A 115,343-nucleotide genomic window follows, 5' to 3' on the forward strand; every position below is an offset into this window, starting at 1 on the left:
TCCCTATTTAAACATGTTAGTCTTATAAAACGCGCCTGTTATGATTCTAAAAAAACAAACAGGAGGTTTTATAATGAAAAAAATATCTATCATTGCCATATTAATTATACTATCTATTAGTTCATATACTATTTATTCTAAATCGCAAAAAACTGCTAAAGCTGATGTTAAAACGGTGCATCTATCAGAGGGAAAAGAGCGCAGCAAGAAAAAAGCAGCTGACAAAAAAGAGAAATCGGCAAAAGCTGCGGCTGAAAAGAAAGATGATTCTGCAGCTCTTTCGAAGAAAGATAAAAAATTGCTTGCCCATCTTGTTCATGCAGAGGCAAAGGGAGAACCTTTTGCCGGAAAAGTAGCAGTTGCCAAAGTTGTATTGAACCGTGTGGAACATAAAGAATTTCCTGATACTGTAAAGGGAGTTATTTACGAAAAAAATGCATTTTCTCCTGTTCAAAATGGATCTATCAATGAAGCTTATGATAAAGAAGCATATAAAGCAGTTCAAGTAGCTTTGTCTGATCAAAAAAAGGATGATGAACTGCTGTACTTTTATAATCCAGAAACTTCAACAAGTGATTGGATTGAGACACGAGAAGTGATCAAAACGATCGGCAATCATGCATTTGCTATTTAAAAGAGGCATACAGCTTGGGGCTGTGTGCTTTTTTAGTGGGTTAGGAATATTTGTAAGACCTTTAATATATTCTTCAAATATTTATTCCATTTGTTTCTTTTTGCGTAGTTCAATGTAGAGATTAATTCATATGCATATTTAAATAAGGCTAGTTCTCTAGCTATAATTTAAATATGATGACATAAATTTAAATCCCGCTACGTTCTGATAAAAGCTTCTAATTTATTGCGTGAAAAATTTTATATGTATCAAGGGCTTAAGGAGATTATTGCTTTAATAGTATTTCTCCATTTTGCAGCGAACCTCTAGTTGTATATTTTTTCGTCTTGTGAAAAAATTAAGCAAACCCTTGTTGTTTCTATATTTGAAGCTGTTATTAATTAAGAAAAATACATAAATATCAAAAGTTGTTATATTATCGATGTTCTATCTAAAGAAATTTGAGCATATGGAGCATTTCAAAAATGAATTAAGGCGAAATTAAAAGGCATGAGTCCGGTTTATCACCAGACTCATGCCTAAATAGCTGTCTAAATAATTTAGTGTTTAATTTTTTTGATTTGGGACAAAAGCTTTGTCTCTTTATTTATAGCATTTATTCTCTCTCCACTAAATTCACATGATCAACTGTATTGTCATTGCCGACGACAAACTGAATCTCATATTTACCAGTGTTATAAATATAATTCACTTCGCCAGTAGTGCTGATGAAACGAATATGATCAGCGCTGCCAAGCTGTTCGCTTAAAACAGCAGGTGTTACTCCGCCTATATCTTGCTGTCTTTCTACGTTTCTGCCAAAATACCTGATTTGTTTAATAGTTCCATTTTTATTATAGGAAAAGCCGAATCCGGGACTGCCCATTGTAGCCGTGTAGATATCAAATTCGCTGTTTTCATCGATTGGAACGGGCTGCCCTAATCTTTGATGGATCTCACTGCGGGTTGTTTGATTTACTTTGAAGTCACTGGCATAAGAAATAGATTTCCCAAGAAATGCACGGTCGTAAAGGTCATTTAATTTTTTTGCTGCACTTTTATTTGTGATGGAAGATTGAACAGCAGGTTGTTCTTCCGCTTGTGCAGATGGAATAGGAGAAGATGCTGCACTTAACCCCAAGGCACCTGTCAGCAAAGCGACTGTCGTGATTTTTGTTGTTTTGTTTAACATATTATCCCTCCTATTAGTTGAATTCCCTTTATGAGGGGAAGTAAACATGGGATGTAAGGAGGAAAAATTATATAACGAGGCGATAATTTGAAGTGCAAAAGATAGTGTAATCCATTATATCTCTTTAGCTAAGCTTTATCAGAAATTAATTTTTTAAATAAAATGTCAAGCATACCCACTGAAAATGCCTGACATTTTTTTGTTATTATCAATTAATTTATTACGCATTAACGGGATTTTGGATCCCACTTAAGAGAGGGTAAGAGGAAAGGCTAAATTTAGGCGGATAGAAGCTTCACTTTATAATTAAATATGATATTTTTTGTACCAGTCAACAAATTGCGCAAGACCTTTGTCAATTGTTGTTGATGGATTAAATCCTACATCTTTTTGCAAATTGGAAATGTCTGCATAGGTTTCTAAAACATCTCCTTGCTGCATTGGATAAAAGTCAATTTTTGCTTTTTTGCCGATTAAATGTTCCAGAATTTGAATAAATGTCAGCAATTCTACTGGTTTGTTGTTGCCGATATTATAAATTTTATAGGGAGCATAGCTGGAGCTTGGATCTGGATTTGCTTTGTCCCAATTGCTGTTGGATTTAGGCGGATGTTTAAGCAAGCGAATAATTGCTTCTGTTATATCATCAATATAGGTAAAATCTCGCCGCATGTTTCCATAATTAAATACCTTGATTGGCTTCTCATTTATAATTTTTTCTGTAAAAGTATAGTATGCCATATCGGGTCGCCCCCATGGTCCGTATACTGTAAAGAAACGAAGCCCTGTAGTTGGAAGATGGAATAAGTGACTATACGTATGAGCCATTAGTTCGTTTGCCTTTTTCGTGGCAGCATACAAGCTGATTGGGTGGTCGACAGAGTCCAAGGAAGAAAAGGGGAGATGTGCATTAGCTCCATAAACAGAACTAGATGATGCATATATTAAGTGCTCTATGCCATGATGTCGACAGGCTTCTAATATATTGATGAATCCAATCAGGTTTGTATGACCATATACATGGGGATTTTGGATACTGTAACGTACTCCAGCTTGGGCAGCCAAGTGTATAACAATATTGATTTTGTTCTCAGCGAAAATTCGATTGATGTCTTCTTTATTTGTAATATCCTGTTTATAGAATTCAAAATGATGATGGTGCTTTAATAGTTTTAGCCGGTCTTCTTTTATCCGAATATCGTAGTAATCATTTAGGTTATCGACCCCTATTACAGAATGGCCAAGTGTTAATAGTCGCAGGGAAAGATGGAAACCAATAAAGCCCGCTGCACCTGTCACTAATATATTCATCTTTTTAATACAAATCCATTTTCGTCTAAGGGAATTGGCATCCATTCATCATAGGTTTTAGGGTCCATCGCTTGTACATGTTCTAAGAAGGAGTCTAAAAAGTTTCTTTCCTGCAAGTTGTGGAATAATTCAAGCGGTTTTGGCTGAGACCGGGTAAACGAATACACATGATCTATCAATTTAAATCCATTGGCCGTTACAATAATATGTCTTAATGGGGCATCTATTTGTTTAAAGCCAGAAGATTTCATCGTTGTGAGAATATCAAGCAATTTCTTTGCGAGTTCTTCTGTAAGGTGGGATTGTTTTTTCAAAAATGTATTTAAATCAGGTCCAAATAGATATTCCATGACAATATAATTAGAACCGGTTTCAAATACTTTTGGTATAAAGGATAGATGTTGGCTGGATAAAAGAACTTGTTTTTCTTGTTTGGCATGCTCCGATTTTCCATAAATTTTTACACATTTATCTTCAGAAATTCTATAGACGGCACCTTGATGCCCCTTTCCAATCAATGTTTGACTAATGGCACTGTCCACTTTTACCCCTTTGCCTGATCCCCCTGATGATACAGGTATGTTTTTATAATCCATCTTGTTATGGTCAAAAAATTCCATCCATTCTTTATAGGTTTGAGGTTCAAGCTGCATCACTTGGGCTAAGAAGGAATCTTTGAGGAGAATGATGTTTAAATCTCTTAATAGCTTTAGTGGAACGGGGTGTATTCGTTTAAAGGAATTAACATGGTCAATGACTTTGAGCTCTTCATTTTCTAACACAAATATATGGCGGAGCGGGGCATCAATCATAGTGAATTTTGCCTTTTTCAATTCGCTCAAAACCTGAAGAAGCTTTTTTGTAATGGATTCAGGGATATAGGTGCAATTTCTTAAATATTCTTTTAATGTTGGGGCATTAAAGTATTCCATAATTACATAATTTGATCCTGATTCATAAAATCGAGGAAAAAAAGGCAAATGCTGTCCTGCTAGAAGGGCTTCCTTTTCCATTTTTGCTTGAAGAGAATTGGTATAGATTTTTACACATTTATTTTCTGAAAGCTTAAAAACGGCTCCTTGTGAACCCATTCCAATTAAAGGATACTCGGTAGGATTATGAATTTCTAAAAATTTTTCTCCTTTAGAGACGGTAATAGATTGAAAGTCACTCATGACAGGCCTCCTAATAGTTCATCATAAAATTTTGCCTGCTGCAAAAGCTGCTGTTTTTGATCAAATGCTGTTTCTACTTTTGCTCTTGCAGCCAAAGCATAGCTTTCCCAGCGATTTCTATTTGTCAGCATATATTCCAGTGCATCAGCAAGATCATCTACATTATTTTCTTGCACTAATATGCCTTCCTTGTCATGGGTAATCAATTCAGGAATTCCTGCATGATTGGTAGAGACAACAGGTATGCCAGTTGCCATGGCTTCTTTTAAAGTATTAGGAATTCCCTCCACATCACCGTTGGAAGCCTCTAGGCTGGCAGCGCAAAATAGATCTGATTGTGCCATCTGTTCCTGCACTTGTTCTTTTGTCATATGGCTTAACAGGCGGAATGAATCGGATAAATTTAATTCATCAGCTAATGAACGGATATATTCTTCCAATTCTCCGCTGCCAATAATCGTTAAAGTGGCATTTGGAAATTTAGCTTGCACTTTTTGAAAAGCTTGCATGAGGATATGGTGTCCTTTTTTTTCAACTAACCTGCCGATGGATAGAATATTTTGTGTGTTTCTTTGCGGAGGGGTGCGGTAAGGAAACTTTTCAAGATCAACGCCGCCATATAAAACTCTAATTTTCTCAGGCGGACATCCCATTGCTACTATTTTATCGGCTAAATAATTGCAAACAGGAAAAAAACGTTCTCCTTGTTCAAATAGTAACTTCATGCTTTTTAAATAGCCAACAGGCTGATTGGCCATTGTAGCATCTCTTCCCCTAATGCTTGTTGCTAAGGGGAGGCCTGTCTCATCTTTAAAAGGAAGCAGCAGCATGCCTAATTGAGCATGATGTGCATGTAAAATAGAAATGTTATTTTTTTGAACAAATTCCTTTTTTGAAAAAATTTCATTCAAATAACGGACCTTTTCGTTAAGAAGTGGAAGGTTTATCATATACTTTGGCTGGCGTATCAGGTGAATATAATCATAATTAGGCACATTTCGGATTTGAGCTATATATTGTGTAGGATCCACCCTTAAGTTTAAATGCATAATTGTCTGCAAAAAAATTTCTCCCTTCAAATAAATTCATTTATAAATCACTCTTTTTATTAAAATATGTAAAACGTTGTAGAGAGGTTTGTACAAATGTTTCAATTTTATATAAAATTTCTAACTGGATTATGAAAGGAGAGGAAAATTTTAAAATAGCGGTTTATTTTTTGAAATGGAGGCTTTACATGCAAAAAATTCAATGCATGTTCCCTCATCTAAATGGGACAAATTAAAATATACTTAAAACTATATACAATATAGAGGATGAGAATCCAAAAGCGATGCATCTATTCTCACATATTCTATTATAAGAACATATTGATTTACCAGGTTAAAGGAATTAGATAGTTGCCAATTAGCTATTTGGGAAGAGGCTGCTTTAGAGCTTGCTCTGAAATGGTGAAGCACAATAAGCGAAATTGTCAGGCGTTTCTTTTTGAACGTCATGTTTTCTATAAAAACAGCAAGGGAATACATTTCCCAATACTATAACTACAGGAGATATATTGCTTTTTATGGTCAGTATCATCGCGAGCAGATTAATCAGTTGTTAAGAGCGGATGAACTGGAACCAATTAATGTAGACTATATTACTTTAGAAGAGAATAAGAGTGTGGTTTATAGCATTTTTTAGAATTGTAGATAAAATCATTTATTTTCAATAAGCAAAAAGCATACAAAAACTTTCTTGAAAGCATACTACTGTTAAAGGAGGTTGTCATTTATTGAAAAAGTTTACACTATTTTGTGCTTTTTTATATTGGAGTACAACAGTTTTTTTGGTGCATCCTAATCTAGCTCAAGCAAAAGCTCAGCCGCATGAGGTGCCTCTTCGAAAAGTATTTGAATCAATGGGCTACAAAGTTGTACGTAAAGGAAAATATATTCATTTAACGAGAGAATTAGATGATAGAATCCGATTAGAATCCAATTCGAAGAAGGCTCTCAAAAATGGGAAAGCATATTCCCTAACTAAGCCTGTCCGCAATGATAAACAAAGTAAAACATATATGATTAATGTAGTGGATATATATAAATTAGCAAAAGAAGAGAAAAAGGAAAAACACTATCGTGTAAAAAAAGGTGAAGACTTATCTAGTATTGCCAAAAAGTTTAAGGTGACAGTAAACAATCTCAGATTCTGGAATAAATTAAGTTCAGATGTCATTTATCCAGGTCAGCATCTGCATACAACGGATCCGATTTATATAGTAAAACAAGGAGATTCGATTTGGGAGATTGCCCATAAAACGGAAAGTACAGTGAGAGATATTAAATTCCTTAATAATCTAGCAACAGAGATTGTCTATCCAGGTCAGCAATTGGCTATTCCAACACAGCCATCCATGAAAACACCCGCTAAATTCGCAGATGGTATATTTCCATTGGCACAAGAAACCTATGATCCCTTGGTTGGCACTTTTGGGGATGGGAGAAACTTTTCAACAAACGGTCAAGCAAGAAGCCATGAAGGCAATGATATCATGGCTCGAAAATGGGTGCCTATTTTTGCAGTAATAGAAGGAAAGATTGTGAGATATGGCTGGAATACATTAGGAGGTTATCGGATTACCATTCAAGCAAAAGATGGTACAACATTTTATTATGCACATATGATGGCATATCCGCCTGGATTAAAGATAGGACAGCATGTTTCCAAAGGACAGATGATTGGCTATGTAGGCGATACTGGCTATGGTAAAGAAGGGATGAGCGGAAAGTTTGCAACCCATTTGCATTTTGGAATGTATGATGCTAGTGGGAAAGCAATGGATCCTTACCTTTATTTAAAATGGTGGGAAATTAATCCGTAAAATTTTATCCGGCATTAACGGGAGTAAACCCCGATTGGTTCAACTAGCAATCAGAGGGGGACGTGGAAAACCCCCACTGATTGAAGTTTCACAAAAGCAAAGAAGTATGCAAAACCAAATATTTTGGCAACAGTGCAGCAAGTACATAATATGTATAAATCATAAGAGGCTATGAAAGGACTTTTTAGGTGGCAGCGAATCAAGCTATGCTTCTAATTTTTATAATAAACTGCTTTTAACTGAATCAAATGAAAGACTTGCCTTGAAAATGGAAGAAAATGAAAAAATAAATAAGGAATTGGCTGCTGTCAATAAACAGCTGAAGAGAATGACAATTATTGATGAGTTAACACAAATTCCAAACCGCAGAGGATTTCAGAAATATATTCGAGAAGCTTTAATTGATGTGGACGAAGAGCGCAAACTCACTCTCATGATGGTTGATATCGATGCTTTTAAATTATTTAATGATTATTATGGACATCTTGAAGGGGATAAAACCCTTAAGTCTGTTGCGCAAAAAATACAGGTTTCCATTCATTTGTTCGATAGTATTACGGCACGTTTTGGAGGGGAGGAATTTATTGTAGCTGCATTTGATTTGGATGCCAAATTGGTAGAGCAGTTAGCAGAATCTGTTCGCAAAGCAGTGTTTGAAATGGAAATACCCCATGAATATTCGCCATTTTCCAATCGGGTGACAATCAGCATAGGAGTTGCGATAGGAGATGTGGCAAAGGAAGAAGATATGGAACAGTTGATGAAGGATGCAGATAGTGCTCTTTACGAATCAAAGTCTAAGGGACGGAATCGTGTAGAGTATTTTAATGCAGTTAATTTGTTAGGCTGAAGCAACGCTATAATTAGTAGAGGATTTTTTATCTTCGGCTGCTAGCAAATCAGTTTAAAATAATACATGCATCTAAAATACACAGTCTAGAGGAAGATATCTCTAGGCTATTTCTATTTGCCGATTAACATAGCTCATTTTTAGCATGTGGAAGCAAGATGCATACAATTTTTTGCTGAATAAAAGTTTGTATCAGATTTAGTGGATAAAGCAATAGAAATAGTGAAAAATACAGCAACTGCTAGAAATGAAATGGGATAAATTGGAGGTTTAATATGGCTTTACAAGAAAAAGTTAGAATTCATTCAGAAAATGGACTTCATGCAAGACCTATTACAAAAGTTGTCACAGCCGCAACTCAACTAACCTCGACTATCCATATTATGTATAAAGAAGAAAAAGTAAGTGCTAAAAGTATGATAGGCATGATGAAATTAGGAGTTTGCAAGCATGAAGAAGTCATTGTTGAAGCAGAAGGCAAACATGAAAAGCAAGATTTAGAGACAATTATAGATATTCTAAAGCATGCAGAATAGGGATATTATAAAAAACACTAGTTGAAAAGCAACTGGTGTTTTTACTTTTTTGAAGGTTGATAGTACGTGGCGGCAGAAGGATGCTGGTAAAATCAAGTATTGCAAAGAGACATATAGCGGTTATTCAATCAGCGAAAATATGGTTTATTTAAATTAAGGATATATTATTTAACAATAATATTGTAAAGCGAACATTTGTTTGGTAAAATAACGAGTGCTAATATTTGTATATTTTTTTGTCTAAGATGATAAAATGAATTTTTTAGCAGCATTTTGGAAGAAATACATAGTATATGGGAGGACAAGAATGGAATCAAAGATAAACTCGAAAGCAATTTTAATAACGTTTATGATTGGAGCATTTTTTGCTATCTTAAATGAAACATTGCTTAATATTGCACTTACGGAATTAATGGATGTTTTTAACGTGGATGCACCTACTGTTCAATGGCTGGCAACTGGTTTTATGCTTGTTATGGGTATATTAATGCCTATCTCAGCCTTGCTGATTCAATCGTTTACAACAAGGCAAATGTTTATTGGTGTGATGACCATTTTTTTAATGGGAACTATTATAGCAGGATGTGCAGTGAATTTTCCGATGCTGCTTGCAGGAAGAATGATTCAAGCAGTGGGAACAGGGCTGTTGATACCTGTCATTATGAATGCCATGCTTTTACTGTATCCCCCTGAAGTCCGCGGGAAAATCATGGGGACATTTGGTTTGGTTATTATGTTTGCCCCTGCAATCGGTCCGACTTTATCAGGCGTTATTGTTGATACGTTAGGATGGCGCTGGCTATTTTTGGCGGTTATCCCCTTTACACTATTTTCTATTCTTTTTGCATTGAAGTTTTTGCAAAATGTTGGAGAGATTACAAAACCAAAAGTGGATACAATGTCTATTTTGCTTTCAACTATTGGAATAGGCGGTTTGGTATATGGTTTTAGCAGTGCAGGGGAAGCCGGCAATGGATTAGTATCGGCAGAAGTGCTCGTTTATATCATCATTGGTGCAATAAGCCTCATTTTCTTTGTCCTTCGCCAATTAAAGCTGGAAGATCCATTATTGGATATGCGGGTTTTCCAATATAAAAATTACACACTTGGTGTAATTTTGTTTGTTATTGTGGTGATGGCTATGTTTGCATCTGAAATAGTGATGCCGATGTATCTTCAGGGACCGCTTGGCTATTCTGCTAAAATGGCTGGATTAATTCTGCTGCCTGGGGCTTTGCTGAACGGACTTCTATCTCCAGCGATGGGAATGCTTTTTGACAAAATTGGTCCAAGAAAACTTATTATTCCAGGAACATTTGTGTTGGTTTGCATCATGGTATTCTACAGCAATATAAATGCATCCATTCCTATGTGGGCATTTATCCTTGTATATATTGTTCTAATGCTGACCATTTCTGCGATTATGATGCCTTCGCAGACAAATGCTTTAAATGAACTGCCAAAGCATTTATATCCACATGGAACAGCTATTTCCAATACGCTGCAGCCTATATCAGGAGCATTGGGGGTTTCCATCTTTGTCAGTATTTTGACAGGAAAAAGCAATCAATATTTAAAAGATCATAATGGCCAGATGACGCAGAGCACAGTAAATGATGCGATGACATATGGGGTGCATCATGCCTACTGGTTCGCATTAACTTTATGCATTATTGCTTTTGTGGTGGCGCTATTTATCAAAAAAGCAGTTTCTCCTGATTTTGATAAAACGGAGACAGAAGCCTCCAGTTAAAATAGTAAAAAAACGAAAAGCAATAGTGAAGAAGTGCCAAGCCTAATTAGAAGATATTTGTTTCTCTAAGCTTGGCACTTCTTACGTTAAGTTGGGAATAAAGTGTATGTTCTACGGTATTTATTCAAACTTAAAAGGAGCAGGTATATTACTTGGTAATATGCCTTTTTTGTATGGATTTGCAATAATACGGATAAAAAATTATTTTACATGAAACTTTTTTCTCTCTTCAAATGTCTAACGGTTAGAAAAAAGAGGTGAAAATATGACAATAGAAAAAAGAGTAAATAAAGCGAAAAAAGGAAATGAAAAAGCCTTTCAAGCGTTAATAGAAATAGAAAAACGCAAATTATACCGCATTGCGTATCTATATGTCAAAAAGGAAGAAGATGCCCTTGACGTAGTTCAAGAAACAATTTGTAAAGCATTTATTTCTATAAAGCAGCTAAAAGATGCTGCCTATTTTTCTACATGGATCACAAGAATATTAATTAATACAGCAATTGATTATTTAAAAAAGAAGAACTGTCTTATTCCTTCAGAAGAAACAGATCAATTAATGCTTCAACCACATCTTCATTTAGAAGAAAAATTAGATTTAGCCGATGCTATATCACGATTAGATGAAATGTATAAAACGGTCATTATTTATCGTTATTATAAAGATTTATCGATTAAACAAATTGCAGAAATATTAAATTGTCCAGAAGGTACGGTGAAGACGAGATTACATCGAGCCATTATGCAATTGAAAACAGAATTAGGGGAGGAGTGTATATAATGGATAATTTTAATTCTACAGAAGTAAAAAATAAAATCGATAAAATAAACATACCTGAGGAAAAATTAAATACTGTTATTCAAATCGCAGTGAAGAATGGAAAAAGCAAGACCAGGAATTGGCCAAAAAAATTCCTTATTTTTAGCAGCGCAGCAATGATTTTATTTGCTCTATTTATTGGATCTGCTTTTGTTTCACCAGCAATGGCAAAAGTAGTGAAAAAAATTCCTTATTTAGGAGAACTGGTTAAGCCGAAAGTTAATATTATGGAGGAGATAACGGAAGCGCTAAGGAATAAAAAATTGAATGCTGTCGCTAATGGTGTAAATTATTATCCTGAAAAAGAAATATATATATCCATAGAAGGATCTGAGGCTTATTATCATTCGGTAAAAAAAGAAGTAGAGAAAATAGTAGAGGATATCTTATTTGCTAGGGGATATGATGCCTATAAAGTAAAAATTAGTAAATTTAATGAAAAAAATTCAAAGATAGAAGAGTATAAGATAATAAAACAGGAAATGGAAAACTTAAATAAAGAAGGAGAAATCTATTCTAGCCTTGAAAAAGAATTTAGAGCTAGGAATTTTAAGGTGAATTTAATGAGTATAGGCCATAATCCTAATGTTTTTTCCTTAGAAATACCAAAAACAGAAACACGAGTAGAAGAATTAAAGAAAATTATTCAAACTATTTTTAAAGAGCAAGGAATAGCGGATGTGACGATAAAGATAAAGAAATTCGATTTGGTAAAAAAAGAGCAAGAAATGAGGTGGAGCGATATTTTGAGCAGCATAGAAGAAGATTTAATAGGGAAAAGCGAGTACAAAGTGGAACAGTTAGGATATTCCGTTCATCCAGAACCACAGCTTCTTATTTATACAACATTGCCTGATACAGGAAAGAGTTCGAAAGCTTTTGCTGAACAGCTTGAAAAAGTAATCAATGATTTTCTTCAATCAGACGATATGAAGAGAAAAGTGAAAAATGAGAAGTATGAGATAAAAATTTATAATAATAAATATAAACGCATTAATTAATGATATATAAAGTGAAACTTCAATCAGTGGGGGTTTTCTTCATCCCCCACTGATTGTTAGTTGAACCAATCAGGCTTTTACGGGCAGTTGTCCCCCACCTAGATTTCTCGTTTTCCCTCATCATCTTGAGGTGGGGGTCTTACTGCCCGTTAATGCGTGATATAGCATTCATTAAAATCTATGAATGCTTTTTTGTGTTCATAATTTTATCTCTTGATGCACTATCATGCTACAATAGGGACAAATTATTCATGTGGGAGAGATAATAAAGTGAGGCTTTCAAATTTTGAACAATTTTTTGAAGAAGAGATATTAGAGCGTGGGAAAAATTATTTTTTTAATGGACATGTGGAAAAGATAGAAGAGGTAGAGGAAAATCATTTTTTTATAGCTATTTTTGGTTCTGATTTTTATACTGTGGAAGTATTTCTAGAGGAGAATGAGCAGATTGCAGATACCTCTTGTGATTGTCCTTATGATTGGAGTGAGTTTTGCAAACATCAAGCTGCTGCATTGTATGCCTTAAGAAAAGAAGTTCACACGACACATCATATAAAAAAGAATGTTGCGGACGATAAAACTCCCGATTTAAAGAGGATTCTCGCTAAGCTTAAAAAAGAAGAACTAATAAATCTTATTATAGATTTCTCAAAAGATTATAAAGAAATAAAAGCATCTTTATTGCTTACATATGTACCGGCAGAAGATACGATTGCTACAAGCAAACAACTGATAAAAGTATTTATGCAAAAAGCAAAAAAACAGGGTTTTATTGAATGGGATCGAGTTGAGGATGCATTAGAAGGAGCATATACTGTACTTGAAAAAGCGCAAATGAAATTGCATGATGAAGAGTGTTATGATGCTGTATTATTGTCCATTGCTGTTTTGTCTGCTGTAGTGGATATGCTGCAATATTGTGATGACTCGAGTGGATTTGTAGGTGAAGTGATAGATGAGACTCTAGCAATTATAGACGAAGGAGCGAGTACAAGTGCATTAGCGTTTGCTAGTGATGATAAAGAGAAGATATTTACAGCAATTATAAAAGAAGCCTGCCAGAATCGGTATGATGGCTGGAGTGATTGGCGCATACGTCTACTAGAAAGTTGCATCTATTTGAGTGATGATAAACAAAGGAGAAAAAAGCTAGAAGACACATTGAATAAAATAATAACAGCAGATTTGGAAGATTCATGGGCATCTAAATACGAGATGGAACAAATCAAACTCTTGCAGCTAAAAATAATCGAGATGCATGAAAGTGATGCTGAGTTAGAAGCATTTCTTCAAGAAAATATGCAATACAGCTCTTTCCGGGAAAAAGTAATTATCATGCAGCTAGAAAAAGGAAAGTATAGAGAAGTCCTTACACTATGTAACCAAGGGGAAGAAGCGGATAAAAAATATGCAGGGCTTGTCACTCGATGGAAAAAATATCGTTTGCGCGCATATGAAAAACTGCAAGATATAGAGAACCAGCGTGAACTATTAAGGGAGCTCTTAATGGATAATCATTTTGAATACTACCATCAATTAAAAAGCCTTTATGATTCTGACGTATGGCAACCTATTTTGGAAAAAATTCTTGATGAAATGAAACAAAAACGATACCTGCCCTCCGCCTATCTGCAAATTTTAATAGAAGAAAAATTAACGAATAAAATGTTTGAATATTGCAAGCAACATCCAGCTTCCATTCAAGAATTATATCCCTACCTTTTAGAGGATTATCTGCTAGAAGTAAAAGAGATTTTTGCTGCCTATATTCATTTTGAAGCAGCAGCTGCTTCGAACCGCAATCAATATAGATATGTTTGCAAAAAGGTTCAAATATTAAAAAGAGCATGTGGAGAGATGGTTGGAAAGAAAATTATAAAGGAATTAATAGAAAAGTATCCAAAAAGAAAAGCTCTTATTGATGAACTTGGAAAAATTAAATAATAAACAAAAGCCGCATTCACAAATGAGCGGCTTTTGTTATGGTTTATATCGTTTCCGAATGTAATTCTGTTTTTGGCGCTGGTTTTAACACAGATGCAATAAAAACAACCAGACTCACACAGCCAATGCCAAGAAGAACAATTGTCGGTTCGTTCAAGCTTAAATGCCCTCCGAAATAAAATAACTCGCGCAATCCGTCAACTAAAAATCTAAATGGCAGCCAAGCATAAATCCAATCGTGGTAAAATGTGGACATAAATTCAGGAGCCATGGATAAAAGCGGCAATCCAAAGAAAAGGGCTAAGATAAATATCGGCATTCCTGCAAATCCAATCCACGCAAAAACCGCAGAAATCATCAAATAAAAGCTGAAGGATGCAACGGCTAAAAATAAAGCAGTCTCACTTATATCGGGAATATTTAACCCTAACCCGCTTGCAAAACTTGCGGTGCCAAATCCGGCAATTAACGCTAATAGAGCGCCAAATAAAACTTGCATAAATTTCCCGGTTAATTTTTCTTTTTTTGTTTGGAACTTCATTTTTTTATTTGCTAAAAACAATAAAACAGCCCCTAATAAACTAGACATCCAGATTGGCTGAAACATTAAAACAGGCGCATTGCCATTTGCGCTATTTGTTCCTGTTTTATTAACTAAGATTGTTTCTACGGAGACTGGTGCTGCTAAAAGGGAAGCTTGCTGCAAAGTAATGGAGCCCCCTTGTTTTTCTAAATTAGCGAATAATTGTTTACTTACTGTACTATTTATGTTTGCAGTAATTTGCGTTAACATTTGGCTAACCATATTAGAGGCAGTTGCATTCATCCCTTGATTTACATAGATTTTCATTTCTGGCACGGACGGGTTGGCTGTTTGAAGAGATGCTTGTTTCGTGCTGAAATCCTTAGGGATGATGATCGCTCCGTAATAGTCGCGGTCATTAAATCCCGCTATTGCCTTATCTTCACTATTCACTTCTATCCATTTAACTTTTGCAGCCTCTCCTTCATTTGCGCTAGAAGCTTTTTTTATACTTTTTAGCAGTTCTTTGCCGAGATTTAATTTTTGCTGATTTGGCAATTGTACTCCTTGATCTTCATTCACAATCGCAATCGGCAGATTTTTGGGTGCAGGATTAATGGATGGAACCATTGTGAGACAGAAGATTAACGCAACTGCTAGTACAATGACAGGTGATAATAACACCAATTTTTCTTTAAATAAATTCATAGCACATACCTCCATTTGAATAAGATATTGAACAATATGTTGATTAATAATATCAGTGTTTATTATAATCATTACTATAGTGAAATCAATGAGCAGTATTATCAGGAGTGTTTAGAAATGAACACAACTTTAAAGATTGTTCATTATTGATTGTAAGAATGGAGAATATGATGGCAAATGAACAGGAAGATCGGAGGATTATTCGATCGAAAAAGTTAATAAAATCAGCCTTTATTGAACTGATTAATGAAAAGGGCTTTGAATCACTAACTGTAAGGGATATAACAAAAAAAGCGGATATTAACCGAGGCACTTTCTATCTGCATTACGAGGATAAATACGATTTGCTGGAGCAATTAGAAAATGAAATGATTGATGAAATGAATCGATTGGTAAAAGAGATCAATCCAAAAGAAATTGCTGATTTTCGTATGCAGGACGAGCCCCTCCCTTTTATCGTAAAGATTCTTGAATATATTGGGAGTAATTCTTTAATGAAGTTTTTATTGGGTTCTAAAGGACATTCCTCTTTTCAAATGAAAGTAAAAGAACTTATGAAGACGAACGTGTTACTAAAAAGAAGGGAAGAAAAGATGGCAATACCAATCGACTATTTAATGGCATATATTTCTTCAGCCCATCTTGGAGTTATTCAACATTGGCTAGATGGGGGGCAAAAAGAAGCGCCGAAAGATATTGCGAAAATATTGCTGGAAATGTCTTTGTTTGGTCCGTTTTCTAGTGCAGGATTTAAGGAAAGGTAGAAGGTTTTTTCAGAAATAGGAAAGAGCAGCATCTAAATCCTTTAGATGCTGCTCTTTCCTAGGGTTGCTTTCTGCTATGATTCAAACTGCACTACAAACTTACAGTAGCTGTCTCCATCTGTCCGGCAGCAAGATCGCTGTACATGGTCTGTTTCAAGCACCTTTTGCAGCATAGCTGTTTCACATCTGCAGGCAGTTTTAAATTCTTTTGCTATTTCCAATAAAGGACAGTTGTACTCCAATAATTCATAGGTATGTTCATCTACCTGAGAAAGCTCTGCCATATAGCCTTTTTCATTTTGAATTTTTGCCATTTCATGGACTTTCTCTACAGAATCCTTGCCATGCATTCTAGTGCTGTATTCTTGAATCAGGCGTTCTTCTCTTTTATTAAATAATTGCTGAATAGATTCTTCTCCATATAATGCTTGTATATCATGCAGAAATTCAATGCTTAAGCCCTCATAGTTTTTTGGGAAAAAATTTTCTGCCTTATCGGATAAAAAGTAGACTTGAAGGGGTCTGCCCATAGCTTGTTTGGTTTCTTTTGATAGAATCATTCCATCTTTTTCTAAGCCGGCAAGATGTTTTCTGACTGCCATATGCGTAATATCTAATCGTTCTGTGAGACCATTCACGGTTAAAAATGCCTCTTTTTTGAGCAGAAGAATTATCTTATCCTTTGTAGTTTTTTGTTTTGCGTCCATTAAATCCTCCATTCTTATAACTGGAGTAAACATCATAATTAATTATACCATGAAGTATAAAATGTTAAAAGATGAGAGAATATTAAGGGCTGGTTCCGTTAAAAAAAATAATAAATTGGAAAAAAATACATTGATTTCTGAATATTTTTACTGTAAGCTTTAAATATACTTTTTATATAAATAAGTATAAAAACTTTTTTCATACAGGGGGATTTTTAACATGACAAAGTATTCACTTCCAGCTTTAAATTATGAATTTAATGCACTAGAGCCTTATATTGATGGGCAAACAATGGAGATTCACTACGGAAAGCATCATCAAACATATGTAAATAACCTAAATGCAGCACTTGAAGGGCAAGCTGTTTTACAAGAAAAGCCATTGGAAGAATTATTAAGCAATTTGGATGAAGTGCCAGATTCCATTCGAACAGCAGTAAGAAATAATGGAGGCGGACATTTAAATCATTCCTTATTTTGGGAAGTAATCGCACCAGGAACTAGCGAAAAAGCACCAAGCGGCAAATTGGCAGAGGCCATTAATGAAGCATTTGGAAGCTTTGATGACTTTAAACAAGCATTCACTGCTGCTGCAACAACTCGTTTTGGGTCAGGCTGGGCATGGCTGGTTGTTGATGAAAATGGAAAATTGCAAGTAACTAGCACGGCAAACCAAGACAATCCAATTATGGAAGGCAATAAAGCCGTTCTTGGTTTAGATGTTTGGGAGCATGCTTATTATTTAAATTATCAAAATAGAAGACCGGATTATATTGCAAGCTTCTTTAATATTATTAACTGGAATGTTGTTTCAGAAAAATTCACAAAAGCAGGAAAATAATTTTTTATTATTTAGAGCAGGATAGATATTTTAGATTTCATTTGTATAAAGTAATAAATAAGGCCTCTTTTAAAGGAGCCTTATTTTTTTATCAGGGAAAATGAGAGCAAGGAAATCTACAAGAATGTTCACTGCTTTTTGCAAATTAAAAGAGAGAGCTGCATATAAGCTCTCTCTTAAAGTACTAGACTATAAACACATTAAAAATTGTTTGCCGCTGTTACTGCTTGTTTGATGCCTTCTTCAATAATTTCCGCAGCTTTATCAGGGGATTGATTATGTCCTTCAATGATAATAGTTGTCGGATTTGTTATTCCCCAGAAATTTAAAATTGTTTTTACATAGTTGACAGACATTTCTGCATTTTGTGCAGGTCCCTCAGAATAAACTCCGCCTCTTGCATTTAATAGAGCAACTTTTTTATCTGGCAATAGTCCAACAGGGCCTTCAGCTGTATAACGGAATGTTTTGCCTGCTTGGCTTAGATAATCTAAGTATGTGTGCAGTACAGCCGGGACTGTAAAATTCCAAAGAGGGAATGCAAGCACAACTTTATCTGCAGCAAGGAATTGATTTAAGTATTTATTTACTAAATCTGTTGCTTTTTTCTCTTCTTCTGTCAACGCTAGATCTCTTCCTAATTTAAACATGCCGTTCATCATATCATTATTAAGATATGGCAAGTTCTCATTATATAAATCTAGTTCAGTTATTGTATCGTTTGGATGAGATTCTTTATAGCTGTCAAGAAAAGCTTGGTAGAGCTGAACACTTACAGCCTGTTCAATTGGTCGTGAATTAGCTTTAATGAATAATACATTTGTCATGGTAAAATTACCCTCACTTTATTTATATTGCAAATAAAAGTTGTTATAGCAACTTTTGTGCTCTAATGAATAGATCATAGGCTAATAATAGCATGAAAAATGTTGTTATAGCAACTATTTTTTTACGAAGAATGTACAGTAAAATCACTACTGTACATTTTCGCACATTTTAGAAAGAATTCTTTGAACTTCATTTAATTCTTTTTCTGTAATCCCCTTGCATACAAGCTTATTAAAGTCATTTGTAATGGGAATGATGCTGCTGCCAAGCTCTTTCCCTTTTTGCGTCAGAAATAATTGCAAGGAACGGCGGTCTTTTTCGCTGCTTACTCTTTTGATGAATCCCTTTTTTTCAAGATTAACAACCATACGTGCAATATTCGTTTTATCTTTAAGGAGAATCTCCGAAATTTCATTTTGATTTCTTCCATCTTTTTCCCAAAGAAGCATCATAATAAGGTTTTGTTCAGGAGCAAGATTAAAAGGAGCTAATTGGCTTTTTACATAACTTGTAAGGGATAAGTCTGTTTGATGAATAAAAATGCTAATATAATCATTTAAAGATAGCTTCATGTAACTCCCCCATCCTATTATTGTTCGCATTATATGTAAATTAATAAAGTTTGTCAATAGATGTTCAAATGACCATTTTAAAGGTTTGAGAGACTTTTTGTGCAAATAAAAATAAACAAAGGAATGCTTGTTATAACCAAGGTTTATTTTTTGAAAACTTCAGATAATTTCTATATACTTACATATAATATTCTCAAGAAAACGAGGTGCTTTTATTAGATGGACTATATAAAATTAGGCACTACAGGAATGGACGTTTCCAGACTATGTCTTGGCTGCATGAGTTTTGGCGAACCGGAACGGGGAAGCCACCAGTGGGTGCTGAATGAAGAAAAAAGCCGCCCGATCATTAAAAAAGCGTTAGAATATGGGATTAACTTTTTTGATACAGCAAATGTATATTCAGATGGAACAAGCGAGGAAATTGTTGGCCGTGCTTTAAAGACTTATGCAAATAGGGATGAAATTGTTCTTGCAACAAAAGTCCATGGCCGCATGCATAAAGGGCCTAATGGAGGCGGACTTTCTAGGAAAGCTATTATGAGTGAGATTGATAATAGTTTAAAAAGACTTGGCACAGACTATGTGGATCTTTATCAAATCCATCGCTGGGATTATGATACACCGATAGAAGAAACGATGGAAGCACTTCATGATGTTGTAAAAGCAGGAAAAGCAAGATATATTGGAGCATCTTCCATGTATGCGTGGCAATTTCTAAAAGCACTGCATGTCGCCGAAAAAAATGGCTGGACGCGCTTTATTTCTATGCAAAATCATTTGAATCTCTTATATCGTGAAGAGGAGCGGGAGATGATGCCGCTTTGCAGAGAAGAAAAAATTGGTGTTATCCCATGGAGTCCGCTGGCAAGAGGAAAGTTGACAAGAGATTGGGAAGTGAATACTAATCGGTCTGAAACAGATGAATTTGGAAAGACATTGTATGCAAGTACAAAGACAGCAGATAAAATGGTGGTAGAAAGAGTGGCTGAAATTGCGGAAAAACGTGGAGTTCCACGTGCACAAGTTGCCCTCGCTTGGGTATTGCAACAAAAGCCAGTAACAGCGCCAATTATTGGAGCAACTAAGATGTCTCATTTAGCAGATGCAGTTGCTGCATTATCCCTTACCTTAACACGAGAAGAAATTCAGCTGCTGGAAGAGCCATATGTGCCTCATCCTGTATTAGGATTTCGGTAGATAGTATCAAAAAACAAGCATTCTGTCGATGGTGGAAGAATGCTTGTTTTTATCCGTTTATAATAATCTGAAGGAAAAGTATTGCTAATCTAATTGTCCCCATATATATTGAAGTAGAATCATATTATAAATGAACATTGAAATTAGTATTTTGGAGGGATTTGACGATGAAGATGCTTTTTCCTGCCATTTCCTTATCTGCTGTTTTATTGCTAGCGGGGTGTTCTGAAGAAAGATTAGATATATCGGCAAGTTCAAAGGATAAAAAAACACTTGAATTTTTTGTCAATAAAGTGGAAACTGGACCAATATTTAATGAATTGATAGAAGATTTTGAAAAAAACAATCCCGATATTGAAATAAAACAAGTCATTGTTCCAGAAGGGATGACCGTTTTAAAATCAAGAATTGCGAGAGGAGACACTCCAGATATCTTTATTACATACCCCATTGAACAGGACTATATAATTAGAGCAAAAAAGGGATACTTGCTTGATCTATCCGATGAATCATTCCTTTATAATATCCAGCCAGCTATTCAAAAAAGATATATTGTAAAAGGCAGAACGTATGGTGTGGCGCTAACTCAAAATGCAGTAGGAGTTCTTTATAATAAAGATGATTTTCGAAAATTGAATATAAGCATCCCAACAACGTGGAATGAATTTGTAAGCGCTTTAAAAATGTTGGATTCGAATGGGAAAACAGCTTTGCTAATGCCTAATAAAGAGGCAAATCGATCTAGTATTTTTAATTTAAACTTAGTTGCAAATGAATTTGATAATGATTATTGGGGGCAGGAGAACTTGTCTATTCGTTCTGATAAAAAATGGGAAAAGATTTCAGAGAAGATACTTACTGTTCTTTCTTATGTTAAAGAAGATTCTTTTAAGGATGATTATTATGCGACTAATCGAAAATTTGCCCATGGAGAAGGTTCTATGTACATTATGGGCACATGGGCATTGCCTTCTATTGAAGAGTACAATCCTTATTTAAATTATGGCATCTTTCCGTTTCCAGCAACAAATAGCGTGGAAGAGAATAAAGTTTTAGGTGGAGTCGATATTGGGCTTGCTATTTCCTCGGAAACTGAATATCCAAGGGAAGCGAAGAAGTTTTTAGCTTTTTTAACAGAAAAAGAAAATGCTGGAAGACTTTCTGCTTATGAAGGCTCAATCAGCACCGTAAATGGAGTGAACAATAATCGGGAGGAACTTCAATTGCTGGAGCAGAAAATTAAATATGGGAAATCGGTCAATTGGCCAAACCATTATTGGGCAGGAGGAACAGCTTCTGAATCTGAGTTCAGAAAATATACTCTTCAGTTTTATGCAGATAAAAATATCACTACATATCTTGGCAATCTGGAAGATATGTATAACTATTACAATCATTATAAAGAGTAGGAAATAGGAGTTTGTTTATGCTGCGATTTCAACATAAAATGATTATTGCATTTGTGCTATTTGTATTGCTGCCAATTCTGTTGCTTGGATTTATCTCTTACAAAATTTCTTCTGGAACACTGCAAAGAAATGTAAGCAATCAAACAATTCAGACGTTAAGATCTGTTGATAAAAATCTGCTTGCGGTTATTTCTGAGATCAATTCTTTTTCTGATTATGTTATTTCATCAAGTGAAATTCAGTCCTATCTTAATACGAATAATACCTCATCCATCTATGATTTTTACAGCAAACAGCAGGAAATCACCGGTGCTGTGTATGGGAATTCGCAAATTAGTGATTTTATTTTATATAGCAATGATGGGAATGTGACCCATATTAACAGCAATGAGATTCCTACTTTAAAAGCGTTGCAATCAAGTGAATTATTTGATTATTTTTTCAAGAAAAAAGGAAGTCCACTCTGGCTTACACCATATGAAAATAAGCAATTTAATTTATCTGATCATAATAATTTAACACAGGCTCGAGTAGTGAAAGATGTGAATAATTTAAATGATTTAGGATATTTAATTTTAACTATTAAACTAGAATTTATTGATCCAATTTTTGCCGATATGGATGAAAGCCCTTCTTCTAGAATGATCGTTAATGAAGAAGGAAGAATCCTTTATTCTTTGGATCGCCATTTAATTGGGAAGAAAATAAACAGAAAACAAACAGAAGCTATGCAGAAAAAAGGAACAGGCTTCCTAATTGATAGGTGGAAAAGGGAAAAAAGCTTGATTACGTATATTCCTTCCAATTTTAAAACAGGCAGGAATGCAGCTTTATTTTTAGTATCTATTAAGCCATGGGAGGAAGTAGAAAGAGACATTGTTCCTATCCGCTTCACAACGATTTTTATCGTTGCTTTTACTATATTAATAGCAGGACTATTTAATAGTTTATATTTAAAACGCATATCCTTGTTTATCCAAGAGCTTTTAGCACATATGAAACAAGTCGAGAGTGGAATATTAGAGAAGAAGATGGGCAGTTTTAAGATTAAAGAATTAAGCAATATTTCCTCTGGCTTTAATAGCATGCTAAATAGAATACAGCGCTTGATCAGTGATGTAGAAATAGAGCAGGAGCGTAAAAGAGATGCTCAGTTTAAGGTATTGCAACAGCAAATAAATCCTCATTTTTTATATAACACTCTTGAATCAATAAACGCACTTGCCGCATTAAATGGACAAAAGGAAATTAGTCGAATGACTATTAATTTAGGAAAACTATTGCGCATAAGCATTAATGGCGGCTACGAGGTGAAGGTAAGGGACGAAATTCGTCATGTCATTAGTTATCTAGAGATACAAAAGATTAGATATGATAATAGATTTGCTTATATGGTTGATGTGGAGGAAGAATTGGAGCATTATTACGTACTAAAGCTTATTATTCAACCATTGGTAGAAAATATTTTAAATCATGGTTTTTCTCAGCAGAATAAACAGGGCATTATTAAAATTAGAGGGTCTATTAGAAATGGACAAGGAGAACTTTGGATTGAAGATAATGGAAGGGGAATGGAGGAATCTATTCTAGCAGATTTGAATAATTGGAAATTAAGAAAAAATGCTGCTGAAGTGAAGGGGCATGGCCATGGCATAAGGAATGTTGCGGAACGATTAGAACTTTATTATGGCCAAAGGTACGGACTAATAGTGTGTTCAACCGAAAAGCATGGAACATTAATAAAAATTTCATTTCCACTAAAAGGTGATTAAATGGTACTTAAAGTTTTACTTGCAGATGATGAGCCGATTATTCTTAAGAATTTAACTCAAATAATAAATTGGCGAGATTTAGGATGTGAAGTTTCTGGTGCAGCACAAAATGGTCAAGAAGCTTTATTCTTTATGGAGAAGGAATCTATCGATATTTTAGTCACGGATATTTCTATGCCTGGAATGACCGGCATTGAGTTAATCAAGAAGATAAATGCTAGCAAAAATAAACCGATTACAATATTAATAAGCGGCTATGATGATTTTGAATATGCTTTAGAAGGCATCCGCAATAATGCTTTAGATTATATTTTAAAACCAATTGATTATGATGAATTGCAGGCATGTGTGGAAAAGGCAATCAAAAAAATAGCAGAAGAACGAAGAAGTGAATATGAGCAAGATAAGTTCACCATCTATAAATTAGTGATGGAGGAAAAATTAGAATCAGAGATAAACAATAAATACAATGCCTATCTTGCTATAATTATAAAAACCCAGGAAGCGATTATTGAATCGAGGATGTTTGAAAGTCAAAGCAATTATTTTCATAAATGCACGAAATTATACCACTACAAGATGGCAGATGATTTAGTTTACTTGATAGTAGAATGTTGTCAGGATAAAAAAGAACAAGTGCTGGAACAAGCAGCTGCTTTTGCACAAAATTTAGCAGATGGGAGGACAGTAAAATCTACTTTTGCAATTGGCAGTGTGGTAGATTGTTTATTTGATATAATACACTCCGTCCAATCAGCAAAAGAATTAATTAAATTTGAACATTGTATGGATGATAATGTTCTTACGGAGGATTGTTTAAAAGAAAATTACAAGGCCAAACATAATTCTTTAGATTCAATGGAAGAAGCATTTTATTATATCAAAAATAATTTTCAAAAAGATTTAAGTATGGAAATGATAGCAGAAAAGGTTGATTTGAGCGTCAGCTATTTCAGTCTGCTTTTTAAACAGAAAACTGGAACGACATTTCTTGATTACTTAACAAATTTAAGAATGGATTACGCTTGTTTATTATTGGAAAAGTCAGATATGAAAACATATGAAATAGCACAAAAAGTCGGTTATACAGATCAACGATATTTTAGCCAAGTGTTTAAGAAAAAAGTAAAAAAAACGCCGAGTGAATATAGAAAAACCAAGTCTCGCTAAATGCTGAGGCTTTTTTTGTTATTAATTTGGAAGTGAAAGGAAATGAACAAAAATCAACAGGGTTTTGATAAGAGAAATTTAAACATTTATTAGAAGATTGCCGCATTTTTTAAGGGAAATAAATGATTTATTATATATTTATGAAAGCGCTTTTAAAAAAGAAGTTCTAGGGGGAGAAAAATGAAAAAACGATTTATTTTAAGTGCCGCATTTGTTTTATCATTTGGTGTATTAAGTGCTTGCAGCAATAATGAAACAACTTCCAAAAGTGATAATGGAGAAGTGAAATTGACCTTGTGGCATCCAGAGGGAAATACATCAGGTGCATATAAAGAGGTTATTAAAGAATTTAATAAAGAGCATGACGGAGAAATAGAAGCAGAAATTAAATTTATTCCAAGAGGCAATAAATACGCTTATGAAGATAAGATTTCTGCTGCTGCAACAAGCGATACGCTGCCTGATTTAGTAGCACTAGATGGTCCGAATGTGGCGAACTACGCAGATGCTGGCATTATTCAGCCAATTGATGGACTGGTTGAGAACCAAGAGGATTTTGTTCAATCTATTATCAAACAAGGAACGTATAAGGACAAATTATATACAGTTGGAGCAACAGAATCTACAGTTGCCTTGTTTTATAATGTGAAGATGTTAAAAGAAGCAGGAATTACTCCACCAACTAAATTAGAAGATGCTTGGACATGGAATCAATTTTATGATGCTGCCAAAAAATTAACGGATAAGAAAAAAGGGATTTATGGAGTGAACTGGACATTGGATTACGGGGAATGGATTATTTATTTCACAGGGCCAACTGTCTGGAGTAATGGAGGAAGTTTTATTGCAGAAGATGGAAAAAAAGCAGAAGGTTATGTAAATGGGCCGAAAACAGTAGAAGCAGTTGAATATCTTCAAAAATTTACGAAAGAAAAACTAGTGAATTTACAGCCGAAGCCGACAGAATTTGAAGATGGAAAAGCAGCAATGATGTTAATGGGTTCATGGGAATGGGCAAAGTTGAAGGATTATCCAGATACTGAATGGGGAATCACTTATTACCCGAAAAGCAATAATGGAGAGCAAGTATCACCATCAGGAGACTGGAACTGGGGAGTTTCTACCGATACAAAACATAAAGAAGAGTCAGCTATCCTTCTAAATTATATTTTAAACAGTGAAAATATTATCAAGATAGCAAATGCTGATAATAAACCAGCTGCACGTATGTCTTCTTTTGAAAAAATGACGGAATGGAACGAGGCACCTTTAAATGTTTTAAAAGAACAAGTGTTGAAAACAGCACACCCGAGACCATCGACTACTGCATACCCAGTATTATCTACAAAATATGGGCAGGCTGTTCAGAATATATTTTTAGGTGGGGATGCTAAAAAAGAACTAGATAAGGTGGCAAAAGAAGTAGAAATGGAAATTGAACGCAAAAAATAAAGAAAACTAAAAGCGTCAATAGATAATGAGAGTAAGGCTGCTTGCTATCAGGCTTATTAGAAAGGAAGCAATGAAAAAATCACTCTGAGGCAATCTTTTAAGGTTGTCTCAGAGTGCAAAAAAGTTAAACATGCAAATTTTCAGGTTGATTGAAAATGTCTGCTTTTTGAGGAGAGGAGCTACCGTAGTTTGGCAATAAGCAGCCGAACAAGGAGAGCAACAAAAAAAAGCGGGCGTTCGCCAACAGCCTGAGGCAATCTCTTAAGATGCCTTTATAAATAAAATCAAGGTGGTGGACCATTTGGAAACATCTAAAGCAGAGACAAAGAATGTCTTTTTAAGAAACGCTGACAATAGGATGACATATGCAAGGCAACAAAAAATGCTTGGTGTGATATTTTCTTTCCCTGCATTAGCACTTATGTTTACTTTTTTGGTTTTGCCTGTGGCTTTAGCATTTATCTATAGCCTAATGAATTATAATATGTTAAATCCAGAAGCAAAAACATTTACGGGGCTGGATAATTATATAAGATTATTTCAAGATCAAATATTTTATACTGCCCTAAAAAATACATTATATTTTACAGTCCTAGTTGTCCCGCTTCAATGCGGTGTAGCGCTTTGTTTAGCATTGCTTGTGAATAAAAAAGTGAAGGTTGCATCTTTAGGAAGAGTGTTTTTCTTTAGTCCAGTTGTAACGTCCATGGTAGTTGTTGCAATTCTTTGGACTTTTTTATACAACGTGGATAATGGATTAATCAATAGTGTATTGAATTTTTTCGGAATCAGCAGTCAGCCATTTTTGCTAAGCCCTAATCAAGCGATGAACTCAATCCTCTTCATGTCCATCTGGCAGGCCGCGGGATTTCAAATGATGATATTTTTGGCTGGTTTAAAAGATGTACCAGAAACATTGTATGAGGCTGCTGATATTGATGGAGCAAATGTTTGGCAGAAATTTCTGAATGTAACACTGCCTTCCATTAAACATGTCACAGGGTTTGTATTAATTATAACGACAATTCAAGCATTTCGATTATTTATCCAACCATATGTAATGACAAACGGGGGACCAAGCGACTCAACGAAAACACTTGTTTTTATGCTTTACGAAAATGGTTTTCAATTCCGTGATGTCGGCTACTCTTCTGCAATTGCAGTAGTATTTTTCCTTGTCGTTATTATTGTGTCATTAGTGCTTAAAAAATTATTAAAACAATAAAGGAGTTGATGAAGGAATGAAGCAGCGTACGAAAAAAAGATGGGGGAAAATAGCAGTATCCTTAGGCATTATCGTACTTGGTTTGTTGTTTATTTCTCCACTCTTATGGATGATAATAGCATCGATTAAACCAGAAACGCTCATTTTTAAAGATATGGGTTTTCAAGCATTTATACCGAAAGAACTAACATTTGACAATTACGCAAAAATTTTATTTTCAGAGGATATTAACTTTTTTCACTATATGAAAAACAGTCTATTTACAGTAGGGATGATTGTTTTGCTTGGAACAATTGTTAATTCCCTTTGTGCTTATGCACTTGTAAAATTAAAATTTCCAGGAAGCAGCCTTATTCTAATTATTATTATCGCATTATATGTTGTGCCATTTGAAAGTGTATTAATTCCACTTTATATTGTAGTAAATAAATTTGGCTGGATAAATGAATTTCCAGCATTGATTGTGCCTTTTATTGCATCAGCATTTAATATTTTCTTATTTAGGCAATTTTTTATGGAGTTTCCAAAAGAATTAGAGGAGGCAGCACAGCTTGATGGTGCCACTCCTTTTCAAACATTCATTCGAATTGTCGTGCCAAATTCAAAGCCAGTATTTGCAACAGCAGCTATTCTGACATTTGTTACCCATTGGAGTGATTTTATGTGGCCGTTGATTGTGGCAACAGATCAATCGATCCAAACGGTGCAAATCGGCATCCAGTACTTGTTTACAGACAATAATATTCAGTATGGACAAATAATGGCAGCACTGACTTTAACGACCATTCCTGTTATTTTAATCTTTTTATTTTTCCAACGCTATTATGTACAAGGAATTACGGCTAGTGGCGTCAAAGGTTAACTAGATGCAGAAAAAAAGGGGTGGCAGTATGTACGAGGAGAAATTTAGACCACAATATCATTTTAGTCCCAAAAAAAATTGGATGAACGATCCAAACGGACTTCTTTTTTATAAAGGGGAATACCATTTATTCTATCAATATCATCCATATAGCAAAGTGTGGGGGCCGATGCATTGGGGCCATGCCATTAGCAAGGATTTGATTCATTGGGAGGAGCTTCCTATTGCCATATATCCAGATGAATTAGGACAGATTTTTTCAGGAAGTGCTGTAGTTGATAGGGAAAATACTAGTGGATTGAAGAATTCAGATGAAGATGTGTTGATTGCGATTTTTACCCATCATGGAGAGGATAATGAAAAACAGAGCATTGCCTATTCTAACGATAAAGGGAGGACATGGGCGAAATATAAAGGAAATCCAGTGTTGAAAAACCCGGGAATAAAAGATTTTCGCGATCCTAAAGTATTTTGGCATAATCCATCACAAAAGTGGATCATGACTTTAGCAGCAGGTGACTGCGTTCATTTCTATGGATCGCCAAATTTGCTGGATTGGTCCTTTCTCTCTTCCTTTGGTAAAGAGTATGGGGCACATGGGGGCGTTTGGGAATGTCCAGATTTAATAGAATTAGAGATAGAGGGAGAAAAGGCGAAAAAATGGGTGCTGATTGTGAGCATTAATCCAGGAGGACCGAATGGCGGATCAGCTGTGCAATATTTTACTGGTGATTTTGATGGAATAGCTTTTGCAGCTGATACGGAAAAGGAGAGAATGCAATGGGCTGATCATGGTCGTGATTTTTATGCTGCTGTTACATGGAGCAATACACAAGAGCCTATTTGGATTGGATGGATGAGCAATTGGCAATACGCCAAGCAAGTGCCGACAGATCCCTTTAGAGGTGCCATGTCTATTCCTCGAAAATTAACATTGCGCAAAGAGGAAGGGGAACTAAAATTAATTCAGCTTCCAATTGATTTTGCTTCGATTGTTGCTAGTGAAGCAATAACAATGGAATCATTCACCCTGCAGCCAGATAAGCCGGAAAAAATAGAAATAAATAACCTACAGATGCTTTTTCAAGGAAAAGTAAAGGGAAATACAGCTTCAGCTTTTACATGGACGATAAGAGGAGAAAATGAATATTTGCAAATTATTTTTGATGGTGTAAATAAAGAGGTAAGAATAGATCGAACCCAAAGTGGTTTAACAACATTTTCTGAACAATTTCCAAGTGTTAGTAAAATGCCGCTAAAAGAATTAGAAGAGTTCAGCATTTTTATTGATCAATCGTCTGTAGAATTATTTGTAAATCAAGGAAGCGGTGTGATGACGGAATTATTTTTTCCAACAGCAAAGAAGATGGTATTAGAAATAGAGGCGATAGATGGCATTGTTGATTTAGGAGATATTTCATTAAAAAATCTTCAGTCCTCTTGGAAATAAGGAGAGAAGATAGGATGAATATTTGGGATGGGAAATCGGCAGCGTTTTTAGGCAAAACTGTAAATTGCATTATATTGAATATCATGTGGGTTGTTTTTTCATTGCCTATTATTACGGTAGGACCTGCAACTGCAGCGATGTATTCTGTTGTGAGAAAGTGGCATCTATATCAGGAGCAAAGTGTTATTCGCTGTTTTCTTCATGAATTTCGCCAGCTTTTTAAGCAAGGGCTATTAGGAACATTATGGATTTTTTTAGGCTGCCTTTTAGTTATCGATATTTCCTTTTTTTTTCATATTGCTAGCAGCTTTCGAGTGGTTCTTCTCTCAATAGCAGCACTTGCTTTTATATTGTACAGCATGACAAGCGCCTTTTTATTTCCTCTATTAGTCCATTATCAATTGAAAGGGTTGAGCCTTATAAAACAGGCATTTACTTTTTCTTTTTTAGATGGAAAAACAAATTTTGCAATTCTTTTAATGTGGGTAGGTGCAGCCTCTTTTCTTTTTTATGCGCCATTGACATTATTTATCCTTATCGTACCAGTGACAATGATCACCTTTCGCTTTTCCCTGTTTTCCTTTGAAAAAATCAAAAAGATTCAGAGGGTACAATCAAAATATTCTCTGCTGGAAAAAGTTAAGTAAAAACTTAATAAATATTGCTAAGGCAGCACTTTTTATTGTTCATTTTTAAAGGTGCTGCCTATTATTATCTATTAATAATTTTTGCTATTAAAACGAAAAGCAATCTATTTGCTTATAGGCAATTTCTCTTGCAAACAGTTAAAGGAAGCTTCTTGTTTTCTGCTATAATATTATTAGAATAACAGTGGAAAGGATCTAATATGAAGCCAAAAATTGATGATGTAGCAAAACTTGCAGGAGTATCTCCAACAACGGTTTCTCGTGTGCTGAATAACCGTGGATACATAAGTGATCGCACAAAAGAAAAAGTGCAGAAGGCAATGAGCGAGCTTAATTATTTTCCTAACGACGTGGCTCGTTCTTTATTTAATAAACGCTCCAATTTATTAGGTGTCATTTTGCCGACGACAGCCAATCCTTTTTTTGGCGAGCTTACTTTTCATTTAGAGAATATAAGTGCAGCAAAGGGATATAAGATGCTAGTATGCAATAGTTTAAATCGAATTGATAAAGAAGAAAAATATCTGGAGATGCTGCTGCGCAATCAGGTGGATGGAATCATTGTTGGAACACATAATCGCGGAATTTTAGATTACCATAAACAAAATTTAGCGGTTGTGGCAATAGACAGGTATCTTTCTGAGACGGTTCCTGTTGTAAGCTCTGATAATTATGAAGGAGGAAAGATAGCAACAGATTTACTAGTTTCACAAGGATGCAAAAATATTGTTCTTATCGATGGAATTGGCGATTTAGAAACTCCAGCAAGATTAAGACGAAAAGCATATGAAGAAATGATGGAGGAGCTTGGAAGAAGGCCAATTGTATATGAAATACCAGAAGTATTTGACAGGGAAAGCCAGCATGCAGTAATCGCGAAATTATTTAAGGAATGTCCTGATGTGGATGGAGTATTCGCTACAAATGATATTTTTGCCGCTTCTTTTATAATGATGGCCAAAAAGATGGGAAAGGATGTGCCAGGACAAATAAAAGTGATTGGGTATGATGGGACAGAGTCCGTACAATCATTTTTGCCTGAATTAACAACGGTTCAGCAGCCTATTAGCACAATTGCAGAAACATCCATTGAACTTCTATTAAAAGAAATAGAAGGAGAGTTCCAAGATATTCCACTTGAAACAAGATTGCCTGTAAAGTTATTAAAAGGAACAACGGCATAAATAATATGAAAATTTTAATCGGTATAAACTAAAATGAAAGCATTGCCAAGCTGCAATGTTTTTTTATTTTTTATGTGAAAGCGGTTGACATATGAAACCGGTTGACATAAAATAAAACTTGAAAGTGCTTTCAGATTTTATTCATGTCAATTATTTAGTAACCTTATTTGGAGGAGCAGTTTATATGACAAAATCAAAAAGTCTGTATTGGAAACTTAGTGCTTATTTTTTCTTTTTCTTTTTTACTTGGTCTGCTAGTTATTCTTTATTTTCAATTTGGTTGGGGCAAGAGATTAATTTAAGTGGAGGAGAAACTGGCATAATCTTTTCTGCAAACGCTATCTTCGCTTTATGTATGCAGCCGCTATATGGCTATATATCAGATAAAATTGGCTTAAAGAAAAATATTTTATTTTTTATCAGCATTTTACTTGTATTTGTTGGACCGTTTTATATCTATGTATATGGTCCATTATTGAAATACAATGTACTGTTAGGTGCCATTGTTGGTGGATTATATTTAGGAGTTGCTTTTTTAGCAGGGATTGGTGCAATCGAATCCTATATTGAAAAAATCAGCCGTAAATATGATTTTGAATATGGTAAATCCAGAATGTGGGGATCATTAGGCTGGGCTGCTGCTACATTTTTTGCGGGACAATTATTTAATATCAATCCGAACATTAACTTTTGGGTAGCATCCGTATCAGCTGTTGTATTGGTTGCGATTATTCTTTCTATAAAAATTGAAATGACCAATCAGGAAATGGAGAAGGCGGATTCTGTTACATTAAAAGATGTAGGACAGTTATTTTTATTAAAGGATTTTTGGTTCTTAATGGTGTATGTTATTGGGGTAACTTGCATTTATAGTGTGTATGACCAACAGTTCCCTGTTTACTACTCTTCTTTATTCCCAACAGAAGCAACGGGGAATCAAGTGTTTGGATACTTAAATTCTTTTCAAGTATTTTTAGAGGCAGGTATGATGTTTTTGGCTCCATTTGTTGTAAATAAAGTTGGAGCAAAAAATAGTTTAATTTTGGCAGGATTTTTAATGGCTTTCCGTATTATTGGTTCGGGTCTTGTTATAGGACCAATTGGAATTTCGACAATGAAATTAATTCACGCATTAGAATTGCCGATCATGCTTATTGCCATTTTTAAATATTTGGCAGCTAATTTTGATACACGTTTATCATCTGTATTATATTTAGTTGGTTTCCAATTCGCATCACAAGTTGGAGCATCTATTTTATCGCCGATTGCAGGCAGTCTATATGATAGTATTGGATTCCGCCAAACTTATCTTATTTTGGGATTAACTGTTCTTTGCTTTACTATTCTTTCTATCTTTACTTTATTAAGTCCTAAAAAAAATAAACAAGGTAAACCAAAAATAAAAAATCTAGCAAAAATTGTTTAGGAGGAAATATATATGATTACAAAAAATAGAATTCAACAGGCAGAAGAAGCATTGCAGCAAACAAAAGAGTCAATGAATGAACGTTTTCGACTAGGCTATCATATTATGGCGCCAGCAAACTGGATAAATGATCCAAACGGTTTAGTGCAGTATAAGGGTGAGTATCATGTGTTTTATCAGCATCATCCGTATGATGAAAACTGGGGACCGATGCATTGGGGACATGTAAAAAGTAAAGATCTTGTGCATTGGGAGCATTTGCCGATTGCTTTAGCTCCTGGGGATGTTTGTGATTCAGATGGGTGTTTTTCTGGAAGTGCAGTGGATAATGATGGAGAATTGACCTTGATTTATACAGGACATCATTATACAGATAAAGAAAAGGATATTTTTTATCAGAATCAAAATATTGCAGTCAGTACAGATGGTGTAACTTTTGAAAAGGTTGGAGAAAACCCAGTTATTGCTGCACCTCCAGAGGACAGCACTCATCATTTTCGTGACCCTAAAGTTTGGAAACATGAAGACAGTTGGTATATGATTCTAGGAAATCAATCCATAGAGGAGCAGAGTGGAAGAGTCATACTTTATAAGTCTAGCAATCTTCGCAAATGGGAATACATTGGTGTTCTTGCCCAAAGTGATGGTTCACATGGATTTATGTGGGAATGCCCCGATTTCTTTGAATTGGATGGGAAATATGTATTAATGCTGTCTCCACAAGGGATGGAAGCAGATGGGGACAATTATAATAATTTATATCAAACAGGCTATTTTATTGGAGACTACAACTATGAAACAAATCAATTTAAGCATGGTTCGTTCATTGAATTAGATCATGGACACGATTTTTATGCAGTGCAAACATTTTTAGATGATAAAGGCCGCCGCATTGCGATTGGCTGGATGGATATGTGGGAAGCAGATATGCCGACGAAAAAAGATGGATGGTGCGGCGCATTGACTCTTCCAAGAGAATTAAAGCTTACCAGCGATAATAAAATATTGATGAATCCAGTGGAAGAGTTAATATTGCTGCGAGAATTAGAGCATGATGTGTGTTCAAATAAATCAATTTCAGAAAGCTATTTAGTTGAAGAAAAAGGCGACCTTCTTGAAGTGCAAGTAGTATTTGATTTAGAGCAAACCACTGCATCTGCTGTAGGGCTGAAAATAAAAGGGGAAAAGGAAGAAGAAACAGTTTTATCTTTTCAACTAGCAGAACAAAAGCTGACATTAGACTGTTCTAAATCAGGAAAAAAAGAGGATGGCATAAGACGTACTCTACTTGAATCGAACAATAAAATTTCTTTCCGTGTATTCATTGATCGTTCTTCTATTGAAGTATTTGCAAACGAGGGTCAAACAACAATGACAAGCCGAATCTATCCAACGGAAGGAAGAGTTGGGATTGAATTATTTGCTGAAGGTGGAGAAGCATTTGTTGCTGATTGCACGTATTGGAATTTGAAAGATGTTTGGAAATAAAGGGAAACTAACAATCAGTGGGAGGTTTTTTATCTTCCGCTGATTGACGCCTAAGACCTATAGAATATAGGGTCACTAGGTCACACAGACGTTGCTCAAGCTTAGTCTGTGTTCTTTTATATCGGATTTTTACGGGCAGTTGTCCCCACCTAGATTTCTCCTTTTTCGTCATAATCTCCGAGGTGGAGATTAAAAGCACGTTAATGTGAGATAAAAAGGAAGCAAAGAACAAGTTGATAGTGCTTGTTCTTTGCTTGAAAGGAGCATGTTAGTGAAAAAGGTATTTTGTATAGGAGAAACACTTATTGACTTTATTCCTGCTGAAAAGAATTTATCATTAAAAGAAGTGACAAATTTTGAGCGTGTAGCAGGGGGAGCTCCGATGAATGTTGCGATTGCTGTAGCAAAATATGGAGGAGACTCTGCGATGATCACCAAGATTGCAAATGATCATTTTGGCGATTATATCTTTGAAGTATTGCAAGAAAATGGGGTAGATACTTCTTATTGTTTGCGAAGTGAAGAAGGGGAAACTGGACTCGCATTTGTATCAAATGATGCAAATGGAGAACGAAGCTTTAATTTCTACCGGAAAAATGCGGCTGATTTATTGCTTTCACCAGATGAAATAGAGGCAGAGTGGTTTCAAGAGGGGGATATCCTCCATTTTTGTTCTGTTGATTTGATTGAAAGTCCAATGAAGCATGCCCATCAAAAAGCGATTAAAGATTTTCGGAATATCGGAGGCATTGTAAGTTTTGACCCGAATGTGCGCCTGCCTTTATGGAAAGACGAGGAAAGTTGCCGTTCAACGATTAATGAATTTTTGCCAATAGCTGATATTGTGAAGATTTCTGATGAAGAACTAGCATTCATTACAGGAATAAACAATGAAAAAGAAGCCATTGAGGCATTATTTGCTGGAAATGTTAAAGTGGTTGTTTATACAAAGGGAAGCGCGGGTGCAGAAATTTATTTGAAGAGCGGGGAAATTTACCGAAACAAAGGATTTAAAGTAACTGTTGCTGATACAACAGGTGCAGGAGATGCATTTATTGGAGGCTTTTTATCTGAATTGATTGCGTTTGAGCCATCTGTTGATGATTTATGCGACAAGATCAGGGAAAACCATGAACGAATTTTAACTTTTGCCAATGCAAGCGGGGCACTTACTGCATCTGTAAAAGGAGCTATTCATGCAGCGCCTGCCAAAAGGCATGTGTTGAATTTTATTGCTGTGCAAAGAGGCATGTTATTGTAAAAGCTAGTTTTTGAATAAGAACAATTTAAAAAGACTCCAATAGTTGGGAATAACAGCTATTGGAGTCTCTTTAATAGAAAGATAAATTTATTGAAAATATGCAACGGAAAAGCATCCCACTGGAAGTTGACAGCATTAACTTAGAATATCAAGAGTTGTTCCATAAACAATTCGATCATAATGGCTATTTTTATTACATTAAGCATAAGGCAAATGGTCAATTTCTTCCCTATCTATGTTTCCAGCACAACAAATTATAGGGTATAATAAATGTATCTATTTTAGTAAAGCCCTTACATTTTTAGCTGCATAGAAAAATGGGAAGGGCTAAGCATTAGGGGGGAAAAGAAATGTCCGTTACTCGAATATTGGTGGGACTGTGGAGAAGTTATGAGGAAACGAGTGAGGAAGCAAAGTATCCGGAATTAAAAACACGCTACTATCGGAAAAATCGTGAAAAAATGATTGAATATATAAAACAAGTGGTGAATCAAAAGCTTCCAAACTGGAAAATTAAAAAAGTGGACGAGGAACGCGGGGAAATAGTTTTAGAAAAGCAAGGAATTGCATCAAGCGTTATGATCGTGACTGTATATAAAATCAATGCTATAAAGTCTGCGATTGATATCTACTGTTCAAAAGAAGGCAGCCTTGGTGATTTTGGATCCAGCTATAAAAATATTATGAAGTTTTTTTCGGCCCTGCATACAGAAATTCAGCCAGAAAACAGCTAACAATAGATTGGCAATGCATTATAGCGGAAATGAAAGATAGAATTTGAGTGATAATCAAAATATCAAATAGTGTAAATGGATTGTTTTTTAGAGGGCATAAAAATCTCTGATCGATGCTGCGCTGCGACCTTTAGGCAGATTTATAATAAGAAGAAGTAATTTTTTGTATTCTTATCCTTTTTACAATAAAAATGGTATAATAAATTGTTCCAAGTTTTATAATTACTTGGAACATTTTTTTATGCAGTAGAACAAAAAGTGAAAGTTTCACATAAAGGAGAAAAAATGAATAATTACAAAATAGTTGTACAGTATGATGGAGGCCGTTATAAAGGCTGGCAGCGTCAAGGGAACGGCGACAGCTCCATACAAGGAAAAATAGAAAATGTGCTTTCTGAAATGACAGGAAGCCAAGTAGAGATTATTGGCTGCAGCAGAACAGATGCAGGAGTTCATGCGATGAGTCAAATTGTAAACTTCAAAATAAGCGAGCAATACTCTGCAAAAGAAGTGAAAAATTATTTAAATAAATATCTTCCGCATGATATCAGTGTGATTGCTTGCTCCATTGAAGTGGATCGTTTTCATGCGAGATACAATGCAAAGGATAAAACCTATTTGTATAAAATCTGGAATAAAGAGTATACACATCCATTTATGCGCAAGTACAGCATGCATGTAGAACAAAAGCTAAACATCGCTGCCATGAAACAAGCGAGCAGCCATTTTGTCGGCAAACATGATTTTACTGCTTATTCTAATGCGAAATCAAAAAAGAAATCGATGGTGCGTGAAATTTATGCTATTCATTTGGAAGAAGAAGCTGGTTTTCTGCAAATCAGAGTAATTGGCGACGGGTTCCTTTATAATATGGTAAGGAAAATAGTTGGAACATTAATCGAAGTTGGTTCTGGCAGAATAAAACCAGACCATATTCCAGGAATTATCGAATCTAAAAAACGAGATCAAACGGGGCCGATGGCAGAAGCTTGCGGATTGTATTTGGAAAAAGTGAAATTCTGATAGATAGAAGCTGTATTGTTTGTATATGAACAATGCAGCTTTTTTATATTTATCTAAGAAAAAAAGGACATAAAAAAACAGAGAGTCATCTTAGAAAAAATATATATAAATAAAATGTATCCATTAGATAATCTAGAAAAGAGCATACTAGTTGCATAATTAAGCAACAAATTTCAAAACATTATCTTAGGGATACTGTTTCTGCCGTTTTAATAAAGGGGAACAAAAAGAAGATATGGGGGACATCAGACATCATATGAAAAAGGGCTCTGTCGTTTTTATTGTTTCATTAGCCGTATTGGTGATTTTATGTATTGCGGGGATTCTAGCACCTACAGCGCTAGAAAATGCAACAGGTGCAATCCAATTTTATATTACTAATACATTTGGCTGGTATTATTTAATTATTGTGACTTTTTTTGTTGTGATATGTTTGTACTTATTAATAAGTCCGCTTGGACAAATCAAACTAGGAAAGCAAGAAGATAAACCAGAGTTTTCCCGATTAACATGGCTTGCGATGCTTTTCAGTGCAGGAATGGGGATTGGTCTTGTATTTTATGGAACAGCTGAACCAATTAGCCATTATATAATTAGTTCGCCAACCGGCATGGAGGGGACCGATCAAGGAATGAAAGATGCGATGAGATTTACTTTCTTTCATTGGGGCATTCATGCATGGGCCATTTATGGAATTGTTGCATTATGTTTAGCCTATTTTACCTTTAGAAAAGGCGATGTAGGTTTAATCAGTGTCACTTTAAAACCTCTTTTAGGAAGATATGCAAGCGGATCAATTGGCAAAGTGATAGATATTATTGCAGTTATCGCGACTGTGATTGGTGTAGCTACAACGCTTGGATTTGGAGCAGTTCAAATAAATGGAGGATTATCCTACTTGTATAATATTCCTTCTAATATTAGCAGCCAATTTATTATTGTAGCAATTGTTACCGTTTTATTTATTATTTCAGCGGTATCTGGATTAGAAAAAGGGATTAAAATTTTAAGCAATGCCAACATGCTTCTTGCATTAGGCCTGTTTCTTTTAGTGTTTATTTTTGGTCCGACTTTATTTATTTTAAATTTATTTACAGATACAATAGGTTTGTACTTGCAAAATTTATTGAATATGAGTTTTCGCATAGCCCCGCTCAATATGGAAAAACGTAATTGGATCAATAATTGGACAATCTTTTATTGGGCTTGGTGGATTGCATGGTCGCCGTTTGTAGGAATTTTTATTGCACGGATTTCAAAGGGAAGAACAATTAGAGAGTTTGTCACATATGTATTATTTATTCCAGCCGTTATTGGCTTTTTATGGTTCTCTGCTTTTGGAGGTTCTGCTATGCTGCTGGAACATGAGGGGGTTTCTGCAATTTCTAAATATGCAACAGAAGAATCCCTTTTTGCTTTATTGGAAAACTATCCGTTAAGTCAATTATCATCTATTTTAGCTATTGTTTTAATTGCCGTCTTTTTTATCACCTCAGCAGATTCAGGAACTTTTGTGCTTGGAATGATGACAACAAATGGTTCACAGAATCCTAGCAGCAAACTGAAGATATTATGGGGGGTTCTCCTTGCAGCAATGGCGCTTGTCCTTTTATACTCTGGAGGGCTGCAGGCATTGCAGAATACAATGATCATTGCTGCGCTCCCATTTTCTGTAGTTATGGGTTTAATGACTGTTAGTTTTTTGAAAGCATTAAATAAAGAAGGGAAAGAATTAGGAATTGGCAGGCTGAAGAAGAAAAAGGCATAAAGTGTATGTAAGAGGAATAGGCGCATTCCTGACTGGAATGCGCCCATTTTTTTATGTTTCTTTATAATCTTTTTGAAACCATAATGGATCTGTATCATCTACATCGCCATTATAGTTGATAAAAATTTCTTCCCCTGCTTTTATATCTTTATAAGCATAATAATCAAATGTGTGCTTTTCAAAGCTAATATCATATGTGGCATTGGGTTCATAAGAATGGTTAAAAAGCATTCCGTATCCTAGAACAATGGCCGAATGATTAATCCCATACTCATAAGCATAGTCATCAAGTACAGTTTTTTCGATATACTGATGCTGCTCGTTAGGATATGGAATAACAGGTGCTTCATGAAAAAGTGTGCCTTTTTTTATATCTTGCGTAGCAAATACCCCTCTATTAAATTCCCCGTCGCTTATTGGAGATGTTTTTACTTCAATCATTTTGTCACCTACTTATTTTTTAAGTTTTACTAACTAACTTTAACATGGTTAGCTGAATTTAGGAAATATTTGTTTTCATCATAGAGATTATAATTAAAAATTCAATAGGATAAAATGCAGTTATTTTTGCTTAAGCTTCATTGAATAAAGCTAATCGAATATCTATTATTTTCAGAGAAAAAAGAAAGGCAGTTGCCTCTTTTAGAGACAATTGCCCATTAACCTATTTATTGCTCTGCCAAAACATCGGCAAAGGCTTTTGCGTATGGAGGAAGATCTGGTGGACGACGGCTTGAAATGATATGCCCATCCACAACTACAGGCTCATCATGCCAAATAGCTCCTGCATTTTCCATATCATCTCTAATGCCCGGTGTACTTGTTACATTTACACCATTTAAGATTTTTGCTGAAATCAGCACCCAGCCAGCGTGGCAAATTTGTCCGATTGGCTTTTTCTGTTCATGCATATAACGCACCATATCTAAAACTTTAGGGTAGCGGCGCAATTTATCTGGTGCCCATCCTCCAGGAACTAAAATGGCATCATATTCAGATGTTTGTATATCGGAAAAAGCATAATCAGAAACAGCTGGCACTCCGTATTTTCCAATATACGTTTCATTTGCCTTTTCTCCAACTAAATGAACTGCTGCTCCTTCTTCTTGCAGACGCAAAACTGGATACCAAAGTTCCAAGTCCTCAAAATCAGGGCTAATCAGTGCAATAACTTTTTTATCTTGTAAACGCATAAAAACACCTCCATAGATTAGTATAGCATGTTCAAAGAAAAATATGGATATAGAGGCATTTATAGGGGGAGGGCGATGTAATGTAGCATATGGCAAAAGGACAAATTGGCGCATTTATCTATTTTATTGTCTTTTGCATCATATAATGTAGAAATTTCTTTTATTTGTACTGATTTTTCAGCACAAAATTGTAAAAGCGTTTGTTACATGAATTGGATTCAATCATACAACAAATTGTAAGCGTTTTATAATATGCTGGACATAGGGGGAAAGAAGCGATGATCATGGAAAAGCGGCCTGCCTTTTTGCTGAGCTATTTGCTGAAAGTTCAATCTACTTCGCTGAATCAGATTAGGGACTGTATGCAGTTAACGAGAAGACAAATTACTTATGATTTAGAAAAAGTAAATCACTGGCTAAAAGAAAAAGGACTTCCTCCTATTATTTGCAAAGGGAATATCGTTCTAGTTCCCGATGATGTTTTATCTTTTTTAAAAAATAGCCAATATGTACAGGCGGAAAGGATGATGAATTTAACAGAAGAAGAGCGTTGTATGATGTTGTATTTATATTTATTTATTCGGGAGGAGGTAATTTCTTCTGCGCATCTAACACAGTTTTTGAAAGTAAGCAAAAATACAGTCATTGCAGATGTAAAAAAAGCCAATCAGAAAAACAGTTCATTTTTTGTTGAAATTCGCTACACAAGACAGCACGGCTATCACTTAAAGGGCACAGAATTTGATAAAAGAGCGCTTGTGATGAACCAGCTCCATCAGCTTTTGCAATTGCCCTACTATAAAAAGCTGATTTACTATTTATGGAATAAGAGGGATGAAGCGTATCAATTGGAGTATTTGTATAAAACTCTTCTATGCATATCCAAACAGCATAAGCTTCAATTTGTAGAAGAGCGTTTTAATCAGTTCGCTTATTTTCTCCCATTTTATTATTGTCGACAAAAACAAAAAAAATTAGTGCAGTTTCATAAAGATGAAATCGACGCATTAAAACAAGATCCGCTGTGGAAAGTGGGAAAGGAGCTGATGAAGGAGCTGTCATTGAGCGAATATGAGGAGGAAACCGCTTATTTTACCTTACAGTTATTGGGGTTGTCTTTAGGGAATGCTTCTATTCAAATAGTGGATAAAGGTTTTCTGATGACATTATGCGAGCAGCTTGCAGCTGGCTTTGAAGCAAAAGCATGTATGGCTTTGGAGAGGAAAGAGGAAGTTGTTCAATTGTTGTATCAGCATATGAAGCCAGCATATTTTCGCATGAAATATCGAATCCCTATCCATAATCCTTTGCTTCAAGAAATTAAAAAAGAATATAAAGAACTGTTTGCGATAGTAGAGGAAATGCTGGTGCCGATTGGCTCATTATTAGGAATCTCCATTCCAGAGGAGGAAATTGCTTTTATTACCATCCTTTTTGGAGCCCTTTTAAAGAAGCCGATAAATGCAGGGGTTCACAAAAAACGAGCAGTTGTTGTTTGTCCAAGCGGCACCAGTTCTTCACTCATGGTCAAATATCAGCTGGAATCCATTTTTTCAGAAATTATAATAGAAAATACACTATCCGTTGAGGAGTTTTATGAAGGGGCAGGAGGACAATTTGACCTTGTTTTTTCGACAGTGCCCATAAACACCAAGTTTCCATGTTTTTATGTTAGACCAATCATGACATCTGTTGAAAAAAGGCAAATAGCAAGTGAAGTATATCATCATTTATTTGGAATGAGCTATGAGGGCATTCCTAATGCGGAGCTTATCTCAATTATCAAGAAATTTGCCAATATCTATGATGAAAAAGGGTTAACACAGGCGTTGAGTCCATTCACTATTTATAAAAAAGAAGAAGTATACAGGGAGGGACAGCCAGTGCTGCAAGATTTATTGATGGAAGAAACCATTCAACTAGTGGAAGAGGCAAAGAGTTGGGAAGAAGCAATAAATATGGCTGCAAACCCTTTGCTGAATAAGGGGGTGATTGAAGAAAGATATGTTGATGCAATTATTGAGAATGTGAAGACACTAGGTCCGTATATTGTAATAGGTCCAGGGGTTGCTATTCCTCATGCACGCCCAGAAATGGGGGTAAAGGCATTAGGCATGAGTTTTCTTAAATTAATGAAACCTGTCTATTTTTTAGAGAATGAGAATTACCCTGTTCAATTGCTGTTTTTTTTAGCGGCGGTTGATAATAAAACACATCTTAAAGCACTATCTCAATTAACAAAGCTTCTTAGCAAAAAAGAGAATATAACATTTTTAAAAGAAACAGACTCGAAAAAGGAAATAGCTGCACTGTTTCAAGCTTACTCAGATAAAGATTTGTAAAACAAGGGGAGGAAAAAGTATGAAAATTTTAGCAGTATGTGGATCAGGATTGGGGTCGAGCTTTATGCTGGAAATGAATATCCAGGAAATCTTGAGTGAGTTTGGCGTAACAGGCATAGAAGTGGAACATGCAGATCTTAGTTCCGCAACACCAGATGCGGCAGACCTTTTTATTGCCGCAAAGGATATTGCAGATGGAATGAGTCACTTAGGAGAGGTTGTTGTGATTGACAGCATTATTGATATGGATGGGCTTCGGGCGAAATTAAAAGAAGTGCTGGAACAGAAAGGGCTTTTGTAAGGGGAATGCTTAAAGCTAACTGTTTGATACAAATAGGGAGGTACTGACAATGGGAGAGAGATTGCTTAAATTGATTATGGATATTTTAAGTCAACCAGCAGTATTAATTTCTATTATTGCACTGATCGGTTTATTGATCCAAAAAAAATCTGCGAGCGATATCATTAAAGGTACAACTAAAACATTTTTAGGCTTCATTGTCATCGCTGCGGGTGCAAATGTTATTGTCAGCTCTTTAGACCCATTTGGAAAAATGTTTCAAGAAGCATTTCAAGTAACAGGAGTAGTTCCGAACAATGAAGCAATTGTTGCGATGGCATTAACGAAGTATGGTTCGATTACTGCATTTATTATGTTTTTTGGAATGCTTGCCAATATCTTAATTGCTCGGTTTACTCGCTTAAAATATATTTTTTTAACAGGACACCATACTCTTTATATGGCATGTATGCTTGCTGTTATATTAGTGGTTTCAGGATTAAAAGGTGTTCCGTTAGTAGTGGTGGGTTCTCTTGCTTTAGGATTAATCATGGCCTTTTTCCCAGCCATTTGTCAGCCATTTATGAGAAAAATCACTGGTGCGGATCATGTTGGATTTGGCCATTTCTCTTCTCTTGGCTACGTTCTTAGCGGTCTTGTAGGAAAAGTCGTAGGGAAAGGATCACGTTCTACAGAAAAAATCAACTTTCCAAAAGGTTTAGGATTTTTGCGGGACAGCTCTGTTACGATTGCATTAACGATGACGATCTTATATGTTATTATCGCATTATTTGCAGGCCCTTCTTATATTGAACAAAACTTAAGCGGAGGCACTCATTATCTCGTATTCTCCCTTATTCAAGCAATTACATTTGCTGCAGGAGTATTTGTGATTTTATCTGGTGTACGTCTTGTATTAGCAGAAATTGTGCCTGCATTTAAAGGAATCTCTACAAAACTTGTTCCAAACTCTAAACCAGCTCTTGATTGTCCAGTTGTTTTTCCATATGCTCCAAATGCTGTATTAATAGGATTCTTCTGCAGTTTCCTTGGTGGAATTGTCGGCATGATTTTTTTAGGATTTGCTGGTTCTGTTATTATCTTGCCTGGTGTTGTTCCCCATTTCTTTACAGGGGCAACAGCAGGAGTATTCGGCAATGCGACTGGCGGTATTCGCGGTGCAACGATTGGCGCATTTGTGAATGGCCTGTTTATCACATTCCTTCCAGTGTTTTTAATGCCAGTGCTCGGAGATTTAGGCTTTGCAAGCACCACCTTCTCTGATACTGATTTTGCTGCATCAGGCATTATCCTTGGAAATTTGGCAAAATCATTTGGATCAAGCGGAGTTACTATCACAGTAATTGGTTTGGTGCTCCTTGCTGTTCTTTATAATATTTTCAAAAAAAATAAATCGGCGAAAGCATAGAATTAACTTTAAATAGGTGCTGAGTAATGAAGCAAGCATGCTTGGTGCCTTTTTTAATCATGCATTAACGGGCTATTGACCCCCGCCTTGGGATCATAATGATAAGCGAAAACGAAAAATCTAGTCCTAGTGAGGAATAACTGCCCATAAAATCCTGATACAAAAGAACAAAGACATTGCCACGCCCTGTGGCAATAATGTCTGTCAGGTCTATATCCTACAGGCCCTCAACTAACAATTAGTGGAGAATGGGGAAAACTTCCACTGATTGAAGTTTCACTTTATAAGGAGGCAGCTATGAGCAGTATCTTAAAAGAAATGGAAACATTGAGAGACCAAATTCGTTTATGGACTTTAAAGGAACTCCACTACCTTGGATTCGGTCATTATGGGGGAAGTTTGTCTATTGTGGAAGCTTTAGCAGTTTTATATGGAGGTGTAATGAAAATAGATCCCAAGAATCCAAAATGGCAGGATCGGGATTATTTTATTTTATCAAAAGGGCATGGGGGACCTAGCCTTTATGCAACACTTGCGCTAAAAGGTTTTTTTCCTGAGGCAGTTTTATACACATTAAATCAAAATGGAACAAAGCTGCCTTCTCATCCTGACCGCAATTTAACGCCAGGAGTGGATATGACAACGGGTTCTTTAGGGCAAGGAATTTCCGCAGCAGTTGGGGTGGCATTGTCCCATAAATTGTCTGATAGGAAAAATAATACGTATTGTATAGTTGGGGATGGGGAATTAAATGAGGGTCAGACTTGGGAGGCTTTTCAATTTGCTTCACATCATTGCCTCCATCATTTATTTGTGCTGGTGGATGATAATAAAAAGCAGCTTGATGGGCCTACAAAGGAAATTATTGATCCATTAGATTTTGCGGAGAAATTTAAAGCATTTGGTTTTTATACATTAAGAGTGGATGGAAGTGCTATTTCGGAAATTTATGAGGCAATAGAAAAAGGAAGAGCACAATCAGAAAAACCGGTTGCCATTATTTTAGATACTGTTAAAGGACAGGGAGTACCATATCTGGAAAAGAAAGCAGACAATCACCATATTCGTCCGACGAAAGAGGATGAACAAGCCATTTTAGAAGCCATTTATAAATTGGAGAAAATATGCGGAAAGGCTGTGATTAAATGAATCCGATTACTTCTCCGGTATATGAATTAGACAAGGTAGAAATGCGGCAAATGTATGCAAATACAATGCTGGAGTTGGCGCAGAAAAATAAGGATATTATCTGTCTAGAGGCAGATTTAATGAGTGCCATTGCAACAAGCCATTTAATGACGAAAATTTCTAAGCAAATAATTAACTGTGGCATAATGGAAGCAAATATGATGGGAATGGCCGCAGGGTTAGCGCTGACTGGCAAGATTCCTTATGTTCATACATTTGCCCAATTTGCGACCCGCCGTGCATTTGACCAGCTGTTCGTTTCTGGGGCATATGCGCGATTAAATATAAAGATATTAGGATCCGACTCAGGCATAACAGCCGAACATAACGGCGGGACTCATATGGCTTTTGAAGATTTAGGATTAGTGCGCCTTATTCCCAATGCATATATTTATGAAGCAAGTGATGCCAATCAACTTGGATTTTTGCTTAGAAAAGCAGCAAAAGAGTATGGCATTCATTATATTCGTACCATTCGAAAAAAGGCAGTCAAATTATATGATGAAAAGGAAACATTTGAAACAGGCAAAGGGAAAGTGCTTCGCGAAGGAAAAGATGTAGCATTAGTTGCAAGTGGCATTATGGTTGCAGAATCTTTACAAGCAGCAGAGATTCTCCGTAAACAGGGCATTGAAGCAACGGTTATTGATATGTTTACAATCAAGCCAATTGATAGGGAACTACTTGTAAAATATGCCGAAAAAACAAAAAGAATAGTAACGGCAGAAAATCATAATGTAATAGGTGGATTAGGAAGTGCAGTCGCAGAGGTTCTTAGTGAACACTGTCCGACTAAAATGAGAAGAATAGGAGTAAAAGAGCAATTTGGGCAAGTCGGCAAAGTAAATTATTTGAAAGAGTATTATAAGCTGACAGCAAAAGATATTGCGAAAGCCGTGCTGGAATTGATGTGACACATGGTTGTGAGTATCTCTATGAATGAGTGCTCTTTTTTTGTATTAGGAAAAAGGAGAGGGACGGCGAATAAAAAGGGGGATAGCGGGCAACCCGCGAGAAGAGAACTAGCAAAAAAAGCAGATAATCCCAGTAATCACTGCCAATCAAACAAAATAGAATGCGAGAAATCCCACTGTTTAAGTAAATTTCTCGCATTCTATTCATATACAAACCATAATTTGCTTATGCAAGTTCTTTCCCTTTGGTCTCAGGGGCCCATATAATAGACACTGCTGTTCCTATTAATAAAACAGCGGCAAGTATCAGCATAGTAGGGGATAAGCCTAATTTAGTAATTAATGTAGGCAGCAGGAAAGTGCCAAGTGCTGATCCAATTCGGCTGCATGCGGTAGCAACTCCTACACCAGATGCACGCAATTCTGTTGGAAAACTTTCCGCAGGATAAATTCCGACTAAATTATTAATTGCAGAGATAAATAGAGTAAAGACAACAAAGGCTCCAATTAATAAAAAGCTCATGTTTTGCGGAATAATGCCAAGTAAGGCAAGGGATACAAAACAAATAATAAAGGAACTGATTAAGAAGCCTCTTCTTGAAAGTTTAACTGTTAAATACATGCCAACAAATGCACCCACTAATAGAAAAATATTTAACAAGATGTCCGCAGAATGACCTTCCTTCATATTAAAATAATTCAGGATAGTCGGCAGAAATGTAAATACAGAAAAGTATGGCAATACAATGCATGCATAGAATATTCCATTAAACAAGGTCAACTTAAGATATTTTTTGCTGAATAAGTGACCAAGACTTAATTGTTTTGTTTCCTTTTCTGCTGTTAATACTACTTGTTCGCCAAGATGTTCATTTACAATTGCTTGGGCTTTTTCGACTTGCCCTTTGCTGACAAGATATTTTGGAGATTCTGGTGTTCCAATTCGCAAAATAAGAACTAGCAATGCGGGAATCCCAGAAGATGCAAGCATCCAGCGCCATGAAACATCTGCATCTAATAACATCATGCCAATAATACTAGATGCAACATAACCGATGGTAAAGAAAACATTAAAGGTTCCGAGCAATGTTCCTCTGTGTCGTTTTGGCGAAAACTCTGCTAACATGGCTTGCCCTACTGTATAATCTCCGCCTAATCCAAAGCCAATGGCAAAGCGGAAAAAGAAGAGTGTCCAAACATTTGGAGCAAGGAATTGCAAAAAGGAAGCTAAAGTGATCAAAATAAAACTAAATAAAAAGATTTTCTGGCGACCTATATAGTCAGAGGCCCAGCCCAACAAAAAACTTCCAAAAAACAAACCAATTAATACTGAACTGCCAAGCAAACCTAAATCAAAAGCACTTAAATTCCATTGTGCTGCTAAAGATAATAATGCAAAGCTGATAATTCCAATTACATAACCATCTGTAAAATGAGCACCAAATGTTAATGCTGCAATTTTTACATGGAACTTGGTAATGGGTGATTCATCCATTGTTATTTCTTGTTTGTTTGCTAAATTCATCAAATCCACCTTTATTTAATAGATTCAACAAGAAAAATCATCCAAAATAATGATCCAATTACCTCGTTAAAAATAAGCAAAAGTGAGTTTTAAACAGTGGGGGAACTGGGGGAACAACCACTTTTTGAACAAAAATTAAGATATTGCAAGAAATTTGCCAGCATAAAGGGGCAATCGGGTTAGTTCACGCAAGCCAGAAAAATAGTTTTTGGTTTGGGTGAACCAACCAATTTGTTTAATAGAAACCAATTAATTAAACAATATTTCTAAAAAATAGAATACCTATTGTGAATCATTATGATGTTGATCATTCTTGTTGGACAAGGAGCATATTCCCTTGTAACGAACATTTAAACATTAAATGATTTTTTATGCAAAAAAAATTCAGAGGAGAAATGGCTGTATCCTATGCTGTGACTAGGCTAAAAAAATTTAAAAAAATTTTTTCAGACTAGCTTGTTTTAAGATCAATTCTTTATTTTTTTGCAAGTTATGGAGGGAAAATAAACATTGATTTTTGATGGATTTTCAAAAAAAGGTACTGGAAAAAATGTATAAAGGGTGCATAAAAAATAGGCTGCTGAAAAGACCATGCATAAATTATTTAGGATGTTAGGAAATGGATTTGAAAATAAAGAAGAATACAATCAATGAATAATACACTTGCGTATATCAATTGTTATATCAATATTTTTTAATATAATAAAAGAGGATTCGAAAAAAGGGAATAATTAAAAAAAGTATAAAGCAGAGCAGGAAGAAATAAAAGCAGAATTGGCTCCATTAATCTTTAATCATGCAGGATGATAAGTAGGTGGTTTCAAAGGGGATAGTGGAGAAATCCCGTATTTTTTTGTTTATATGAATATGCAAACAGTTTAACTGCTTTAAGTTCCTATTATTATATTATTTTTGATATTTTAATATAATAAATAAAATTTCAATTAGTGGAGTTTCCATCCTCTGCTGATTGCTTCCTGAGAACAAATAGAATATAGGCTGCTCCTATAAGTCTTTATCTTGTTAATGGGGATAAAACAGCCCTCTAGAACATATTCTAAAGGGCTGTTAGAAGAACATTTATTTGAATAGCACACTAACTGATTTTTGTTCGTACACGCGACTGATGGCATTACCCATCAATTGGGCAATAGAAAGCTGAGTGATTTTATCAATTCTTTTTTCTTCTGTAAGCGGGATGCTGTTTGTTACAACTAATTCTTTTAACGCAGAATCTTGGATTACTTCGATAGCACGTTCTGATAATACGGGATGTGTACAGCATGCATATACTTCTTTTGCACCGTTTTCTACTAGTGCTTTAGTAGCTGTTGCAATTCGGTATGCTGTATCAATAATATCATCAACTAAGATTGCTGTTTTGCCTTCAACATTTCCAACGATATTTACTTCTCTAGAGCCGATATCACGTGGTCCACGTTTATCAATGATGGCAATAGGCGCTTTTAAGCGGTCTGCCAGTTCTCTAGCACGTGTTACACTTGCATGGTCTGGCGCTACTACAACTACGTCATTTTCGTATTCTTTTGCACAGAAATATTCACTGAGAATTGGCATTGCAACCAATTGATCAACTGGAATATTAAAGAAACCTTGTGTTTGCGGTGCATGAAGATCTAATGTAATAACACGGTCTGCACCAGATTTTTGAATTAAATTAGCTACTAGTTTTGCAGTAATTGGCTCCCTTGGTTGAGCTTTTCGGTCTTGACGGGCATATCCATAATATGGAATAACTACGTTGATTGCTTTTACAGAAGCGCGTTTTAGGGCATCAATCATAATTAGAAGTTCCATAATGCTTTGATTTACTGGTTCACATGTAGATTGGATGATAAATACTTCACAACCGCGAACACTTTCTTCAATATTAATTTGAATTTCTCCATCACTAAATTGCTTTACGGTACATTTTCCAAGCTCTGTTCCAAGCACTTCCACAATTTCTTGAGCTAGTTCTGGATTAGAGTTTAATGAAAAAACTTTAAGTTTGGTTCCATTATATGTATTTGGCACGAATGCTTCCTCCTAAAGATAAACATATTTCAACAGAATTTTTGTTCATTTATCCTGCTATTTCCCAAAGAAAACTATATCTATTTTGTATTTTAGGGTAGTCTATGTGCCAATGCAACCTATTCCATCATATTTTTTACAAATAACCAGAAGGATGAGGGGGAATTTGGAAATTTTCTGCTAAAGAAAATATTTTATTTTGTTGTTTTTTGTATATAAAAGTATTTTTTTGTATATTAATTAATATTTTTTTTTAAAATTTTGTAGCCTGTTTTGATTGTTATAAAAATATGCTAAACTATCTGTCATAGTCTCTATTACAAATGTGCGCTGCATATGGAATTTTTGCTGGCGTATAAGTATGGTAACAAGAAGGAAAGAGAGTGGGGAAATATTATGCCAGAAGAAAAATTAGCAAGAGGACTCAAAAACAGACATGTCCAATTAATTGCAATTGGCGGCGCTATTGGGACAGGTTTGTTTCTTGGTGCAGGAAAATCTATTCATCTAGCAGGACCATCGATTTTATTTGCTTATATTATTACAGGAATCATATGCTTTTTAATTATGCGCGCACTTGGAGAATTGCTTTTAAGCAACTTAAAATATCATTCCTTTGTTGATTTTGTCCAAGATTATCTAGGGAATGGAGCTGCTTTTGTAACGGGCTGGACGTACTGGTTTTGCTGGATTTCTATTGCAATGGCAGACTTAACAGCTGTCGGATTATACACACAATTTTGGTTTCCGCATGTACCGCAATGGATGCCAGGTTTAATAGCATTAGTCATTTTACTTATAATGAATCTTGCTACTGTAAAGTTATTTGGGGAAATGGAATTTTGGTTTGCTTTAGTAAAAGTCATCGCGATATTAGCTTTAATTTTTATTGGAATATTTATGATTATCAAAGGTTTTGCGACTGATGCAGGCCCATCAAGTTTTGCTAATTTATGGAGTCATGATGGTATGTTCCCACATGGAATGCACGGATTTATCCTTTCCTTCCAAATGGTTGTTTTTGCTTTTGTAGGGATTGAACTTGTTGGATTAACAGCAGGGGAAACAGAAAATCCAGAGAAGGTAATTCCAAAAGCGATTAATAATATTCCTATTAGGGTATTGCTTTTTTATGTTGGAGCACTGGTTGTAATTATGAGCATTTATCCATGGAATGCTATTAACCCAGGTGAAAGTCCTTTCGTTCAAGTGTTTTTGGCAGTTGGAATTGCAGCAGCGGCAGGGATTGTGAATTTTGTTGTACTGACCTCTGCAGCATCAGCTTGCAACAGTGCAATTTTTAGTACAAGCAGAATGATTTATTCATTGGCAAAAGATAATAATGCACCTGCACCTTTAGCGAAATTGACCAAAAGCCAGGTACCATCCAATGCATTATTCTTTTCTATTGTGGTCATTTTGGCTGCAGTTATTTTAAACTATATTATGCCAGAAGGTGTATTCACCCTAATCACTAGCATTTCTACTGTATGTTTTATCTTTATTTGGGGAATTACTGTTATTTGTCATTTGAAATATCGCAAAACAAGACCTGAATTAGCAAGTAAAAGTAAATTCAAGTTGCCATTATATCCATTTGCCAATTATTTGATTTTAGCTTTTCTTGCCTTTGTGCTTGTTGTGCTGGCACTTGCAGAAGATACACGTGTTGCTTTATTTGTTACGCCAGTATGGTTTCTTTTGCTTATTGTGATCTATAAAGCAAAAAGAAAAAATATGACAGCAGACAATTTTTGATTTTTCTAAATAGTGGTAGAAAACCTGCAGCCAATTTTGGCTGCAGGTTTTTTTATGAAAAAAGAGCAATGATTGTTTTACCTAATTGTAGGCAATCCTTGAATAGGTTATATATAATGAAATTAATATGTAGAAGCAAAGTTTCTAGGTTATACAACAAAAAATTTGATTCAAACTATTAAGTTAGAAAAGGAAATGAATAAATATGACTAGACCAAAAGATATGAATGATCAATCATTGCCTTTAAAAGATAAAATAAAAGAAATAATAAGAGATGAAATTATTATCAATAAGTTAAAACCTGGTGATCGAATTGTAGAAATAGAGGTTGCCAAAAGACTTGGCATCAGCCAAGTTCCTGTTCGAGAGGCGCTTAGAGGATTGGAAGAGGAAGGGCTTATTCGAACAGTCAAGTATAAGGGTGCCTTTGTAACAGAGATTAATAAGCTAGAGATGTATCATATTTTTTCATTGCGTGCATCTATTGAAACAAATGTCATTGAAATAATCACACCAAACCTCACAAATAAAAAAATTGGCGAGCTTTATGATATTGTAGAGAAGATGAGAAGGGAAGAGGCGGACTATTTGCTTCAGTCTAGATTGGATATGCAGTTTCACCGAACGATAATCGCTTGGTCGGAAATCGAAACGTATAATAGAATATGGTCCATGTTAAACAGCCACATCCAGCGCTATATTACTGTACTTAATCCTACCATACAAATAAGGCCAGAAGAAGTTTACGCCTACCATTTAGAACTAGTAGAAGTGTTAAAACAAAAGGATGTTCAAAAATCAAAGGAAGCATTTTGGGAACATATTATGAAAATGGTTCTGTAAGTACTTTTTTATAAATAGTAATAGAGAAGACGATAAATGAAGGTGTATTATATATAATATTTGAATATATATATAATACATCTCGACATGCGCTTAAAAATTATATATAATACTATTTATTATATATAATTTTTATTTGATAAGGGGGTTGATCTATTAGGTTAAGAAGATATCTTAGTAGAATGGATAAATGATGGCGGTTTCTTTTTTGCTTTTATTAAAAAATCTGCAATAGGTTACGGAGGGGATAGTTCCATGTTTCGATTAGATGGAAAAGTAGCAGCTGTTACAGGTGCTACAAGAGGAATAGGCAGACAAATTGCACTTGCATTAGCAGAAGCAGGGGCAACCGTTGCATTGCTGCAGCGAAACACAACGGATGATACAGTGCAAAAAGAAATAGAGGCAATTGGCCAAAAATCGATTATTGTAGAATGTGATTTGGAGAATCCAACACAAGTGAAAAATGCAATACCCGCAGTTATAGATCGATTAGGCAGTATAGATATTCTTGTCAACAATGCTGGCATTCAAAGACGTTCTCCTTCTTTGGAGTTTTCTGAAAGTGACTGGGATGATGTTATTAATGTTAATTTAAAGTCGGTTTGGCTTTTATGTCAGGCAGCTGGAAAATATATGGTGCCAAAAAAGCAAGGGAAAATAATTAATATGGCATCCCTTTTGTCTTTCCAAGGTGGGTTAACAGTGCCGGCTTATGCTGCGGCAAAAGGGGGCGTAGCTCAATTAACAAAGGCATTATCTAATGAGTGGGCAAAGGAAAATGTAAATGTAAATGCTATTGTTCCTGGATATATTGCAACAGATATGAATGAAGCATTGATTTTAGATGGAACACGCAATAAACAAATTCTTGAAAGAATTCCAGCAGGACGTTGGGGGCTAGCAGAAGATTTTAGTGGAACCGCTGTTTTTTTAGCCTCCGATGCATCCAATTATATTCATGGGCATTTATTAGCTGTAGATGGCGGCTGGTTAGGTCGTTAAATAAAACATCGATTTATTTGCAGGGGGGAGCTGATTTATTTCTACTAGCCATTTGTTTGGTGGATGCCCACAATAATTGTAGCAATAGATCACCCTTGCAAAACAGTAATCTAGTGAACAATCAAATGACACCGCATTCTATTGTAATCTTTTTATAAGTTTAAAGTGAATTATTTCGAAAGCGTTTTAAAAAAATGGATTTTACCTCGCATTAACGGGTTTTTGTTCCTGTCCTAAAGGATAATGAGAGAAAACAAGAAATCTAGGTGAGCAAAAATTTGCCTATAAAAGCCTGATTGCTTTAACCAACAATCAGTAGGGAGCGGAGAATCCCCTGATTGAAGTTTCACTTTATTAGAAAGATTGACTATACCATCTATTGGAGGTAATGCAATGCCTATTTTAATTGTTGCTATTGGTGTTCTTATTCTATTATTTCTTATTATGAAGGTGAAATTAAACACGTTTGTTTCTCTAGTGATTGTCTCTTTTTTAGTAGCTGTTGGCCTCGGAATGGAGTTAACTGAAATAGTAAAGACAATAGAAGCCGGAATAGGCAGTCAGTTGGGTCATTTGGCCTTAGTTTTTGGATTAGGAGCAATGCTCGGAAGATTAGTATCTGATGCAGGAGGCGGACATAGAATCGCCATTACCCTTATTAATAAATTCGGCAAAAAACGTATACAGCTAGCTGTTGTTGTTGCTTCATTTATCGTTGGGGTCGCTTTATTTTTTGAAGTAGGACTTGTTTTATTAATTCCAATCATTTATGCGATAGCGAAAGAAGTAAAAATGCCTTTTCTGTATTTAGGAATACCGATGGCAGCTGCATTAAATGTTACACATGGCTTTTTGCCTCCACATCCAGCACCGACAGCGATTACGGCTGCATATGGCGCGGATATTGGGCAAGTATTGTTATTAGGTACACTTATTGCTATTCCTACTACTATTGTTTCAGGCCCGCTATTTAATAAATTTGCTATGAAGGTTTTTCCAAGCGCCTATAAAAAGAGCGGCAATTTAGCTGCTTTAGGGCCGCAAAAAGAGTTTCAATTAAAAGATACACCTGGGTTTGGCATCAGTGTATTAACGTCATTATTTCCTGTGATATTTATGGGGCTTGCGACAATCTTTTCTTTGCTGATATCAGGAGAATCTAAAGTAAAAGAAGTTGTTGAATTTGTTGGCGCTCCAGGAACTGCCATGCTTCTCTCCCTTTTAATCGCAATCTATACAATGGGATATGCAAGAAGAATTCCTATGAAAGAAATTGGGCAGACATTATCTCAATCTATCGCACAGATAGCAATGATGCTATTGATTATCGGCGGTGGAGGTGCATTTAAACAAGTGCTGGTAGACGGAGGGGTTGGCGATTATGTGGCCACATTATTCAGTGAAAGCAATATGTCTCCCATTTTAGTTGCCTGGATGATTGCTGCAATATTGCGTCTTTGCTTAGGATCTGCGACGGTGGCTGCACTTACAACGGCTGGACTGGTCACTCCTTTATTAGCATTAAGCACGGTCAATCCAGCACTGGTTGTTTTAGCGACAGGGGCAGGAAGCGTTATATTCTGCCATGTGAATGATGCTGGGTTTTGGATGGTGAAAGAGTATTTTGGTTTAAGCATGAAAGAAACCTTCCAAACATGGAGCGTGCTGACAACAGTAATTTCGATAACAGGCCTTTTATGTGTATTATTATTGGGAGTGTTCATTTAAAATGTAAGCGTTTTATATAATAGGTGTAAATAGCACATAATGCAGGAATTTTTGCTTAGTAAGAGCGTATAAAAAATAAAAGCTATCTAAATAGATTATCGTCAATCTATCTAGATAGCTTTTTAGCATTTTCAGCATAAAAAATTATTGGGGAAAATAGAAAGCTTGTTTTTTGACATTCCTTATAATGGAAAGTAGAATAAAGATATTCCATGTTTGTTTTTATGCTTTCAAAAGAATACTTGAGTCCTTTCTTCAATTCTCCTAATTTATTGTATGAACATATGATTTTATTGTTTTGAAATGATTAAATCAAGGAATGGAGATGAAGACTATCTAAAGTTCAAATAAATGAATGCGCTTTCTAATAAACTCGCTTTATAGGTTTGGATATAGTAATCAGATGACCAGGTAATCAGTGATAGGGAGTTGCGAAGAAAAAGGAATTTGGTGTTTGAAGGGAAGCAAAAAAGCCTGCATAGAAGATTTTTTCCTGGTAGGGTAGCATCAAGAAAAGTAAGGTAGACTATTCAACCATCCTACTTTAATAAATAAAGTGCAAAGGGAGAGTTTTATTCATGGCTACTACTTTAGATACTGTAAATATCCTCGAAAAAGAATATAAATTGTACATTAATGGGAAATGGACAAAGGGAACAGAAGGCAAATTGATGGCGAGCCATAACCCCAGCAATGGGGAAAAGCTCGTAGATTTTGTTGATGCATCCTATGCAGATGTGGATGCGGCAGTAGATGCTGCTACAGAAGCATTTAAAACATGGAAAAAAGTAAGTTTAATAGAAAGAAGCAACCTGCTTTTAAAAATTGCAGATTTAATAGATGAAAATGCTGAACGTTTAGCCATTGTAGAAACCCTGGATAATGGGAAACCGCTCAGAGAAACAAAAGCAATTGACATTCCTTTAAGTTCTGACCATTTTCGTTATTTTGCGGGAGTAATCCGTGCAGAAGAAGGTTCGGCACAAGGATTTGATGAAGATACTCTCTCTATTGTCATTAAAGAGCCAATCGGAGTGGTTGGTCAAATTATTCCTTGGAACTTTCCGCTTTTAATGGCAGCATGGAAAATAGCGCCAGCCATTGCGGCCGGAAATACCGTAGTAATTCACCCATCTTCCTCTACTTCTTTAAGCCTATTGGAATTGGCGAAAATATTGGATCAAGTTTTACCGCCTGGTGTAGTAAATGTTATTACAGGCCGAGGCTCCTACTCTGGAGATTATATGCTGAAACATGATGGATTTGCTAAATTGGCATTTACCGGATCAACCGATATAGGATACACAGTAGCAGAAGCGGCAGCAAAAAAATTAATTCCATCTACATTGGAATTAGGAGGGAAATCAGCTAATATTATTTTTGATGATGCGCCAATAGAGCGTGCCCTTGAAGGCGTGCAGCTGGGGATTCTCTTCAATCAAGGTCAAGTATGCTGTGCAGGTTCTCGCATTTTTATTCAAGAGGGTATTTATGATGAGTTTCTTGCAAAAATGAAACAAGCTTTTGAACAAGTAAAAGTTGGTTTCCCTTGGGAAGAGGATGTAAAAATGGGTGCACAAGTAAATGAACGCCAGCTTCAGCAAATTTTATCTTATGTCAAAATAGGGGAAAATGAAGGAGCACGACTTGTAACGGGAGGCTGCCGCTTAACAGATGATGGCTTAGAAAAAGGAGCATTTATGGCGCCAACAATTCTAGCTGATGCAACAAATGATATGCGCATTGCTCAAGAAGAAATTTTTGGACCTGTTGCAACAGTAATTAAATTTAAAACAGAAGAAGAAGTGATTGAACTTGCAAACCAATCAGAATTTGGTTTAGGAGGGGCAGTATTCTCCAGAGATATTAATACCGCTTTGCGTGTGGCAAGAGGAATTGAAACAGGGCGAGTTTGGGTAAATACGTACAATCAGCTTCCTGCCGGCGCACCGTTTGGTGGCTACAAAAAATCTGGCATTGGCCGAGAAACACATAAAAGCATTTTAGATGGATATACACAAACAAAAAATATTTATGTGGTTACAAAAGAAGAGACAGATGGATTGTATTAATTTCTAGTTCTATTGGAAGTTATGATGCTTTTTAGACAATAAGAAAAAATTTGTTTGAAACATTGGACAAGAAAAGTTTTAAAATACACCCCGATTGTTAGACATAACTAACAATCGGGGTGTATTTTTTTGCTGGATTGCAGCCTAAGAAAAAATAGATATCTTTACAAAGTTATGGAAAGGGACGAATGGACAAAAAACGGTACGAGATTCCTATAATCTATGAAGCAAATATTTTATTCATCATTTGTCACTTATAGATTATAATTTAATAGAACAAATTTTGATCAACATAATGAAAGCGCATCCAATAATGTGGATGAATGTGTGGCTTTACAAAAAGGTTCTTTATCGAATATAGAGAAAAATAGAGATAAGGTAAGGAGAATATATATGAAAGAGGAGAACTATTGCAAGGTCCTTATTGTGGATGATGAAGATTTAATAAGACAAGGAATCAAACATTATATAGAGTGGGAGAACGAGGGATTTGAAATTGTTGGGGAGGCATCGAATGGCAAGGAAGCGCTTGGATTAATGGAAACCATGAAACCACATATTATTTTAACAGATATGGTCATGCCGTTGATGGATGGGGAAGAATTAACCCGTATAGTAAAAGAACAATTTCCTTCGATTGAAATAATCATACTCAGCAGTTTTAGTGAGTACGATTATGTTAGGTCTACCTTTCAAAATGGTGTTGTAGATTACATATTGAAGCCAAAGTTGGATGCTCAAAGTTTATTGGATGTATTGAATGTCGCAAGGCAGAGAATTCCTGTGTTTGAAAAGCAAGGAAAAAAAGATAACGCACAGAAATCTGTCCCAAAACTGCTGGAAAGATTAATAGCAGGATATGAAGTACCACTAAACGACAAAGAGATAAAACAGGCACTTCCTCATTCTACTTTTTATTTATTGGGAATTAAATTAAAGGGAACCGCTAGCTGGAACAGCAATTTAGAGGAACTGCTGGATTTAAATGTACAAGATTATCGTTATTATTTATGCTATCTAGAAGATTCTTATGATGTATTTCTTATTAATACAGACAAAAGCTCTTTATTGGAAAAGCAGCTAGAAGAAGCAGCAATGAAGCTAACATCAAGCCATTTCTTTTTCCTTTCAAATAGATACAATGATTTTTTGCAAACTGGAGTAATATACAAAAATAACTTTTTGAAACTTGTAAATTATTCTTTTTATTTTCCTGACCAATATCACATAACAGAGGAAGAATGGACGAATCATTGTCCAAAAAAAGAGAATTTTAATTTAGATTGGTTTATTGATGAATGGAAACAGAAAAATTTTGATGCTGCATTGGAATATTTAAAAAAACATGTAGAAAAGATGGCTTGCTGCTACAAAATGGAAGTTTCTGAGTATAAAGCCTTTTTTAGTAATATTATTTTTAATTTAACGATTCTTCTTCATAATATGGGATATGAAGTGAAAGAGCTGGATAATGCAAAATACCATTATTTTAATACGATAGATCATTCTCCAACAGCAAAAGATACCATTAATCAACTAGATTTATTTCTTGAAGAGGTAAGGAAATATGTAGTCCATAAGGAAGATCAGCGAATGGTTCCGATTAATATGAAAAGAATCATCGATTATGTTACAGAACATTATGCTGAGTCTTTAACGTTAACCGATTTAGCTAATCATTTTCATTTTAATCCTTCCTATCTGTCCAGCTACTTTTCTACACATAATAATGAAAGTTTTATTGAATTTCTAAATAGGGTCAGAATAGAAAAAGCGGTAAAGCTATTAAAAGATGGGGGAAATTCTATATCAGAGATCAGCAGCAAGGTCGGATATTCAGACCACAGCTATTTCTGCAAAGTTTTTAAGAAGCTAAAGGGATTGTCACCGAGCCAATATAAAAGAAAATATCAAATAAGATAAGAGGAATATCAATGAAGTTTATACCAAACCGTTTTAAACATAATGGGTTGTTTATCATTATGTTTTTATTGACCGTTACCATTGTTATAATTGTCAGCATCAGTATTTCTTGGGCAACTTTAAGGATGTCCGAGAAATTTTTTGTTGAAAAATTTAGTATAACTAATTCGAAAGTGATGAATCAAATAAGTGATAAGTTTGAGTCTTATCATGATTCTATTGTAATCGCTTCAACTAATATCCTTCAAAGCAGTACGGTGAAGAGGGTATTGACTGAAAAGGCAACAAATATCGAAAAAATGCGTTCATTTTATAACTTGGATCAGCAAATGAAATACATTAGATCCAATCTTGACTCTTTTGAGGCAGAAATATTGATTAGTGGGATAAATGGAGTGAATTATACAACCAATCGTTCCTACTGGCCAATTACAGATGAAGAATTAACAGAAAGTGACTTAATAAAGCAAACACGAGTGACACCAAAAAAAATAGTCTATCAGTATTATCAATTGAAAAGTGATGCATCAAATAATAAGGAGCGGTTCATTGTTGCATCAAGGGCGTTAAAAGATCCATTTTCAATGTCTATCTATGGGTCAATGTTTTTTGTTATTTCAGAAAGAGAGTTTAGAAACTTTTATGCTAATTATACTGGGGCAGGGAACGATGTCTATCTTATAGATAAATCTGGTGTTATTTTTTCAAGCAATCAATCAGAATTAATTGGGCAGATGGAGCCAGAGTTGCTCCAACATGTAGAAAAGATCAGCTCTAGCAAGGATCAGTATATTATTGAAGAATTTATGGGAAAAGAACAAATCGTTCTAATGAAATATTTGCCTTCATTTGATATGTATTTATTTAACATTATTGATGAAAAACAGGCGGTAGGAGGGTTATTTGATAAAAAGTCCATTTTTATGATTTGTATGACCATCGTTTTAATCGCCTTAATTGCCATTTTCCTTTTATCTAGAATGTTAACAAATTCTTTGTCCCGTCTAGTAAAACAAATATCTAATGCTTCCCAGAATAAGTTTCATCAATATGTAACAGTTGGTGGGATTTATGAAACCAGGCAAATAGGAAGAGCATTTAATGCAATGCTGGATGAGCTTCATGAATATGTAGATCAATTGCTCCTTGCTCAAAAGCACCAAAGAAATGCAGAGCTTGAGGCGCTTCAGCAGCAGATTAATCCCCATTTTTTATACAATACACTTACTTCCATTAAGTTTACAGTACAGCAAGGAGAAAAGAAGGAAGCGGATGCCATTATCAATTCCCTTATTTCTTTATTGCAAAATACAATTGGCAATGTAAGTGAAACGGTAACAATAGATCAAGAAATAGAGAATTTACAAAGTTATGTTTTTATTAATCAAAAAAGATATGGCAGCCGTATTAATGTCCAGTATTTTATTGATCCAAAATGTAGACAATACCAAATTCCAAAGCTGCTTTTACAGCCATTTGTAGAGAATGCCTTTTTCCATGCATTTACTTTAAAAAATTATGGATACATCCATATCCTTGTTTGGTCAGACAAAAACTATTTAATTTGTGAAGTGGTAGACAATGGGGATGGAATGGAGTTCATTTCTGATAAACATTTGCCTGATACAAAACGGAATCAGCAGTTGTTTAAAGGAATAGGCATCCGCAATGTAAATGACAGAATTGGTTTATTGTATGGGGAACCATTTGGAGTAGATATATCCAGCACTTTAGGGGAGGGAACAAAAGTGAAAATAATGCTTCCAATTCTGAAAACTGAAGTAGGCGAGAAGTCAGAAATAGAATAAAAAAGGGTTAAATTCTAAAAATAATACAATTTTAAAATAGGTTAACTAAAAAAACAAAAATAATTACAAATGTTTAAAAAAATCCTCCTAACAATAAAAAAATGAAAATGGTAGGATAGATATTGTAAACATGATAACGTTTACAAAAAAGGGGGATTTAATATGAAAAAGCTTATTGCACTAACGTTAGTCAGTATATTGCTTCTAAGTGCTTGCTCATCAGGAAGCAGCAATTCAAGCTCATCTGAGAAAAAAAACAATGATATTACGGCTTGGGCTTGGGATCCTAACTTTAATATTAAGGCATTAGAAATTGCGAAAGAATCCTATAAAGAAGAAAATAAAGAATTAAATGTAAAGGTAGTGGAGTATGCACAGGCAGATATTATCCAGAAGCTGAATACTAGTTTAAGTTCTGGAACTACTAAGGGGTTGCCAAATATTGTGCTAATTGAAGATTATCGAGCCCAAAGTTTTTTAAAAGCATACCCAGATATGTTTTATGAACTGACGGATTCTTTTAAAGCAGATGATTTTGCAAAATATAAAATTGCACCAACAAGCTTAGATGGAAAAAATTATGGCATACCATTTGATACTGGGGTAGCAGGTCTGTATGTGAGAACAGATTATCTAGAAAAAGCAGGATATGCTGTCGAGAATTTAAAAAATATGGATTGGGAAAAATATGTAGAAATTGGCAAAAAGGTAAAAGAAGTGACTGGAAAACAAATGTTAACACAAGATCCAAAAGATTTAGGTTTAATTCGAATGATGATTCAATCTAGCGGTGCTTGGTACTTGGAATCAGATGGTGCTACACCAGCAATTGGAAATAATGCTGCATTAAAAGAAGCTTTTAAAACATATAAAGAACTTCTGGATGCTGATATCGTCAAACCAGTATCCGATTGGAGCCAATTTGTCGCAGGGTTTAACAGTGGAGAGATTGCATCTGTTCCAACAGGAAACTGGATTACTCCTTCTATTAAAGCAGAAGCTTCTCAATCTGGTAAATGGGCAGTACTGCCTTTTCCAAAACTTGCAAATGTATCTAATTCTGTGAATGCAACCAATCTTGGTGGAAGCTCTTGGTATGTGCTAAATACGGATGGAAAAGAAGAGGCAGCAGATTTCTTAGCAAAAACATTTGGATCGAATGTTGACTTATATCAAGATTTAGTGAAAGAGATCGGTGCAATCGGTACGTATCAACCTGCTGCTGAAAGTGAAGCATATAAAGCAAGTGATGAATATTTTGGCGGACAAAAAATGGTAGAAGATTTTTCTAAATGGACTAACGATATTCCACAAGTCAATTATGGATTGCACACATATGCGATTGAAGATTTACTTGCAACGGGAATGCAAGATTATTTAAAAGGAAAAGACTTGGATAAAGTATTAAAAGATGTTCAAAAACAAGCAGAAGAACAAATCAAATGATGTAAGATTTTATAAGAATAATAGCTAACTAGAGGACTTCGGGGATCTCTTAGTTCCAGGTGAGTGAAGAATTCTCCTATGGAATTGGGAGAGGACTCCGAGGTTTTTTATTTACTCAGTTGAGGAGCAATGAACCTTAGGGATAGAAGTTTTACTTTATCCCGAATTAATGGGCCGATAGGAGTTGATAGATATGGCTACACCAGAAAAAGCAATACATGGCATAACAAGTGTTCCAAAAAAAAATAGCATAAATCATAAATTAAAAAGTACTTTAATAGGATGGTCTTTTATAGCCATTGCGACCATTTTTATTTGCTTATTTTACTTTTACCCAATGTTAAAGGCCTTAATATTATCTTTTCAGTCAGGAACAGGAATGAACCTTGAATTTGTTGGATTTGACAACTATGTGCGGTTATTTAAAGATCCAACTTTTTTAACGACAGTAAAAAATACTGTCATTTACTTAATCATTCAAGTACCTATTATGATACTGTTAGCACTGTTTCTATCTGTATTATTAAATAATAAAACATTAAAATATAAAGCTTTTTTTCGCACAGCAATCTTTTTGCCATGTGTCACTTCTTTAGTCGCATATTCAGTTATCTTTAAATATTTATTTAGTCAGGATGGATTTATCAATCAAATGTTAATGAAGTTAGCCATCATCTCACAGCCAATTGAATGGTTGACAGATCCTTTCTGGGCAAAGATTACAATCATCCTCGCTATTACTTGGCGATGGATTGGCTATAATATGATTTTCTATTTATCAGCACTTCAGAATATTGATGAATCTATCTATGAAGCTGCTAGAATGGATGGGGCTTCTTCAGTACAACAGTTTTTTAAGATTACCATTCCTAATTTAAAGCCAATTATTCTCTTTACATCGATTACTTCCACAATTGGAACATTACAATTATTCGATGAAGTAATGAATATTACACAAGGCGGTCCGGGAAATGCAACAATGACGATTTCACAATATATCTATAATCTGTCATTTAAATACACGCCAGATTTTGGCTATGCTGCGACTGTCTCTTATGTAATTGTTATTCTGATTGTTCTATTCTCCATTCTTCAATTTAAAGTGGCAGGTGATAAGCAATGAAAACGAATAAAGCAAAACTGATATTTAATTATACGGTCTTAAGTGTTGCAACGATTATATCCATTTTCCCTTTTTTATGGATGATTGTAAGTTCCACTAATAAATCGGTTGATGTTACACAAGGAAGATTATTGCCTGGAGCGCATCTTATAGAGAATATAAAAAACTTGCTGCATTCCGTAGAGCTTGTTCCTGCATTGCTTAATTCAGCCAAGATATCCATATTAACTACTATATTGTCATTGATTATTGCATCGTTGGCTGGTTATGGCTTTGAAATTTATCGCAGTAAAGCAAAGGATATTGTTTTTAATATATTATTGCTTTCCATGATGATTCCTTTTGCGGCATTAATGGTGCCATTATTTAAAATGTTTGGCTCCATTTCACAAACATTCCCAATGATTGGAATTGATACAATGGCAGCGGTTATTCTTCCTACCGTTACAACTGCTTTTCTTATCTTTTTCTTTAGACAAAGCACAAAGATGTTTCCTAAAGATATTTTGGAGGCAGGGAGAATTGACGGCTTATCCGAATTAGGTGTTTTCTTTAAAATTTATGTACCTACAATGAAAACAACTTATGCGGCTGCAGCTATTATTACATTTATGTCTAGCTGGAATAGCTATTTATGGCCGTTAGTTATTCTGCAATCACCAGAAAATCAAACCATCCCATTGCTTATATCCAATCTAGGATCTAGTTATTCACCAGATTACGGAGTGATTATGACAGCAATTGTCATTGCTACACTTCCAGTTGCATTAATATTCTTTATTATGCAAAAACACTTTGTGGCAGGTATGATGGGCTCTGTTAAATAAAAGTATAGAAAAAAGAAGAGGAGTGTTTATCCATGACAAAAAATCCAATGTTACAGTGGTTAGAAGATCCAAGTGTATTTGCAGTCAATCGAATTCCAGCTCATTCGGATCATTATTATTATGAAACAATGAAAGAGGCAAAACGGTTAGACTCCATGATGTTAAGGCATTCATTAAATGGCAATTGGAAATTCCAATATAGTATAAATCCTAGGATGCGACCTGAGAAGTTTTATGAACTGGATTTTGACTGCTCTAGTTGGGGGAATATTACTGTTCCAGGACATATTCAAATGCAAGGGTATGGACAAATGCAGTATGTAAATACAATGTATCCATGGGATGGCCATCATGATATTCGCCCACCGGAAATTCCGAAGGAGGATAATCCAATTGGCAGTTATGTAACTTCTTTTGTTCTGCCAGATAATATGAACAACAAATCTGTTTATCTATCTTTTCAAGGGGTGGAAACAGCATTTTATGTGTGGTTAAATGGAGAATTCGCTGGTTATAGTGAAGATTCTTTTACTCCTTCTGAATTTGAAATTACTCCGTTTCTTAAAGAAGGGGAGAATAAATTAGCAGTGGAAGTATATCAAAGAAGCACTGGCGCTTGGTTGGAGGATCAAGACTTTTGGCGTTTTTCTGGCATTTTTCGTGATGTTTATTTGTACGCGACACCAGAGTTTCATGCCATCGATGTAAAGGTGGATGCGACTTTAGATGACACATATATATATGGAGCCATAGCAATTGATTTAAAGCTTTCTAATGCAAATGGGTATGTGAAGGCAATGCTGGAAGACAAAAAGGGCAAAAAAATTTCAGAAGAAGTATTCTCGCAATCTGGGAAACTAGAAGTTGACCATCCATTGCTTTGGAGTGCTGAAGATCCGTATTTATATACTTTATATCTTCAATTATTTAATGAAAAAGATGAATTGGTAGAAGTCATTCCCCAAAATGTTGGTTTTAGAAGATTTGAGCTTATTAATAAAGTGATGTGTTTAAATGGCAAACGAATTGTCTTTAAAGGGGTAAATCGCCATGAGTTTCACCATCGTAAAGGCCGGGCAATCAGCAAGGAAGAGATGCTTTGGGATATTCAAACATTAAAAAGAAATAATATTAATGCTGTCCGAACCTCCCATTATCCAAATCAAAGCTATTGGTACGAGTTGTGTGATAAATACGGTGTATATGTAATTGATGAAATGAATTTAGAAACACACGGTTCTTGGCAAAAGATGGGGGCGGTAGAGCCATCATGGAATATTCCTGGAAACAAGAAGGAATGGCTTCCAATTGTAATGGATAGAGCTGTTTCTATGTATGAACGGGATAAAAATCATCCTTCTATCCTGATTTGGTCATGTGGAAATGAATCTTATGCAGGGGAAGTCATATTAGAAGTATCCAAATATTTTAAGCGAGTGGATTCAAAGAGGCTTGTTCATTATGAAGGGATATTCCATAACCGGGATTATGATGAGATCAGTGATATGGAAAGCAGAATGTATGCCAAACCGGCAGATATTGAAAAATATTTAACAGAAAATCCCGCTAAACCTTATATTAGTTGTGAATACATGCATGCAATGGGCAATTCCCTTGGAGGCATGTATAAATATACCGATTTAGAAACGAAGCATGAGCTCTATCAAGGTGGATTTATTTGGGATTACATGGATCAAGCTGTTGAGAAAAAAGACATCTATGGACAGGAGTTTTTAGCATATGGCGGAGATTTTGATGACCGGCCAACAGATTATGGCTTCTGCACAAATGGAATTGTCTATGCAAATAGAGAGCTGTCGCCGAAGATGCAGGAAGTAAAATACCTTTATCAAGATTTTAAATTGACAGTAGATCAAGATAGTATGGTTTTAAAAAATGAAAGCCTTTTTACAAACACAGAAAAATACTTATTAGAATATCGCCTCTATCTGGAAGGTAAGGAATTGTTTTTTAGCACAGCAATAATTGCCGCGCCTCCAAGGCAAAAAGAGCAATTAGCATTTAATTGGCCAGAAAACATGTTTGAAAAAAATGGAGAATATACCATTATAGCATCCCTTCATTTAAAGGAGAGGAAGGAATGGGCAGATAAAGGATATGAAATAGCCTTTGGCCAGACTGTGTTTATGGTTGGGGAAAAAGAAGCAGAAGCGCCATTAACAATTGGAAAAATGAGAGTAGTAGAAGGCGATGTCAATATTGGCGTGCACGGCAATGATTTTTCAATTATGTTTTCTAGGCAGGTGGGCAGCTTAATTTCGATTAAATATGGAGGAAATGAAATGATTTCCCAGCCTCCAGCACCATTATTTTGGAGGGCTACGACAGATAATGATAGAGGTTTTCAGCAGCATTTTAATTCTGGCATGTGGTTTGCTGCAAGTCTGGCCCGCAAATGCACCAATATCGAACTCCACCAAGAAGAGTCATTGGTAAAAGTAGAGTTTACCTATCATTTTTCCATTCACCCTGAGTTAGAGGCAAAGATAGCATATATCGTTTTCAGTGATGGAAGTATTTCCGTAAAAACGGTATATAACGGGGCAGATAATTTGCCGCAGCTGCCGATTTTTGCTGTTTCTTTTAAAATGCCAGCAGAATACCAGCAGTTAGAATGGTATGCCAATGGGCCAGAAGAGAATTATAGTGATCGGGCTAAAGGAACGAAACTAGGAATCTTTAAAAATACAGTGGCAGAGAATATGTCAAGCTATTTAATGCCGCAAGAATCAGGAAATCATACAGGTGTTAGAAGATTAAAGGTCACAAACATGGAGGGGGCGGGGATAGAAATACAATCTATTAAAGAGCCAGTAGAATGTAATGCCTCCCCCTATACAGCTTTTGAGCTGGAGAGTGCCAATCATCTTTATGAACTTCCTCCTATCCATAATACAGTATTGACTATCGCCGGAAAACAAATGGGAGTTGGCGGCGATGACAGCTGGGGAGCACCTGTTCATAAAGAGCATGTGATAGACAGCAATCAGCATCTTGTATTTGAATTTTTGTTAAAGAGAGTTTGAAGAAAACAGAAAAGCAGCTTTTATAAAGATAGAAAATGCTGGGCTTAGATCTTATAGTTTAGAAAAGTATATCGAAGCACGTTGTTTTGCTTTCATAGTAGGAGATATAGCAGGAAAGACATGAGATGATCAATGATTTTGGATATAAAAAAGAATAGCATTTTTCCGCCAATTCGATGCTTCGTTTTACTGCCTATTGATAGCACTATATCATTTGCTAGTTAAAAGTCGCATATTCTGCGGCTTTTTTCTATGAGAAAAAGGAGAAAAGCAGATTTTTTATAGATGATTCTTTAAATTTTCATTTTTGTAATCTAAAGGACTCTTTTTTCTCCAAAATAACTCTTATATAATTAGTGATAGCGTGACTATAACAGCATATCGGAGAAAAGACATGGCGAAAGAACTAGTGTTTTACATAGTTGTCGATATTTTTGGAGCTTTATTAAGTTTATTTTTAGGTATATATGCAGTATTAAAAATAAGAAATACTCCTGGCGGGAAGCATTATATTATTGCTACTTTGCTATCATCTTTATTTACATTGTTTTATGTGTTTGAGCTGACAAGTTCATCCTTAGAAGAAATTAAAATGTGGATTAGAATGGAATATTTGCCATTATCATTTCTTCCTGTTTTTATTTTATTGATGTGTTTTGAATTTGTTGGAGCAAAGATTAAAACTGGCTTCTATTATGTTCTTTTTGGTTTGCCTATGTTGACTATTTTTCTGCAATTTACAAATGATTATCATCATATTTATTATACTTCGATGAAATTAAAGGAAAACAGCCCGTTTCCTGTAGCAGATTTAACTGGCGGACCATGGTTTTATATTCATTCTATTTTTTTATATGCCTGTGTTGTGATCAGCATCGTTATTTTATTGAAGCATGTTAAAATGGTTCACTTTAAATTTAAAATGCAGTTGATATTAATGTCTTTAGGTCTTTTTGCACCAATTATTGGAAGCATCTTTTATTTAAGCGGGACAAGTCCTTACAGCATTGATACAGGACCTATTTCGATGAGTTTGTCCTTTTTATTCCATGGTGCGGCTTTATTCTCTTTTCGAATGTTTAATGTTGCCCCTATTTTCAGAGATATTGTGTTTGAAAGCATGAAAGAAGGGGTGATTGTTTTAAATGAGGAAAGGAAAGTGGTTGACTATAATCATGTAGCAAAAAAAATTGTACCAACACTTAAGAGTAAGATGATTGGATATCGCCTGGATGAGATTTTGGAAAAAAATTCATTGCTGTTAGAAATAATTCAGCAAGAGAAAGAACAGGATTATAAATGGAGCATCGATCAAAAAACTGGGCACTATCATATAAGCTATTCGCCTGTTTACAACAAAATGGATAAGCTGATTGGAAAAGTTATTACTTTTAGCGATGTAACGGAGAGAGTAGAAATGCAGGAAAAGCTGCAGAAGTTGGCAAGTATTGATGGATTGACACAGGTATATAATAGAACTTTTTTTCTGAAGGAAACAGAAAGATTGATTGAATCACTTTCTATAGAGGGTGCTGAAATTGCCTGTATTATGTTCGATATTGACCATTTTAAACAGATTAACGATACACATGGACATGAAGCTGGTGATACGATTCTAAAGCATGTCGTGAATATGGCGCAAAGCAGTCTTAATGAAGAAGATCTAATTGGCCGTTTTGGCGGAGAGGAATTTATTATTTTTATGCCGAACTCTTCTTTGCAAGATGCATACAAGCTTGCGGAGGAGACCCGCAAGAAGATTTTCGAATCAAATAAATTAGTGAACGGCAAAAAAATAACTGTAACATCTAGTTTCGGAATTTCTAATACCATCACTAAATTTGGCAAAAATCGGCCATCTTTTGAAGAATTAATGAATCAAGCGGACCAAGCATTATATACAGCCAAAAGAACTGGAAGAAATTGTGTTTGTTTATTTGCTGATATGCTGCAAAAGACGTAATGAAGGCTAAATAAAGTCAGCGTATGTATGGATTGGAAAATTTAATTAGATAACAGCCTGCGAATCGGAAAGCGGCTGCTTGTAATTTGTCATTATGTTTATTTTTTTAGAAGAAGTGGTAAACAATAAGTACTGCTAAACCAAATGGAGATGGCCGAGGCCTTATTCCATTTTAATAAAATGGAGGTAATGACAATGACAAAAAACACAACAGATTCTCCAGCAGGAAAAACGTATTCTGCAAAAGACAAGCATAAACAAGAACATGGAGACGAAGCATTAAAAGGACTTAGCGAAACGCATGAGCAAGCAACAGATACGTTAACAGAAGGTACCATTGACCAAAAAAAGGACAAAGAATAATTCCTTTTCAGGGAAACAAGAAGCAATTAGCTTCATCCAAAAAATTATATTAAAAGAGCAGGGGGATTTTCTATTCTCTGCTCTTTTTTGTTTGAAAAATTAACCAAATAAAGATATATGTCAGCTATAATGGTTAGATAAGGAGACTTTTTTATGGATACTATCAAATTGGAGTGTGATGACATTGACAAATAGAATTCTTGTGTATCGGGGCGAATTTGTAGAAAGTACACATAATGTTCATATTGCAGTAGTAAATAAAAAAGGAGAGTTGCTGTATTTTTGCGGCGATCCTCATCGTTTGACATTTCCTCGTTCTGCAATGAAGCCATTTCAGACAGTGCCTTTAGTCGAAACAGGTGCAAAAGAAGCGTTCAATTATTCTGTTCAAGATTTAGCATTAAGCTGTGCCTCTCATGCAGGGGAAGATTTTCACAGAGAGCATGTGCTGGCTATTTTAAAGCAGATTGGCTTAAATGAAGAAGCTTTGCAATGCGGAACACATACTCCATGGAATATAAAAAGCTATAAAAAGCTTCTTCAAGCAGGAAAAGATATTACCCCTGTTTATCATAATTGTTCTGGCAAACATTCTAGCATGTTAGCAACTGCTGTACATATGAAAGAAGATATCCATACATACCGTGAAGTAAATCATCCTGTTCAGCAGAGAATTCTTGCTGCCATTGCTGATATATGTGAAGTTTCAAAAGAATCCATTGGTTTAAGTGTGGATGGCTGTGGTGTGCCTGTTCATCAACTGCCGTTAGATAAAGCAGCCTTAGGGTATGCGAAATTAGCCAAGCCAGAAGGGACAGTGAAGGGAAAGCGTGGGGAAATTCTGCTGGAAATTAGAAATGCCATGACGCAGCATCCTGAAATGGTTGCTGGCACTAATCGGTTTGATACGGATATCATGAAAGCTTATAATAAGCAAATTGTTGCAAAGATAGGGGCGGAAGCCGTTCAATGCCTTGGATTGGTAGAGAAAGGAATTGGCATTGCAATTAAAGTAGAAGACGGAAGCACACGAGCTGTCCATGTTGCTTCTATGGAAGTGCTGAATCAATTAGGGATGAAAGATGATCATATTTTTGATGATTTAAGCAAATATGTACACGCGCCTGTATACAATGCAAGAAAAGAAGCGATTGGAGCTATAAAAGCGGATTTTCTTTTGCAGAAGGTTTTCCATTAGAGGGGAGTAAGCTGATTGAGAAATAGAAAAAATATATTTATAAGTATCGCTATCATTGGATGTTTGTTTATAGGAGCCGTATTATATGCTCTTTTTGAAAAGAATGATTCCTATCAGTATTATACTGGGTTGGGAGATAACTTTGATCTTTCTTCCGATGATCAAAAAGTTGTTTTTTCCTATTATAAAGACGGAAAAGAAGCGATTTTTGCAGCAGATAGAGAAGGAGAAAATGTCGAGCAATTAACAAGTTTTGATTCTTTAAGGCATCATCAGCCACAACTTTCTTCTGATGGGAAGCATCTTCTTTATTTAGCAAAAGATGAAGAGGGAAATAATTCTCTTTATGTAGCGAATAGTGATGGATCAAGTGGGAAAAAACTTACCTCTTCGAATCTGCATATTTTCAAAGCATTATTTTCTGCCTCTAATGATATCATTTATTTTACGGCAATGCCGGCAGAAGCTTTTCACAAAGCAGAAGGCGAAACAAAGGAAGGGCAGGATATTTATTCGATAAGCATTAGTGGAAAAGAGATAAAACAATGGACAAATCAGGATTATTTTAACATAGATACATTTTTTCTTTCTCCAAATGGAAAGGAATTATATTATGGGGAAGATAGTGATTATGTTTATACACTTGTGTTGGAAAGAAATGAAAAAAAAGAGTCTCTTTTTTCCAAATTTGATGTAGATGAGAGCTATTCTAAAATATTATCGCCAGATGGATTGAAAATGGCTTATACAGCAGTATCAGAAGAATCAGAAAATGCTAGTCATTATGAATATGAATTATTTTTACAAAATTTGAATAGTGGGGAAATAACTAAACTAACAAACTTGAAAACATCTGTAACGGTTCCCAAGTTTTTTTACAAAGAAAATAAAATGGCTTTTTTAGAGCAGCGCAATTGGCCAAATGATCCAGCTAAGTTCATTTTTACAACTATAGATTTGGATACCAAAAAAATAGAGACTGTATCCTTTGCCATGCCAAAGTCGGCTGAAAGCAGCCAATGGTTTATGAAAACAATAGATGTTGCAGTAAACGGGATCACGATTTCAATTCTATATATTTTATTTATCGTTTTTTTTATTATAGATCATGTATATTTTCGTGCAAAAAAAGGCTATTTGCCGCCGATTATCAGTTTAATTATTACTATCGCTGTTTTTATCACAAGCATCATTGTGGCGATCACCGTTAATCCATGGTATGGAATATCCTTTGGAATGATAGGCGCTGGATTATTAGGATGCACGGCCATCTTATTTATTTTTACATTAGCGTTAAATGTAATAAAAAAAAGAAGAGCTTAATAAAAGGCTGGAACATAAGTATTCCATCTAAAGATAAACAAGAATGATTATACGTAATTTACGTATAATCATTCTTGTTTAACGAAATTTTAAAGGGGCGGTTTCAGTAAAGTTTGTTGTTATTACCCGCAGCCTGAATACACTTCGCTTTCCGTGGGGCTCGAGCTGAGCCGCGGAAAGGGAGTGTCTGTAGCGCAATGGAACGAATTAGTTTTTACACTTGACTATATGTAAAAACACAAGTAACCAAGATTGCGAAACCAGCCTTTATTTTAAAGCTAACTTAGAGATTATTCGTCTTTATAGATTATCTAATTAATTGTGTCCCAACCTTTTGTTTGCTTATAAGAAGATTCGCTTTAATAAGAAAATAGGAAAAAAGAAAAGGAGTGGATTATATGCCAAACGAAATAGTGTTAGATGGAGAATCGATTGTTGTTGGGAGTTTTAAACAGGAAAAGATAGATGGTCTCCATAAAATTTACGTCGTTTTTCCTGTAACGAGCGAGGAGTATCATCGTATTAGCACATTGCTATATCAAGGGACATTTGCTGTTTTTGTTCCAGAACTAAATTTATCATTCAGAGGAACAATTCAGCAGTATTTTACCTCTATTACAGATTTATATAAACAAGGGAATGTGGGGGAATTTACCTTAAGCTTAATAGAATTAAAAGGGTAAGGTGAGATTTTATGAAATTAAGCATTTTAGATCAATCGCCAATTGCCTCCAATCAATCAGCAAAAGATGCGTTAGATGAATCAGTCAAACTTGCCCAAAAAGGAGAGGAGTTGGGCTACATGCGCTATTGGATTGCTGAACATCATGATTTGCCTGGTCTTGCTAGCTCTGCACCAGAAGTGATGCTTCCTTTGATTGGTGCAAAAACAAAAAGAATTCGGATTGGACCTGGTGCGGTGCTGCTGCCATATTATCGGCCATATAAAGTGGCCGAAACATATAATATGCTTGCAACCCTTTACCCAGAACGTATTGATATTGGCATAGGACGAGCACCAGGAGGTTCTGCTGAAGCTACGAATGCCTTATCAGACCAGTTTTTGAAACAGGTGTGGGCTATGCCTGACTTAATCAAAGAACTTTTGCATTTTATTTATCTTGATTTTCCTCTAGATCATGCTTATGCAAAACTGGCTGCATCTCCAAGACCAGAAACCCCGCCAAAGCCATGGCTTTTAGGTACAAGCAAAAAAAGCGCCTTACTTGCAGCTGAACTCGGAATAGCTTATACATTTGGAGCATTTATGAGCGATAAGGATGGAGAAGAGATTGTTCAAATGTATAAAGACGCCTTTCAGCCACAACAAAAAGGAGATGTTCCCCAAGTAATTTTGACTGTTTCTGCTATTTGTGGGGAAACAGAGGAAATGGCAGAAGAGATAGCGTTAAGCACACTTATTTGGTCTTTGCAAAAAGAAATGGGCAAAGGAAATGGTGGTGTTCCTTCTATTGCTGAAGCGAAAAAGTATCCACTAAATGCTGAAGAAAAGAAAAAAATGGAAAGATCAAAAGACCAAATGATCATAGGAAGTCCAAAGGAAGTAAAAAATAAGCTGCAAGAACTGCAAATGAAATTTCAGGCTGATGAAATCATGATTGTTACGATTACCCATCGGCCAGAAGATAGGATACGCTCCTATGAGTTGATTGCTCGGGAAATAATTAATGAAGCAGCAAGCGAATAATAAAAAATATTATTCGTTTGCTGCTTTTTGTAAATGTTGTTTTTTATTGGTTAATGTTAGCGTAAGTATTATATACATCAGGGCCAATAAAACATATAATCCTCCATTTATCGCCCCTATAGTTCGAGGTGAAAAACTTTCTAATAATATTCCTGTAAAAAACATGGAAATGCCGAGCATCGTATTAGATATCGTTTCAGATAATCCAAAATACATTCCTTGCTGGCTTTCTGGAACAGACTGCATTACAACTGTATCCAGTAATGTATTAGATATGCCTCCAAAGATAGTCAACACTCCAAATAACAATACAACTATACTAAAGGAAGGAGAACGGCTCACCGTTATTAATAATATTCCTTCTATAAAGATACATAGGAAAGCACTTAGCAAATAATGTTTTGTTATTCGTTTCGTAAGAAGTGGGCTTATCAGAAACCCGATACCAAGAACACCGTATAAAATTCCTACTCCAAGATCGGCAGCTTGAAAGGTTTGTACGGCATATACACTAATTAAAACATTTTCCATGCCATTTGCTAAAGGAATAAGCAAATCAGTGGATAAAAGCATCATCAAAAAAGAAGACGAAAAGATTATGAAAAAAAATGGCGCCCTTTGATACTCTTTCATACAGTGTTGCTCCTTTTCGTTTTGTATTGCCTCTAAACTAGGAATCTTGCTGATGAATACACTTGCAATAAAAAAGGAAAAAATATTTACAAGAAAACTTTGAGATGGACCAAAAAGATAGGAAACAAACCCTCCTGCCAATGCTCCGATTACCAATACAAATCCCAATAATACTTGCTCCCAAGAATTTATCGTTTTTATATGCTTTTTTTGGACAATTGCAGGAATGCTTGCCCTTCTTGTGGGAGAATAAAGTGCCTCACCGCCAGCTAATAAAAAAGAACCAACATAAATAATCCATACATCATTCGGTGAATCAATAAACAAAAAGGAAATGGCAATACAAGCCCGAAAAACATCTGTATAGATTAATAGCTTTTTTCTAGATAATTTACGGGCGAGTATGCTGCTGATAGGTCCAAATAATAAAAAAGGAAGCATACGCAGCGCAAGTGTAATGCCAACTGCCAATCCAGATTCTGTAATTTGGAGAATTAAAGTCAATAAAGCGACTTGGCTAAAACGGTCGCCAATGCCATTAATAATTCCGGCATAAAAAAGCTTTTGATATGATTTTTCGAGTTTAAATGTAGAAATCATTATAAAACCTCTCTAATTAGACTATTATCTAATTAGATAATAGTCTAATTTATTAGAAAAGAAAAGGATTATTTTGTTATGATAAAAATAAGTTGTTATAGATGAAATCAACGGAATAAATAGTAAAAAATAAAGTAAAATAAATGTTTTTTAATGATTATTTTACTAAAAAAATCGGTAAATAAATAAAAATAGGAAGAATATCAATTATTTTAATATTATATTGAATGAAAGCGTTGACTTTGTTATAATTATTTTAGTAAAAAATAATTAATTTTTACTAATTTTATTTAGAGTAATTTTACTAAAACTATAATCTGAAGGGAAAGGTTAAAATGAGAAAATTGAATAAGAATTATTGGATTTTTGGTGTATTCTTTATGTTCTACTTCTTTATTTGGGCAGCCTGTACGATGTTTTTATCATTATGGCTTACAAAAGAAGCGGGTTTAAGCGCTACAAAAACAGGTATCATATTTTCCGCTATTTCAATTGCAGCTATATGTTATCAGCCGTTTTTTGGAATCGTTTCCGATAAGTTAGGATTAAAAAAGAATTTGCTTTGGGTCTTTATTATATTACTAGTTTTTATTGCACCATTCTTTATTTACATATTCCCTGCATTGCTAAAAACTAATATCATTTTAGCGGCCATCATTGGAGGCGCTTACCTTGGGGCGATTTTTAATGGCGGAGTTGGTGCTATTGAAGCATATATTGAGAGAGTAAGTCATCTTAATGGGTTTGAATATGGAAGAGTACGCGTATTTGGAAATATTGGTGCTGCAGTTAGTACCTTTGTTACAGGACATTTATTTAATACAAATCCTGATTTAGTTTTCTGGATTAGTTCGGCTATAGCAATTCTATTAGGAATAGTTTTTATCTTTGCAAAAACAGGAGATATGGATACTCGTTCTTTAGCTAACACAAATGTTGAAAAGAAAACGGTATCAACAAAAGAATCAACTATAAGTCTTTTTAAAAATAAAAAATTCTGGTTATTTGTGGTATATGTTCTTGGAGTAGGCTGCATTTATGATGTATATGATCAGCAATTTGCGGTTTATTTTACACAATTCTTTTCTACACCAGAAAAGGGAACAGAAGTATTTGGAAACTTGGTTACATTCCAAATTTTCCTTGAAGGTATTATTATGATTTTAGCACCATTTATCATTAACAAAATCGGTGCAAAAAATGCTTTATTATACGCAGGCTTTATTATGTCTTTCCGAATTTTAGGATCAGGATTTGCCGATGGGCCAGTTGCTATTAGTCTATTAAAATTAATGCATGCTTTAGAAGTTCCGATTCTACTAGTTGCTGTATTTAAATATATTTCAGCGAATTTCGATATGAGATTGTCAGCAACCATTTATTTAATAGGTTTCCAATTTTCAAAACAAGTAGGATCGATTTTCCTTTCGACTATTGCAGGAAATATGTATGATACTGTAGGCTTTCAAAGCGCTTACCTATTATTAGGCTCTATCGCCCTTGTATTTACGATTATTTCTATCTTTACACTTACTGGAAATAGGAAATTAGCATTCCGGAAAAATGTAAGCGTTAAAACAGTTAGTTGATAAAATAACAGAAAAAACCGAGTGTAACGATAAATAAAGAGAGTGCGATGGTCAAAAGTATAGAAAAATAGAGGAGAGTGGCTGCGATAAACCGTTATTTAATGAAAAGAAGGGGAGAAAATAGTGAGCAACGCTATTTAAGTTCTGTTTTGATGTCTTTAGTTTTTATTACTTAATAGAAAAAAGATTGATTAAAAGTTTAAAAAATCTGAGGAGAATTTTGAATCTCTCCTAGTTTTTTTGACTAGGAACAATTATACTTACAATCCTTTACTTGCTAGGCAAAAAAAGCATCTATGTTTTCAACAGCATAGATGCTCTTTTTTCATTATGATAGGTTTCGTTTCTTTCGCAATGCTTTAATGCCTTCCTTGCAAACGCCGTAGGAAAGCCAAGAACAACCCTCGCATAAAAAATCTAAATCATCAGGGGTTACCTTTTCGGCAATAAGTGAAACGAGTTCTTCTTTATGATAAAGATGATTTTTTTCGATTTGCAAATGGGTCAAAACTTTTCTATCTAAGCCTTTTACAAACTCATTTGCCTTAGGCGCATTACAGATATTTTCTTTGCTATGTGGGCAAACAAGGCAGGTCTCATCTAATTCAGCTACTACTTTTATTGGGAAATCCAACTTTTTATCACGTATGGCAGCTACTATTTCTGTCATTTTATTTACAAATTCCGGGCTGTATCCCATTCCTTGAAAACCGTGTACACATAATAAATGATGTCCTCGAAGCACTACTGTTTTTTTCATTTTTCCCCTCTTCTTCTAGTAAGATGCTTTTTGCAATAGATTGGCATGCACTAATCGATTGCGTACGGTAATGCCGATCCAGCTTGCTAAAAATGCTTTAATAAGACCAACCGCAATAAATGGATAAGCTCCAACAGAAAGTGACTTGCCCCAGCTTATATCTACGGCAAATTTTAATTGAATGGTGCCAATTATTAATATAATAATCATGCCAACTATATTTGCAGCAAGTGCTGTTGGGATGGAATAAGTCGTTTTTTCTAGTATGTATCCGGTTATATATGCAGCAGCAATAAACCCAAAAATATAGCCGCCTGTAGGTCCTGCTAGTACTCCAATTCCACCACTTGCTCCTGCAAATGCAGGCAGACCAACCGCTCCAAGGCATGTATAGCAAATCATGCTAATGGCACCTAATTTACTTCCAAGTATTGTTGCTGTTAATCCAACTGCCAATGTTTGTCCACTTATTGGCACATATGGCAATGGTATTTCCAGTTGAGCTAAAATTGCTGTGATTGCTGCAAAAAGGGAGCATAAGATGATGTTTTTTACTTTCATTTAAATACCTCGCTTTTATATGTTAACTGTTTATTATAAAAGGTTAACATATAAAAGCGGGAAAATTAAGTGTTTTTTTAGATAAGAAAAAATTTTATTGTTAAATAGAAAATCTAAGTTTTGATTAATGAGAGAAGAGAGTGCCGCATCTCTATGGGTGTATCAGAAAACTATGGATTTAATACTTCATACATCTTATAAAAAATACGATACAGAGAACTAGTATAAAATAGATTGAAACCTGATGCTTATTTTCCAGATCATCAGGTTTTTTTCAGCTATGAAGAGTTGAATATCCCAAAAAGAAGGTGGAAAAAGGGCAAATAAACGAAGAATGGCAGCAGAAACCCTGCTTCTGCTAAAAAAGCTGCTTAATGAAAAAGGAACATGCTTCCACATCCTCTCCATGCATGTTAATCCCATCTGCTTTCCTATATAATAGTGAAATAGAATGAATCTAATAAGGCGGGAAAAATTTGGTTAATCAAAGTAATCAGTATTTATATACATACAGCTATCATGAGGATGAAGAAGCGTTGTGCCGAATGGAAATGCGTTCATTATTTGGGTTTGATACTTCTTCCTTTGTATTGGAAAGCACAAAGGAAATCAATTTAGGGAGGAGTCCTTTTATAAAGGAAAAAATAGATATTATATGCAGGGGGAAAGAGATAGAGGATATTCTTCAGCAGGTAAGCGATTTACCTGTTAATGCTGCTACATTAAAAGTTCTTTTTATAGAAAATCCTGATAAAAAGAAAAAAATTTCTTTTGCAGAAAGAAAAAAGATCGCCAAGGAAGTAGGTTTACAATTAAAGGGGAAAGTAGATTTGGTGCAGCCACAGTTATTTTTCGCGATAATGCCTGTAGAGAATGGCTGGATATTTGGACAATATAAAAAAAGTGAATCGGTTTGGCTGAAAACGCAACAAAAGCCCCATCAATATTCCACAGCACTCAGTACAAAGGTAGCGCGAACGATTGTCAATATTGCTGTTCCTGATATAAACGGCGTGAAGGCAATAGATCCGTGCTGTGGGATTGGGACTGTTTTGATTGAAGCCTTATCTATGGGAATTGATATTGTTGGCAGTGACAATAATCCGCTAGTTACTGGCAGTGCCAGAGAAAATATTGCGCATTTTGGCTATAAAGGAGAAGTATTGTTAAAAGACATGCGGGATATACAAGAGTATTATGATACAGCAATCATCGATATGCCGTATAATTTATGTTCTGTGCTTCCTCGTGAAACACAAATGGAAATGTTAGCAAGCGCTCGCAGATTTGCAAAGAAAGTTATCATTATTACCATCGAAATAATCGATTCTTATATAGAAGAAGCGGGTTTTATCATAAAAGATCGCTGTATGGCAAAAAAGGGGAGTTTTTCTAGGCAAGTGCTTATTTGTGAATAGAATAGCTCCTCAGAAAGGAGTTTTTTTTTGAATATAAAGCTAACACAAAAAATAATTAAAGAACTTTGTGGAGACATCTCCTTTAAAAGAGGAGACTCTTTTTATCGAAATAATAAAGTATTGGTAGAGGAGTATGACGAGCATCATTGTTTGGCAATTGTTAAAGGGGCGGAAGATTTTTATGTCACTATCACAAAGGATAAAAACGGGGCAATGGAGACAGAATGCAGCTGTCCGAAACTAGCATCTTTTGACCGTGATTGCCAGCATATTGCAGCAGTCCTTTTGGAAATAATGGACTATCAGCGAGCTGGAATAAGTCCAAGTAAAAAGAGAGACAAAGAAGGGCTGTCAGAAGGGTTTATGCAGCTTTTTACGGATTCGTCCAACCGCAAAAGCGGCCATTTGCGTCATTTTGAAAATAGACAAGTAATGAAAACAGAGTTTATTTGCCGGTTCATGCAAACACAAAAAAAGGAATCGTCTTTTTTTATTAAAATTATCATAAATAAAATAACTATACAAGATATACAGGCGTTTTTGCAGCATATAAAAAGGGGAAAAGCATATTCAATTTCTCCCTTTTTTACATTTGATCAAGGGCAGCATTGTTTTTCCACAAAGGCAGATAAGATTATGCACGAGCTTTCTTTACTAAAAGCGGGGAATCAAAAGGAATGGCTGCTAATTCCACCCGCGTCTTGGAACAAGATAGTCGCATTGCTTGCAGATGCCCCAAATGTTATTTTGCAATACGGAAAGGACACGTACAATGGCTTAAAGGTTTCCAGCAAACTTCCACCATTGCAATTTGATTTTATGCAAACAAACAATAGGCATCAATTATCTATTAAGGGATTGGAGAATATCACCATTTTACCTAATTATCAGTCTGTTTTAGTTAATGGACAATTGATTGAACTAGAATACCAAGATTGCCAAAGGCTCTATGAATTAAAAGAGATGATGAATCAATCAGGCACAAACCGCATTCCCATTGCAAAAGATCAAATTGATTTATTTTTAGAAAAAGTGGCTCCCTCCTTGCAAAAATTAGGTGCTGTTACAATAGAGGGAGCGGCAAGAATCAACAGACAGGCGTCACCTCTTGCCGCAAAGCTTTATTTGGATCGGATAAATAACCTGCTTCTTGCGGGGCTTGAGTTTGATTATGATCATATAAACATCAATCCATTAGAAGACAAAGAGCTTGAGAAAGGAATATTTTTAGTAAGAGACACAGAAAAGGAAGCAGAAATTATTGAACTGATGGAAGAAAGCTATTTTACGAAAACAGACAGTGGTTATATGATGCAAAATGAGGAATTAGAGTATGAATTTTTATACCATATATTGCCTAAATTGCAAAAAATAGTGCAAGTATATGCCACAACTGCTGTTAGAAATAGAATTTTTCGGGAAACTGCTCGTCCAATGATAAAAGTAAGGGTGAAAAAGGAACGGACGAATTGGCTTGAATTTAAGTTTGATATGAAAGGCATCTCCGAGTTAGAAATAAAAGAAATACTAGAAGCGCTAGAAGAAAAGCGCAAGTATTACCGCTTGCGAAATGGTTCTTTATTTTCATTAGAGACGAGGGAAATGGAAGAAATACAACGATTTCTTCATTCGCCACAAGTGGAAGCAGAAGACTTATTACATGGACTTGAGATGCCGATTCATCAAGGGTTATCTCTTGTTGATCAATTAGAAGAAAACAGTTTGCTAAAAGCAGAACATTCTTTTAAGCAGTTAGTAGAGCATCTTACTAATCCAGGAAGTTTGCATTTTAATATACCGGAAAGCCTGAAGCCAATTTTAAAAAATTACCAAACAATAGGATTTTATTGGATGAAGACAATCGCGAAATACAGGATTGGCGGTATTTTGGCTGATGATATGGGGCTTGGGAAAACGGTGCAAGCCATTGCTTTTATACTATCGGAGTTGCAGCAAATCCGCAACAGTAACGAGCCTGTCCTTATTATTTGCCCTTCTTCTTTAACCTATAATTGGCTTTCAGAACTAATGAAATTTGCGCCAGAAATACAAGGAATTGTGATGGATGGGACAATACAGGAACGAGCGGAATTGCAGAATGAAATAAAGAATATAGACGCAATCATCACTTCATATCCATTATTATTAAAAGATATTGCATGGTATGAAAAACAAATCTTTTCGACAGTTATCCTTGATGAGGCCCAATATTTTAAAAATCCAACAACACAAACAGCAAAAGCGGTGAAAAAAATCCAAGCAGCGAATCGCTTTGCTCTTACTGGTACACCTGTAGAAAATGCAATAGAAGAGTTATGGTCCATTTTTCATGTTGTCTTTCCCCCGTTGTTTGGCGGCTTAAAGGAATACAGTAATTTACCGAAAAAAACGATTGCCAAAAGAATTCGCCCATTTATGCTGCGTCGATTAAAAGAAGAGGTACTACTAGAGTTGCCAAAGAAAAAGGAATGGCAGGAATCAATGGAGTTGCTTCCAGAACAGAAAAAAATATATGCTGCCTACTTAGCGAAACTGAGACATGATACATTAAAGCATCTTGATAAAGATACGTTTAGAAAAAATAAAATCCGCATATTGGCAGGGCTGACAAGGTTGCGGCAAATTTGCTGCCACCCATCCCTTTTTATTCATGATTATAAAGGGAAATCGGCAAAACTAGAAACGCTGCTGCAATTAGTGGAGTCTGCCAATCAAGCAGGAAGAAGGGTATTGATTTTTTCTCAATTTACGAAAATGCTGCAGATTATCGGAACAGAACTTGCAATATTAGGTTTTCCATTTTTTTATTTGGATGGACAAACAACATCAGAGGAACGAGTAAACTTGATGAATCGCTTTAATGCAGGGGAGCGGGACTTTTTTTTGATTTCATTAAAAGCTGGAGGGACTGGCCTGAATTTAATGACAGCAGATACGGTTATTTTATACGATGCATGGTGGAATCCTGCTGTAGAGGAGCAAGCAGCAGATCGTGCCCACAGAATGGGGCAAATAAATGATGTTCATGTCATTAAATTGGTGGCAAGAGGGACGATTGAAGACAAAATAAACGAGCTGCAGGAAAAAAAGAAAAACTTAGTTGATGAAATCATTGATTCAGAGGAAGATAGTCTTCCATCTCTTACAGAAGAAGAGATAAAGGAAATATTGAACATATAAGGATTCATTTCAAGCTAATAGTTTTTCGTACAGCCTGATTCTCGGATTAAAAAGCTTAGTTACAATTAAATAGAACAAAAAGAAGGTTTTAAACCAGTATTATCATGCATAGGTGTTTAAGGGGATTTCCTTGAACACCTTTTTTTAGCGAAAACTAATGATATTTGCCTAGATGATTCATATATTATATAGATGAATTTTTTTAAATAAAGTGAAGCTGAATGATCAAAAAAATCATATAGTCTAACATGTAAAGAGAAAGTAGGTGAATTATGTCTGAAGGGGCAGAATGGATCTATTATAACGGGGAAATTATCTCGATGGATAAAAAAAATACTATATATGAAGCAATTGCGATTAAGAAGGAAAGAATTATCGCTATAGGAAAGTTTGCAGAGCTGAAAAAGTGGAGCGATTCAAACACAAAATTTGTTGATTTAGAGGAGAAAACAGTGCTGCCTGGATTAATAGACGCCCATCAGCATCTTTTTCATAGTGGATTTAATCTGCTGTATATTCATTGCAGCCACCCTTCTATTAAGGAAATGGTAGAAGAAATCCATATGAAATCCAAAGAATTGGAGCCAGATGAATGGATTATTGGCTGGGGTTATGATGAAGCAAATTTTCAGGAAAAAAGACATCCTGAAACAACAGATTTTAAAGATATAAAAAACCCTATCTATATTTCAAGATATTGTGAACATACAGCCGTTGTAAATAAGACGGTTCTTCAGTTAATGAAACTGACAAAAGAAACAACAGTAAAAAATGGCGAAATCGTCCGAAATGACGATGGGGAAGCTATTGGAGTATTAAAAGAAGAAGCAATGCAGCTGGCAAAACAAGTAATTCCAGCTTATACGAAGGAACAAATGAAAGAAGCAATAAAACTTGCAATCAATGAAAATCTTTCCAAGGGCATAACAAGTGTACATGATGCTGGTCTTGGATTTTTCTCTGGTTCTTTTGAACAAGAATATATGGTATTAAAAGAAATGGCTGAAAACAAGGAGCTGTCTATTCGGATTTATGGAATGGTTCTAGAAAAATTTTTCCAAAAAGCTATAAAAAAACAGAAGGAAAAAAATGGTTATTTCAGAATAGGTGCAATGAAATTATTTGCTGATGGTACAATCAGCGGAAAAACAGCCGCCATTTCAATTGACTACAATGAAACTGTTCAGAGTGGAATGTTGCTGTACACAGAAGCAGAATTAACAGAAAAAGTAATGGCTGCACATAAATTAGGATACCAGATTGCCATCCATGCCATTGGAGACAGAGCAGTTGAACAAGTAATCCAGGCATATGACAAAGCTTTACAAACATATCCCAGAAGCAATCATCGCCATCGCATCGAGCACAGTATGATAACAAATAAAGCATTATTAAAGAAGATGAAAGCTTTAGAAATTATTCCTATACTGCAGCCAGCCTTGGTGTATCAAGCAGGTGATGTTTATCAAGAAAATTTGGATTCCACACTTTCTTCACAGGTTTTTGCAGCCAAAAAAATGATGGATCATCACCTATCTCCAGCAGGCAGTTCTGATGCACCTATTACCCCAGGCTCCCCATTTTTTGCTATTTATGCTGCGATGTCCCGGAAAACAAAACGAGGAAAAGTCCTTGCACCAGAAAATAAAATCACCCTAGACCAAGCACTTAAAATGTATACAATAAATGCAGCCAGAGCATCTTTTGATGAAGCAAACAAAGGAACATTAGAAGTTGGAAAACTTGGGGATATGACGATTGTGCCTAAAGGTTTTATGCACTTTGAGGAAAATAAAATAAAGGATACAAAAGTTTTGATGACCGTTATTGGAGGAGAAATAATGTATAAAAGGGGGCAGGGAAATGAATGAAGAAAAAGAAATAAACTTGGGGAATCTGGACAAAAAACATTTTCTCCATCCAACTTCTTCTGTTAAGCAGCAGCAGGAAAATGGACCAGCAATTATTTTTGAAGAAGGAAAAGGCATTTATTTAAAGGATATAAACGGGAAAGAATATATTGAAGGAATGTCATCTCTTTGGAATGTTGCAGTTGGTTATGGAAGAAAAGAGCTTGCAAAAGCAGCGAAGAAACAAATGAAAAAGCTAAGTTTTAGTTCTGCTTTTTCTACTTTTAGCCATGAATCTGCCATCCTTCTTGCGGAAAAGATTGCGAGACTTGCGCCTGGTAATCTTAATACGGTCTTTTTTACTTCTGGAGGTTCTGAAGCAAATGAAAGTGCCTTTAAGCTAGTTCGCCATTATTGGCTATTAAAAGGAGAACCAGAGCGGAAAAAAATTATTTCCCGCCAAAAAGCCTATCATGGTGTGGCTGCAGGTGCTACTAGTGCGACTGGAATAGCAGAATTCCATCAAATGACCAATTCACTGGCTCCAGATTTTTACCATATTGATTCGGATTCAGTTGATGCATTAAAAAGAGAAATAGAAAAGGAAGGATCGAAAACCATTGCTGCTTTTATTGCAGAACCGGTGATTGGAGCAGGTGGAATGTTTATTCCAGATAGCGACTATTTAAAAGAAGTGCGTAAAGTTTGTGATGAATATGGAATTCTTTTTATTGCAGATGAAGTGATTACCGGCTTTGGACGGACAGGGAAAATGTTTGCAGTGGAGCATTGGGATGTAGAGCCAGATTTGATTGTGTTTGCAAAAGGAGTTACATCAGGCTATTTCCCCCTTGGTGGAGTAATTATGTCAGAAAAGATACATGATTTGCTGAAAGAAAAGTCACAAGGCACTCTTTTTCATGGTTTTACATACAGTGGTCATCCAGTTGGCTGCAGTATCGCTTTGAAAAATCTGGATATCATTGAGAGGGAGCATCTTGTAGCAAATAGTTCTGTGATGGGAATGGAGTTATTAAAGGGATTGGAGAAAATGGAAAATCAGTTTTCGTGCATCGGTGATATTCGGGTGATTGGTTTGCTTGCCGGATTTGAACTATACGAAAAAGCCCAAACCAAAACAAGGTTTTCAGAAAAAGCAGCGCCAAAAATTGTTGCAGAATGTGCAAATCTTGGTTTGATATGCCGCAGTATTACGTATAATGACAGCGATACGATTGTGCTGGCTCCACCGCTTATTATTACAAAAGAGGAAATAGCGAAAATCATCAGCATTTTAACAAATGCAATAGAAAATGTAATAGAGAAAGAGTAAACAGGAATAAAGGCAAAACGATAATTCCTCAGCAACTTTTTTCGTTATAAGGAATTAACTGGCATCCCGTCTCGATATTATAAAAGTAAACGAGAAATCTAGGAGGGGAAACTTGCCTGTTGAAGTCTGATATAAAAGTATAAAGACATTGCCATGCCTGTGGCAATGTCTTTGTATTAGATTCATAGATCTCAAATTAAAGGATCAGTGTGGAAGTGGAAAATCTCTAATGATTAAAGTTTCCCTTTATTTTTTTTAGAAAATATTAATATTTAAACTTTTTCATAATATCGCTTAGCTCTTCTGCCATATTGGTGAGCATATTTGCAGAAGATGAAATTTCTTCCATCGATGCCAACTGTTCTTCTGTAGATGCAGCAACTTCTTCTGAGGATGCTGCATTGTTTTTAGCAAGGTCAGAAATATTATTGGCAGTTGTTTCTACTTCTTGGATGCTTCCTGTCATTTCTTGAATGGTTGAAGAAACACTTTCTATTTTAGGTGATATCTCTTGCATTCCAGCAAAAATTTCTGTGAATTTTTGAATGGTTTCTTCGGAAACGGTCAAGCCATGCTGGACATTTTCTGCAACAGTTGCCATGTTTTTAACAGTGCTTTTTGTGTCGTGTTGAATAGCATTAATTAATTCAGCAATTTGCTTTGCAGATACTTGTGATTGCTCTGCTAATTTTCTTACTTCATCTGCAACAATGGCAAAGCCTTTCCCTGCTTCCCCAGCTCTTGCTGCTTCAATTGCTGCATTAAGAGCCAATAAATTTGTCTGCTCCGAAATTCCTGTAATGACATTTAAGATGGAATAGATCTCTTTAGAGCGATCAGAAAGTGAACCAATAATAGCATTAGACTCGGTTACAGATTTATGAATCAAATTCATTTGATTAACGGTCTGTTTAACGGATTTTTCTCCTTCTGCTGCTTTGTTGGTTGTTGCTTTTGTTAGTTCAGAAACTTCAATGGAACTTTTGGCAATAATCTTTGCCCCATTTACTAATTTTTCAATTAAAGTATTATTTGTATCCATGCTATATGTTTGTTGTTCGGCACTTGCGGCCACATGCTGAATAGCGGTTGCGACTTGTTGTGTTGCTTCGCTTGTTTGTTCAGCGCTTGCGTTTAGCTCCTCTGCCGCTGATCCCACTTGAACAGCATGATGGTCGACTGTTCCAAGCAGATTTCTCAAGGATGTTTGCATATCATGGAAAGACTGCGACAGATTGCCGATTTCATCTTTTTTTGTAAGATCAATTACCTCGGTCAAATCTCCTTCACTTATTGTTTTCGCTTTTTGCTGCAAGTCTTTTAATCTTTTGGTAATAGAACGCACGATAAGAATAATAAGGCCAGAACCAATAATAATAGCTGTTATGATTACAAGTAAAGTAGTATTTAAGATTGGCTGGGCAGCATCATTTACTTCGGAAAGAACCATAGTTCCTGCAACTTTCCAGCCTGTGACATTATTTGTTGAAAAGTACATTATCTTGTTTTCGCCTTTTAATGTATATTGAAAATTGCCTGTTTTTTCTTCAAACATCTTACTGTAGAAGCTATCCTGTGCTTTATCGCCAGCTTTTGCAGTAGGGCTCACAATGAAATTTTGATCTTTATCGAGCAAGATGGCAAAGCCTTTTTTCCCGATAGAAACTTCTTCAGCAGTAGCTTTTAAAGCATTAATATTGATATCAATTCCAATGACTCCAGACCCATCTGCTGTTTCTTTGGTAATGGTGACGACCATTTCGCCAGTGCTGGCATCTACATAAGGATTTGTGATGATAGCTTTGCCTTTGTTTGATTGAGCATCTTCATACCATGGACGTTCTCTTGGATCATAATCTTTAGGAAGGTCGAGTTCTGGGTATGTGATCATTTTGCCGTCTTTTGTTCCTACATAAATGCTCTGCACCTCTGGATGAAGTTCAATATACTGCTGGAATTTAGCTTGTGCACCTGCAGAACCATTTCCAGTACCGTAGAGTTCTTCTGTAATTTTTTCAGAGAAAAAATTAGCATCATGAACCTTAGGGGAGATAGTATTGTTAATATTAGAATTTAAGAGTTTTATATTTTCCTCTGCACTTGTTAATAGTTTGTTTTCTAATTGTTCTTTTGCACTATTAAAGGATAGGAATCCAGCAGTAATGGTTGGCAGAATAAGAATCAAGGCAAATGCAATATATAATTTTGTGCTTAAGCGTACAGCTGTATTCTTTTTGAAAAATGTCATTTGGTTGTTTCCCTTCTTTTAATTGGTGATAATGGAGATTTTTGATTAGTATTCAGGAGTTATTTAAATTGTTCTCCGTTATTATTTTATTTTCGACATTTTTAGACAAAAGTGAAGTGGATTTATAAAAAAAATAAATATTTTTAATAGATAGCCTCTGTTAAACTTAGCTGTTTGCGTTCCCCGGGCGAGCGCTGAGTTTCCCTCGCAAGAGTCTCATACTGTCTCTTTCAGTCAACAGATTACAAAAATCAGCCAGCAGCTTTAAACAAAGCAAATGGATAAAGGAGTTGGGAGTTTAAAAATAGAGGATAAAAAAGGATATCCCTTTTATTGGAGAAGATAGGGATATCCTTTTTTTAGTGGTTTAACATAATAAAGTTGATAATAAATGCAATGCTGACAAAATACATAATCCAATGCACTTCTTTATATTTGCCTGTTACAAGTTTTAAAAGCGTATAAGAAATAAAGCCAAATGCCATTCCTTCTGCAATGCTGTAAGTTAGTGGCATCATAATGATCGTTAAAAAGGCAGGGACTACATTGGTGAAATCATCAAAATCGATATTTTTAATTTCGCTTAACATTAAAGAACCGATTAATATTAAAATAGGTGCTGTAGCAACAGCAGGGATGATATTAACTAATGGCGCAAAGAAAAGGCCGAGTGCAAAAAGAACTGCAACTACCAATGCTTTTAAGCCAGTGCGCCCTCCTTCTGCAATTCCTGTGGCATTTTCTACATATGTATTTAATGCAGTGCTTCCAAACATGGCACTTACCATTGTGCCAATTGCATCTGCAGTTAGAGCTCGATTTAAGTTAGGAATTTTCCCATTTTTATCAACTAAATTTGCTTTTTTTGAAAGGCTGATTAATGTTGCAAGGCTATCGAATAGCTCAACAATCGTAAAAGAAAAAATGACGGAGAATATCCCATATGCAATCGCGCCCTTTAAATCCATTTGCATAAAAGTATCGGCAATGCTAGGAATAGAAAGGGATGCTACATCATGTATGGAAGTGGGAACAGCGGAAAATCCTGTAGCCATTGAAATAACAGCAATAGCAAAGATGCTGATGATTAAAGCCCCTCTAACCCGTAAAGCCATTAAAGCCGCTGCAATTGCAAGTCCAATTACTGCAAGCAATGGTCCACCTGAAGTAATATTGCCTAATCCAACAAAATTAGATTCACTAGCGACAATAATGCCTGCATTTTTAAATCCAATAAAGGCGATAAAAAGTCCAATTCCAACACCCATGGCTGATTTAAGGGCATTAGGAACGCCGTCCACCAATTTCTCTCGAATGCCTGTAACAGAAAGGATAAAAAAACACACCCCTGAAATAAATACTGCCCCTAACCCGGTTTGCCAGCTTAGTCCTTGTCCAATGACCACTGTATACGTGAAAAATGCATTTAATCCCATGCCTGGTCCAACAACAACAGGAAAGTTTGCCCATAAAGCCATAAGCAAGGTACAAAAGACAGTGCTATAGATGGTGGCAGCGAGTGCGGCTTCTTTCGGAATGCCTGCTTCGCTTAAAATAAGAGGATTCACAAAAATAATATAGCTTACCGTCATAAAGGTTGTTATTCCAGCTAATATTTCTGTTTTAGCACTTGTATTCCTTTCAGAAAGTTTAAATAGTTTCTCCAAAATTGTCGGCTCCAAAGTGTTCAATTTTTTCTGCTTTACTTGCATCTCTTCCAAAAAAACCACTCCTTTTTTATTTTTGGGCATAAAAATAGCTACGAAAAAATATGCAAAAAGGCATACTTTTTTTCGTAGCAAGAAATTTACGGTTTCTTTGTAGAGACCCTTAAACCAATTATTAAGGTTATACGAAAAAAATATTTTTTTACGTTGCTATTTACAAATGAAATCATAAAAGATAAAAAAAGTTGTTGCAACAAAGTTGTCAGATATTCTAACAATAATTTGAATTTTTAGAATTGTTCACAATGGCTATTTACTTTGACTAATTACTCTGATAATGTATTTAAAAGCTAGTGATAGAGTTATATAAAAATAGTACTTTTGTTTTTTAGAGAACTTCTTTTATTGTTTAATCGGCAGGAAATCAGTGAGGAAATAAACTTTTTAGTGAAAAATCCGATGGTAGTAAAAAGGGGAACTCTTTTATAAATCCTATCAAAAGATGGAGTTTTTATAGAAAGCAGGGAATGGTATGACATTAAAAACCAGAATGATTATGTTAACAAGCGCAGTTATTGCACTTCTTATTGGTCTGACGAGCACCATGCAATGGGGGCAGACGGCTAGACTGAAGGAGCAGACAGAAAGTGTAAGGAACAAGCTTGATAGTAATTCAGAAAAAAATGTGAAAAGTACTTTAACAGAACAGGCATCAGAAATTTCTAATCATCTTATTATATTAGAACAGCAAATTGATAAGAATATGCTCAATGCGGCATATGCCTTACAGCAAATGGATTCTAAACAAAATTTATCAAATAATGATTTGAAGAAAATTGCAGAACAGACAGGAATGACCGATTTATTGCTGACAGACAGTAAAGGTATATTTACTCGTGCAACAGATTCTGCTTCTTTAGGGTTTAATCTAACTAAATTTGATCAAACAACTAAAGGTCTGTTAACAGGTGAAACTGAAATCATTCAGGGACCTCTTCGTTTAAAACAGGAAACAGGGGATATCTATAAATTTTTATCTATTCCTAAACTTAATGGCAAAGGAATAGTAGAGGTGGGCTTAAATGCCACTATTTTTGAAGATTCTCTTTCCCATTTTATTCAAGAGGGCAATGGAATAGAGACATTATATCTAATAGACAGCAGTCATTTAGTTCTTACAGAAAATTTGCAAAGCGGACAAAATTCCAGATGGAATAAGGGTGAAACGGTTGAAGATTCAAAGGTGGATCAGGTAGTAAAATCATCGAAGCAGAGCATGCAAATGACAGAAAATAGTGCAGAGATTTATTATCCAATTGTTTTTGATGGGGAAGTTCGTTATGTATTAATGGCGCAAATCAATACAAAACCATATTTTGAAAATGCGGCTTTAGCTAATAATGCATTGGACAATATACAAAAGGATTTAATGAATTCTAACCTAACTACATTTATAATATCTATTGCACTTGCAGTTGTTGGGATTGTTTTATTAATCATCTTTATCCGCAGCAGATTTAAACCATTAGAAGCAATTAATCAGGAAGCACAAAAAATTGCCAATGGAGATTTGCTTGTAGAAGATATTAAAGTCAATTCTCATAAAAAAGATGAAATCAGTGCCATTGCTGTATCCTTTAACACGATGGCGGCGAATTTAAGGGATGTTATTAATCAAGTGTCCATTGATTCTCAGCAGGTTGCTTCATCTGCTGAAGAATTGGCAGCAAGTGCTGATTCTATGAATAATGCATCTGAACATATTTCTAATACTATACAAGAAATGGCAGTGGGAACAGATAAACAAGTAAAGGAAGTAGAGGAAACAAATCGTACTGTTCAAGGAATGCAGCAATATGTAAAACAAATTTTTTCCAACTCCAATATTGTTGCTGAAAAAGCTAATGAAACTTCCATTAAGGCAAAAATGGGCAATGAGGCAATGCAAACAGTTGTTAATCAGATGAATACAATCAATGAAACTTTTTTAGAAACATCCAAATTAATTGAGGAGCTAGGAAAGCATTCAAATGAAATTGGAGCCATTTCAAAAGTGATTAATGATATAGCAGATCAAACTAATTTGCTTGCATTAAATGCCGCAATTGAAGCAGCAAGAGCAGGTGAACAAGGAAAAGGGTTTGCTGTTGTAGCAGATGAAGTGCGCAAATTAGCGGAACAATCTTCTCAGTCTGCGAATCAAATTACAAATTTGATTCGAAAAATCCAATCAGAGACAGGCAATGCTGTTAGCTCGATGCAAAATGCTACAGATGATGTGGAAAGCGGCATTAAGCTAGTGAATCAGACAGGTGTTACATTTGAAGATATTAAAGGATCTATTGATGAAGTAAGTGGGCAAATCACAGAAGTTTCCATATCTGTTGAGCAATTAACGCAAGGAATGGAACAAATGGCAGTAGTGATGAATCTTGTCAAGGAAGTATCGGAACAAACAGATTTTGGCACTCAAAATGTATCGGCGGCAACAGAAGAGCAGCTGGCATCTATGCAGGAAATCTTTGCATCAGCAGCTTCTCTAACAAAAATGGCAGAAGATTTAATGATGTTGATTGGCAAGTTTAAAGTATAAGCACAAAGAAATAAGCAAGGAATGATTAATGAGCATTCCTTGCTTATTTCTAGTATTTTAATAAAATAGTGACTGAAAAAATATCGTGTTTAAAGTTATAGCTGCACACCTGAGGAGTACGCACTGTTTTGAATCATGTTTATAGCTGAATTATTTGGTTTCCAATTAAATGGTGGCAAAGATGCGCCTGTCATTTGAATGCTGTTTGGGAATGCTGCTGTTGAGTTGCTTTCAGAACTAGTAGCGGTTTGCGTGTTTTGCTGTGATTCTTCTAGCAGCTTCATTAAATTTTCAAATAGTGCTTGCACTTCAGCATCTGTTGCAGTAGTTTCATCATATTCGGAAAGCTGGTCTATTAAATTAGTGCTTAAAGAATCACTGATGCTTTCAGTAGAATCACTATCCGAATTCAGTGTGCTGATAAGATTAGAAATGAATTCTTTCATCTGGTCGACAGAAAGTGCTCTGTTTGTTTCTGCTGCAGTATTCTCTGATTGTTCTGCATTGCTGTTTATTGGCGGCGGTGGAGACGTCGTCATTCCGTTTGCCTGCATTTCCGCTTTAGATGGTTTAGATTTTTCTAGTGTTTCTGTTACAGATGTAAATAAATTGGAAATTTCCTCTTCAGAACTGCTGCTTGCATTGAAATTGCCAAGAAGATTATTTACAGTGCTTAACGCTGTCTGCAAGCCTTCAGGAAGATTAGAACTATCACTTGTATCTGTTGACTGAATTCGTTTTAGCATTGTTTCTAAATAAGCTGTTTTCTGCTTAGTCGTTAATGATGTGTTGTCTGTTGAGATGCTGTCATAATTGCCGATACTGTTTCCTTGATTGTTTGTGGCAAGCTGCAAGTAGTCTCCAAAGGCTGGTTGACTGCTGCTGGCTGTTTGTTGGTTATTGCTAGTGGATGTGTTTGTCATGTTTGCTGTATTCCAGCTGCCATAAAGATTGGTATAATTGCTGTTGATAGATACTGACATAAAAAAACTCCTTTCATTATGAGAGAGACTGCATCGCATAAAAGGGCAAAACAATCCCTGTGCAATCATAATGAAAGCAGCTTAAGAAATGCTTAATTTCTCTTTATTTCCGCAAAAAGGTATTCCGAAAACCGTGCTCATCAAAAGAAAGCCATCCTAAATTATTTTTTGTATCAATAATAGAACCATTTTGCAAAACTTGGTGGGAGATGGTTTCTTTCCATAAGCAGGCAGCAGGCGTTTCTTTTGTATGAACCATATAATCCTCCCCACAATAGCGAGAGAACAAATGTTTTTTTGTGCGATAATTTCTAATCTGCAGAAAGCCTTTTAAAGCAATTTCTGCCAAACCATTAAAAGACTGATTTTTTATTGGACTGCTTGTAAATTGGTGAATAGTTCTTTTTTTTTCTTTTAGTAAAAATACCTCTGTTTGAATGGAAAAGGCCATATGTGCATCTCCTGATAGGATAATACATTCACTTGGATTCCACTTTGCAATTTGTTGATGAAAAAAGGAAACTCCTCTTCCATTAAATTTCCACCATTCTAAATCAAGCTTTTCTTGCAGAGAGGGAACTATATTTGTGATAGGCATAATGTAGTTTTTTAAAAAGGATTCAATTAAATGAACTCCGTATAGAGGGGTTGCTGAAACAATTAGTAAAGGAGTATTGGACTGCCAGCCACTAGCAGACAATAGCTCTGATATATTATCCCATTCTTTTCTGCGAATCAAATTTGGCCCATTCGTTTGCTGTTTCAGCAAATTCCCGACAACAAAAGTTCTGTCTGCTGGGTAAGCTCTTTGAGTTCTTGTGTCTAATACAAGGCTTTGGGGAGCTGTTGGTGCGATGTAATTCCAAGAATTAAAGTTTAATAATAGGTGGATCCATTCCTTATAATCTGGTGTATTTACTTTTAGCCGTTTTACATAATTCCATATTTTATTTAGAAAAGAGGGAGGAAAAGCGGAAGGGTCGTTTCCCCATCCTTGAAATGCCCAATAGGCGGTTAAAGCATTTGCAATAACATGGTTTCCGAGGGGCGAACTACCTACTTTTTGCTGCCATTCTTCTGTAATGTTCCAATCATCTGTTATATCATGATCATCAAATATCATATAGGTAGGAATATTTGCTAATAAACGGCGCACTTTCGGTATAGACTGATAAAATGCTGCTACTTCTTTCCATTGCTGGCTGTATGTTCTTTTTAACCTGCTAATTTTTTTTTCATACTCTTTTTGTTGATATGTTTCTGTTTCTATATAAATCTCCTCATTGGATAAATGGTCTTCGAATGTTTTTAGATGCTGTTCATTTATTGCCAATTCCAATATTTCAGGACTCCAGCTCATCGTATACATGGCTGCATATTCACCAAGTGTTAGGAGATGGTTATCACCTTTTCTGGAAGTAAACTGACAATATTTTTTTATTATATCTTTTCTTCCGTTTATTTGGTTTATGGCGATTTGAAATGGCGCATTTTTAAGTTCTTCACATAGTGATGTCAGCTGCTCTTTGCGGCCAATCAATTGATTTCCCAGTTTAGTAAAAAAGGGAGCAATAGGCGCTGGAACATCATCTGCATAAATTTGGTCACCTGTCATAAAAAGAGCGCCGGGCCTTTTTTTAAAATTAAGGTGATATTCCTGCAGTTTGTCATCTCCTAAACCTAAGGCGTCCCTTCCGATTCCATGCAGTTTGCGGCATGAACCATACAGTAAGTTTTGTTTATTAGAGTCTGGAATAAAAAAGGAAGGATATTGTAGGTTTCCATAACAGATTGAGGTTGGACTGTTAGAGGATAGTAATTGAAAATCTCCTAAATCACAGACAGTATTGCCTTTTTTAAATTCAATATTGTACCCTAATAAAGTTTGCGAAGGAAAGGTTTCTGTGTGTGGAAGGATTTTGATTAAATAAATATATAAATTTTTTCCCAAACGAAATGTTTGGGTTTCTGATTGGTCGCTGATTAGTTCATAAGTATGTTCTTTTGTCGTGTGCTTTGCCTGAATAGAATAAACCTTTGCCCCTAATTGGCGTTTTTTGCTTAGAGCAATCCAAATATAGATTGCCTTTTTTTCCACTCTCCGCAGAATAGGCCCAGATAAAATTGTTGGCAGATTCATGATTACCACCATCCATTTTTAATATCTTTTAGCCTATTCACCAAAAGTGGATAATATGATTTTTGGACTGCTGTTTTTTTAAAATAGATAAAGAGATTTTGAATTATTTTCTTTAGGCAAAGAAATTTCTGTTTCACTTTGCATTTTTTGCTTAAATTCCTTGGGAGAGCAGTTATTTAAGCGTTTAAACAGTTTATAAAATTGAGCTATATTGCTTATGCCGATTTCATAGCTGATTTCCGTAATGCTCAAATCACTTGTCAACAGCAGCAATTCTGCTTTTTTAATCCTTTTAAAGTTAATATAATCGACAAAAGAAAGTCCCATTATCTTTTTGAAATATTTAATAAAATAATGATAGCTTAAATTTAGCAGATTGGCTGCTTCTTCTACAGAAATTTTATGCTGCAAGTGATGATCAATATAGTCAAGCACTGGCTTAAGGCGGGTCAAATCATTTTCCTCTGTATAATTCAATAAATTTTTCGTATCATGGCGCACCAATAAAAGCATCAATTTTTTTATGTGATAATTGATGGCAATTTCATATCCTTTTTGCTGCTCTTGAGCTTCTTTAAAACTGTCGATAATTAAACAATGGGCTTCTTGTTTGATTAAAGGATTCATTTCAAATATATAATTTAGCTGCTCAAGCGGATGTGTCAGTTCTGAAAAGCAATATAAATAAGGCAAGATGCTTTGGTCAAAATGTTTGGTCAAATCTACTTGGAAAACGATATATTTTAAAACGCCGAATGCAGGTTTGCAGGAGCGATGGGGTTGGGACGTCCCCATAATATAGACATCGCCAGGTCCTAAAATTGTTGTATTATATTTATTTTGTATCGCCAAATTGCCTTCTATAATGGCAAGAAATTCTACTTCTTTATGATAGTGCCACGGATGCTGCTCTAAAGTGGAGTAGGCTTTCTCTTTTTCATTGATTTCCCAAATTTTTAAAAATAATAAAGGATTTTGGTAAATAACCTCTTCAATCACGGGTTTGTCAACTGAATTTTTGCTTCTCTCTTTGATCATAAGTGATTCCCCCTTTTCATTAAAGTGTACCATTTTTTTATGTATACCTCGAGCTGCTTTTTATAAGGAATATTTTTAAAAAGAAAAAATAATGACACAATTGAATAAAAAGAAGGCAGAATAAAGCATATTATTATGCGCTTACATTATTTATAATGAGGCTATAGAAAACAAAGAGGAGTGGATCATTAATGATCACTATTTGGAATGAAAACCGACATGAAAAAAAGAATCCAGTTGTTGCTGATATTTACCCTGAAGGCATACACGGCGCTATTGCTGGCTTTTTAAATAAAGCAGGATATAAAACGCAAACAGCAACATTGGATGAAACAGAGCATGGCTTAACAGATGAAGTGTTAAACAATACAAAGGTGCTAGTATGGTGGGGACATCTTGCCCACAATGAGGTTGATGACAAAATTGTAGAAAAAGTAAAACAGCGTGTATTAGATGGCATGGGATTGATAGTCCTCCATTCTGCACATTTTTCAAAAATTTTCAAAACATTAATGGGCACAAGCTGTGATCTTAAATGGAGAGAAGCAGATGAGAAAGAACGCCTATGGGTTGTTGCTCCAAACCATCCTATTGTAGAAGGGATTGGAGAGTACATTGAATTGGAAAAGGAAGAAATGTACGGGGAACATTTTGATATTCCTGCACCAGATGAATTAATTTTCACAAGCTGGTTTGAAGGTGGAGAAGTCTTCCGCAGCGGCTGCACATATGCAAGAGGGAATGGGAAGATCTTCTATTTCCGTCCAGGGCATGAAACTTACCCGACTTATCATAATGAATCCATTCAAAAAGTAATTGCAAATGCAGTGAAATGGGCAATGCCAGTTGAACGAAAACGACCTGTTTATGGAAATGCAAAGCCTTTAGAAAAAATAGAAGCAAAAACAGTGAATAATTAAGTTTTATTAAAAAAAGAGAAAATTTGTTTTGTAAATAAGGAGGAAAATGAGTATGGAAAAATTAAAAATTGCAGTTATTGGTTGTGGAAGCATTGCACAGCATCGTCATTTGCCGGAATATCATTTTCATAAAAATGTAGAGATTGTGGCAGTTTGCGATATTAATGAAGAACGCGCTAATAAAATAGCAGAAAAATATGAAGCGAAAGCTTATACAGATTATAAAGAATTATTGCAAAATGGAGAGATAGATGCAGTAAGCGTTTGTACTCCCAATTACCTTCATGCCCCGATCTCAATTGCAGCATTAGAAGCAGGGGTTCATGTTTTATGTGAAAAACCAATGGCGACATCACATGAAGAAGCAGAAGCAATGATTGCAGCGGCAGAAAAAAGCGGCAAAAAGCTGATGATTGCCCATAATCAACGTTTTGTAAAGTCGCATCAAAAAGCACGTCAATTAATTGAAAATGGAGATATCGGCAAAATCTACAGTTTCCGTTCTGCATTTGGCCATGGCGGACCTGAAGGCTGGAGCGTAGAAGGAAAAGAAGGCTGGTTCTTTAAGAAGGAGCAAGCATTTATTGGCGCAATGGGCGATCTTGGTGTACATAAAACGGATTTGCTTCGCTACATTTTAGGAGAAGAATTTGTGGAAGTAGGAGCATTTGTTGAAACAAGTGCAAAAGATTTTGCTGATGTAGATGATAATGCAGTTTGTGTATTAAAAACAGAAAGCGGCATTATTGGGACGCTTGCAGCTTCTTGGGCATATGTAGGAAAAGAAGATAACTCAACCATTATTTATGGAGAAAAAGCAGTATTGCGTTTAGAAGATCATCCTACGTATTCTCTTGTTGTACAGTATGCAACAGGGGAAGTGGTCAATTATGAATTAGGAAAAATCCAGTCAAATGATAATGGAGGCCAAAATAATTCTTATGTAGTCGAAAACTTTGTAGATTGTGTATTAAATGATAAAGAGCCTTTAATTACAGGAGAAGAAGGCAAGCGGTCTCTTGGCGTTATCTTAGCAGCGCTTAAATCAACAGAAACAAAAACAATTGCTAAAATCTAAAGAAGTTTTTATATAAAGAGCTTATTCGCTACAAAAGAATAGGCTCTTCTAAAAATGCGACAGCAAAAGAAAGGAAGCGTTATTAATGAAATTAGGTGTATTTACAGTCCTATTTGCAGATAAATCTTTTGAAGAAATGCTTGATGCAGTAAAAGCTGCAGGCATTCAAGCAGTGGAAATCGGTACAGGAGGTTATCCAGGAAACAGCCATTGTGATCTGGATGCTCTGCTTGAAAGCGAAGAGCTTCGCAAAGAATATCTGCAAAAAATCGAAGATCGAGATTTGATGATTAGTGCATTCAGCTGCCATGGCAATCCAATCTCTCCAGAGGAAACTTTTGCAAAAGAGTCCCATGAAACGCTAGTGAAAACGATTAAGCTGGCATCCTTAATGAATGTGCCTGTTGTGAATTGTTTTTCAGGAACTGCTGGCGATCATGAAGGAGCCAAATTCCCTAACTGGCCTGTTACGCCATGGCCAAATGAATATAGTGATATAAAAAAATGGCAATGGGAGCAAAAGCTGATTCCTTATTGGAAAGAAGTCGGCCATTTTGCAAAAGAAAATAATGTGAAAATCGGTTTAGAGCTTCACGGCGGATTTTTAGTGCATACACCATATACATTATTAAAGCTTCGTGAAGAAACATGTGATGCAATTGGCGCAAATCTAGATCCAAGTCATTTATGGTGGCAAGGGATTGATCCTGTTGGAGCCATTAAAATTTTGGCAAAGGAAAAGGCAATCCATCATTTCCATGCAAAAGATACATTTATAGATCAAGAAAATGCCAATATGTATGGGCTGACAGATATGCAGCCATATGGTGAGGTGCAAACTAGAGCATGGACATTCCGCTCTGTCGGCTGCGGCCATGATTTAAAAGAATGGTCTGACATGATGAGTGCACTGCGCACATATGGTTATGATTATGTAGTAAGCATTGAACATGAAGATCCGATTATGTCTATTCGAGAAGGATTAACAAGAGCTGTCACTAATTTAAAATCTGTTTTGATTGAAGAATCTCCATCCCAAATGTGGTGGGTATAAAGAAAAAAGCATAAATGAATAAATAATGAATAGGGTTGGAGGAATCACCAATGACTAAATATAAAGTAGCGATAATTGGCTGCGGAAATATTTTTCCAATGCATGCTCAATCGATTGTTTCAAGAGAAGATTGCGAGCTCGTAGCAGTTTGTGATGTAAAAAAAGAACGAGCAGAACAAAAGGCGGCTATTTATCAATGTGCTTATTATACAGATTATCTAGAAATGTTTGAAAGCGAGCAATTGGATGTTATTCAGATTTGTTTGCCTCATCATTTGCATGCACCTGTTGCCATTGCAGCAGCAAAAAGAAAGATTCATATTTTAACAGAAAAACCAATGTCTATTCATTATGCGGATGCAGTTGAAATGGTAGAAACGGCGAAGGAAAACAATGTAACACTTGGCGTTATTTTTCAAAACCGCTATAATCCAGGCTCTCGACTAATTAAAAAAATGTTGGAGAGCGGCGACCTTGGTGCCATTAAATCAGGAAAGCTTTCTGTAACATGGGACCGCTCTGATGAGTATTATCAAAAGAGCGATTGGAAAGGAACCTGGGAAAAAGAAGGCGGCGGTGTCATTATTGACCAAGCCATTCATACAATGGATTTAATGCGCTGGTTTGTAGACAGCGATATTAAGTATGTAGATGCGACAATCAGCAATCGCGCTCATGAAATCATTGAAGTAGAAGATGCAGCAGAGGGAGTTATTGCTTATCAAAATGGAGTAGTAACAGCATTTCATGCCATCAATTATTATACGTATGATGCTCCTGTTGAAATCGAACTACATTGTGAAAATGGGATAGCGAAAATGGTAGCTGATCGTGCTAGTGTGAGATTGACTGATGGCAGAGAGTTTATTGCAGATAATAATCCACAAGAAACTTTTCATTATGAAAATGGTGTGAAGGGGTATTGGGGTGTCAGCCATGTGAAGCAAATCAATAATTTTTATGATACTTTGCAAACTGGAGCTCCAGATGTGACCGGAGAAGAAGCGTTAAAAACACAACAAATGATTTGTGCTGTGTATGAATCCGGAAAGAAAAAGGAAAGAGTTGTCTTTCAAAATAAAGAAGCAAAAGAAGTTTATTAAAAAAGCGAGTATGAATGAACCCCTTTGTAGCAGACCAAAAGATTTGGCAATATATAAAGGGGTTTTTTCATTTGTATAGTTTTTCATAGTGCTGATGATTTATTTCAGTTTTCACAATTTAGACAATGAAAACCGTATAATGCTAATAGTTTTTTTCTTTGATGATTGGTACTATTGACATATATTTATTTATCTAAAACACTTGGGGTGAAGGATGTATGTTTAATAGAACTAAATTATATAAAGAAGATATAAATCTTTTAAAAAAGCAAATAGCAGAATTAAATGAAAATCTAAAAGGGAGAGAAGATAAATTACAGCATTTTTTAAATGAATTGCATATAGAATTATTGACGGTAATCGAACAGCACAATGATATAAACAGTCAGCATGATTTATTAGCACAAATGGTTGGGGTTTTATTAGGTCAATTCAATGAAGTAGAACAAACTACGAAAAATGCAAATAATGTTTCAAAGGATATCTTAATAAAAGGGAAAACATTAATTTCATCTTCTCATAATATGGTGGTAATTTCAAAAGATGGAAAACAGGCAGTTGATAAAATATTAAATTTAATAAATGACTTAGGCGTACAATCTCAAAGTACTTCTTCTGGCATGACTCAACTTAGTGAAAGATCAAAGGAAATAGAGAATATCGTTGGAGTGATTAAGCAAATTTCGGAACAGACCAACTTGCTTGCCTTAAATGCTTCAATTGAAGCAGCAAGAGCTGGCGAGCACGGAAAAGGATTTGCCGTTGTTGCAGAAGAAGTAAGAAAACTTGCTGAAACTACAAATCAAAGCACCAGCAGCATATCTACTCTTATCACACAAATACAAACAGAAATTACAGCAGCTTTTAATAACAATCAACATAATATTGACCTAATAAAAGAGGGGATACAGTTAAGCTCTTTAACAGCTGAACAAATAAATTATCTTTTAACAAATATACAGGATGTAGAAAAAGAGGTAATATTTTTATTAAAGGGAATAGAAGAACAAAGGAACTTAAATGATGAAGTTATTCAAAAATTCAGCAATAGCACCAGTCTGTTTGATAAAATTAATAAAGTAATTATAGAACATATTGAAGATGCGGATGTAGTTGGAGACAAGCTGCTAAAAGGTGTAGAAAAAGTGAGGAACTTCTCTCTGGAAACTGAAAAAACATCGCTAGTGTAAGAGTCATCTGTTATTTTTTTGCTGATGCTTATTAAGAAAAAATAATCGTCTATAACCTCTAAGCAGTGAAGAAGGGCTGTGCAAGGAATTGTCTATATATGTAAAGTCAGGCAAATGAGTTTTGACAGCTTAGTGCAACTGCTTAGAATTATACTTTTTATTTTTCACCGAATGATATGGGGCCATATTTTATGCAATGCAGGCTGGAATTTGTACAACTATTGTGATTGGAGACATTGTTACACGGCGATTGAATGAAAGCGTTTATAAAAGATAATATATCTCCAGTTCATTATTAATATGGAGAGGGAAACATGAAGTTAATATGAATTCTATAGGAAATATGCTGTTTTAACTAAATAGGAGATAATTTGAATGGAGAGATGGATGCTGCAAGTAGATTCAGCCAAATGGAAGACGATGCAGCAACTCTTAATGATTTTGATTTTACAGAAGAAGAATTAGCGCTGATTGATGATATTTTAAAAAAATAAAAAATACAATAAAGGTGCGAACATAGCTGGGAAAGTTATGTTCGCATCATTCTGTTAACGAACGATTGTTTTTCGTGAATAGAAGGAAAAAGGAGACTCAAAAAATGTCTAAAATAATCGGCATGAAAGGGAAGTTGCTTTTAGTTTGGAAAATCCCCTCTTTTCCAGTGCTGTTTTTGTGCAATTTTATATTTGGTCTTTCCACCTCTTTTTTTGCACCATTTTCTTCTTTGTTTGGCATTGATGAAGTTGGAATGAGCAATATTGGCTTTGGAATTTTTATGACTATTATGGCATTGGGTGGTGTGGTAATCAGCACCATTATTGCAAAAAAATCAGATAGCAATATTAGCCGGAAAAAAATCCTTATTTATGCGAGTTTAATGGGAATGATTGGCTACTGTCTTTTTGCGTATATAAGAGATTATTATCTATTGGCGGTGATTGCTTTTTTATTATTGGGAAGTGCTGCAGCAACTGTGCCTCAGCTTTGGGCATATGCTAGAGAAGCCTTGCAGAATGCTAATGTGCCAAAAGAAGAAACGCCGTTTATTATGAATGTATTTCGGATGTTTTTTGCCCTTTCTTGGACGGTCGGACCGGCACTTGCTGCATGGTTTGTTGTGATCATTGGATTTAAGGGATTATTTTTATTTGTAGCAGCAGGTTATGCAATAGGGCTGTTTGTCATTTTATTTTTCTTAAAGGATGTTCCAAAGGCTGTTTATGAGAATAAACAAAATCGCGTTGGAATTACAGAATATGTGAAAAAGCCTCATATATTTGGCAATTTAGCAGCAGCATTATTGCTTGCAGCAGCAACTTCTATTCATACGTTAAATGCTCCTCAATTTGTAACAAAAGTACTCGGAGGAACAGAGTTTGATGTTGGGTTGATTTTTAGTGTCCCCCCCATTTTTGAAGTGCCTATGATGATAGCGGTCGGCGCTCTTGCCATAAAATTGGATAATGGTTTATTGATTCGCATTGGATTTGCCATTGCTCTTGTTTATTTTTCGTTATTCTTTTTTGTAACAGAGCCGTGGCAGATTTATCCTTTGCAAATATTAAGTGCTGCACAAGTATCCATTACTTCGGGCATTGCGATTTCTTATTTCCAAGATTTTATCCCGCATGCTCAAGGGACGGCTACAACTCTTTATATGAATTCCACACAAATTGGCAATACAGTGGGCTTTTTATTATTCGGTTTTTTGGCTGAGGCAATGAATTATGGCAATGTGATTATTATTTATATTTTATTTGCTGCTGTTGCACTTTTTTGTTTGATGCTATTTGGAAAACAAAAAGGGGAGAGGTTGGAAGCAAGAGAGGTGCGAGAGGAAAAAATCTAGAAAATGTTAGCTTGAAAAAGAATGATTCAGCGAAATAAATTACTTTGCTGAATCATTCTTTTTTTCCTTTTAATGATGTTCTACTAATAATTTCGCCAATGCATTTCCAATAATTTCACCTGCTGTTTTCGGTGCTACTTTAGCAGGAAGCCCTAAAGACCATAATGTTTTTATGCCTAATTTTTTTGCATAAGCGAAATCGGTGCCTCCTGGCTTGGATGCAAGATCGATAATTAGTGCATCTTTGTTTACATGGTCGAGAATGCTAGCAGTTAAAATGGAAAAAGGAATGGTATTAATAAAAATAGTCTGATTTTCGGCTGCTTCTGGAAGGGAATTCATCCATACGGGCGTCATTCCCATTTCCATCACTCTTGCATAAGCTTCTTTTTTTCGGACGCACACACTTACATGGGCTCCGACCGAATGAAATAGCCTGGCAACTGTTTTGCCGACTCTTCCAAAACCTAATACCATTACATTAGATTGATGAATTGTAAAAGGTGTATTTTCAATCGCAAGCATTAGCGCTCCTTCTGCGGTTGGAATAGAGTTTAAGATAGCAACATCGTCTCGAGCGAAGATAGCAATCATTTTTCTGTTTGCTGCATGTTGAATCTCCTGCAAGTACGGCGTGATAACACCAGAATAAATGACACATTCTTTTTTTGTTTTAGCAATCATTTCTTTAGTTAAAATAAGGGTCTCTGAGGAAAAAGTGCTTTCAATTTTCCCCTCATCATGTACACCAGGTATAGGCAGAAGAATGCTGTCGATTAACGAAAAATCAATTTCGTTTAAGTTAACATGCTGGATGTTTTTATGATTGAATGCCAATTCTTCTAAACCAGCTAAATAAAGGATGATATCAAGAGCTGATAATTGCTTAATTACATCAGCTTGGCGTTTATCACCGCCCATAATTAAAAGATTCTTTTTCACATAATCCCCCCTTGATTTTGTGCTCTGTCTGTATTTTAGCAGAGGACTTCTCCTGCTTTCCTCTTTTTTTTATCCTTATGTTATAATACAGAAATAAATTCGTGTGGAATTAAGGTCAGATTAATGGAAAGGGAGAGAATGGTGAAAGAAAGCTCGCTTCAATCAATTGAATATGAAATTGCCATGCTTGTGCGATTAATAACAGCAAATCATCCTAAACTAGGAAGTCTCGATCGTTCGGAATATTTGATATTAAGTGAATTGCATAAAAATGGCCCAGTTGGCATTAATGAAATCGCACATCATTTAATGCTTAATATTTCAACAGCAAGCAGACAAATCAGCAACTTGGAAACAAAGGCATATATCACAAGATTTCCGGATACAAATAATGGGAGAATCAGTCTTGTGCAAATTACCGAAGAAGGAAAAGCTATTTTGCAGAAAGTTCAAAAGGCCCGTTATAAGGGATATGAAGAAATGCTTCAAGATTGGGAGAAACAAGATTTAGAGAAGCTGGAAATTTATTTGCAACGGCTGAATCAAGATTTTAAACGTTGGGGCAGTTAAAAGGGAGGTTATCTGTTAACAGAAAAACAGATAACTTTTTTATTTGTATACTAGAAAAATTCTAGTTGTTTTTTTAAAACTTTATATTGTATAATACAACTTGTTATATGCAATATATATAGTGCTAATGTTATAAAAAATAGATGGAAGGCAGGGAAACAAGTTTATTAATTTTCTCATAAAAAGGGTTTTTTGCTTTTGGCTGTTTTCTAAAACATTATTGTTTTCGGATAGTGTCCATGTAAATCCATGGTTAAAAAAGGCTGATTTTCGTTCCAGGAGAGCATCCTGGAATGAAAATCAATCTAATCTTTTAAAAGCAACAAAGTTTACGAAAACAGCTTTCCTTTTTTATCAATAGGCGCTCAGAAAGGAGGAAGATATATGGGGAAGCAGGTTAATACATCTGCCTCAGAAATAGAAAAGGTTGCAGTCCCGCAGTATTTAATCATTTCGATATTGACGATATTTGCAATTGGCTCGCAATACTTTTCTAATCTTTCATACATCTTAAATCAGACAATTATTCAAAACGGGCTGCAATTAAGTTCAAATGTTTTATTAGTGCCATCCACATTATCTAATTTGGCCTTTGCACTTGGGGTTCCGTTAGGTCCTGTATTAACAAGGAAATTTGGCTTAAGAAAAAATTATCTGCTTTTTACGTTTCTATTTTTATGCGGTTCCATTATTGCTGCATTATCACCAGAATTAGTCATGCTTACAATAGGAAGGATTATTCAAGGGATTAGTGCCGGTTTTTTATTTCTAACAATTTTGCCAGTCAGCCTAATATCTTTTCCCAATAAAATTAGAAATATGTTTTTATTTATGATTATTACTGGGTTATTTGGAGCAAGTGCGCTTGGCGCTTTATTCGGTTCGATTTCTTTGCAGGCAGATGCGTGGCGTTGGCTGTTTCTATTAAATATCCTCGCTTCTATATTGTGTTTAGTTATTGGGTTTATCGGACTGCCAAAAAGTGATAAGAAGGAGCAGAAGGCGATCGATAAGACAGGCGTCTTTTTATGGTGCCTGATTATATTTGTTTTAGCTATTCCGTTATGCAATTTATCGCAAAAAGGATTCAGCTCTTTTTATGTATGGCCGTTTATGCTGGTTGTTTTTATTTTGTTTATGCTGTTTATTGCTGTTGATATGAAAGCAGAAATGCCATTAGTGCCTTTTTATACATTAAAAGCGCCAAAAACTATTGCCGGTACAGTAATGGCAGTTGCCTCTCATATTGCACTTATTGTTGCAATTGCAGGAATAAATGGATTTTTGCGGAATAATCTGGATCTTCCATTTGTTTATTTATCTCATTTTTATTTTTGGTTTTTTGTTGGAATTGTTGTAACGGCGATTTTGAAAACAATTTTTTATGATAAAGTCGGAGCGGGTTTTTTAGGTGTGATAGGGTCTCTAGCCATTATTTATGTCAGTTTGAAATGGCGCATGATTGACACAGAAGTATCTTTAAATGCTTTATATTTTCAAATAGCGTGCCTTGGCGGGGGCATTAGCATGGTGCTTGTTTCTGGTGCTCTTGGGACAGCATTGGCAGGGGATATTCATCAAGCATCCATGCGTTCTGTTGCACTGCATTCTATTCGAAATATGGTCGGAGCCATTATTTCTCCATTTATTGGCTGGTTTCTAATTACTAGAAATGCCATGAATTACGAGTCAATTCGAATGGCAGTTTCTTCAGCGAACCCTGAATTTAAGGAAGCGGCAGCAAAGTTGACCAAACATTTTGTGGAAGAGGGATTAACTGTTGCCAGGGCCAAAAGCATGGCTTCTTATGAAATAGTTGCCAATTCAAAAAGAGCAGCTGTTCTTGGGGCGTATCATGAGCTTTTTACGATATTAATTGTTTTAAGTATTATTATGCTGATCGCATCTGTTGGAAAAATGGCAACTGGAAAAGGTAGAGCACTTGTACAAAAACCAAAAAGGATGCTTTTGCCTGCTCCAAAAGAAAAATTATAATCAATTCATTCAACTAATGATAGATAAGGAGAAAAACATGAGTAAAGGGAAATTAATTTTTATCAACATTATAGGGCTTGTAGTCATTTTAGGGTTAATTGCTGCTGGGGGATATCTTTATTATGAAAATAGAAACTATGTAAAAACAGATGATGCCGCTGTATCAGCAGATATATTCCAAATGGTAGCACCAACTTCTGGTGTGCTGACAAGCTGGGAAGGAAAAGAAGGACAAACAGTTTCTAATAAACAAACAATTGGAAAAGTCGCCGGGGCAGAAAAAGAAGTTGCTGTGAAAACAGTAGAAGCAGGCACAATCATTAAAAATGAAGCAAAAGCAAACCAACTCGTTCAAGCAGGCCAAGTGCTCGCACAGGAAGCAAATATGGATGACTTATATATTGTTGCAAATATTAAAGAAAAAAATGTAAGTGATATTGAAGTTGGCGACAGTGTGGATATTTCTATCGATGGAGATTCAGATGTTGTATTTGATGGAAAGATTGAAGAAATTGGCTATGCGACCAACTCAGTATTCTCAGCGTTGCCATCGCAAAATGCTTCTGGAAACTATACAAAAACAACTCAAAAAATTCCAGTGAAAATTTCTATTCAAAATCCAACCAAAAAAGTGCTTTTAGGCATGAATGCAGAAGTGAAAATTTCCATCAACTAATGGCGCTGCAGAAGTAAAGCTGCTTTAAGGGTTTCAACTATTTCATTTGATAGTTTGATGAAAAATGAAAATTTGCTGTTCAATAAAGAGCAGCCAGCATTTGCAAATAGGAAAAGGGGCATGTGATAGCTAGAAAATCGCCTTATTAGAAAGCAGAATTCCTTTATAAAGCGAATCTTCACTGAAGAGAGAGAGTTTTATCCCAGCTGATTGTAATCTGATGCAAGATAGAATAATAGTCACATAGACGTTGCCATAAGACGTGGGTTGCAGGTTATAAGTCTGTGTCTTTTTATTACGCATTAACGGGCTTTTGACCCCCATGTAAGAGGGTGTAAAAGAAGACAGGAAATCTAGGTGGCTAGAAGCTTTCTCATAAAAGCCTGATTGGTTCCACTAACAATTAGCGGGGGATGCGGAAAACCCTCACTGATTGAAGTTTCACTTTATATCAGAATTTGGCAGGCAAGTTTCTCTCGATCCAGATAAATGTATTGTCTTCTCTTATAATCTGGGGGGAGTTTCACTTACGGGGTGAGAAATGAATAGAATCGGATGATAGAGATTATGAGAAAAGAGGTTGTTTTATATGAGGAAGATTTACGTGGTGTATGACAGCGAAGGGGACCATACGAAGTGTTTAGCCGAAGCTGTTGCAGAAGGTGCAAAAAGAGTTTCCAATACAGAAGTTTATATAGATCATGTCAATGATGCAGATATTTTAAAATTGCCAGAAATGGATGCCGTCATTTGGGGCTGCCCTGGTCATTTTGGGACAATAAGTGGGGGGCTAAAAACGTGGATTGATAAGCTGGGCTATTTATGGGCAGAAGGCAAGCTGATAGATAAGGTGGGAGCTGTTTTTTGTACAACAGCAACTGCGCATGGAGGATTAGAATCGACCATGCTTAATTTAATGACACCAATGCTTCATCAAGGCATGATTATCGTTGGTTTGCCTGGCAATGTACCTGAAAATGCGTTATATGGATCTTATTATGGCGTTGGCATTACATGTCCTGTGGAGGAAACAGAACTGATTACGAAAGAAGGGTTGGTGTTGGGCAGGGCTTTGGGAGAAAGAGTAGCAAAAGCAGCAAAAGCATACAAACAAGAGACAATGGAGAGGGTCTGAAAATGATGATAATCATCTGCTGCGCTGTTTTTGTTCTCTTGATAGTTGTTCTATTAACAAGCATAAATGTGCAGTCTGCTTCACAAAATAAAGAACCTCAAGAAACGATTTTGAGGATAGAAAGCAAAGACACAGTACATCAGCCAGCAAATAAAACTTTTTTTAATTTAGATCTTCAACAACAAGATAAGGAAAAAAAGAGTCAAATACAAGCAATGGGAGACGAAGCTTTCCGGAAGGCATTGCAATCATTTCAAGGTAAACAAGAGAAGCAAACTGAGAAAATGAAAGATGGAGAATATCGAGGATTTCTTCGGAAAATGGCAAAAAAACAGCAGTGATAACCGATCTGAATATTTGTTAAAGTTTCTAATGGGCTATTAGAAGCTTTTTTTCTTTCTCCAAAAAGCGGAACGTTTCCTTAACAAATAAATCGAGTGAAAATGTGCAGATAAAATAATTTCTGTTTTATAACAGGAAGGAGTTTATTCAAAATATAATTTTCTGTTATAATGAGAGTAGGAATAAATTCTTGATTAAACTTGTTGAAAGTAAGCGTTTCTTTTATAGGAGGGAATGTTGTTATGTCCCATGTAGAGGTAAAACAGGCTGCCGACCATTTAAAACATACAATGTTGATGTTATTGCGCCAAAAAGGAATTCAGCAAATTCAAGTTAAAGAGATTACAGCAAAAGCACATGTTAGCCGCAAAATTATGCTGCAATTTTATCCAGACAAGTATGCTATTTTTAATGAAATAGTTGCAGATAAAAAAGAAGAATTGTCTAAAAATTTGCTGGAGACGAATAAAATTTGCGACAAAATAAAAAAAGAAGATGTTATTTTTTGTACCATGCTTGATTTTGTGCAAAAAAATAAATTCTTTTTTCAAACGTTTATTGATCGAAGGAAAGAGCCGTATATTGATTTTTATGATTTTTTTATCGAGTGCCAGCAGTCTGTTTCGAATGAATTATTATTGGCACATAGCAGAGCAGTGACTTTTTATATGATTAGTCTTTACGCAGTAAAAGAGAATGCAGTTTTTTCATTTAATGAAATTTGTGAAATGTTTCACAAATTTAATGATGAATCTCTGGACAAAATCAATAGAATATGCCTGAAGATTACAGGGAAATATCGAGAAAAAAGCAAAGTGGAAGAAATATTGCAGCATGCATTTAAGGAACTTTTGCTAGAAAAGGAAAAGTATGAATCTATTACTATTTCAGATATTATGAGAAAAAGCAATCTGCGGCGTGCAACCTTTTATGAATGCTACAGCAGCAAAGAGGACTTATTGTCTGCCCTTCTTCAGGAGGAATGCTGCAAATTGATTAAACTATATTATATGGAATTTCATTCAGGCTATGATGGAGAAATTCAATCAGCAGCTAGTTCTAATCAGGCTTATGCCTATTTTCCGCTATTTCATATTTGTAAAAATGGATGTTCATTGCCTAATTTACTCACTGACATGATCAATCAAATTATCTCTCTTTATATGGGGCAGAAAAGAAAGTTCGATAGAGAGAATATTTTAAATGCGTATTTTTTTTCCAATAAGATATTAGCATTCTTTTTAGAAAGGCTATATAGGTAAAGACTAAGACAACTGTTTCTTTTGATGTTGGTTACCAAACAAGAAAATAAGCAGACAAAATGGTTTGCGGAAAAAAGGAGATTTACAATATATTAATAAATTTTCTGCATATTTTTCTAGAAGGAAAGGTTAACTGCATGTAAAATATAGTTAGGTAACTATTATCATTTATTGGAGGATTAAGGTGGAATCCAGAAAAACTGAAAAAAAACAGCATATAAAACAACATGTCAGGTTGTCGTTTGTTTTGCAGCTTATTTTAAATATTTCATTGGTGTTGCTTGCTGTTACATTAAGCATATTAATGATTGAAGAGATTATTTATTTTGTTCAGTATGCGATTTCTTTAGATAGCAGCCAAACAAACTATGAATTATTGGAAAGAATTCTAATCTTTTTCTTATACTTTGAATTTATCGCATTAATTGTTAAGTATTTTCAGGAGGATTATCATTTCCCTCTTCGCTATTTTCTGTATATAGGCATTACAGCGATGGTGCGATTAATTATTGTCTATCATGATAATGCCATGCAAACACTATTATATACTTGTTCTATTTTAGTGCTTGTCATTAGCTACTATATCATTTCGTCGGCAGCATCTAAAAAAGATAAATTCTAAGCTAAACTAAAAAGAAGGCTGTTTTCGAAAAGATTGTTGTTTTTCGGATAGTTTCCATGAGTAAATCCATGGTTAAAACAGGTTGATTGGAGTGAAAGGTGCAAGACTCCTGTGGGATTAGCAGGACAGGCGAGACTTCGCAAGGTCACAGCCCGTTTACGGAAAGAGAGCATAATCAACATACGCCTTTATAAGCAATCAAGTTTAGGAAAACGGCCGAAAAGAAAGACTCCACAAAAAACACTTATTCAACTAGAATAAGGTTTTTTTGCGGGGAACATGTTTTCAAATATTTATATTATAAAATATCTATAGTGATTTTTTATTCGTTTTTTATGATGAATAGTCTTTTGGATAAAATTTGGAGGAACAAACTAGAATATGCGTCTTAGAGATTGGGATAGAAATTTAAAGATACGTTTAGCAGGAGAAACAATTGTAAATATAACATTTTGGATGTTTTTTCCTTTCCTTGCTATTTATTTTGCTGATTCATTTGGAAAAACATCTGCAGGAATATTATTAATTGTTTCCCAAGCATTTTCGGTCATAGCAAATCTTCTCGGCGGTTATTATGCAGACCGCTATGGCAGAAAAAAAATGATGGTGCTGTCTGCTTGCATCCAAGGAATGGCTTTTGTTATTTTTGGTTTATCTAGTTCACCATGGCTGGATTCTCCAATTCTCGGATTTATATGTTTTACCGTTATAGGCATGTTTGGGGCTATTTACTGGCCTGCAAGTCAAGCGATGGTGGCAGATGTTGTTCCTGAAAAACACCGAAGCAGCGTATTTGCCGTTTTTTATACAAGCATTAATGTTGCGGTAGTAATAGGACCAATTATTGGCGGAATATTTTATAAAGATTATCGTTTTCCGTTATTGATTAGTGCAGGAATTCTTAATATTGTTTTAAGCGTTGTTTTAAAAATTTGGATTGAAGAAACAGCTCCCGTGCATCAAAAAGTAGGGGAAGCAGCCAAACAAAATTGGCTTCGTGCGATAGGTGCACAAATGAAAGACTATCGTGTTATTATCCAAGACAGGACATTTTTATTATTTATTATTGCAGGCGTGTTAGTTGGACAAACCTTTATGCAGCTCGATCTTTTATTCCCTGTTTATGTAAGTGAAAGTATTTCCAATCAGCCGTTATTGACATTCGGGGAATGGTCCCTCGTAATAGAAAATACGCAAGCATTTGGATTGATACTGGCGGAAAATGGGCTGTTAGTTGCGTTATTTACGATTGTTGTAACAAGATGGATGACAAAGTTTAAAGAAAGGAATGTATTTATTTTATCTTCCATCATTTATGCAGCATCGATTTTTCTTTTTAGCCAAACATCATGGATATGGGGAATGCTGTTTGCAATGGCAGTATTTACACTAGCAGAACTGATGACAGCAGGTATTCAGCAAGGATTTATTTCTGAAATTGCTCCGGAAGATAAAAGAGGCCAGTATTTTGCGGCAGCAAGTTTACGTTTTACCTTTTCTAAAATGCTTGCGCCGCTGTCCATTCCAATGAGTGCGTGGTTTGGATATACATGGACATTTATGATTATATGCATACTGGCACTTCTTAGCGCTGTCATCTATTATATAATGTTCGGTAAGATGGATAAGAACAAACATCAAGCTGTATGGGCAGAAGAATAAAGAAGAAAGTTGTTTAGAAAGGAGCAGTTGTTCCATTCTAGACAACTTTTTTTCTTTTTGTAAAAACTATCGAAATAGGCATGTCGTCTAATTAGAAGAAAGGAGGATAAGTGGTGGATGAAATAATAGAAGCATGGAATTTTGAGGAGGCAGATGCAGTTTTTGGGGAAATTGTTGAAAAATATGGACAAGATATGCTGCAGCTTACTTTTTCTTATGTAAACAATAAAGCACTTGCAGAAGACTTAACCCAAGATATCTTTGTAAAGTGCTATAAATCTCTTCATACATATAAACGAAATTCTAGCCTGAAAACATGGCTTTGGCGAATTGCCATCAATCATTGCAAAGATTATTTAAAAAGCTGGTACAACAAAAATGTTGTGGAAATGCAAAATGAAGGCAGCCTCACAAGCAACGGCGAAATGGTGGAAGATGTTATTATTCAAAGAGAAGAAGAGGAACGACTTGTTTCTTTTGTGATGAAGCTTCCAGTTAAATACCGAGAAGTGATTTATCTTTATTATTTTGAAGAGCTGACAATCAAGGAAATATCTTTAATTATTCATGTAAATGAAAATACCATTAAAACAAGAATGAAAAAAGCAAAAGCTCTATTAAAAAAAGAATGGAGGGATTAATAGTGGAGGACCGCTTAAAAGGTTTAAAAAAGGCGATGAAAAATACGTTATTCAAAGAGCTGCAATTTCAAGATGAACATAAGTTTCATATTATAAAAAAAATTCAGCAAGAGCAGGAAACAGATGAGATGGTGTTGCTTGCTTTGCTGCAATTATTAACAAGCCAAAGAACAGGATTTGAATTAGCAGAATCATTGCGTGCTCGCAGCATTCAGAAGTTTGAAGAGAAAGAAGGCTTTTTATATACACTGCTGCATCGATTGGAGCAGAAGCAGTATATAACAGGGCAATGGACGGAAGCGGAAGAAAAATATTATCAATTAAATGACAAGGGACGAAAATTGCTGCAAAAAGCAGAAAAACAAACAAAATCAAAATATGCGCTAAAAGAATTGCTGGAAGGGTGAAAAAATGCAAGAAAAAAAGGAATCTTTTCTAAAAGATGTGATAACCCAAATCAAATCAAAGGAAGCGAAAATTTTTATTGAAAAAGAACTGTCTATGCATATAAAAGCAAACAAAATAAGCTGGATGAAAAAAGGACTCAAAGAACATGAGGCAGAGGAGAAGGCAGTGAGACAAATGGGCAATCCTTTGCAGCTAGGAAGAGATCTGAATAAACTGCACCGGCCAAAAATAGATTGGGTAATGATAGGTTTGCTTTTTGCAGCATTTGGCTTCGGATTTTTGCCGTTGTTTGTGATGGGGGAAGAATATGATAGCATTAGTTTGATAGGGAATAAAATAATGCAATTATTATTTGGAGTAGGCATAGCTGTAAGTGTGATGTTATTTGATTATAGAAAGCTAGAGAAGTGGTGGATGTATTTTTATTTAATTGGCTGCGGTATTCTTCTATGTTTGAAACTATTTCCAGGTGTTATGATAAATGGATATACCTATTTACTGATTGCTACTATTCCTGTTAATGGATTTTACGCGTTGCCATTTCTTTTTCTTGGCTGGGCAGGAATACTGAATCAGAAAAAATTAAAAGTATGGCAGTTTATTAGTTTATTGCTGTTTTCTTTGGTGCTATTCAATATGAGTAATCAAAATATCGTACAAATAATGATGTATTTAATAATGGTTTGTGTGATGTTATGGTGGAGTGTGCTTGGAAGAAAACAAGTCATCTGGATAACAGGCATTAGTGCAAGTTTTTTTTCTATAAGCATCATTCAATTTTTATTAACGGCAAAAGAGTATCAATTGAGAAGATTAAGGGACTTTTTGCATCCAGAAAGTTCTTCAGATGCTGGTTTTATTTATCTAAAAATAAAAGAAGTGTTGGCAAATGCTAAATGGTTTGGTTCTTCTAAGATAGTTTCTATTCCTGGTAGACATACTGATTTTGCATTTATTTCCATTATAAATGGATATGGTTATATAATAGGTGTATGGACTATTCTAGTACTTATATTGTTTTTATGGAGAATGGGAAAAATTTTAAATTTAGTGCACGTACAAGATTCATATGCGAAATTATTAGTAATTGGCGGTATGGTTTTATATTTAATTCCAGTTGCATATAATTTTGGCATGATATTAGGAGTGTTTCCAATTATTTCTATCTACCTTCCTTTTGTC

General features: G+C 35.4%; 93 protein-coding genes and 1 riboswitch (1 of these 94 only partly in view). Of the genes, 72 read left to right on the forward strand and 21 right to left on the reverse strand.

Going from position 1 to position 115,343, the window contains the following annotated elements:
* The first annotated feature begins 73 nt into the window (after positions 1 to 73).
* Positions 74 to 634: a cell wall hydrolase gene (locus tag NCCP28_RS07455; protein ID WP_248560765.1), complete on the forward strand. Its 561-nt coding sequence runs from the start codon at positions 74 to 76 to the stop codon at positions 632 to 634.
* Between the two features lie 595 nt (positions 635 to 1,229).
* Here NCCP28_RS07455 and NCCP28_RS07460 read toward each other — a convergent pair.
* The 4 genes from NCCP28_RS07460 to NCCP28_RS07475 all read right to left on the reverse strand — a co-directional run bounded on the left by NCCP28_RS07460 (position 1,230) and on the right by NCCP28_RS07475 (position 5,352).
* A complete protein-coding gene (locus NCCP28_RS07460) occupies positions 1,230 to 1,805 on the reverse strand; it encodes a YjgB family protein (RefSeq protein WP_248560766.1) in 576 nt (191 codons plus the stop codon).
* Positions 1,806 to 2,111: 306 nt separating this feature from the next.
* Positions 2,112 to 3,116: an NAD-dependent epimerase gene (locus tag NCCP28_RS07465; RefSeq protein ID WP_282579531.1), complete on the reverse strand. Its 1,005-nt coding sequence runs from the start codon at positions 3,114 to 3,116 to the stop codon at positions 2,112 to 2,114.
* Positions 3,113 to 4,291: a hypothetical protein gene (locus NCCP28_RS07470; protein ID WP_248560767.1), complete on the reverse strand. Its 1,179-nt coding sequence runs from the start codon at positions 4,289 to 4,291 to the stop codon at positions 3,113 to 3,115. Before NCCP28_RS07470 ends, NCCP28_RS07465 begins: the two co-directional genes overlap by 4 nt.
* The gene (locus NCCP28_RS07475; protein WP_248560768.1) at positions 4,288 to 5,352 is read right to left on the reverse strand and encodes a glycosyltransferase; all 1,065 of its coding nucleotides are present in this window, start codon (positions 5,350 to 5,352) and stop codon (positions 4,288 to 4,290) included. Before NCCP28_RS07475 ends, NCCP28_RS07470 begins: the two co-directional genes overlap by 4 nt.
* A gap of 716 nt (positions 5,353 to 6,068) precedes the next feature.
* Between NCCP28_RS07475 and NCCP28_RS07480 the strand changes: the two genes are divergently transcribed.
* The 7 genes from NCCP28_RS07480 to NCCP28_RS07510 all read left to right on the forward strand — a co-directional run bounded on the left by NCCP28_RS07480 (position 6,069) and on the right by NCCP28_RS07510 (position 14,061).
* Positions 6,069 to 7,157, forward strand: a complete 1,089-nt coding sequence (locus tag NCCP28_RS07480) for a LysM peptidoglycan-binding domain-containing protein (RefSeq protein WP_248560769.1) — start codon at positions 6,069 to 6,071, stop codon at positions 7,155 to 7,157.
* Positions 7,158 to 7,425: 268 nt separating this feature from the next.
* Positions 7,426 to 8,007 carry a GGDEF domain-containing protein gene (locus NCCP28_RS07485; RefSeq protein WP_248561125.1) on the forward strand — a complete coding sequence of 194 codons (582 nt, stop codon included), beginning with the start codon at positions 7,426 to 7,428 and terminating at the stop codon, positions 8,005 to 8,007.
* 275 nt (positions 8,008 to 8,282) lie between these two features.
* A complete protein-coding gene (locus NCCP28_RS07490; RefSeq protein ID WP_248560770.1) occupies positions 8,283 to 8,543 on the forward strand; it encodes an HPr family phosphocarrier protein in 261 nt (86 codons plus the stop codon).
* Between the two features lie 307 nt (positions 8,544 to 8,850).
* Entirely contained in the window at positions 8,851 to 10,296 is a 1,446-nt protein-coding gene (locus NCCP28_RS07495; protein ID WP_248560771.1) for an MDR family MFS transporter, read from the forward strand.
* A gap of 265 nt (positions 10,297 to 10,561) precedes the next feature.
* Positions 10,562 to 11,077, forward strand: coding sequence for a sigma-70 family RNA polymerase sigma factor (locus NCCP28_RS07500; protein ID WP_248560772.1), 516 nt, complete (start codon positions 10,562 to 10,564; stop codon positions 11,075 to 11,077).
* Positions 11,077 to 12,117 (forward strand): DUF4030 domain-containing protein, encoded by a 1,041-nt coding sequence (locus tag NCCP28_RS07505; RefSeq protein ID WP_248560773.1) that lies wholly within the window; start codon positions 11,077 to 11,079, stop codon positions 12,115 to 12,117. The genes NCCP28_RS07500 and NCCP28_RS07505 overlap by 1 nt, the downstream gene beginning before the upstream one ends.
* A gap of 270 nt (positions 12,118 to 12,387) precedes the next feature.
* Positions 12,388 to 14,061, forward strand: coding sequence for an SWIM zinc finger family protein (locus tag NCCP28_RS07510; RefSeq protein ID WP_248560774.1), 1,674 nt, complete (start codon positions 12,388 to 12,390; stop codon positions 14,059 to 14,061).
* Between the two features lie 43 nt (positions 14,062 to 14,104).
* Here the strand turns inward: NCCP28_RS07510 and NCCP28_RS07515 are convergent, their stop codons facing one another.
* The gene (locus NCCP28_RS07515) at positions 14,105 to 15,292 is read right to left on the reverse strand and encodes a YhgE/Pip domain-containing protein (RefSeq protein ID WP_248560775.1); all 1,188 of its coding nucleotides are present in this window, start codon (positions 15,290 to 15,292) and stop codon (positions 14,105 to 14,107) included.
* 107 nt (positions 15,293 to 15,399) lie between these two features.
* Here NCCP28_RS07515 and NCCP28_RS07520 point away from each other — a divergent pair, with 107 nt between their 5' ends.
* A complete protein-coding gene (locus tag NCCP28_RS07520) occupies positions 15,400 to 16,056 on the forward strand; it encodes a TetR/AcrR family transcriptional regulator (protein ID WP_248560776.1) in 657 nt (218 codons plus the stop codon).
* A gap of 74 nt (positions 16,057 to 16,130) precedes the next feature.
* Here the strand turns inward: NCCP28_RS07520 and NCCP28_RS07525 are convergent, their stop codons facing one another.
* Complete coding sequence (locus NCCP28_RS07525) at positions 16,131 to 16,763, reverse strand: helix-turn-helix transcriptional regulator (protein ID WP_248560777.1); 633 nt, start codon at positions 16,761 to 16,763, stop codon at positions 16,131 to 16,133.
* A gap of 220 nt (positions 16,764 to 16,983) precedes the next feature.
* Between NCCP28_RS07525 and NCCP28_RS07530 the strand changes: the two genes are divergently transcribed.
* Positions 16,984 to 17,604 (forward strand): superoxide dismutase, encoded by a 621-nt coding sequence (locus tag NCCP28_RS07530; RefSeq protein ID WP_248560778.1) that lies wholly within the window; start codon positions 16,984 to 16,986, stop codon positions 17,602 to 17,604.
* A 200-nt stretch (positions 17,605 to 17,804) separates the two neighbouring features.
* Here NCCP28_RS07530 and NCCP28_RS07535 read toward each other — a convergent pair whose 3' ends face one another.
* Both NCCP28_RS07535 and NCCP28_RS07540 read right to left on the reverse strand, forming a co-directional pair.
* Complete coding sequence (locus NCCP28_RS07535; protein WP_248560779.1) at positions 17,805 to 18,431, reverse strand: FMN-dependent NADH-azoreductase; 627 nt, start codon at positions 18,429 to 18,431, stop codon at positions 17,805 to 17,807.
* Positions 18,432 to 18,578: 147 nt separating this feature from the next.
* Positions 18,579 to 19,004 (reverse strand): MarR family winged helix-turn-helix transcriptional regulator, encoded by a 426-nt coding sequence (locus NCCP28_RS07540; RefSeq protein WP_248560780.1) that lies wholly within the window; start codon positions 19,002 to 19,004, stop codon positions 18,579 to 18,581.
* Positions 19,005 to 19,223: 219 nt separating this feature from the next.
* Between NCCP28_RS07540 and NCCP28_RS07545 the strand changes: the two genes are divergently transcribed.
* The 16 genes from NCCP28_RS07545 (at position 19,224) to NCCP28_RS07620 (ending at position 39,075) form a co-directional block, all read left to right on the forward strand.
* Positions 19,224 to 20,204 carry an aldo/keto reductase gene (locus NCCP28_RS07545; RefSeq protein WP_248560781.1) on the forward strand — a complete coding sequence of 327 codons (981 nt, stop codon included), beginning with the start codon at positions 19,224 to 19,226 and terminating at the stop codon, positions 20,202 to 20,204.
* Between the two features lie 167 nt (positions 20,205 to 20,371).
* On the forward strand, positions 20,372 to 21,613 hold the full coding sequence (locus NCCP28_RS07550) for an ABC transporter substrate-binding protein (RefSeq protein ID WP_248560782.1): 1,242 nt from the start codon (positions 20,372 to 20,374) through the stop codon (positions 21,611 to 21,613).
* Positions 21,614 to 21,630: 17 nt separating this feature from the next.
* Positions 21,631 to 23,385 (forward strand): cache domain-containing sensor histidine kinase, encoded by a 1,755-nt coding sequence (locus tag NCCP28_RS07555; RefSeq protein ID WP_248560783.1) that lies wholly within the window; start codon positions 21,631 to 21,633, stop codon positions 23,383 to 23,385.
* Entirely contained in the window at positions 23,386 to 24,555 is a 1,170-nt protein-coding gene (locus NCCP28_RS07560) for a response regulator (protein ID WP_248560784.1), read from the forward strand.
* Between the two features lie 180 nt (positions 24,556 to 24,735).
* Complete coding sequence (locus tag NCCP28_RS07565; protein ID WP_248560785.1) at positions 24,736 to 26,007, forward strand: ABC transporter substrate-binding protein; 1,272 nt, start codon at positions 24,736 to 24,738, stop codon at positions 26,005 to 26,007.
* Positions 26,008 to 26,308: 301 nt separating this feature from the next.
* Complete coding sequence (locus NCCP28_RS07570; protein WP_248560786.1) at positions 26,309 to 27,232, forward strand: carbohydrate ABC transporter permease; 924 nt, start codon at positions 26,309 to 26,311, stop codon at positions 27,230 to 27,232.
* 16 nt (positions 27,233 to 27,248) lie between these two features.
* Positions 27,249 to 28,094, forward strand: a complete 846-nt coding sequence (locus NCCP28_RS07575) for a carbohydrate ABC transporter permease (protein WP_248560787.1) — start codon at positions 27,249 to 27,251, stop codon at positions 28,092 to 28,094.
* Between the two features lie 28 nt (positions 28,095 to 28,122).
* Positions 28,123 to 29,544, forward strand: coding sequence for a glycoside hydrolase family 32 protein (locus NCCP28_RS07580; RefSeq protein WP_248560788.1), 1,422 nt, complete (start codon positions 28,123 to 28,125; stop codon positions 29,542 to 29,544).
* A gap of 14 nt (positions 29,545 to 29,558) precedes the next feature.
* The gene (locus NCCP28_RS07585) at positions 29,559 to 30,191 is read left to right on the forward strand and encodes a YesL family protein (protein WP_248560789.1); all 633 of its coding nucleotides are present in this window, start codon (positions 29,559 to 29,561) and stop codon (positions 30,189 to 30,191) included.
* A gap of 200 nt (positions 30,192 to 30,391) precedes the next feature.
* Entirely contained in the window at positions 30,392 to 31,375 is a 984-nt protein-coding gene (locus tag NCCP28_RS07590; protein WP_248560790.1) for a LacI family DNA-binding transcriptional regulator, read from the forward strand.
* A 184-nt stretch (positions 31,376 to 31,559) separates the two neighbouring features.
* Positions 31,560 to 32,801: an MFS transporter gene (locus NCCP28_RS07595; protein ID WP_248560791.1), complete on the forward strand. Its 1,242-nt coding sequence runs from the start codon at positions 31,560 to 31,562 to the stop codon at positions 32,799 to 32,801.
* 12 nt (positions 32,802 to 32,813) lie between these two features.
* On the forward strand, positions 32,814 to 34,289 hold the full coding sequence (locus NCCP28_RS07600) for a glycoside hydrolase family 32 protein (protein WP_248560792.1): 1,476 nt from the start codon (positions 32,814 to 32,816) through the stop codon (positions 34,287 to 34,289).
* Between the two features lie 271 nt (positions 34,290 to 34,560).
* Positions 34,561 to 35,550, forward strand: a complete 990-nt coding sequence (locus NCCP28_RS07605; RefSeq protein ID WP_248560793.1) for a carbohydrate kinase family protein — start codon at positions 34,561 to 34,563, stop codon at positions 35,548 to 35,550.
* A 350-nt stretch (positions 35,551 to 35,900) separates the two neighbouring features.
* On the forward strand, positions 35,901 to 36,284 hold the full coding sequence (locus NCCP28_RS07610; RefSeq protein WP_248560794.1) for a hypothetical protein: 384 nt from the start codon (positions 35,901 to 35,903) through the stop codon (positions 36,282 to 36,284).
* Positions 36,285 to 36,569: 285 nt separating this feature from the next.
* On the forward strand, positions 36,570 to 37,307 hold the full coding sequence (gene truA / locus NCCP28_RS07615) for a tRNA pseudouridine(38-40) synthase TruA (protein ID WP_248560795.1): 738 nt from the start codon (positions 36,570 to 36,572) through the stop codon (positions 37,305 to 37,307).
* A 256-nt stretch (positions 37,308 to 37,563) separates the two neighbouring features.
* Positions 37,564 to 39,075: a glycine betaine uptake BCCT transporter gene (locus NCCP28_RS07620; RefSeq protein WP_248561126.1), complete on the forward strand. Its 1,512-nt coding sequence runs from the start codon at positions 37,564 to 37,566 to the stop codon at positions 39,073 to 39,075.
* A gap of 51 nt (positions 39,076 to 39,126) precedes the next feature.
* Here NCCP28_RS07620 and NCCP28_RS07625 read toward each other — a convergent pair whose 3' ends face one another.
* Positions 39,127 to 39,516, reverse strand: a complete 390-nt coding sequence (locus NCCP28_RS07625; protein WP_248560796.1) for an SET domain-containing protein — start codon at positions 39,514 to 39,516, stop codon at positions 39,127 to 39,129.
* Between the two features lie 227 nt (positions 39,517 to 39,743).
* The gene (locus tag NCCP28_RS07630; RefSeq protein WP_248560797.1) at positions 39,744 to 40,268 is read right to left on the reverse strand and encodes a type 1 glutamine amidotransferase domain-containing protein; all 525 of its coding nucleotides are present in this window, start codon (positions 40,266 to 40,268) and stop codon (positions 39,744 to 39,746) included.
* A gap of 278 nt (positions 40,269 to 40,546) precedes the next feature.
* On the opposite strand from NCCP28_RS07630, the gene NCCP28_RS07635 reads away from it, so the two are divergent.
* The 5 genes from NCCP28_RS07635 to NCCP28_RS07655 all read left to right on the forward strand — a co-directional run bounded on the left by NCCP28_RS07635 (position 40,547) and on the right by NCCP28_RS07655 (position 46,421).
* Positions 40,547 to 42,610, forward strand: coding sequence for a BglG family transcription antiterminator (locus NCCP28_RS07635; RefSeq protein WP_248560798.1), 2,064 nt, complete (start codon positions 40,547 to 40,549; stop codon positions 42,608 to 42,610).
* A 19-nt stretch (positions 42,611 to 42,629) separates the two neighbouring features.
* Complete coding sequence (locus NCCP28_RS07640; RefSeq protein ID WP_248560799.1) at positions 42,630 to 42,911, forward strand: PTS sugar transporter subunit IIB; 282 nt, start codon at positions 42,630 to 42,632, stop codon at positions 42,909 to 42,911.
* A 49-nt stretch (positions 42,912 to 42,960) separates the two neighbouring features.
* A complete protein-coding gene (locus NCCP28_RS07645; RefSeq protein WP_248560800.1) occupies positions 42,961 to 44,319 on the forward strand; it encodes a PTS ascorbate transporter subunit IIC in 1,359 nt (452 codons plus the stop codon).
* 297 nt (positions 44,320 to 44,616) lie between these two features.
* The gene (locus tag NCCP28_RS07650) at positions 44,617 to 45,468 is read left to right on the forward strand and encodes a transketolase (protein ID WP_248560801.1); all 852 of its coding nucleotides are present in this window, start codon (positions 44,617 to 44,619) and stop codon (positions 45,466 to 45,468) included.
* Positions 45,465 to 46,421, forward strand: coding sequence for a transketolase family protein (locus NCCP28_RS07655; RefSeq protein ID WP_248560802.1), 957 nt, complete (start codon positions 45,465 to 45,467; stop codon positions 46,419 to 46,421). The genes NCCP28_RS07650 and NCCP28_RS07655 overlap by 4 nt, the downstream gene beginning before the upstream one ends.
* A gap of 226 nt (positions 46,422 to 46,647) precedes the next feature.
* On the opposite strand, the gene NCCP28_RS07660 is transcribed toward NCCP28_RS07655, so the two are convergent.
* Positions 46,648 to 47,946, reverse strand: coding sequence for an MFS transporter (locus NCCP28_RS07660; RefSeq protein WP_248560803.1), 1,299 nt, complete (start codon positions 47,944 to 47,946; stop codon positions 46,648 to 46,650).
* Between the two features lie 1,080 nt (positions 47,947 to 49,026).
* On the reverse strand, positions 49,027 to 49,983 hold the full coding sequence (locus tag NCCP28_RS07665) for a ribose-phosphate diphosphokinase (RefSeq protein ID WP_248560804.1): 957 nt from the start codon (positions 49,981 to 49,983) through the stop codon (positions 49,027 to 49,029).
* Between the two features lie 396 nt (positions 49,984 to 50,379).
* On the opposite strand from NCCP28_RS07665, the gene NCCP28_RS07670 reads away from it, so the two are divergent.
* From NCCP28_RS07670 to NCCP28_RS07750, 17 genes are all read left to right on the forward strand, one after another.
* Positions 50,380 to 51,741 (forward strand): amino acid permease, encoded by a 1,362-nt coding sequence (locus NCCP28_RS07670; protein WP_248560805.1) that lies wholly within the window; start codon positions 50,380 to 50,382, stop codon positions 51,739 to 51,741.
* Between the two features lie 205 nt (positions 51,742 to 51,946).
* Positions 51,947 to 52,585 carry a GntR family transcriptional regulator gene (locus tag NCCP28_RS07675; protein WP_248560806.1) on the forward strand — a complete coding sequence of 213 codons (639 nt, stop codon included), beginning with the start codon at positions 51,947 to 51,949 and terminating at the stop codon, positions 52,583 to 52,585.
* 255 nt (positions 52,586 to 52,840) lie between these two features.
* Positions 52,841 to 53,590: an SDR family oxidoreductase gene (locus NCCP28_RS07680; protein WP_248560807.1), complete on the forward strand. Its 750-nt coding sequence runs from the start codon at positions 52,841 to 52,843 to the stop codon at positions 53,588 to 53,590.
* Positions 53,591 to 53,983: 393 nt separating this feature from the next.
* Positions 53,984 to 55,318, forward strand: a complete 1,335-nt coding sequence (locus NCCP28_RS07685) for a gluconate:H+ symporter (protein WP_248560808.1) — start codon at positions 53,984 to 53,986, stop codon at positions 55,316 to 55,318.
* A 578-nt stretch (positions 55,319 to 55,896) separates the two neighbouring features.
* Entirely contained in the window at positions 55,897 to 57,390 is a 1,494-nt protein-coding gene (locus NCCP28_RS07690; RefSeq protein WP_248560809.1) for an aldehyde dehydrogenase family protein, read from the forward strand.
* A 393-nt stretch (positions 57,391 to 57,783) separates the two neighbouring features.
* Positions 57,784 to 59,313 carry a response regulator transcription factor gene (locus NCCP28_RS07695; RefSeq protein WP_248560810.1) on the forward strand — a complete coding sequence of 510 codons (1,530 nt, stop codon included), beginning with the start codon at positions 57,784 to 57,786 and terminating at the stop codon, positions 59,311 to 59,313.
* Positions 59,314 to 59,324: 11 nt separating this feature from the next.
* Complete coding sequence (locus NCCP28_RS07700; RefSeq protein ID WP_248560811.1) at positions 59,325 to 61,121, forward strand: sensor histidine kinase; 1,797 nt, start codon at positions 59,325 to 59,327, stop codon at positions 61,119 to 61,121.
* 162 nt (positions 61,122 to 61,283) lie between these two features.
* Entirely contained in the window at positions 61,284 to 62,567 is a 1,284-nt protein-coding gene (locus tag NCCP28_RS07705) for an ABC transporter substrate-binding protein (protein WP_248560812.1), read from the forward strand.
* Between the two features lie 193 nt (positions 62,568 to 62,760).
* On the forward strand, positions 62,761 to 63,690 hold the full coding sequence (locus NCCP28_RS07710) for a carbohydrate ABC transporter permease (protein WP_248560813.1): 930 nt from the start codon (positions 62,761 to 62,763) through the stop codon (positions 63,688 to 63,690).
* The gene (locus tag NCCP28_RS07715) at positions 63,687 to 64,517 is read left to right on the forward strand and encodes a carbohydrate ABC transporter permease (RefSeq protein WP_248560814.1); all 831 of its coding nucleotides are present in this window, start codon (positions 63,687 to 63,689) and stop codon (positions 64,515 to 64,517) included. The genes NCCP28_RS07710 and NCCP28_RS07715 overlap by 4 nt, the downstream gene beginning before the upstream one ends.
* Positions 64,518 to 64,549: 32 nt before the next feature.
* Positions 64,550 to 67,564: a beta-galactosidase, LacZ type gene (lacZ, locus tag NCCP28_RS07720; protein WP_248560815.1), complete on the forward strand. Its 3,015-nt coding sequence runs from the start codon at positions 64,550 to 64,552 to the stop codon at positions 67,562 to 67,564.
* A 394-nt stretch (positions 67,565 to 67,958) separates the two neighbouring features.
* Entirely contained in the window at positions 67,959 to 69,527 is a 1,569-nt protein-coding gene (locus NCCP28_RS07725) for a histidine kinase N-terminal 7TM domain-containing diguanylate cyclase (protein ID WP_248560816.1), read from the forward strand.
* Between the two features lie 195 nt (positions 69,528 to 69,722).
* The gene (locus NCCP28_RS07730; protein WP_248560817.1) at positions 69,723 to 69,890 is read left to right on the forward strand and encodes a YozQ family protein; all 168 of its coding nucleotides are present in this window, start codon (positions 69,723 to 69,725) and stop codon (positions 69,888 to 69,890) included.
* 184 nt (positions 69,891 to 70,074) lie between these two features.
* Positions 70,075 to 71,088, forward strand: a complete 1,014-nt coding sequence (locus tag NCCP28_RS07735) for an asparaginase (protein ID WP_248560818.1) — start codon at positions 70,075 to 70,077, stop codon at positions 71,086 to 71,088.
* A gap of 15 nt (positions 71,089 to 71,103) precedes the next feature.
* Complete coding sequence (locus tag NCCP28_RS07740; protein WP_248560819.1) at positions 71,104 to 72,411, forward strand: TolB family protein; 1,308 nt, start codon at positions 71,104 to 71,106, stop codon at positions 72,409 to 72,411.
* 398 nt (positions 72,412 to 72,809) lie between these two features.
* Positions 72,810 to 73,094, forward strand: a complete 285-nt coding sequence (locus NCCP28_RS07745) for a DUF3219 family protein (protein ID WP_248560820.1) — start codon at positions 72,810 to 72,812, stop codon at positions 73,092 to 73,094.
* Positions 73,095 to 73,105: 11 nt separating this feature from the next.
* Entirely contained in the window at positions 73,106 to 74,119 is a 1,014-nt protein-coding gene (locus NCCP28_RS07750; RefSeq protein ID WP_248560821.1) for an LLM class flavin-dependent oxidoreductase, read from the forward strand.
* A 9-nt stretch (positions 74,120 to 74,128) separates the two neighbouring features.
* On the opposite strand, the gene NCCP28_RS07755 is transcribed toward NCCP28_RS07750, so the two are convergent.
* Complete coding sequence (locus NCCP28_RS07755) at positions 74,129 to 75,352, reverse strand: MFS transporter (protein WP_248560822.1); 1,224 nt, start codon at positions 75,350 to 75,352, stop codon at positions 74,129 to 74,131.
* Between the two features lie 335 nt (positions 75,353 to 75,687).
* On the opposite strand from NCCP28_RS07755, the gene NCCP28_RS07760 reads away from it, so the two are divergent.
* Positions 75,688 to 76,941: an MFS transporter gene (locus NCCP28_RS07760; protein WP_248560823.1), complete on the forward strand. Its 1,254-nt coding sequence runs from the start codon at positions 75,688 to 75,690 to the stop codon at positions 76,939 to 76,941.
* 328 nt (positions 76,942 to 77,269) lie between these two features.
* On the opposite strand, the gene NCCP28_RS07765 is transcribed toward NCCP28_RS07760, so the two are convergent.
* Together NCCP28_RS07765 and NCCP28_RS07770 are read right to left on the reverse strand one after the other, a co-directional pair.
* Positions 77,270 to 77,701 (reverse strand): DUF1284 domain-containing protein, encoded by a 432-nt coding sequence (locus NCCP28_RS07765; RefSeq protein ID WP_248560824.1) that lies wholly within the window; start codon positions 77,699 to 77,701, stop codon positions 77,270 to 77,272.
* 15 nt (positions 77,702 to 77,716) lie between these two features.
* Positions 77,717 to 78,262 carry a biotin transporter BioY gene (locus NCCP28_RS07770; RefSeq protein ID WP_248560825.1) on the reverse strand — a complete coding sequence of 182 codons (546 nt, stop codon included), beginning with the start codon at positions 78,260 to 78,262 and terminating at the stop codon, positions 77,717 to 77,719.
* A gap of 476 nt (positions 78,263 to 78,738) precedes the next feature.
* On the opposite strand from NCCP28_RS07770, the gene NCCP28_RS07775 reads away from it, so the two are divergent.
* The 4 genes from NCCP28_RS07775 (at position 78,739) to NCCP28_RS07790 (ending at position 86,043) form a co-directional block, all read left to right on the forward strand.
* Entirely contained in the window at positions 78,739 to 79,680 is a 942-nt protein-coding gene (locus NCCP28_RS07775; protein ID WP_248560826.1) for a TRM11 family SAM-dependent methyltransferase, read from the forward strand.
* A 27-nt stretch (positions 79,681 to 79,707) separates the two neighbouring features.
* A complete protein-coding gene (locus NCCP28_RS07780) occupies positions 79,708 to 82,860 on the forward strand; it encodes a DEAD/DEAH box helicase (protein WP_248560827.1) in 3,153 nt (1,050 codons plus the stop codon).
* Positions 82,861 to 83,132: 272 nt separating this feature from the next.
* Entirely contained in the window at positions 83,133 to 84,731 is a 1,599-nt protein-coding gene (locus NCCP28_RS07785) for an amidohydrolase (protein ID WP_248560828.1), read from the forward strand.
* Positions 84,724 to 86,043, forward strand: coding sequence for an aminotransferase family protein (locus NCCP28_RS07790; RefSeq protein WP_248560829.1), 1,320 nt, complete (start codon positions 84,724 to 84,726; stop codon positions 86,041 to 86,043). Before NCCP28_RS07785 ends, NCCP28_RS07790 begins: the two co-directional genes overlap by 8 nt.
* 265 nt (positions 86,044 to 86,308) lie before the next feature.
* Here the strand turns inward: NCCP28_RS07790 and NCCP28_RS07795 are convergent, their stop codons facing one another.
* Positions 86,309 to 88,291, reverse strand: coding sequence for a methyl-accepting chemotaxis protein (locus NCCP28_RS07795; protein WP_248560830.1), 1,983 nt, complete (start codon positions 88,289 to 88,291; stop codon positions 86,309 to 86,311).
* Between the two features lie 359 nt (positions 88,292 to 88,650).
* Positions 88,651 to 90,003: an NCS2 family permease gene (locus NCCP28_RS07800; protein ID WP_248561127.1), complete on the reverse strand. Its 1,353-nt coding sequence runs from the start codon at positions 90,001 to 90,003 to the stop codon at positions 88,651 to 88,653.
* 64 nt (positions 90,004 to 90,067) lie between these two features.
* Positions 90,068 to 90,167: riboswitch (purine riboswitch) on the reverse strand.
* 323 nt (positions 90,168 to 90,490) lie between these two features.
* Between NCCP28_RS07800 and NCCP28_RS07805 the strand changes: the two genes are divergently transcribed.
* Positions 90,491 to 92,551: a methyl-accepting chemotaxis protein gene (locus NCCP28_RS07805; protein WP_248560831.1), complete on the forward strand. Its 2,061-nt coding sequence runs from the start codon at positions 90,491 to 90,493 to the stop codon at positions 92,549 to 92,551.
* Between the two features lie 95 nt (positions 92,552 to 92,646).
* On the opposite strand, the gene NCCP28_RS07810 is transcribed toward NCCP28_RS07805, so the two are convergent.
* From NCCP28_RS07810 to NCCP28_RS07820, 3 genes are all read right to left on the reverse strand, one after another.
* On the reverse strand, positions 92,647 to 93,534 hold the full coding sequence (locus NCCP28_RS07810; protein WP_248560832.1) for a hypothetical protein: 888 nt from the start codon (positions 93,532 to 93,534) through the stop codon (positions 92,647 to 92,649).
* Positions 93,535 to 93,637: 103 nt separating this feature from the next.
* Complete coding sequence (locus NCCP28_RS07815; protein WP_248560833.1) at positions 93,638 to 95,674, reverse strand: metallophosphoesterase family protein; 2,037 nt, start codon at positions 95,672 to 95,674, stop codon at positions 93,638 to 93,640.
* A 78-nt stretch (positions 95,675 to 95,752) separates the two neighbouring features.
* Positions 95,753 to 96,709 carry a helix-turn-helix domain-containing protein gene (locus NCCP28_RS07820; RefSeq protein WP_375709385.1) on the reverse strand — a complete coding sequence of 319 codons (957 nt, stop codon included), beginning with the start codon at positions 96,707 to 96,709 and terminating at the stop codon, positions 95,753 to 95,755.
* A 194-nt stretch (positions 96,710 to 96,903) separates the two neighbouring features.
* Between NCCP28_RS07820 and NCCP28_RS07825 the strand changes: the two genes are divergently transcribed.
* From NCCP28_RS07825 to NCCP28_RS07850, 7 genes are all read left to right on the forward strand, one after another.
* Positions 96,904 to 97,632 (forward strand): ThuA domain-containing protein, encoded by a 729-nt coding sequence (locus NCCP28_RS07825; protein WP_248560835.1) that lies wholly within the window; start codon positions 96,904 to 96,906, stop codon positions 97,630 to 97,632.
* A gap of 52 nt (positions 97,633 to 97,684) precedes the next feature.
* Entirely contained in the window at positions 97,685 to 98,710 is a 1,026-nt protein-coding gene (locus tag NCCP28_RS07830; protein ID WP_248560836.1) for a Gfo/Idh/MocA family protein, read from the forward strand.
* An 85-nt stretch (positions 98,711 to 98,795) separates the two neighbouring features.
* Positions 98,796 to 99,764: a sugar phosphate isomerase/epimerase family protein gene (locus tag NCCP28_RS07835; RefSeq protein WP_248560837.1), complete on the forward strand. Its 969-nt coding sequence runs from the start codon at positions 98,796 to 98,798 to the stop codon at positions 99,762 to 99,764.
* Between the two features lie 50 nt (positions 99,765 to 99,814).
* Positions 99,815 to 100,867, forward strand: coding sequence for a Gfo/Idh/MocA family protein (locus NCCP28_RS07840; RefSeq protein WP_248560838.1), 1,053 nt, complete (start codon positions 99,815 to 99,817; stop codon positions 100,865 to 100,867).
* A 218-nt stretch (positions 100,868 to 101,085) separates the two neighbouring features.
* Positions 101,086 to 102,057, forward strand: a complete 972-nt coding sequence (locus tag NCCP28_RS07845; RefSeq protein WP_248560839.1) for a methyl-accepting chemotaxis protein — start codon at positions 101,086 to 101,088, stop codon at positions 102,055 to 102,057.
* Positions 102,058 to 102,428: 371 nt separating this feature from the next.
* Complete coding sequence (locus NCCP28_RS23585) at positions 102,429 to 102,551, forward strand: hypothetical protein (RefSeq protein ID WP_282579532.1); 123 nt, start codon at positions 102,429 to 102,431, stop codon at positions 102,549 to 102,551.
* Positions 102,552 to 102,655: 104 nt separating this feature from the next.
* Positions 102,656 to 103,906, forward strand: a complete 1,251-nt coding sequence (locus tag NCCP28_RS07850) for a sugar efflux transporter (RefSeq protein ID WP_248560840.1) — start codon at positions 102,656 to 102,658, stop codon at positions 103,904 to 103,906.
* Between the two features lie 69 nt (positions 103,907 to 103,975).
* Here the strand turns inward: NCCP28_RS07850 and dpsA are convergent, their stop codons facing one another.
* Complete coding sequence (dpsA, locus tag NCCP28_RS07855; RefSeq protein WP_248560841.1) at positions 103,976 to 104,848, reverse strand: dipicolinate synthase subunit DpsA; 873 nt, start codon at positions 104,846 to 104,848, stop codon at positions 103,976 to 103,978.
* A 138-nt stretch (positions 104,849 to 104,986) separates the two neighbouring features.
* Here dpsA and NCCP28_RS07860 point away from each other — a divergent pair, with 138 nt between their 5' ends.
* The 11 genes from NCCP28_RS07860 to NCCP28_RS07910 all read left to right on the forward strand — a co-directional run.
* Positions 104,987 to 105,418, forward strand: a complete 432-nt coding sequence (locus NCCP28_RS07860; protein WP_248560842.1) for a MarR family winged helix-turn-helix transcriptional regulator — start codon at positions 104,987 to 104,989, stop codon at positions 105,416 to 105,418.
* Between the two features lie 384 nt (positions 105,419 to 105,802).
* Entirely contained in the window at positions 105,803 to 107,413 is a 1,611-nt protein-coding gene (locus NCCP28_RS07865; RefSeq protein WP_248560843.1) for an MFS transporter, read from the forward strand.
* A 37-nt stretch (positions 107,414 to 107,450) separates the two neighbouring features.
* The gene (locus NCCP28_RS07870) at positions 107,451 to 108,089 is read left to right on the forward strand and encodes an HlyD family secretion protein (protein WP_248560844.1); all 639 of its coding nucleotides are present in this window, start codon (positions 107,451 to 107,453) and stop codon (positions 108,087 to 108,089) included.
* Between the two features lie 589 nt (positions 108,090 to 108,678).
* On the forward strand, positions 108,679 to 109,224 hold the full coding sequence (locus tag NCCP28_RS07875; RefSeq protein WP_248560845.1) for an NAD(P)H-dependent oxidoreductase: 546 nt from the start codon (positions 108,679 to 108,681) through the stop codon (positions 109,222 to 109,224).
* Between the two features lie 2 nt (positions 109,225 to 109,226).
* Complete coding sequence (locus NCCP28_RS07880; protein ID WP_248560846.1) at positions 109,227 to 109,565, forward strand: hypothetical protein; 339 nt, start codon at positions 109,227 to 109,229, stop codon at positions 109,563 to 109,565.
* Between the two features lie 243 nt (positions 109,566 to 109,808).
* Positions 109,809 to 110,828 carry a TetR/AcrR family transcriptional regulator gene (locus tag NCCP28_RS07885; protein WP_248560847.1) on the forward strand — a complete coding sequence of 340 codons (1,020 nt, stop codon included), beginning with the start codon at positions 109,809 to 109,811 and terminating at the stop codon, positions 110,826 to 110,828.
* 184 nt (positions 110,829 to 111,012) lie between these two features.
* Positions 111,013 to 111,450, forward strand: a complete 438-nt coding sequence (gene psiE, locus NCCP28_RS07890; RefSeq protein WP_248560848.1) for a phosphate-starvation-inducible protein PsiE — start codon at positions 111,013 to 111,015, stop codon at positions 111,448 to 111,450.
* 381 nt (positions 111,451 to 111,831) lie between these two features.
* On the forward strand, positions 111,832 to 113,112 hold the full coding sequence (locus tag NCCP28_RS07895; protein WP_248560849.1) for an MDR family MFS transporter: 1,281 nt from the start codon (positions 111,832 to 111,834) through the stop codon (positions 113,110 to 113,112).
* 113 nt (positions 113,113 to 113,225) lie between these two features.
* Positions 113,226 to 113,753 (forward strand): sigma-70 family RNA polymerase sigma factor, encoded by a 528-nt coding sequence (locus tag NCCP28_RS07900; RefSeq protein WP_248560850.1) that lies wholly within the window; start codon positions 113,226 to 113,228, stop codon positions 113,751 to 113,753.
* A gap of 2 nt (positions 113,754 to 113,755) precedes the next feature.
* Positions 113,756 to 114,160 (forward strand): PadR family transcriptional regulator, encoded by a 405-nt coding sequence (locus tag NCCP28_RS07905; protein ID WP_248560851.1) that lies wholly within the window; start codon positions 113,756 to 113,758, stop codon positions 114,158 to 114,160.
* 4 nt (positions 114,161 to 114,164) lie between these two features.
* On the forward strand, positions 114,165 to 115,343 hold the 5' portion of the coding sequence (locus tag NCCP28_RS07910) for an FtsW/RodA/SpoVE family cell cycle protein (protein WP_248560852.1). The gene runs 96 nt beyond the window's last position; 1,179 of the gene's 1,275 nt are visible here — the first part of the coding sequence; its start codon is at positions 114,165 to 114,167; the stop codon falls past the right edge of the window.

This window comes from Niallia sp. NCCP-28 (assembly GCF_023168165.1).
Taxonomy (GTDB): Bacteria; Bacillota; Bacilli; order Bacillales; family Cytobacillaceae; genus Niallia.

Bases quoted from the DNA above. Each gene is read 5' to 3' on its own strand.
- NCCP28_RS07455 (WP_248560765.1), top strand. From the start codon at position 74: ATGAAAAAAATATCTATCATTGCCATATTAATTATACTATCTATTAGT.
- NCCP28_RS07460 (WP_248560766.1), bottom strand. From the start codon at position 1,805: ATGTTAAACAAAACAACAAAAATCACGACAGTCGCTTTGCTGACAGGT.
- NCCP28_RS07465 (WP_282579531.1), bottom strand. From the start codon at position 3,116: ATGAATATATTAGTGACAGGTGCAGCGGGCTTTATTGGTTTCCATCTT.
- NCCP28_RS07470 (WP_248560767.1), bottom strand. From the start codon at position 4,291: ATGAGTGACTTTCAATCTATTACCGTCTCTAAAGGAGAAAAATTTTTA.
- NCCP28_RS07485 (WP_248561125.1), top strand. From the start codon at position 7,426: ATGGAAGAAAATGAAAAAATAAATAAGGAATTGGCTGCTGTCAATAAA.
- NCCP28_RS07490 (WP_248560770.1), top strand. From the start codon at position 8,283: ATGGCTTTACAAGAAAAAGTTAGAATTCATTCAGAAAATGGACTTCAT.
- NCCP28_RS07495 (WP_248560771.1), top strand. From the start codon at position 8,851: ATGGAATCAAAGATAAACTCGAAAGCAATTTTAATAACGTTTATGATT.
- NCCP28_RS07500 (WP_248560772.1), top strand. From the start codon at position 10,562: ATGACAATAGAAAAAAGAGTAAATAAAGCGAAAAAAGGAAATGAAAAA.
- NCCP28_RS07505 (WP_248560773.1), top strand. From the start codon at position 11,077: ATGGATAATTTTAATTCTACAGAAGTAAAAAATAAAATCGATAAAATA.
- NCCP28_RS07515 (WP_248560775.1), bottom strand. From the start codon at position 15,292: ATGAATTTATTTAAAGAAAAATTGGTGTTATTATCACCTGTCATTGTA.
- NCCP28_RS07525 (WP_248560777.1), bottom strand. From the start codon at position 16,763: ATGGACGCAAAACAAAAAACTACAAAGGATAAGATAATTCTTCTGCTC.
- NCCP28_RS07530 (WP_248560778.1), top strand. From the start codon at position 16,984: ATGACAAAGTATTCACTTCCAGCTTTAAATTATGAATTTAATGCACTA.
- NCCP28_RS07535 (WP_248560779.1), bottom strand. From the start codon at position 18,431: ATGACAAATGTATTATTCATTAAAGCTAATTCACGACCAATTGAACAG.
- NCCP28_RS07540 (WP_248560780.1), bottom strand. From the start codon at position 19,004: ATGAAGCTATCTTTAAATGATTATATTAGCATTTTTATTCATCAAACA.
- NCCP28_RS07545 (WP_248560781.1), top strand. From the start codon at position 19,224: ATGGACTATATAAAATTAGGCACTACAGGAATGGACGTTTCCAGACTA.
- NCCP28_RS07550 (WP_248560782.1), top strand. From the start codon at position 20,372: ATGAAGATGCTTTTTCCTGCCATTTCCTTATCTGCTGTTTTATTGCTA.
- NCCP28_RS07555 (WP_248560783.1), top strand. From the start codon at position 21,631: ATGCTGCGATTTCAACATAAAATGATTATTGCATTTGTGCTATTTGTA.
- NCCP28_RS07560 (WP_248560784.1), top strand. From the start codon at position 23,386: ATGGTACTTAAAGTTTTACTTGCAGATGATGAGCCGATTATTCTTAAG.
- NCCP28_RS07565 (WP_248560785.1), top strand. From the start codon at position 24,736: ATGAAAAAACGATTTATTTTAAGTGCCGCATTTGTTTTATCATTTGGT.
- NCCP28_RS07575 (WP_248560787.1), top strand. From the start codon at position 27,249: ATGAAGCAGCGTACGAAAAAAAGATGGGGGAAAATAGCAGTATCCTTA.
- NCCP28_RS07580 (WP_248560788.1), top strand. From the start codon at position 28,123: ATGTACGAGGAGAAATTTAGACCACAATATCATTTTAGTCCCAAAAAA.
- NCCP28_RS07585 (WP_248560789.1), top strand. From the start codon at position 29,559: ATGAATATTTGGGATGGGAAATCGGCAGCGTTTTTAGGCAAAACTGTA.
- NCCP28_RS07590 (WP_248560790.1), top strand. From the start codon at position 30,392: ATGAAGCCAAAAATTGATGATGTAGCAAAACTTGCAGGAGTATCTCCA.
- NCCP28_RS07595 (WP_248560791.1), top strand. From the start codon at position 31,560: ATGACAAAATCAAAAAGTCTGTATTGGAAACTTAGTGCTTATTTTTTC.
- NCCP28_RS07600 (WP_248560792.1), top strand. From the start codon at position 32,814: ATGATTACAAAAAATAGAATTCAACAGGCAGAAGAAGCATTGCAGCAA.
- NCCP28_RS07610 (WP_248560794.1), top strand. From the start codon at position 35,901: ATGTCCGTTACTCGAATATTGGTGGGACTGTGGAGAAGTTATGAGGAA.
- truA (WP_248560795.1), top strand. From the start codon at position 36,570: ATGAATAATTACAAAATAGTTGTACAGTATGATGGAGGCCGTTATAAA.
- NCCP28_RS07620 (WP_248561126.1), top strand. From the start codon at position 37,564: ATGAAAAAGGGCTCTGTCGTTTTTATTGTTTCATTAGCCGTATTGGTG.
- NCCP28_RS07625 (WP_248560796.1), bottom strand. From the start codon at position 39,516: ATGATTGAAGTAAAAACATCTCCAATAAGCGACGGGGAATTTAATAGA.
- NCCP28_RS07630 (WP_248560797.1), bottom strand. From the start codon at position 40,268: ATGCGTTTACAAGATAAAAAAGTTATTGCACTGATTAGCCCTGATTTT.
- NCCP28_RS07635 (WP_248560798.1), top strand. From the start codon at position 40,547: ATGATCATGGAAAAGCGGCCTGCCTTTTTGCTGAGCTATTTGCTGAAA.
- NCCP28_RS07640 (WP_248560799.1), top strand. From the start codon at position 42,630: ATGAAAATTTTAGCAGTATGTGGATCAGGATTGGGGTCGAGCTTTATG.
- NCCP28_RS07645 (WP_248560800.1), top strand. From the start codon at position 42,961: ATGGGAGAGAGATTGCTTAAATTGATTATGGATATTTTAAGTCAACCA.
- NCCP28_RS07650 (WP_248560801.1), top strand. From the start codon at position 44,617: ATGAGCAGTATCTTAAAAGAAATGGAAACATTGAGAGACCAAATTCGT.
- NCCP28_RS07655 (WP_248560802.1), top strand. From the start codon at position 45,465: ATGAATCCGATTACTTCTCCGGTATATGAATTAGACAAGGTAGAAATG.
- NCCP28_RS07660 (WP_248560803.1), bottom strand. From the start codon at position 47,946: ATGAATTTAGCAAACAAACAAGAAATAACAATGGATGAATCACCCATT.
- NCCP28_RS07670 (WP_248560805.1), top strand. From the start codon at position 50,380: ATGCCAGAAGAAAAATTAGCAAGAGGACTCAAAAACAGACATGTCCAA.
- NCCP28_RS07675 (WP_248560806.1), top strand. From the start codon at position 51,947: ATGACTAGACCAAAAGATATGAATGATCAATCATTGCCTTTAAAAGAT.
- NCCP28_RS07680 (WP_248560807.1), top strand. From the start codon at position 52,841: ATGTTTCGATTAGATGGAAAAGTAGCAGCTGTTACAGGTGCTACAAGA.
- NCCP28_RS07685 (WP_248560808.1), top strand. From the start codon at position 53,984: ATGCCTATTTTAATTGTTGCTATTGGTGTTCTTATTCTATTATTTCTT.
- NCCP28_RS07690 (WP_248560809.1), top strand. From the start codon at position 55,897: ATGGCTACTACTTTAGATACTGTAAATATCCTCGAAAAAGAATATAAA.
- NCCP28_RS07695 (WP_248560810.1), top strand. From the start codon at position 57,784: ATGAAAGAGGAGAACTATTGCAAGGTCCTTATTGTGGATGATGAAGAT.
- NCCP28_RS07700 (WP_248560811.1), top strand. From the start codon at position 59,325: ATGAAGTTTATACCAAACCGTTTTAAACATAATGGGTTGTTTATCATT.
- NCCP28_RS07705 (WP_248560812.1), top strand. From the start codon at position 61,284: ATGAAAAAGCTTATTGCACTAACGTTAGTCAGTATATTGCTTCTAAGT.
- NCCP28_RS07710 (WP_248560813.1), top strand. From the start codon at position 62,761: ATGGCTACACCAGAAAAAGCAATACATGGCATAACAAGTGTTCCAAAA.
- NCCP28_RS07715 (WP_248560814.1), top strand. From the start codon at position 63,687: ATGAAAACGAATAAAGCAAAACTGATATTTAATTATACGGTCTTAAGT.
- lacZ (WP_248560815.1), top strand. From the start codon at position 64,550: ATGACAAAAAATCCAATGTTACAGTGGTTAGAAGATCCAAGTGTATTT.
- NCCP28_RS07725 (WP_248560816.1), top strand. From the start codon at position 67,959: ATGGCGAAAGAACTAGTGTTTTACATAGTTGTCGATATTTTTGGAGCT.
- NCCP28_RS07730 (WP_248560817.1), top strand. From the start codon at position 69,723: ATGACAAAAAACACAACAGATTCTCCAGCAGGAAAAACGTATTCTGCA.
- NCCP28_RS07745 (WP_248560820.1), top strand. From the start codon at position 72,810: ATGCCAAACGAAATAGTGTTAGATGGAGAATCGATTGTTGTTGGGAGT.
- NCCP28_RS07750 (WP_248560821.1), top strand. From the start codon at position 73,106: ATGAAATTAAGCATTTTAGATCAATCGCCAATTGCCTCCAATCAATCA.
- NCCP28_RS07755 (WP_248560822.1), bottom strand. From the start codon at position 75,352: ATGATTTCTACATTTAAACTCGAAAAATCATATCAAAAGCTTTTTTAT.
- NCCP28_RS07760 (WP_248560823.1), top strand. From the start codon at position 75,688: ATGAGAAAATTGAATAAGAATTATTGGATTTTTGGTGTATTCTTTATG.
- NCCP28_RS07765 (WP_248560824.1), bottom strand. From the start codon at position 77,701: ATGAAAAAAACAGTAGTGCTTCGAGGACATCATTTATTATGTGTACAC.
- NCCP28_RS07770 (WP_248560825.1), bottom strand. From the start codon at position 78,262: ATGAAAGTAAAAAACATCATCTTATGCTCCCTTTTTGCAGCAATCACA.
- NCCP28_RS07785 (WP_248560828.1), top strand. From the start codon at position 83,133: ATGTCTGAAGGGGCAGAATGGATCTATTATAACGGGGAAATTATCTCG.
- NCCP28_RS07790 (WP_248560829.1), top strand. From the start codon at position 84,724: ATGAATGAAGAAAAAGAAATAAACTTGGGGAATCTGGACAAAAAACAT.
- NCCP28_RS07795 (WP_248560830.1), bottom strand. From the start codon at position 88,291: ATGACATTTTTCAAAAAGAATACAGCTGTACGCTTAAGCACAAAATTA.
- NCCP28_RS07800 (WP_248561127.1), bottom strand. From the start codon at position 90,003: ATGCAAGTAAAGCAGAAAAAATTGAACACTTTGGAGCCGACAATTTTG.
- NCCP28_RS07805 (WP_248560831.1), top strand. From the start codon at position 90,491: ATGACATTAAAAACCAGAATGATTATGTTAACAAGCGCAGTTATTGCA.
- NCCP28_RS07810 (WP_248560832.1), bottom strand. From the start codon at position 93,534: ATGTCAGTATCTATCAACAGCAATTATACCAATCTTTATGGCAGCTGG.
- NCCP28_RS07815 (WP_248560833.1), bottom strand. From the start codon at position 95,674: ATGAATCTGCCAACAATTTTATCTGGGCCTATTCTGCGGAGAGTGGAA.
- NCCP28_RS07825 (WP_248560835.1), top strand. From the start codon at position 96,904: ATGATCACTATTTGGAATGAAAACCGACATGAAAAAAAGAATCCAGTT.
- NCCP28_RS07830 (WP_248560836.1), top strand. From the start codon at position 97,685: ATGGAAAAATTAAAAATTGCAGTTATTGGTTGTGGAAGCATTGCACAG.
- NCCP28_RS07835 (WP_248560837.1), top strand. From the start codon at position 98,796: ATGAAATTAGGTGTATTTACAGTCCTATTTGCAGATAAATCTTTTGAA.
- NCCP28_RS07840 (WP_248560838.1), top strand. From the start codon at position 99,815: ATGACTAAATATAAAGTAGCGATAATTGGCTGCGGAAATATTTTTCCA.
- NCCP28_RS07845 (WP_248560839.1), top strand. From the start codon at position 101,086: ATGTTTAATAGAACTAAATTATATAAAGAAGATATAAATCTTTTAAAA.
- NCCP28_RS07850 (WP_248560840.1), top strand. From the start codon at position 102,656: ATGTCTAAAATAATCGGCATGAAAGGGAAGTTGCTTTTAGTTTGGAAA.
- NCCP28_RS07860 (WP_248560842.1), top strand. From the start codon at position 104,987: ATGGTGAAAGAAAGCTCGCTTCAATCAATTGAATATGAAATTGCCATG.
- NCCP28_RS07865 (WP_248560843.1), top strand. From the start codon at position 105,803: ATGGGGAAGCAGGTTAATACATCTGCCTCAGAAATAGAAAAGGTTGCA.
- NCCP28_RS07870 (WP_248560844.1), top strand. From the start codon at position 107,451: ATGAGTAAAGGGAAATTAATTTTTATCAACATTATAGGGCTTGTAGTC.
- NCCP28_RS07875 (WP_248560845.1), top strand. From the start codon at position 108,679: ATGAGGAAGATTTACGTGGTGTATGACAGCGAAGGGGACCATACGAAG.
- NCCP28_RS07880 (WP_248560846.1), top strand. From the start codon at position 109,227: ATGATGATAATCATCTGCTGCGCTGTTTTTGTTCTCTTGATAGTTGTT.
- NCCP28_RS07885 (WP_248560847.1), top strand. From the start codon at position 109,809: ATGTCCCATGTAGAGGTAAAACAGGCTGCCGACCATTTAAAACATACA.
- NCCP28_RS07895 (WP_248560849.1), top strand. From the start codon at position 111,832: ATGCGTCTTAGAGATTGGGATAGAAATTTAAAGATACGTTTAGCAGGA.